Below are 113,921 nucleotides of genomic sequence, written 5' to 3'. Positions count from 1 at the left end.
TCACCGTGCATGGCGTGGGGTATAAATTTGAGGGCTAACATGTATTCATCCGTCCGCGAGATCCGCATCCGTTTGTTGTCTCTGCTGGTCAGGGTGTTTGTATTTGTTTTGCTTTTATCCCTGATCTTTTTTCTTGTAGTTGTGGGCTCATTTCTAACTTCGCAAACTTCACCGATCTCCATTCCTTTTAGCGGCGCGTTGGAAGGCTATTACATCGGTCATGGAAGTTGGGATGGGGTGAAATAGTCTTCGATCTGATAGATGAATTAAGTTCCCTCGATACGCTTTTGCTGGATAAAGAACACCGCATCGTTCTTGACCGTGATTCTGATTCTGCTTCGACAACAGGTTCCAGCTATGAGCTTAAACCCAACGACTTTGCATTGAACCTGGAAGCGAACGGACAAATGGTTGGTCAGCTTGTCTTTACTTCGATCTCCCCATTGAGTAGACTGGGCATTGCGCGGGCAGTTATTATTCCAGTTAGTGTTATTTCCCTTTTGTTATCCATCTTTCTTGTGATTGTCGCAACCTTGCTGGTGCGCCGCTTTGTCAATCCGCTGGCAGATGTGATCTACGCCGCGCGTGAAGTGACCAATGGCAAACTCAGCACCCGCATTTCCAGCGAAGGCCCACAGGACATGCGCAGCCTTTCCGAGAGTTTCAATGAGATGGCTGCATCCCTCGAACGCAATGACCGTGAACGCCGTGACCTGCTCGCCGATATTGCCCACGAACTGCGCACGCCGCTCTCCGTGATCCGTGGCCGCCTCGAAGGGATTGTGGATGGCATCTACAAAGCGGATGATGGGCAGGTGGTTTCGCTCGCTCTCGAACAGACCTATCTCCTCGAACGCCTTGTGGATGATTTGCGCCTGTTAACCCTCGCTGAAACCCGCCAGTTGCATTTTGAGAAAAAATCGGTTGACCTTGCTCAACTGTCCCAGCATACGATTGATATGTTCTCTGCCGAAGCACAGGAAAAAAATATTTCCCTTGCGCTCGAAAAGGGGAGTGGTAATTACACTGCTGAACTCGACCCGCAGCGCATGGAACAGGTCATTGGTAATTTGGTCGGGAACTCACTGCGTTATATTCCCGATGGCAGCAAAATATGGCTCACGCTCGAAGAGACTTCAAGTGAAGTGAAACTCTTCGTCAATGACAATGGGCCTGGTGTGGCAGAAGATGAATTGCCCTATCTGTTTGACCGCTTCTGGCGCAAAGACAAATCCCGCACGCGCAGTGCAGGCGGCACGGGATTGGGACTCGCAATTGCAAAGCAGCTTGTCGAAGCACAGGGTGGGACGATCCACGCCAGTAATTTGCGCGAGGGTGGGCTGCAAGTTGTGATCGAGTTTAGGAAGAAGTAGCTTTTTCTTTGTGGAATGTCAAATAGATCGGTTCGATAAACCTTGCAAGGATCGGGCCAAGGATGGCGAGGAATAGAACATAGGCGGCGGAGAGTGCGCCCAGTTGCGGCTCCAAGCCTGCGCTGACTCCCAGCCCTGCAATGACGATTGAAAATTCTCCGCGTGCCACCAAGGCCGCACCTGCGCGAAAAGCTTCAAGTGGATTTGTTTTGGCGCGGCGGGCAGCCCACCAGCCCGTCAGGATCTTTGTCAGCGTGGTGAAAATGCCCAGAGAAACAGCAAGCAGCAAAACGGGAGGCAAAGAGGCGGGGTCGATCTGAAGTCCAAAGAAAAGGAAGAAGATGGCGGCAAATAAATCGCGTGAAGGGCCAAGCAGTTTGTGAGTCCGCTCGGCGATGGAATCGGAGATGGCGATGCCCATCAAAAATGCGCCGATGGCCGCAGAGACTTGCAGACGCTGTGCCATGCCTGCCACGAAGAGCATCAACCCGAAGGTGGTGAGCAGGATGACTTCGTCTGATTGATGCGCGATGAGCTTGCTGAATTTTTTTCCGTATTTGACGGCGACGAATAAAACTGTGCCGACAGTTGCGAGCGCGATGGAAACGGAGAGAACCGCTTGAGAGATTTCCTGCCCGATCAGCAGCACAGCCACGATGGGCAGATAGACCGCCATGATGAGGTCTTCGAGCACGAGGATGGAAATGATGGTGGGCGTTTCGCGGTTGTTCATGCGCCCCAACTCGGACAGTACTTTTGCGATGACGCCTGATGATGAGATGTAGGTGACGCCGCCAAGCAAGACTGCGGCGAGCGGACTCCATCCGAGCAGGAAGCCGAGGATCAGGCCGGGCGGAAAGTTCAGTAGAAAATCCACAATGCCAGCGGGGAATCCTGAACGCAGATTTTCGCCGAGTTCTTCCCCTGAATATTCCAGACCCAACATGAAAAGCAAAAGGATGACGCCGATCTCTGCGCCGATGTGAACGAAGTCTTCGCTGAATTGAAGGGGGAGGATGCCGCCGTTGCCGAAGGCAAGGCCTGCCAGTAAATAAAGTGGGATGGCTGAAAACCCCAAACGGCTTGCGAGGCGCGTGAGCAGTGCAAGGCCAATGATGGCTGCGCCAAGTTCGATGAAAATAAGGGAGATGTCTTCCATACTTGATTTTACACAAGAAAAGTTCCTGTGTTCAAGTACATGTGAGTTCTCTTATTTATCTTCTGATAGTACCGCTGTAACCTCAATTTCGACCAGTAACTCTGGATTAATGAGTCCTTTCACTTCGATCATGGATGCGGCAGGTTTGATCTCTTTGAAAAATTCACCATGTGCCTTGCCGATCTCTTCCCATTTTGAAATATCGGTCACAAACATGCGGGTTCGTACAACATCTTTCATGGATGCGCCAGCTTCGATCAATGCACTTTCGATTTTTGCGAGGATATATTTCGTCTGTTCATATGGATTGTTCACCCCGACTATTTCGCCTCGCTCATCGACCGCAGTTGTTCCTGCGACTTCGATCATATTGCCAACCCTGACAGCTCGCGAATAACCGACAATATCTTCCCATTTTGCGCCTGAGGAAATGTTGATTCTTTTTGTCATTTCATAATCTCCGTTTTAAAGATAAAAATCCCACGTATTAGGCGGGATTTCCAGTTTATTCCTCTTCATCGTTTTTGAATTCAATATCGTACTTCTCACGCGCCTTTTCGACCTGCGCGTAATTTTCCTGCGCCCATTTTCCGAGGGCAACCACGGGGCCATTGAGCGATTCGCCCAGCGGGGTCAATTCGTATTCCACTCGTGGTGGGACAACGGGAAAGACATGGCGGGTGACGATGCCGTTGCGTTCGAGTCCGCGCAGGGTTTGGGAGAGCATTTTCTGTGAGATGCCGCCAACCTCACGCAGCAACGCATTGTGACGGTTGATCCCGCGTGCGATGGCATTCAATGTGAGCAATGTCCATTTGTCGCCGATGAGTTCCATCACTTTGCGGGAAGGACAGTATTCATTGAGTATATCTATTGGGTAAGCGTTCACGATACACACCTTAAGGTAACTACCATACAAAATAGTGGGCTCTTGGAAGGGTTTGACCCGCCACTTATACTGATTGTAACAGAACAGGAAAAGATAACGATGAACACATGGCTTACATCAATTCACATCAAACCCGAACACGTGGACGAGTTTATGGCGGTCACGACACCCTTTGCAGGGGAGAGCCTGCGCGAGAGCGGACTGGTCAGCTTTGCGCTTTTGCAGCAGGTACATGACTCTGCCCGATTTTCGATGTTCGATGTCTATCACGATGACGCGGCGTATGAGGAGCATCTCAAATCTGCACATTATCTGGCGTGGATGAATTCGATCTCATCTCTGCTTGCAGAGCCACTGTCTTCACTGCCTTACACTCCGATCTTCCCGCCGCCCGAAGACTGGGAACGTCACCTGGAAACGTAATCATTATCTTTGATTAGATTTCTGTAATACCAATTCAAATTCACCACAGGAGAAAATAAAATGGAACAAAAGGAAGTCGCACTCAGTGTCTCGAAGGCCATCCTCAACGGAGAGTGGCAAAAATTGGATGTAATTTTGGACGACGGTTTTACCTATACCGGCGACGGAATGCATTTCAACAAGCAGCAGTATATTGAATTCATGAAAGGCATGAAGGCCGCCTTCAGCAATATGAACATGGAATTTACGCATGTGATCAGCGAAGGCGATATTGTCAGCATTCGCTTCATCACCACCAGCAAACACACTGGCAATTTTATGGGTGCGGCAGCTACGAATAAAAATCTGGAGATCGGCGGCAATTTCATGCGCAAGATTCAGGGCGATAAGGTGATGCAGGAATGGCAGACCACTGACCTGCTCGGCACGATGAGCCAGATGGGTGTTGGTACTTTGCTCGGTTATGCCATCTTCGGTGTGTGGCTCAAGAAGAAATAAGAAGAGAGTTCATTTTCAAACAAAAGTCCACCTCGATGTTGAGGTGGACTTTTGTCATTTATTTTCTACTGCTGACCGTTTGTTGAATTACGCAGGGACTTTGTCCCATTCCTTCTGTGCATGCTCAAAGCCTCTCTTCAGGGCTTCGTAATTTTTGGGCAACAGGTGCTTGTGCCTTGCGGGCAAATGGGCTTCCAGCGCTTTTTCCACATCTTCGATCTTGATCTCGGGCAGGGCGGTAAGCATGGCTCCAATGGCGACCATGTTCATCAATTTCTTATCACCGATCTCTTCAGCGATCTCGTTACATGGCACAAAAATGGCATGGATATCACTGCGCTGTGCCGAATGATCCACCATAGACTGATTCACGATCAACGTTCCGCCGCTTGCCAGCATGGGTTCATATTTATCAAAGGATGGCAGGTTGAGGGCAATTGCCAAAGGTGGATTCTTTACCAATGGCGAACCAATTTCATGGTCCGCAATGACCACGGTGCAGTTGGCTGTGCCGCCGCGCATTTCAGGTCCGTAGGATGGGATCCAGGTCACATCCTTGCCGGTATCCATTGCCGCATAAGCCAGAACCTGACCGCCAAACAAAACGCCCTGTCCGCCAAAACCTGCGATGATGATTTCTTTTTGCATTAGTTCACTCCGTTCACTGGGAATAGGGATTCGGGAATTGGAACTGGGAAGACCTATTCCCAATTCCCGATGTGCCGATTCTCATTAAATTTTGATCTGCTTGATCGCTTCACTGATCTTGTAATCGCCCAGCGGATATGCAGGGACCATGTGCTCTTCTACGAATTTCAACGAATTGACGGGCGTCATGCCCCAGTTCGTCGGGCAGGTGGAGAGCAGCTCGACCATGGCGAAGCCAAGTCCGCGGGCCTGGGTTTCAAACGCAAGGCGGATTGCCTTCTTCGCAAGGCGGATATTTTTCGCGTCATGCAGAGAACGGCGTGCGCAGAAACCAACGCCGTCGAGAGTGGCGAGCATTTCAGCCATCTTGATCGGGTAACCTTGTGTTTCAACATCGCGGCCATTCTGTGACGAAGTGGTCTTCATGCCGGGTAATGTTGTCGGCGCCATTTGTCCGCCGGTCATGCCAAAGTTGGCGTTGTTGACAAAGATCACGGTCAGGTTTTCGCCGCGTGCGGCAGCGTGGACAATTTCGCCCATGCCGATCGAAGCCAGATCGCCATCACCTTGATAAGTAAAAACGATTCGGTCAGGCAGCACACGCTTGATGCCCGTCGCCATCGCGGGGGCGCGTCCGTGCGGCGCTTCCACAAAATCGGTATCGAAATAATTGTAGGCAAAAACCGAACAGCCCACCGGCGCAACACCGATCGTTTTATCCAAAACATTCATTTCCTGCAGCACTTCCGCAACAAGGCGGTGTGCCACGCCGTGGGTACAGCCCGGACAGTAATGGGTGGGTGTTTCTGTAAACCCTTCGGGTCTTACACAAACTGCATTTTCAGGGATCATTATTTTCACCATGTCCTTTACGCAGTGGCCATACGCGCAAGCCACGCATCACGCGGATTTGCATTCACAGCCATCTTGCTTTTTGCCATGCGGTGAATCTCATTCAAAATTTCATCGGGGAATGGAACCATGCCGCCCAGGCGACCATAAAATTCAACAGGGACACGGCCCTTCACCGCCAAACGGACATCCTCCAGCATTTGACCCGAATTCATCTCGGTGACGAGGAACGCATCCACCTTACCCGCAAGCTGCTCAATCACCTCGGAAGGGAACGGGCTGACAGTGACCGGCCTCAAAAGCCCAACCTTGATTCCTTCTGCGCGTGCTTCACGCACCGCCGAAAGAGCCACACGTCCCGCCGTGCCAAAGCCCACAATGACGATCTCTGCATCATCGAGGAAATATTCCTTATAACGTACTTCGTTCGCTTGGATCGTTTGCCAGCGATTGAGCAGGCGCAGATTCATTTTCTCTTCTTCAGCGGGTTCGATATAAATTGAAGAGAGTATGCGCCGTTCGCGTTTGCCCATTTTGCCGTTGGTGGCCCAATCCCAGTTCTCACGATGGACGGGTCTCATTTCAGGCATTTGCGCGGGTTCCATCATCTGGCCTACGCAGCCATCGAGGATCATCATGCACACCGAGCGATATTTTTCAGCGAGGTCAAAGGAAAGCACCATTAAATCAATGGCTTCCTGCACCGAAGCGGGAGCCAGCACGATCGGTTGATAATCGCCATGTCCGCCGCCGTGGACGGCCTGGTTGTAATCGGCCTGAGCGGGGGCAATGTTTCCGAGGCCCGGTCCGCCGCGCATCACGTTGACCAGCACCGCGGGCACTTCCGTCCCTGCGATGTATGAGATCCCTTCCATCATCAAACTCACCCCCGGGCTCGAAGAGGACGACATCACACGCACACCTGTGCATGCCGCGCCGTATACCATGTTGATCGCGCCGAGTTCTGATTCCGCTTGCACAAAAGCGCGCCCGAGTTCGGGCATGCGGCGGGAAAGATATTCAAGGATTTCCGTTTGAGGGGTGATCGGGTAGCCGAAATAGGCCTCAAGCCCCGCGCGTACGGCGGCTTCGGCAATGGCTTCGTTCCCTTTCCATAATTCTTTTGGCATTTATTTCTCCATTGTTTCTTCTGTGGTTCAAAAGAGAAAGATGAAAGAAGAAAGAAATTTACATCTTTCCTCTTTCATCTTTTTTTATGCTGTTGCCGTAACGGGCGCGGCAGCCTTTGTTATTTCACGATAAACCGTGATTGCCGCATCTGGGCAAACCAGCGCACAAATAGCACACCCCGTGCAACCGTCCTTGAACGTGTGCGCGGGGTGGTAGCCCTTCGGGGTCAGGTGTGACATGTTAAGTTCCATCACACCCTGCGGACATGCACTAAGGCATACCTCGCATCCTTTACAATAAGTATCACTAACTTCGATCCAGCCTTTAGCTGCCATTACAACTCCTTAGATTTATATGAGAAGTCGGACATAATTTAGCGGGATTGCCCGCTATGCTCATTATGTCGTTTTCCTACAATAAAGAGTAGTGCCAAGCGTCACGAAGGCCAAAGTACAAACATCACGTAATAAAATTCATTTCAAACACGGGACCATCCTTGCAAACCATCTTCCAATCATGTGGATTATTGGATGAAACGGCGCACACCCCGCACTCAGCCAGACCTCCACACGGCATGGGCACGCGAATGAGCACCTGCGCTTCACGCACCGCCGACAGTTGATTCAGTTTCTCGAACAGTTTCTTCATCTGATTCAGAGTCTCGCGGGCGGTATCCACTGCGATGAAATCGGCCCACTTGCAAATTTCCTCCAGCGCGCGCAACGGCTGCACTTCCACCACTTCGGGCAAATCACTCGGCGCGGATTCACATACGATCACAACTTCGGCCTGCTCTTTCAATGCGATGGAAATCAGCCCGTGTAAGTAGGCAGGCGAGCCTTCAAGGGCGATCAATGCCACCTTGCGAGCCGAGCTTGGGATGGAAAATCCATGCCCGAGCGGGCCGCGTAAGTTTAACTTTGTTCCAATTGTCCAGATGGAAGGCAGGGGCGGCGCGAAGCGAAACCCTTTCGGCGCTGAGTCGTAGAAGTAAACAGAAACAGGCAGTGGTGAATCAGATCCGCTGGCATGGGCGAGGAGATACTGCCCCGGCGATGGAATCAAATTTGGCGGGCAGTCCATTTGGGCGGAGCCATCCAGATAAATTTCTGTGATTTGACCTGTGCCTGTGTGCATGCCGCGATGCTATCACGCTTTGCGGGCATGAACAAGCGTTATAATGAATTAACATCATTTTTGGAGGAACCATGAATATTTCAAGTTTACTGCAGGGATTAGCTTCCTTTGCATGGCTCGGCTTTGTCGGTGTGCTTATTATGATTTTCGTGCGCGCCAGCCGCAACCAACCTGCAAAAGGATTAAGCTCGCTGGTAGTTGTTTTGCTTGTTGCCGCGATTTTATTGACCTCAATTGGAGCAGGATTGGTGTTCCTGCAAGCCAATGAGTATGGCGTGGTGATTTCGGCTTTTCAGCCAAATGGCTATCGCACACAAGCATTAGGGCCTGGCTTGCACTGGATCATTCCGTTTATTGAAAGCGTGCAGAAATACTCCATTGCCAAGCAAACGTATACCATGTCGTCCACGAGCAGTGAGGGTGCGGTGCAAGGCGATGATTCGATTCAGGCGCGCACAAAAGATGGACAGCAGATTTTCGTTGACGCATCCGTCATTTATGCGGCTGACCCCACACAGTTGATTCAATTACATATTACCTGGCAAAACCGCTATGAGGAAAATGTAGTGCGGCCCGTGGCACGCGCGGCCATCCGCAATGCCGTTTCGCAATTTGGCGTGGAAGAATTGGTCAGCACCAAACGCGGTGAATTGGAGCAGACAATCCGCGATGAGATCGAATCAAAATTGAAAGCCAATAACATCATCATGTCCGACTTCCTTCTGCGCAATATCCGCTTTAGCGATGAATATGCAGCGGCTGTCGAGCAGAAGCAGATCGCGGAACAACAGGCGCAACAATCCAAGAATGTTATTGAGCAGAAAAAGAATGAAGCCGAACAGGCACGTCAGATTGCGCAAGGTCAGGCTGATGCGGCGGTGATCGCGGCGCAAGGTGCAGCGGAAGCGCGTTTGATTCAGGCGCAGGCTGAGGCACAGGCCAACCAATTGCTTTCTGCTTCGCTCACACCGACGTTGTTACAGTATCAATATATTTTGAAACTTGCCCCGGGTGTGCAGACCATCTTCATCCCGAGCGGTAATCAGTTCATTCTGCCTTTGCCCGATACGACATTACAGACGCAGTAAAATCAACCCAACATCATTGGTACAATATGACCGTCGGTTGTTTTTCGCCGACGGTCATTTCTTTAAACTAGGAGCACAATGTCGATTCCACAATCTGGACGTGAGATTCGCCTGACCACGCTTTCGGCGTGTGCTGGCTGAGCGTCTAAACTAAGCGCTGATGCGCTGACGCAGGTTCTGCGTCCGATCAAGGATGTTTTTGATCCCGCTGCATATCCGGACCTTTTGGTGGGTCTTGCCTCCCCGGATGATGCGGCTGTTTGGCGTTTAAGTGATGACAAAGCGATTGTGGTCACCACGGATTTTTTCACCCCTGTTGTGGATACTCCTTACGAATACGGTTCGATTGCGGCAGCGAATTCCCTTTCGGATGTGTACGCGATGGGCGGGCAGCCTTTTATGGCGTTGAATGTGGCCGCGCTGCCCGATCATTTGCCTGTGGAAATTTCAAGCGAGATCATGCGCGGCGGCGCGGAAAAAGCGCGCGAGGCGGGTGTGGTCATTGCGGGTGGACACACCGTCAAAGATAAGGAACCAAAATTTGGGTTGGTCGTGATCGGATTTGTCGATCCGCGTAAGATGCTCAGCAAAGGCGGACTCAAAGTCGGCGATGTACTTGTGCTGACAAAACCCCTTGGTGGCGGCGTGACGACGACTGCGTTGAAACAGGAAAAGGCCGAAGAACAGCACATCAAGGAAGCTATCGAGTGGATGTCACGCCTGAATAAGACAGCGGGTCAACTTGCGGTGGAATTCGAATTGCGCGGCGGAACGGACATCACCGGCTTCGGTTTCCTCGGTCATGGCATGGAAATGGCACAGGCTTCCGGTGTTTGCCTCGCCATTGAGAATACGAAAATTCCGTTATTGAGCGGTGCGCGTGGCTATGCCGAAAAGGGCATTTTCCCCGGCGGCGCATTTGACAACAAAGGACATTTTGGAGAAAATGTCCGCTTTGATGCTGAGGTGGATGAACCTGCCCAAATGCTTTTGTTCGATCCGCAGACCAGCGGAGGGCTTCTGCTCGGCGTCCCGCCCGAAAAACTGATGGAGTTTGAATCCCGTGCCAAGGAACTTGGTCAGCCCGTTTGGGTGATTGGCGAGGTACGGGCAGGGAAGGGAATTGTGGTACGGTTATAATGTTTCGTATAAGCATTTTGGAGCTTGCTTTTACCTGTGCCCTGATTTTGCTAGTTCTTGTTGTGCCGATCATGGTGGCAAGGTTTCAGGCACGCATGGACAGCCGTTTGAAGGACATTGAAAAGAAGATCGATAAGAAAAAACAACAATAAGTTACAATAGAAGAAGAGAAAAATAATTTAAAAAACCCCATGTCAGAAATCCCCATAGAAATTTCGATAGACCTTTTTGCGTCTCCATTTATTGAGTTTTACCCAAACCAATTGACAAAAGATGACTTTTGCTGCGAGGCTTTTTCGCGGCTTTATGTTTTTAAGTCTGTACCCGGTTAATAAGGAAACCATGAGTATTATCAACGAAATCATTCTGATCTTGATTCTAGTATTGATCAATGCACTGCTTGCAATGTCTGAAGCTGCATTGGTTGCTTCCCGCAAGGTGCGTTTGCAGCAACAGGCAAATGAAGGGAATAAATCGTCAGAATTGGCTCTCAAGCTGCTCAAAGATCCCAATATTTTTTTATCCACCGTCCAGATTGGCATTACATTGATTGGAGTGTTGGCAGGCGCTGTGGGTGGATCCACTATTTCAGAGGCTCTGGCTCTGGTAATCCAAGATGTCCCCTACATTGGTGAGTTTAGTGAATCGATCTCACTGGTTGTGGTTGTGTTGGCCATTACCATCCTCACCATCTGGCTGGGTGAACTGGTTCCGAAGCGACTTGGGCTTACCAGCCCGGAAAAGATTGCACAGATTGTGGCGGGCCCCATGCTCTTTATTTCGAAGGCATTTTCACCTTTGATTAAGTTGATGAGCAAGGCTACAAACTTTGCTTTGAGTCTAATGGGGGTGGACCCTTCTTCCGAGCCGCCCGTAACGGAAGAGGAGATTCATCTGCTGATCGATCAGGGTACACAGGCAGGTGTGTTCGAGGAAGCGGAGCAGGATATGGTCGAGGGTATTTTTAGCCTCGGCGATTCACGCGTCTATTCGCTGATGACCCCGCGTACGGAAGTGGTCTGGCTGGATATCAACGACACGGTCGAGGAAATCCGCGAGAAGATTGCTGGGTGCCCGTATTCCCGTTTTCCTGTTCGGCAGGATTCATTGGAGACCATTGTCGGCATCGTCAAATCACGCGACCTGCTGGTGGATAGTTTGTCTGGCAAGGAGATGGATTTGAAATCCCTGCTCAAGCCTGCGCATTTCATCCCTGAAACCATGTTCGCTTCGCGCGCGCTGGAACTGTTCAAAGAGAAAAATACCGAGCTACTTCTGGTCGTGGATGAGTTCGGTGGTTTGCAAGGTCTGCTCACGATCAATGATATTTTGGAAGAGATCGTCGGGGCGATGGAATTCGAGGAACCGCAAGCCACCCAACGACAGGATGGCTCATGGTTGCTGGATGGCATGTTGGAAGTGGACGAATTCAAAGAGCTCTTCAACTTTGATTCACTTCCCCATGAAGATGAATACGAGACGTTAAGCGGTTTTGTAATGACCTCGCTTGGGCGTGTCCCACAGGCCGCAGACCATTTTGATTGGAACGGTTTTCGTTTCGAGGTAGTCGATATGGATGGCCGCCGTGTGGACAAGGTGCTTGTCACCACACTGTCCAAGCCGCAAACTGCATAATAAAGGAAAATTCAATGACAGCCTATGTGATCGTGGATATCGAAGTTTCTGACCCTGAGGGGTACAAGGAATATGTCAAATTAGCGCCCGAAGCGGTGAAATTGTACGGCGGAAAATACATCGCACGGGGCGGTCAGAATGAAACTCTGGAAGGGGAGTGGCAGGCAAAACGGCTGGTCATTCTCGAATTTCCCTCTGTGGAACAGGCGAAAAACTGGCTGAATTCATCTGAATATGCCCCAGCGCGCGCATTACGCCATAAATACGCAAAGACGAACATGGTGGTCGTCGAAGGCGTATAAATGTTCGATGGTATAATTTTTTTCGTATGAGCCAAGAATCCAACCCCAATAATAAGACAAAAGTCTGTCCCACATGCGGTACGCGTTTGAGTGAAAACGCAATGCGCTGTCTCGTGTGCGGTACGGAATTCAACGCCAAGCCCGAACCGAAAGCCGCAAAGAAAGTAGAGAAATCGGTACAGGCCAGCCGTATGCCGGTGGTTACTTTGAGCTTGCCGGCCGCAGTGGGGGTCATTGCGGTGGTGATCATCGTAGCCGCGGCCATCGTATTTTTCTCGTTGCGCGCCAGTGCCCCGCCTGGAACCTTCGAAACGGCAGAAACGGCCACACCATCGGCTACCCCCACCGAAACCCTGCCTGCCACAGCGACATTGATTCCCACGCAGATTCCAACGTCTACCAACATCCCGCCGTTCGATTACACGGTTTCCGCGGGTGATGGAACCTGTTCGCAGATCGCATTCAACTTCAATATTTCCGTTCAGAGCATCATCATCGCCAACAATCTGGCTTCCACCTGTCCGATCAGTGTGGGGCAGGTCTTGAAGATCCCGTACCCCACGCCGACCATTCCTGCCGCCGCGACGAATACCCCCGAGCCGGCCAAGGCCACCCAGGATGCCTGCGAAACGGTCCCGATCACAGTGCAGGATGGCGATACCCTTTCAACCATTGCGCTGAACTATGCGGTGCCGCCAGAGGCGATCAAGGAATACAACGGATTACCCACCGACAACGTTTTTATTGGATCGTCCCTGCTGATTCCGCTTTGTAAACGGGCAGCCACTCCGGGGCCGACCCCAACCGCGACGATTCCGCCTCCTTACCCCGCCCCGAACCTGCTTCTGCCTGCGGACGGAGCGGCCTTCACCCTGGCAAATGACGTGGTGACCCTGCAATGGGCCTCCGTGGGCGTTCTGCGTGACGGTGAGGCCTACCAGATCACGGTGGAGGATGTCACCTCTGACCAGACCCGCCGCCTGACCGATTATGTGACAGATACGAAATATATCGTCCCCAGCACTTTCCGCCCGAAAGATAATGTGGCGCATGTTCTACGCTGGTGGGTGACCCCCGTCCGCCAGGCAGGGACTGACGATCAGGGTCAGCCGATTTGGGTGGCTTCTGGCGCAGTCAGCGACAAGCACGTCTTCACCTGGGTTGGAGTGGCCGTCGAAGGCACGCCCAATCCCTAGGTCCAGAAAGAACCGTTTTTTCATCCTCAACTCCCTGCCATTTGGCGGGGAGTTTTTCTTTTCCTCTTGACAAATTTATCCACATGATTATAATATGTGCATTATTCAATAATATGAATAATAAGAATAATACGGAGCATCTAATGTCACCCTTTGAACTCAATCTCGAAAAAACCAGAACAGAAAATTCACTCGTAGTTGTTGAGCCTGCCATCAATGCCTTTGGCAGTATGCTCCTTATTTCGAAGGCCGAAGATGAACCCGGCATTCACGAGTGGGTGACGAAGACCCGCGCAGAAATGTCTGTAGAGGAACGCCTTCGCCATAAATTGGTGACGATCGGTTTTTATTATTCAATTCTGCCTCAAGTTAGCGGAGCTACGTTTGAAGCATATCTGGAAAGCCTTGAGGCGACACCGCCCTCGGAATTTCGTGACCGTTTGTTGAAAGCCTATGAAATGATCTGTATTACTGAAGAATCAAAGGCGAAGATGGGTGAGCGGGTGAATTGGGAGGAGGCGCTCTCTTCCGCTGAAAATTACGTGGCATTCCTGCAATATCGGTTTGGCGAGGAATTGACCGACGTGGAAATGGAAACACGGGCTTATCAATATGTGATCGACCCTGCCGCGCTTAAACAGCTGGTCACCGGGCACATTCGCTGGTTTTGGAAGAATTACCTGCAAGCTGAGTGGGTGCGTGTGCGCCTGATGCTTGAAGAATCGGCCAGGGCATTTAACAAGATCGATACAAGTGATATGACGCGTGTGGAGCAGCTGCGGTTTGTAACAGGCAAGGATGCGCAGGAAACAAAATGGTTGAACACCCTTGAGAGTTCCACGCAGGTGATCTTCGTCCCCAACGCTCATATTGGACCGTACATCCATACGACAAAAGTACGAAACGACATCTATATTTATTTCGGGGCGCATCTGCCGGAAGGCTCGGATGTACAAGTCCCTGAATTGGACCGCGCGGAGATCGTCAGCAAGCTCTCCGCCCTCGCAGATGAGACACGCTTGCAAATTTTGCAAATGATCGCGGAAAACGGCAGGATGCGTTCCAATGAGGTAATGGACGCCATCCAGCTCAGCCAGCCGAGTGTTTCGCGTTACCTGGGTCAACTTACAGCCAGTGGATATCTTCAGGAAAGGAGAGTGAACGGCGCAAAGGAATATACTTTGAATCGAGATCGCATTGAGAAGACACTTAAGGCAGTTTCCGCCTTTTTACTGGATCGGTAATCGTTGAAGGAGGCTTAACATGAACCCGCTTTTGGAAGAGTATTTGGTTGAAGAACATCAGAGAGATATCGAACGCGAATTAAGTGACAGACAGTTGCAGGCAGTGAATGTTCGGGTGTATCGCCCCAATTTATCGACACGCATCTTGCGCGGATTTGGCCAGTGGATGATCGAACGCGGTGAAGGCTTGGTAAAACGTTACGAAGCTCCTGCGCAAAACCGCCGCAACTCGAACCGCCGCTACGCCCATTAATAATATTACGGCTTTTCCTTCGGAAGCCTGTTACTGATGAAATGCTGAAACAGGCTTCCGAAGTTTTTATTCTCAAGGAGAGAGAGAGAATGTTAGCAAAACTTAAGTCCATTTACCATGAATACCCCAAGGCGTTCTGGGTCTATAACATTATCGTTTTCATAGACCGCTTCGGTGGATTCATGCTTTATCCGTTCTTTGCGCTGTATCTCACTAAAAAATTCGAGATTGGCATGGCCACGGTTGGGATCCTGTTTGGGATCTTCTCCATTTCAGGGCTGGTGGGCAGTGCTCTTGGCGGCGCGCTCACAGATCGCGTAGGGCGCAAAGGCGTGATCATCTTTAGCTTGTTGCTTTCTGCATTGAGCGCACTTGGAATGGGGTACGCTCCCACACTGGGAATTTTCGTAGCGGTGTCGGTCATTGTTGGCACACTTTCCAGTATCGGCGGCCCTGCGCATGAAGCCGTGGTGGCTGATCTGCTCCCCGAAAACAAACGTGCCGAAGGGTACGGCATCATCCGTGTGATCTTCAACCTGGCAGTGATCATTGCTCCCGCTGTGGCTGGGCTGTTGATCGCGAAATCGTACATCCTGCTTTTCATCATCGACGCAGTCATCAGCGTGGTTGCGGCGGGGATCGTCCTCTTTGCCTTGCCAGAAACCAAGCCCAAGGCGCATCCAGATGCGAAAACTGAAACGGTCGCCCAAACTTTCGCAGGTTATGGGAAAGTTTTCAAAGATATTCCGTTCATGGGCTTTGTCTTTGTCACGATCTTGATGGCGCTTGTGTATATGAACATGAACACCACTCTCGGCGTATATCTGCGTGATAGTCACGGCATTCCCGAATTGAATTATGGATATCTGCTCAGTATGAACGCGTTTATTGTTGTGCTGTTCCAGTTCTGGATTGCGCGCAAACTTGAAAAATACAAACCCATGTTGATGATGGCACTCGGCACCGCGTTATATGCGATCGGCTTCGCCATGTATGGATTTACCTCGACCTACATGCTCTTTGTATTTGCGATGGTCATCATCACCATTGGCGAAATGGTCGTCTCGCCCTTTCAGCAGGCGCTTGTGGCGAGCTTTGCCCCCGAAGAAATGCGTGGACGTTACATGGCAATCTCAGGGCTTTCCTGGGGCATTGCTTTTGCGGCAGGTCCTTACATGGCAGGCTGGATCATGGAAAACATCAACCCGAACTGGCTATGGGTTGCATGCGGCGTGATCGGTGGAATTGCCATGCTCGGTTACATCATTTTGGATCGGATCCACCACTCCCCGGTATCTATGGCGGTCGAACCAGCCGCTGCAGATTAGCAAGTTGTTGTTCCCCTCACGAGAGAGTCGGGCCTACGCAGCCCGACTCTCAAAGTTTAATAAGGTGCGTATTATGGAATTCGGATCGGCATGCCACCCGCCGTAACCCAGGCCTGCGCCGCCTCTTCGATCGTTGCAAAGCGGACAGTTGGATTCTGCTTCATTCGCTCCACGAAGGCGAGAATTTCAGTGAGGCCGTCTTCTGAGTTGACGATTTGCAAAGTCTCAGGTTCGATCATGAGCGTAAAGCTGAGCATTGGCAAGGAATATGTCCCTGCTTCGATCTGCGCGAGCAATGATTCTGCGCTTGCAAGTTGATGGTCTGAATTGCCCACACGCACGATGTTTCCGTTCGGGTCATGCACATCGTATTTGGCGCTGCTGGTGGGGCGGTACAGCGCAATGGACGTATCGTCGCAGCCCGGGCGGTGACCCACGCAGACCACTCCACCCCAAACCACTTGCGGTGTCCACGTGTAGCCTTTGTACGTTGAAGGCCGCCGCGCTTTATCAAATTCGTTGATTTGCATCCCGCTGATGACACTGGTGGGCGTGACGCCATACTTCGCGATCAGGTAAGCCGCTTTGGCACGGTCGGTCAGTTTGTGTGTATGTACATCCCATTGCACGCCCATCGCGCTTGTGCGCTGAATAATCTCCTGCACGCGTACGCCGCCCGTCAGCCACCCCACATCCGCGCCGATGGAGAGGTGCACGCCCGCATCGGTCAACTGCTCGATGAAGGCGAGGAAGGCATCCACATCCTTCGGCCATGAATCAGGTTGTGACTCGATATGCATCGTGGCTGAAATGTAAAGCATGGTTGTGGATGTAGCGACGGATGTTAGCGCTTCATTCTTAACCGCGGGCTGGGTGACTGATTCAACAGGCATTTCCGCCGCTGTGGGTGATTCGCCTGCTGCCGCTGCGGGCGTTCCGCAGGACAGAATAAAAAGCGTTAGAAAGATAATAAAAAGATACTTGCGCATGGTGGTCTCCTATGTTGTAATTGTACGGACGGGATTTATTCCCCAATTGCCCCCGTGTAAAAATTTTGTAACAAAAACTCGAAGTGAGATGAGGTCTTATGGATTCAAATAACGATATCCGCTCTTACAATCGCGAAGCCTGGGATAACCAGGTGCGTTCTGGTAAAAACCCATGGACGGTGCCCGTCTCCCCCGAGGTGATCGCCAATGCCCGCAAGGGTGATTGGTCGGTTGTGTTGACCGAGAACAAACCTGTACCGCAGAAATGGTTTCCGCCTATTCAGGGATTGAAGATCCTCGGGCTGGCCTGTGGCGGCGGTCAGCAGGGTCCCACTTTGGCGGCGGCTGGGGCTGAGGTCACCATCTTCGATAATTCTCCCGCTCAATTGGATCGTGACCGCGAAGTTGCCGACCGTGATGGATTAAACATCCGCACGGTGGAAGGGGATATGCGCGATCTTTCCGTGTTTGCCGATGAAAGTTTTGACCTGGTCTTTCATCCCGTTTCGAATTTGTTCATCCACGAGATCCGCCCCGTTTGGAAGGAGGCTTATCGTGTGCTTCGCCATGGCGGCACACTGCTTTCTGGATTCATGAATCCGTTGTTCTATATCTTTAATTGGGAGGATTTGGATAACGGCATTTTGAATGTGCAAAATAAGATCCCGTATTCAGATATCGAAACCTATGGGCTGGAACGCCTCAAAGCGGAAGACCGTCCTGCTGAGTTTGGCCATTCGTTCACCGACCAGTTGACAGGTCAGATGGATGCGGGGTTTCATCTCATCGATATGTATGAAGATGCTCATAGTGGTATGAAGATCAGCGAATATATTTCAACGTACATGGCGACACGCGCGTTGAAACCGTAAAAGGATGTTATGAAAATTTTAATTGCAGCAGATATGGAGGGGATCACCGGGGTTGTGCATTGGGATCAGGTCAATCCCAGCCACCCTGAGTATTCGCGTTTCCGCAAGTTGATGACTGCGGATGTGAATGCCGCCATTCGCGGGGCGTTCGCGGGCGGGGCCACGTCGGTTGTGGTGACGGATGGTCACAACAATGGCAGGAATATTTTGATCGAGGAGTTGGATGCGCGAGCGATGCTGAATTCTGGTTCACCTGCGCCGCTTTCGATGGTGCAAGGCGTGGACGATGGTGTGGATGGTGTGATGTTCGTTGGTTATCACGGGCGCATGGGTGTGGTCAATGCGATCCTCGATCACACATGGTCGGAGAGTGTATCCGGGCTGTGGATCAATGATCGGGCCATTGGCGAATCGGGGTTGAATGGCGCGGTGTGCGGGCATTTTGATGTCCCTGTTATTATGGCTGCGGGCGACCAAACCCTGTGCGCTGAAGTGCGCGAAATTTTTGGCAACACCATTGAGACCGCACAAGTGAAGAAGGCCGTTGGCCGTATGTCGGCTGAATGTTTATCTCCTGCGGCATCTGCCAGTTTGATCGAGGAAGCTGCCAAACGGGCAGTGATCAACCTGCGCAGTGGAAAAGCGCCAAAGCCGTTCAAGATTTCGAAGCCCATCAAAATGACCTTGGAATTCGCTCAATCTGAAATGGCGGATAAAGCTGCCCTTATGCCGGGTGCCACGCGGACGATGGATCAGCACGTTGAGTATTTCGCTGATGACATGGTGACGACCTATCTTGCATTTCGCGTCTTAGTGTCGCTGGCGGGATAGATCAGAAAATAGGTTGTGATTGGTGAGAGAGGATTAGGTTATGTTAAAGAATGTTGTGAAGGTGATTGCGGTTTTGTTTTTTCTGGCAGGCGGAATTTGGTTTTTGCAGGGAATCAATGTGTTGCCAGGCAGTTTTATGACGGGCGACCCGCAGTGGGCCATCAATGGCGGAATCATCATGGCTGTCAGCGCGGGAGTATTTTGGTTTGTAAATCGTAAATAATCATCCAGTAAATATTAAACAGGAGGCAGTGATGAGCGACTCGAAGGTGAAGCTTGAACGCAAGGCGAAGAAGATGATCAAGAGTGAATATGTTGTCTGGCTGACCACAGTGGATGCGAATCATGTTCCCCAGCCCAGACCCGTGTGGTTCATTTGGGATGAGGATGCCTTTTTGATCTTCAGCCAGCCGAAGGCGCACAAGGTTCAACATATCCGTGAGAATGGAAGTGTTTCCCTGCATTTCAATACGGATGAAACAGGCGACCAGAACGTGGTCGTGTACATCGGCATGGCGACTCTGGATGCGAAGACGCCGCCTGCACATAAAGTCTCTGCTTACTTGCGTAAATATCGTAAGGGCATCAAGGAATTGGGGATGACCCTTGAGCAATTCAGCAAAGAATATTCGACGGCGATCCGTGTCAAACCGACTTCGCTGCGCGGTTGGTGATGGGCTGAAATGACAGAAGCGATTCGCATCGGTGATCGGGTAAAGATCTATCTGGATTCGAAGTTCGGTGAGAAGGAAGGCTGGTACAACGGCACGGTCTTCAAAGTAGACCCATATTCCGAACATCGCAGTTTTTTTTGGGTGGAATTGACCCCAGAGGCGCAGGTCTTGCTTGGTACCAGGCAGATCTCCGTGTTTAATCCGAAGAACATTCAGAAAATACAACCTGATTCGTAAGTGAAGGTTCGGGTGTTATTAAATGAGTTTCTGAAAACTGAACTATGAAGTTATCAAGCCACAGAGCCACAAAGTTTTTCTTTGAGTCTCTGTGGCTTTGTGGTAAAGAAATTAGAATTTTTATGCGGGCTTGTAGGCTGTGATCTTGGCGCTGTAGATGGCCTTGTACACTTCTTCGCGCGGATAGTCGGCCATGTCCAGTTTCATATCGGCGAGGGCAGAGTCGACGGTTTCCTTGTCGAAGAAGACGGGGGTAACGGAAATGTCGGTGAAGCCGACGGATTTCATCATGGCGATATATTCATCCGCTTGCACTGCGCCAGCCACACATCCGGCCCAAGCGCTTAGGCTTTGGCGCACGGGTTCGGGCAGGAGGCCAGCCGTGACGATATCAGAAACGGCCAATTTGCCGCCGGGGGCGAGTACACGGAAGGCTTCTGTAAAAACCTTTTCCTTGTCTGGCGAGAGGTTGATAACGCAATTGGAGATGATGACATCCACTGTGTTGTTTTCAACGGGGAGTTCTTCGAGATAGCCTTGACGAAATTCGACATTGGTCAAGTTGACCTTTTTCGCGTTGGCTGTGGCGCGTTCGATCATTTCAGGAGTCATATCTACGCCGATGACATGGCCAGTTTCACCGACCTTTTGTGCGGCGAGGATGCAATCGAGACCTGCGCCTGAACCGAGATCGAGCACGGTTTGACCGGGTTTCAACGAGGCGAGTGTGATTGGGTCGCCGCAGCCATAGCTGGTGTTGGCAACGTCGGATGGAACTGTAGTGAGCAACTGCTCGGGGTAGAGAATGTTGTTCGGACTGCAGCAGTCGGAAGGTCCGCAGCAGGAAGCGCTGCTCTTAATCCGCTCTGCGTAATGCTCGCGAACGGTTTCGTGAATGGGGGTGGGGGATTGGGTCATTTGAGTCTCCTTGTTGAAATTCACAGAATGAAAAGATTATAGGCAAAACCGAGAATGATGGAGCCGATCCACAGTGTGCCGATTACGATGCCAATGACACGCCAGCGGGCGATGGTGAGCGCTCCGCCCAGTGCGCCGAGGGATGTGCCTGCGCCTGTGATGAGGAAGGCGAGCGCCGCACCCTGACTCATGCCGCTATCAATCATCGCGCGGACGAGCGGCAGGGATGCTTCGGTGTTGACGTAAAACGGAAGCCCAAGTGTCGCGGCGAGTGGAATGCTGTATGCATGTCCACTGCCGAATAGGCTGGTGATCCACGCGGCGGGGATCATTCCGTTGAGCATGTACCCGATGAAGGTGAAGCCGAGGAAGAGAGGCAGTAAACGTTTGCTGACGGCCCACATCTCTTGCATGAACATTGGAAATGTGATGTTTGGTTTTTCCGTTTTCACGACAGGTTGCATGATCACTGGCAAGTCAAGCGGAACAGGGCCGCCCATGATTCCCAGTGAGGTGGATGCAAATTTGGGTGCGGCCATGCGGGCTTGGTTTGCAAGCCAGCCGCGTGATTCTGCAAAACTGGCGATCGCTCCGCCTGCGAGGCCAAGCGCGATCGATGCGACAAAGAATGCGATGGCGAAATCCCAGCCGAATAGGCCTGCGCTATAGAAAAGCTCCTGTGGGGAGGTGAGCGGCGACGCCACGAGGAAGGCCACAATGGGTGCCCACGGGACCGTGGAAGCCATCATGCCCAGCACAATGGCCGTGGTGCCGCACGAGCAAAGCGGCGTGGCCACTGCAACCCCCGTAGACATGAGCACACTATTCTTTGTGTTTCGCCTCAGAAAACGCGCGATGGCATCTTCATCAACATAGAGTTTCAGCGCGGCGCTGGCAATGATGCTGAGCAAAAGCAGAAACCAATTGTGAGAGAAGGTTTCCACAACTTTGCCGAACGTATATTGAAGTAGAGATGTAAGATCCATTGTCAAATCCTTTGCATAGAAGATTGTCTATGTGTTTTTGTAAAAAAATTTACCGATAAATGCGCTCTGTTCACCATGCGGCGAACAGAGATAGTACATTAGCAGCAGCCGCAGCCGCAGCTTTCACAACCGCCTTCACAACATTCAGCGTTTACAACTGGTAATTCGTTCATGGGGCATCTCCTTTCATATAGAAGTTTGTCTATGGAACTTGCCAAAAAAACGGGAGGATGTCTCGGCCGAAGACATCTCCCGATCAGGCCTTGATCGTCTTAATCAGATTTTCTGTGGACACAGACTCCGGTGCAAACTTGACCATAAGCTGGCCGCAACAATAAGCGACATTATCCTGATTGAGAGAGTAGAACGTTTGCTTGCCATCTTCGCGCACAGTGACCAGGTCCGCTTCGCGCAAAATGGCGAGGTGATGCGAAACCGTGGGCTGGGAAACATCGAGCTTGTCAACGATCTCGTTGACGGAAAGCGAACAGCAACAGCAGATGTTCATAATCTTCTGGCGGGTTTCATCTGAGATGGCTTTGGCAAAGAGAACAGGGTTAAATTTCATATTGATGACTTTCTATTTGTTATTATATAGATAAACGTCTATTTGTCAAGAGGGTAAACAGCCCACTCCGGTTCAACTCGGAGTGGGCTGTTTTGAAATTTCAGAGATGCTTTGCTGCGCTTAGCATGGTATTACGCAGGCGGTTATTATTTTTACTGTGAATCATCCACCACGTATTCTTCGTCGATGGTGCCGTCGCCGTCGAGGTCAACGCCAAAGTACATGCCCTCGGGGTTGGCGTCGTTCCACTCAGCGTAGTTGACGTAGACGATGGCGCCTTCCTGCAGGGCGATCTCTTCAGCGGCGAATTCCTCTTCGAGCTCGTCGGTGATGCGGGTCAGGTAGAAATCGAAGAAGCCTTCGTTGTTGAGTTTCTCGGCGTTGATAAGCAGGTCACCGGCCTTAGTATCGAGATAGACGGTGATGATGCCGCCGCCTTGAATATCGGCGCCCTGCACTTCAAAGTAATAATCCGCTTCGGCTTCGGGGTTTTCAACGCCGATCACAATGAACGGGGATTCGTCCGCTTCGGTTTCGTAGGCGATGGTTTCTTCAGACGGGTAGAAGTAGGCGGTATCCACCTGGCCGGGCTCGAGGTAGATGCCTTCCACGCCGATGCTGAAACCGGCGCCGATCATGATGAGGTCGGTGAGCGTTTCTTCGGTTAAGTCAGATCCGTCGATTGAGACGGTCACATCCAAATCGGCTGGGAGCGAGTAAATGGGTTCGGGTGCGTTTCCGCTGGCTTCCATGCGATAGGCGGAATAGGTTGCGCCGGGAATCTCGTTGACGATCTTTCCATCCACATAACCGAGGCGATTGCCATTGTCATCGGTGATGAGGATATGGCCTTCGCCATCGAGGAAGATCTGGTTGATCTGGCTGCCCTGAAGACTCGGTGAGGCGAGCTTGCCGCCTACGCTTGAAATTCCGCTGCCATCACAGAAGGGGCATTGCTGCGTGTCGAGGCGTGAGGAAGTGGGGGTGAGGTCGAGGGTTTGGGTATCGGCATTGCCGGTATAAAGCTCTGACTGAACCTGCGGGTTGATCGAGGCTTCATACAGCCAGGTGTTGTCGCGGGAATCCACGTATAGCTCGCGCGTCTCGCCTGGGTAGTTGTTATCGTAAACGAGAATGGCGAATAGACCATTGCCTTTATCTTCCACACCAAAAGGTGTGATGGCGTGGCCGCCGGAGCCATCCTCTTTGTAAATGCCGATGCTGTAGGTTTCACCGTTGGCATCCATTTGTTGGACGATTTCGAGAATCTCCATCGGGGTGCCTTTGATGACGCTGGTGTAAGTGGGCGCCACAGTTTGAGTTGCCCACCAATACGCGATCTCGCGCTGGAGAGCTTCATCATTGATATCGAGTTCGCTGGCAGTGGAGCCGCCGAAATCGGACGGGGAGATCTGGTTGGTGTACATCATCAAGCTGAGCACTGCCATGCCTTCACAGTGTCCGCCTGCCATGGCGCCGTTGATCTGTTCCATCCATTGTTCGGCGGGAGGTGTCAGGGTGCAGACATTTCCATCGAGACGGGAACAGACCTGGTCGCCGAACATGCGGCGCACTTCATCCGCTGTTAGATTTGTGGCGGGAATGTCATCGCCATAGTTGCTGAAACTAAATCCGTTATCTACGGGGTTGAAGCCGAGGTCATAAACGACTTCACCAGGGACACCGGCAGCAGGCACTTCAGCCCCTGCTTCTTCTGCAACGGGTGCTTCTGTGGAATAGGGTTCTTCGGTGAGGTATTCATCGGTGGCGGGTTCTTCGGCATAGTAATCACCTTCCTCGCCGCCACATGAGGAGAGAAACAAGCTGAGGACAATTAGGAGCGAGAAAACAATTAATAGGGGGCTCTTTTTCATTTGTGGTTTCCTTTAGATAGATAAAATGGATGAACAGGACTAAAACACAGATCTTTAAACTGGATGCTGGTTTAACTGGATTCATCTCCAAAATAACGCCTCACGCGCCGTCTGAGTCTATAGAAGGCATACCATGTGTTCCAGACGTACTTGTGCGGCGATTTTAGTGAATTGACATACTTGAGTCTTTGTAATTTTGATTTGTCGAACCGGGGGCTTTCAAGGGTTTCCAGAAAACGTATTTTCGCAGCATTGTACACTTCGATGTCAATGGAGTTCAATTCTGCAATACGGTCAAGATGTTTCTGCTTGAATTCGAGCAGACGGCTGGAGTCTTTTTTGTTCAGCGATGTGTAAAACGGAGTGGACCAGTTGAGCGCACTGCTGAACAGGATCAGACTTTCGTCAAAATATTCCTGCAAGCCGTACTCTGCAACCACGTTGAATAGATTGTTCAACGCCAGATCGCGTGCCTCAGACTTCGACATTGAATCGATCAACGTGGATAAGGCGAACGGTCCCTTATTAATGAGCATCTTGGTTTGCAAGTTCTCGAGGTCTTTTGTGCCGCTTTCCAGAAATTCATCGAGGTTGAATGGCCCCTTCAAATACTCGGGCGATTTTCCCTCGGAAATATGCTGAATAAAAGATTTGACACGACTGATGGGATTCCTCAAAAAGGTGATGATCTTTGCGGTATCGGCTTCTTCCAGCCCGGTCAGAATCGGCGCGTGACCAGTGAATAAAACGACCTTCTGCTTTTCTTTTTCAGGGAGTTCCTTGAATCGCATCACATCATATTGAACGGCGCCCTTGAAAACGAAATGTCCCTTGCCTGAATATTGATAATCAAGACAGGTGGTAAATGTGGTTCCCGCAGTTTTGGGAATGTGCAGGAATCTCAAACGCTCCATGAAGGTCTCCATAAAAGAATTGCCCGGTGAACTGTGCGCCGAATTATAAGCCATGAGCAGTGCAATGGAATTTCACGACGTTAAATTCCACATTTCACTGCCTTGCAAAACTGTCATTAATTTCCCCTTAAGATAGTACCCACTTCCTGATTATTTCGATAAAAAATGACATAAAATCTAAATATGAAAAACACAAACTTTATTCACGATGTTTTTGTAAGGCTGGTCATCAGTATTGTTTTTCTGACATCCATCAATGCCACCCGCATGATCGATGACCCTCAAAGCCCCGCCCAGGTTGGCGAGGCCGCCGCTACCATTGGAACCTGCCCGACCTTCCCGCAGGATAACTATTGGAACACACCCATCACGAGTCTGCCTGTCCACCCCATGTCTGACGCGTGGATCAATGCGATCGGCGCGGCGCAGGGTTTTCACATGGACTTCGGGTCAGGCACATGGGATGGGGGACCGATCGGTATTCCCTACAACATTGTTTCTGGCGCGGCCACCACTAGCTATACGGTGGATTTCTACTACCCGGATGAATCGGACCCCGGGCCGTATCCCATTCCGCAGAATCCCAATCGCGAGTGGGGCTCGGATCATCACATCCTGATAGTGGATACCGACGATTGTACATTGTACGAACTTTATGATGCTTCTCAAACCACCAACGGATGGGCCGCTGGCTCTGGCGCGATCTGGGACTTGAACTCCAACGCCCTGCGCCCCGATGGCTGGACCTCCGCCGACGCCGCTGGTCTCCCGATCTTGCCTGGGCTGGCGCGATATGAAGAAGTGGCGACAGGTATCATCGAACATGCCTTGCGCTTCACAACCGACTGCACCGCTGACTATTACATCTGGCCAGCAAGGCATGTGGCCCAATCTGGGAAGTTGTGCGAACCCGCCGCCCTTTGGCGCACGTTTCCGCCTGAAAGCGGATTATGACATCAGCGGCTTTTCACCGCAGGCACAGGTCATCTTGCAGGCGATGAAGACCTACGGCATCGTGCTCGCAGACAACGGCTCTCCCTGGTATGTGAGCGGCGCTCCCAACGAAAGCTGGGACAACGATGTACTGCACGAAATGGATGTCTTGACTGGGTCCAGCTTCGAAGCGGTGGATACCTCTGGCATGATGACCACAACCACCTTTGCCGATGTCCCTGGATCGCATTGGGCATATCCATACATTGAGCAATTGTACAATGCAGGCATCACGGGTGGATGTTCAACCAATCCATTGATGTACTGCCCCGATTCAACCGTGACCCGCGCCCAAATGGCGATTTTCATTTTGCGTGGAATTCATGGCAGCACCTATGTTCCGCCCACGGCAACGGGCGCGGTCTTTGGTGATGTGCCCGCAGGTTCATTCGCCGCAGATTGGATCGAACAGCTTGCCGCAGAAGGAGTCACCGCTGGCTGTGGTGGCGGGAATTACTGCCCCGATGCCACCATCACCCGCGCACAAATGGCGATCTTCCTATTGCGCGGCGAACATGGCAGTGCCTACACTCCGCCTGTTGGAACGGGCGCTGTCTTCGGGGATGTGCCAACAGGTTCCTTCGCCGTGGATTGGATCGAACAACTCGCCGCGGAAGGCATTACCAGCGGCTGTGGAGGCGGGAATTATTGCCCGAATGCCAATGTCACCCGCGCGGAGATGGCTGTCTTCCTAGTGAGAGCGTTTCATTTACCGTAAAAAACAAAACTGATAAAGACTTAATTTATCCCCAAATTTAATGTTGGACGCAGAAAACGCTGATTTTTGCCAAAAAGCAAGAGTCAGCGTTTTCTGCGTGCTATCTATGAATTACCATTTCTCCCAATGTACAATTTCGTCTAATGATATTCGTCCGCCTTTTTTGGGGGCGGCGGAGATTTTTTCTTCTTCGAGGGCATAGCCGAACGAGAGGGCGATGCGTAAATGCCATTCGGGAGGGAATGTCAAAATTTGGCGGGTCCGTTCAAAGTCATAGAGAGAGGCGGGGCATGATCCAATGCCCAATTCCCATGCGGCGAGCTGCATGAAGGCGGCGGCTTGTCCCGCGTCAAACATCGTCTGGAATTTTTCGGTGGGCTCGGGGGTGAGAATGGCCACGCACAGGGCCGCGCCTGCAATGTGGCCTGCCCATTCACCGCATTGCGACAGGGCCTTTAGCGTTTCCTTTTCGCGGATGGCGATGAAGCGCCACGCTTGATTGTTCTTTGAGGATTGCGATCTGCGTCCCGCGTTGAGGATTTCGTGGATCACATCATCTGGCAGGGGCTTATCTTGAAATTTTCTCACGGCGCGTTTTAGGCGGATGGCTTCGGATACGTTCATGGTTCCTCGCTTGGGTTGCTGTTGTATAATGAACTTATCAATGATGGCTGACACAGATAAATTCAAGCAGTTTGTTGATGAGTTGCAAAAAGCGGTGGAGCAGGGTGGTTTGCCGCGCGACATGCTTGATTTTGCGCGGAGTATGCTTATTGTAGGGGGCGATATGGTGAATAGTCAAGCCATTATTGGCAATAACAATGTGATCAATGTTTATTCGCAGGCATCAACACCCGTTGAAAAAAAAGATGAATGGAATGAGTCAACTCTCCTTGCCGATGCTTTGACCGTGTATCGCGAGGAAAAAGCGGTGGAACAAGGCAAGGTCTCTGAAGAGCCCTATCCTGGCTTGTCGGCGTACCGTATTCAGGATGCGAGTCGCTTTTTTGGACGGGAACAGGCGATCGCTGAATTGACCGTGGAGTTGGAACGCAGGCAGGTGACATGGCTGCATGGCCGTTCAGGGACGGGCAAATCATCCCTGATACAGGCGGGGCTGATGCCAGCCTTATTGAAGAAGGACACCTGCGCAATTTTGGTCCGTTCGGTAGACGAATCACCCACACTGGCGCTGAAGAAGGAATTGTTGAAGCGCCGCTGGTCAAACGACTTGAAATTGAGCGGGGAATCGCTGTTGCAATTTTTATCGAAAGTGGATGAAGTCTTGAAGGGGCGGCACGTCTATATCTTTTTCGACCAGTTCGAAGAATTTGTTATCAAATTATCCGAGGCAAAGCAGGATGAATTTGCACGTGAATTGGCCGATTGCGTGGCTGATACCAGCATTCCCGTTCATTTTATTTTTTCCCTGCGCAGTGATTATTTTGGAGAGACCACAGCTCTGCGTAAAAGACTGAAAGACAGAGTGGGTGGGGAATATCTTGTCCGCTCATTGAAAGTGGACGAGGCGCGGCGGGCTATCGTCGGGCCGCTTGAGCGATTTGGGATCACATATCAGGATGGTCTTGTGGATGCCATTCTTCAGCATCTGGGTTCGAGTGAGGTTGATTCTCCGCAATTGCAACTGGTTTGTGCAAAACTATTTCATACCCTGCCCGAGCAAAGCAAACAGGTCACGTTCGCGCATTATCAAAAACTGGGTGAAACCAAAGGTATCATCACCGATTATCTCAAGCAGGTGCTTCACGATCAAACGATCATTCCTCCCAATCAATACAAGGCGGCGACTTACATCCTGTCCACACTGGTGACACTCGATGGCAGACGCGACATCAAAAGGGCTTCAGATTGGTACGACGACGAACGCCTCCGACTCTTAACCCTGAGCTGGCGCGTGGACCAAAAGCATTTGCCCACCCCTGACAGTGCGCTTGCCATGCAGGCAGGCAGCCCCGTTACGGTTGCCAACTTTATCGAGCATGTCAAATCACACGTCAGTGCTCAGGGCGAAGACCTGCGTCAATTTGTGAACGATATTCTGGAAAGATATACACGAGACGCGCAAAAATTATTTGTCGATGCTGTGATTCTATCTCTGCGGGATGCGCGTTTGCTCCATGAAATCCAATCTGAAGACGGCGAATTGTCGTATGAGTTGATCCATGATTATCTCGTCGAGGAAGTAAAAGGCTGGCTCGATGAAGACGAACAGATCGCCCGTCAATTGCGCGGAAAATTGGTTCAACTGCAACTGGATTTCAATCAGCACAAACTCCTGCTCAACGCAAAGGAATTGAGCATCATTGCATCTCATTTGAGCAATCCCAAGCTCCTGCTAAATGACACTGATAAGCGTCTGTTGTTGTTATCTGCTGCTGTGCACAACAAGGGTCAGCAATGGCTGGATATATGCGGGACAAATGGAATTGTATGGTTGAGAGATGCAGGTCAAAACGAAAGCCTCCCCATTGAGATACGTCAGGGGAGTGCGGCGTTCCTTGGAGAACTCAACGACGCTGAATCATTTCACAATTTGTTAGAAACAGCCGAACGGTTAGATAAGGCTTCGAGGCATGTCTGGCTTGATTTGTTATCCCGCTATTTAGATCGATCCACAACAAATTATCATCTCCCCTCATGGGCGAGTCGGGCTGTTTTCTTCAAACAGGCGGAGTTACGAATCAATGATGGGCGGGACGAACGCAGGGAAATAAGCCGTACGGCCACAATATCCGCTTTCATATGCGGATTGATCACGATGCTGGTATCCAGTTCAATTAAATCCCCGTTTACAGCTTTACTTGTTGCTATCTTGTATGCGGCGATCTCGTCTGTAATCGGGTTTATCTTCGCACAAGGATTGACTTCCACAATTCAGATAACAAGGAAATGGCCGTTCTTATGGCAAAGCCTTGCCGCCATTGGCACAGGCGGGGTGATCGGTATAGGGTTATTCCTCACCCTGGGTGCCCAGATCAACGTCTGGTTTGTGGGGGGAATCATCGCCCTTACCCAAACCATTTCAAATCGCTACAAAGATAGTATCCCCTCCAATGTATTGACAGCACTCGCATCCGCGTTAATATTTGGTCTCGCATTATTTGTATTGCAAGATCAATACTGGTGGAGAGAAGTGGGATATGTGGTATCTGTCACTGTGTTTTCGGCGGCATACCTCTTTTCGGCTGCAAGGCAGAAAAAATAACTTTTTCAGGCCGTCAACTGCGGCAAACATTCTGAGAAGGCAAGGGGATAATTAAAGTCATTTCCCAACATATTGCGTTTTCCCTGAATACAATCGATGAATTGTGCCATCCCTACGCCGGGAAATCCTCCAACAGGATCGCTTTGCTGAAAAGTTTTTACGATCACATCTGGAGAGCTTTGATTGGGCAGGAATGTCGCTGTGCCGCTTTTGTTATCTGTATTGAAACGGACAACAATGATCCCAAGGTCAATGTCAACCGCGTTCCCGATTCCAAGCAGTTTTTTCCAGGCGGCTTTGCTGTCATCTCCGATCCTGATTTTTTCAAATAGCGACTGTTGAGTCACATCATCGGGAATATAGGTGACGCGGACTTTTCTCTTTCCTTTGAGAACCTGACGAGTCCATGTCCCTTCGAACAACTTTATATCTGCCATGATATATCTCCTTTGAAGATCAGTTGGGTATTATTTGTTTTAGCGCATTCAGCGCATTAATTCGTCCGAAACCGAGTTGAGGGTGGTATCCATTTGGATTAGTCGCTAAAGACGGATTTTTATCCGCAGTGGCGATCAGGATTTCACGGATTCTTTCCATCGACAGAAGGACAGGTTGGGGCAGACCGAGCGCTTTTTGGAACATCAATGCAATGACACCCGTGACATGCGGTGCAGCTGCGCTGGTCCCTGATTCATCTGTACGGTCTGTTTCTCGTGCCTGTGCAGATGTAATATTTTCACCCGGTGCGGATAGTTCTGGCTTCTCCGTCCAATCCTTATTCAAAGACGGACCCGCGCTGGTGAAATAGGAAGGTCTGTAGGAACTGGAAGACGTACTTGGATAGAAAGACCCAACCACAATAGGCAGCCTTGCATTTGCGATGCCATTAATGGTGATTTCAGTTGTGCTGTTATCCGCGATTTCGGTTGGAGGGTCTCCCAAATTACGTTCGATCCAGGCGTTGAAACTGGTATCAAAAGCGCCGTTATCTACCGATAGGTCCAGTTTCCATTCCCCTCCGGTAAAGTCATCCGAACTGTTATCCACCAGTATATGAATATAGTTCTCATCTTTATCAAGCTCCGGTTCCGCTTTGATATTGCTGACCAGCCATATCGGTGCGTAGTCAGATTCGTCGCTTTTCAAAGTGTTCCCCAGCCTGCATAAGTCTGTTGAAACATCCCCCGGGGCAGTTACTTTCACATTCAGGGATTTGTCCTGCGGATACCAAATCTCTATTTCTTGACGGTATTTCCAATTGGGATCATTGGCTTTCGGAATCACCCAGGAGATCGTTCCCACAGTATCTGGGGCAAGCATTCCGGAGGTATGTGTTTTTTTCTGAAAATCATTTCCCGCGGCTATGACAATAGCGCGCCCGGGCTGTTGCAACAACTCGTCGAATAGCGCTTCTAAAATAGACGAACCATCGTGCGAGCCGCCATTGCAAGCCAGGCTGATATTTACCACGGCGGGCTTGTCTTCCTGATCGGCTTTTTCAAAAATGTATTTCACCGCGTCGAAAAGATATTTTGAACTCCCCAGGGTTTTCATTTCCTCGGCGGCAATTTTTTTTGGAGTGGTTGGCGCGCCAAGATGAACAAAGATTAGGTCTGCTCCCGGAGCCACGCCTTTGAAATCTGAGTCGGGAGAATTTCCCGCCGCGATATCCATAACGTGTGTGCCGTGGGAATTGATACGAGGTTCGTAATCCAGTTCTGCGTATGCATCGTTTCCAGAGGCAAGAGCGGCGTTGATCTGGGTCCGATCATATTCCACTCCATAGTTATAGTTGGCCGGGCGTTTCTTGCCATTTCCCTTTTTTCCGTTTTGATCCCAAAGATATAGCAAACGGGTACCAGCGCCCGTTTTGAAATTTGGATGATTGAAATCACATCCGTCATCGACAATTCCGACGATCACACCTGACCCGTCAATATCGTCAAAGCCATTGTCGTCCAGCTTCTCCCGATTCCCTGAGATGGTCTTCACAGAATTGTTCAAAGTGCCAGAAATCGGACGGGCCGTTTGCAGCCGTAATGCTCGTCGATTTAGTTTGGGCAAATCGTCGACTTTAATTCGACCAGAGACAAAACGGCTTTGACCGGGTTTCCCATGAACTTGCATGATCTTTCTCAACTCTGCGATCTTTACCCCCCTCTTCCTTTCCACCAATACATCAACCCAGAGCTGCCCATTTCCATCCACTCGGGTTTGAATGGGGTTTAATACTCTTTCTTTCGGTGGAAGCGGCGTTCCTTTTGCCCCAACCCGAAAAATTTCAGCCGCAAGAAGGTCTTTTTTCAGCAGCTTGGGATAATTGACCTGAACTCGTTTTGGAAGTTTTATCAGGGATAAATCAATAGGTTGTAATACGAGCTTTTTTGAAACATAAAGTGACTTCCCCGCTGACTCCACTGAAACTTGTTTTGAGTCTGGTCGTTTTTTGCTCATTTCCGCCTCCACTGTGTGGTGAGGTTGGCTAATTTGCTCCTGTATACAAAAAGATTATAGCATTTTGAAAATCGGATTACTACATCCTATTTGCTGATAAAGGTTCCTCTTGGCACTATCGGAAGGGGAAGATAGTCAATAGGCAATTCGACCTCATTTTGCGATAATGAAGCTGGTATTTTGCCAATTTGTAAATAGAAACAGGAGACCCTATGACCATACCTGCCATTTCAGAAACCACCCTTTTGGGAGAATTCACCTACGCCCTGCGCCCTGTGGAGCGCGGATATGCAAACCGCACGCTGTACATCAACCTGAACGACAATACCATCCTCGAAAAACCCGTTACACAGCAAATGAAAGACTTGTTCACAGGCGGGCGCGGATTTGCCCTCAAATTATTGTGGGATGCCGTGACTTCCAACACAAAATGGAACGACCCGCAAAATGAACTGGTCATTGCCAACGGCCCGATCTGCGGAATCACGGCTTACCCCGGCAGCGGCAAATCCACGGTTGTGACCTTGAGCCCACTGACTGAAAATGTGATCGACAGCAACGTGGGTGGATATTTTGCGCCCTTCCTGAAATTCTCTGGCTTTGATGCGCTGGAGATTCAGGGCAAGGCGGCTGAGGACGTGATCATTTTCATTGATGGCGATACAGGCCGCGTCACGATCGAACGGGACGCGCTCGAAGCGGTCGATTCCCATCAAATTGGGAATGTCCTCACGCAAAGATTCGGCGGCGACGAAAAAGGCAAGCGTTCCATTTCGGTACTTTCGGCGGGGCAGGCAGCGGAACACACTCGCATCGCGATGATCAATTCCACCTGGTACGATGTGCGCCGCAAGGAAGCCCGTTTCAAGCAGGCTGGTCGCGGCGGCCCGGGGCGCGTCTTCCGCGATAAGAAGATCAAAGCCATCGTGGTGCGTTACTCCGACATGAGCGGTGACAAGAACGGCGTGGCCGATATGGCGCTCATCCGCAAGGCGGGTCAGCGCATCAACAAGGAAATCGCCGACCTCGATGATAAGCAGAATCAAATGCGTAAGGTGGGTACTGCCAACATCGTTGAAGTGATGGACCATTTCGATTTGCTTCCTACACACAATTTCCGCTACGGCTCTTCGCCTGAAACGTACAAGATCGATTCGAAGGTCTGGAAGGAATCCTTCACACAGGGATTGCCCGACGGCTGCTGGCTGGGATGCACCATGTCCTGCTCGCATGGCGTGGATCATTTTCCGCTCAAAACTGGACCTTATGCTGGTGACTGCGTTCTGGTGGATGGCCCTGAATATGAGAATGCCGCAGGGCTGGGATCGAACATCGGCAATTTCGACCCGCAAAAAGTTTTGGAACTCAATTTTTATTGCGATACCTATGGCATCGACAGCATCTCATTTGCGAATTGTGTTGCCTTTGCGATGGAATGTTACGAAGAAGGCATCATCACGAAAGAACACACAGGCGGCCTGGAATTGAAATTCGGAAATGGTGCCGCAGCTTTGGATCTCATTCATCAAATGGCACGCGGCGAAGGTTTTGGCGTGATCGTGGGGCAGGGCGTCCGCTATATGAAAGAGTTGTTTGTCCGTGAATATGGTGCTGACCCGAATTTCGTGCATGATATTGGCATGGAGATCAAAGGCATGGAGATCTCCGAATACCTCACCAAGGAATCGCTGGCCCAGCAAGGCGGTTACGGCATGGCGACCAAGGGACCACAGCATGATGAAGCCTGGCTGATCTTCATGGATCAGGTGCAAAACCTGTTGCCCTCTTTCAAAGACAAAGCCGAAGCCCTGCATTACTTCCCGATGTGGCGCACATGGTTCAGCCTGCACGGACTGTGCAAACTGCCGTGGAATGACATCTCACCCGAAAACAACAAACAGACCAAAGAACCCGCCAAAGTAGCGGAGCATGTGGAAAACTACACCTGGATCCATCAGGGTGTCACTGGCAAACCAACCGTAACCGAAGATTTATTGCACCAATCGGAGCGGGTGTACAACTTCCAAAAGGTCTTTGCCCTGCGCATGGGCCGCGTGGGACGCAAACACGATTATCCGCCCTACCGCGCGATGGGACCTGTCACAGCCGCCGAATACGAATCACGCCAGGAACGCTACGATGAGCAGCTCAAGCGGCTGGTTGAAATTGAGCCCACGGGCCTGACCACACAGGAAAAGATGGCGCATCTTCGCAAATACCGCGAAGAGCAATACGAGCACTTGATGGATGCGGTCTATCAACGTCGCGGCTGGGATTCGAATAGCATCCCCACCCTCGAAAAACTTCAACAACTCGGCATGGATCTGCCCGAAGTGGTGGAGGTCGTCAAACAGGCACAAAAGACGATTACTTCGTAACGATCATTTTGTAAAAAAATAACTTTAAGACGCTGAGGAGCAAAGAAAAAAATTCCTTGGCGTCTTTGTGTTAAAAAATGAAGGCGGAAGATTTCCCGTTCGCTGAGATTACAAATGACCTTTTCCCTCTGCGGGTATAATTCGATTAATGGATTCGCAAATCACTTTTCGACAATATCTTCTCTCCACGCTCGCACTCATTCTGATCGGGTGGGGCGGGCTTGCTCTGCTCCTGATCTATTCCGTGCCCTTCGTGTGGGCGCGTTGGGGTTTTTATGTCTTCGGCATCATGGCGCTCACAGGCACCACGCTGCCCATTGTATATTTCTTTCATCGCCGCTTTCCAACCAACCCGCGGGCAGAACCAAACGTCATTGTGCGGCAGGCAATGTGGGTGGGTGTGTATGGCGCCACGCTGGCCTGGCTTCAACTCGGACGTCTCGTCACGCTTTATGTGATCCTCGGCCTTGCGGGCGGTTTGATCGCCACTGAATATTTCATTCGATTGCGCGAAAAAGCGAATCGAAGAATGCCAGACGTCAAATGACAACGCTTCGTAATCTTCCCTCCATCGATCAAATCCTGCAAACACAAATGGCCGCGCAGCTCATCGCCCGCTACGGCAGGCCGTTGACTTTAAGCGCCATTCGTTCCACATTGGATGATATAAGAGCGCGCTTCAAATCTGGACAAATAACTGCTCTGCCTCTACGAGATTTGATCCTCGCCCAGGCAGATGCCACCCTCATCGCGTGGACGAAGCCGACCCTCGTCCCAGTCATCAACGCTTCGGGTGTGATTCTGCACACCAATCTTGGACGCGCCCCGCTCAGCGATGACACCATCCGCGCAATGGACGTGGCTTCCCGTGGCTATTCCAACCTTGAATATGACCTTGAAAAAGGCGCGCGCGGTTCGCGGCTTATCCATGCTGAATCTGTTTTGCAGAGACTTACGGGTGCCGAGGCGGCAATGGTGGTCAACAATAATGCGGCAGCGGTTTTGCTTGTCCTTTCCGCATTGGCAAATAAAAAGCGGGTCATCATTTCGCGCTCGCAACTTGTGGAGATCGGCGGCGGCTTTCGCATTCCCGATGTGATGAAACAATCAGGTGCAAGGCTCGTGGAAGTGGGCACGACGAACAAAGTCCACTTGCGGGATTATGAAGAAGCTTTATTGGGTGCGAATGCCATCATCATGCGGGCGCATCCGTCGAATTTCAAGATCATCGGCTTTACCGAAGAGCCCGAGTTGAAGGATGTTGTTTCGCTGGCACATGCCGCAGGCACGACCTTCGTGGATGACCTGGGCTCCGGTACATTCATCGACACCGCCAAATATGGGCTCGGACACGAGCCCACCGTGCAAGAATCCCTTGCGGCTGGGGCGGATATCGTCTGCTTTTCTGGCGATAAACTGCTCGGTGGTCCGCAGGCGGGAATCATCATCGGGAAGAAGGAATTGATCGAGAAGATCCGCAAGCATCCACTGGCACGTGCTGTCCGTGCGGATAAGACCTGCCTTGCGGGCGTCACTGCCACACTGCTGCATTACCTCAAAGATGAAGCGGAGCGCGAAATCCCCATCTGGAAGATGATCTCCCTTACGCCGAAGCAGGTCAAAGGTCGGGCGGAAGCGTGGGCGGCCAATTTGGGGCAGGGGGCCGTCGTGGAAGGTGAATCCACGGTGGGGGGCGGTAGTCTGCCCACGGAATCCTTCCCGACGTTTTTGCTGTCGCTATCTGTCCCATCAGCGGATAAATTCATGAAGAAATTGCGCGAACAAAACCCGCCGATCATTGCGCGCACAGCAGATAACAAAGTTTTGCTTGACCCGCGTACCATTCAACCGGAACAGGAAGGCGCGCTGTTGGTTGGGTTGAAGAATGCCCTGAGAAAAACTTAACGTGATAGGGCGAATGGAATCTGAGCATGATTGTCGAAGTTCCTATTCATGATATTAAGAATCCGCCTGTGCCGATGTTTCCTGAACGGTGTGTAAATTGCGGCAAGCCGAAGGATGAGAATTTGGGCTTGACTCTCGACATGGACATTCAAAAACGCAGCAAGCCCGTGCAGATGAGAATGTCTGTGCCGATGTGCAAAGAATGTGCGAACAGGGAACGCAGTATTGCGAAAGTGACGCTGGTGCCGTTTTTAATCGCTGGTCTTTTGATCGGCATTGCGGTTTTTATTCCTGTTGCCATCTTTTCCCCGGAAGGCACTACACCGCAGACACTTGCTTTCCCGCTTGTGTTGGGCGGTTTTGCGGGGCTGATCGCAGGCAGCATTGGTGGAACCGTGGTCGAATTTTTTGTTCGATTGCTGGCAACGCCCGTTTTTGGAAAACTTGTCACCCGTCGTCCGCTGACGATCTTTGGGTTATATTCCAACGGTGATGAGTTGATCGGTATTTCGGCTCGTTTTTTACGCAAGGAGAAAATCGCGCAATTGGAATTCGAGAACGATGAGATCGCGCGTGAGTTCATAAAAATAAATGCACTGGAGAAATGATGAAATCAGAAATTGATGCCCTTATGCAAGCCAGAGACATGGATGCGATCCTTGTCTTTGGCAATGCCGAACACAACCCGCCCATGTATTATCTGACAGGCGGCGGACACGTCAGCCATGCCACTCTGATCAAGAAGCGCGGCAGCGATGCAACCCTCTTCTTTGGTGACATGGAGCGTGACGAAGCCGCAAAGAGCGGATTGAAATTGATCCCATACAGCACTTATGATTTCGAAGAGATCTTCAAGAAGGCGAATAGAAATTCCCTGTTGGCAGGCGCCATGCGTCTTGAATTGATGCTCAAGGACGTGGGTGTTGAATCGGGACGGGTGGGGGTGTATGGAACTTATGATATCGGTCCCATCTTCGGTTTGTTGACTCAGCTGCAAAAACTGATGCCGAATCTTGAATTCGTCGGCGAACCGCGTGAAGATTCCATTTTTATGCGGGCGATGGAAACAAAGGATGAGTCTGACGTAGCTCGCATCCGCAAAATGGGCAAAGTCACCACAGCAGTGGTCGGCAGGGTCGCGGATTTTCTCACTTCATGCGAAGTCCGTGACGATGAAGTCTTGTTGAACGAAGACGGTTCCGCTCTGACCGTTGGCGACGTGCATTCAAGGATTCGTTTGTGGGTGGCGGAGCACGGCGCGGAATTGCCCTCTGGTTTCATCTTCGCCATTGGCCGCGATGCGGGCGTGCCGCATTCCGCAGGCAACCCAGCCGACCTGATGAAACTCGGACAGACCATCGTGTTCGATATTTATCCTGCCGAAGCGGGCGGCGGCTATTACTATGATTTCACCCGCACCTGGAGCCTCGGCTATGCCACACCTGAGGCACAGGAATTGTTCGATCAGGTCAAGGAAATCTACGACCAGTTGAATGAGAACTTTGATCTGAACGTCCCATTCAAGAATTATCAGAAAATGACCTGCGAGTATTTCGAAGGCAAGGGCCACAAGACACCCATGAATACAAAATCGCCCGTCGAAGGCTATGTTCACAGCCTCGGCCATGGCGTTGGAATCAACATTCACGAGCGGCCGTTCAGTGGTATCAACACCAGCGATGAGGAACGGCTTGCGCCCGGGGTGGTGATCACCTCCGAGCCGGGTTTGTATTATCCTGAAAAAGGCATGGGCTTCCGAATCGAAGATACAATGTGGGTGCGGCCCGATGGCCGTATGGAGATTCTCGCGGATTATCCGTATGATTTTGTTTTGCCGATGAAGAAGTGGAATAAAAAATAATGGAATTAAAACCCGCTCGAATCCTTGCTCTTGAAACCTCCTGCGATGAGACCGCCTGTGCCATCATTGAAAATGGCCGCGCGCTGCTCTCCTCTGTAGTTGCTTCACAAATGGAGATCCATGCCCGTTATGGCGGCGTGTATCCCGAGGTGGCTTCGCGCCAGCATGTGTTGAGCGTCACACCCGTCGTGGAGCAGGCGCTTGCACAGGCCCACCTCACGCTCAAGGATATCGATGCGCTGGCTGTCACGCAGGGGCCAGGTCTCGCAGGTTCGCTGGTCGTTGGCATGAACATGGCAAAAGGGCTGGCCCTTGGTTCGGGTCTGCCGCTTTTGGGAGTCAATCATCTTGAGGGACATCTTTATTCGGCCTGGGTGTACGAATCAGGCGAACTTGTCCCACCCGCGCCGCAATTTCCTTTGATGGCTTTGCTCGTTTCAGGTGGACATACTGAACTGAATCTCATGACCGATCATTTGACCTATCAAAGGCTCGGTTCAACCCTCGACGATGCGGCTGGTGAGGCCTTCGACAAAGTTGCCCGCCTGTTGGAACTTGGCTACCCCGGCGGACCTGCCATCCAAAAATCGGCGGAAGAGGGCGACCCGAATCGTTTCCACTTTCCGCGGGCGTGGCTCGAAGGAACATGGGATTTTTCATTCAGCGGGTTGAAGACCGCCGTGTTGTATGAAATCCGCGAACTGCAAAAGAAGACGCATACTTTGCCCGTGCCCGATCTGGCCGCATCCTTCCAAAAGGCAGTGGTGGACGTGCTTTTCAAGAAAACGATCAATGCCGCGCGTGAATTTGGCGCGAAGGAAATTTTGGTGGCGGGTGGCGTTTCTGCCAACCGCATGCTGCGCCAGACCTTTAGAGCCCAGACAGAATTTCCCGTTCATATCCCCCCGTTATCCCTGTGCACCGACAATGCTGCCATGATCGCATCAGCGGGATATCACCGCTATGCGCTCGGTCACGTCTCGCAGATGGATATGGATGTCATGCCGACCTGGCCGCTGCCGTAAATACCAATATTATGAATTAAAACCAGAAGGCCGATGACTTGCCCAAGTCATCGGCCTTCTGGTTTAGGGAGAATGTATTTGTATTTTAGATTCATCACATAAGCCAAACCTGAACCCTGATTAAGAGTTGGATGAGAGAAAATGCACCCGTAATTTAAAACATCGAGGCCCCGTTTTTCAAACTTGCCCAAGTTTGAGTTCGGGGCCCGCGATAAGGAGAATGTACTTTTATTATATTCAGCGAGGTAAAAATAGTCTGAATGGGAAATGAACACAGGATTAGAGATTCAATCACCGAAAAATTTATAAAGCAGCGAGAAGTTCATCCAATTTGATGGGGCCTTCGCGCAGAATGACAGGCTTTTCGCCTGTGCAATCCACCAACGTGGATGGAATTCCGCCAAAAGTTTTGCCGCCATCTAGAATCAATGGAATGCGGCCACCAAGTTGTTCATAAACTTCCTGCGCGGTGGATGGGCTGGGTTTGCCTGAAATATTGGCAGAAGTGACAGCCATCGGCCCGGCAGTGTGTAGTAAGGTAAGAGCGTCTGGGTGGTCGGGAATTCTGACGGCGACGGTGGGAGTGGCAGAGACTGCCGGGGGGAGAGTCTGCTTTTTGGAGAGGATGCAGGTGAGAGGTCCAGGCCAGAAGCGGGCGGCGAAGATGCGGGCCATGTCTGGGATGTGATCCGTGACAAGGTCAAGCGAATCCATGTCCCCAATTAATATCGGGATGGCTTTTTCGATGGGGCGTTCCTTGGCTGGGTAGATGCTTTCGATGGCGGCGTTGTCAAAAGCGAGCGCGCCGACGCCGTAGACCGTGTCGGTGGGGAAGGCGACGAGACCACCTGACTGAAGGATCTTCAGCGCTTTTTCAATTGCAGCGGGCAGTTGGGCTTGAAGGATCTCTGTGCGCATTAGAGGCGTTGAATTTCACGTGTGAAGATTTCGACGATGTTCGGGTCGAAGTGTGTGCCCGTCTCTTTTTGAAGGTACTCGAGGGCCTTTTCCTTTGACCAGGCTTTGCGATAGGGGCGGTCTGAGGTGAGTGCATCGTAGACGTCAGCTACGGCAAAGATTCGGGCGGAAAGGGGAATATCGGTTTCTTTCAAGCCGCGCGGATAACCTGTGCCGTCCCATCTTTCGTGATGGCAGTAGGGGATATCCATGGCGGTGCGAAGATATTCGATCGGATACAGCAGGTTGTAGGCAAATTGGGGATGCTGGTGCATGATCTGCCATTCCTCTTCCGTCAGCGGGCCGTCTTTATGCAAGATGTCGTCAGGGACGCCAAGTTTTCCGATGTCATGCAAAAGCGATCCCCGCCGAATATAGAGGATCTCCTCTTCGGGTAGTTTCATGGCTTTTGCGATCTTGCAGGTAAGTTTTGTGACGCGCTGTGTGTGACCTTCCGTTTCCTTGTCACGCAGGTCCAGTGCGCGTGACCAGCTATCGAGGGTGGTTTCATAGGAAGATTGCAGGTCTTTGAGCAGGAATTGATTTTTTTGCAGTGTGTGATTCAACTGCCAGGCGGTAAAAAAGGTGAAGAAGGCGATGGCAAACAGGGCGAGGACGCCTGTGAAGTTGTAATTGACGAGGTAGTCGTAATAATAGCTTGAAAAGGTATAGCCCGCCGTGACGAGCAGCGCGTAAAAGAAGGATGCGACCGGGTGTATGACGAAACTGGATGTGATGATGGGCAGGGCCAGGATCACCATTGTGAATTCAAGATCCTTGGGGGTGTATAGGAGGACAGCCCCAAAAATTGACAGGTTGATGCAGGCATGCGCGGTTAGTTTGGTATAGCCCCTGCGATTGAGATTCCAGAGGACAAATAGCAGGGCTAGGACAATGACATCCTGAATGATATAGATGTCATATTCAGCGCCTGCGCCGAGGATTCGATATGCAACATTGGAAACTGTGACGTGGACAAGAATGATGGCGATCAGTGTCAGATACATTGCCATAAGACGGCCGCGCCGTTGGTCGCCTGGCTCTGCTGCTTCAGTATCTGTGACCTGATAGTAGAGGCTGTTTAATTTGAGAGCTAATCCATTGTAACGATTCATAGAAAGTTTTGTTGTTGATTTACAGAGTATCGCATAATTTACCAAACTTAAGTCTTGGTTTTTGATTGCAATTTCCCAAAAGCTTGGCAATTTATAAAGAAAGCGATAGTGGATGGCGCAGAACACTGCGCCCAGTATCGCATGGTTTTAGGCTGGTGGCAACCTGGGATTAATACGACTCGGAAGCAGGGATGATTTCCAGCAGGCGGTCGTTTCCCGCGAGGTCCTGATGCAGGTGGATACTGGCATTCGAGAAGTGGTCAAATGCCAGGCTAAGGGCCCGCACTCCGAGTGTGGCTTCTATTTCGAACAACATCATTCCGCCAGGGGCGAGCCAGTCCGGTGCGATCTCGAAGAGGCGGCGATAGACATCAAGTCCGTCTGCGCCGCCATCGAGGGCGAGGGTGGGTTCGCGGCCAAAGATGGGAAGTTGCTGCAGGGTTTCGGTGGGAATGTACGGCAGGTTGGCGCAGATGAGATCGAAGTGACTGTCGGTGGGCAAAGGGTCTACGTGCTGGGGGAGCAGGTCACATTGCAGAAAGTTGATGCGATGATGCACGTGGAATTTGCGGGCGTTGTGTTTTGCCACTTTAAGCGCGGCAAATGAGATATCGGTGGCGGTGATGTTCGCATCTGGCATGTGCATGGCAAGTGCCGTGGCGATCGCACCTGAGCCTGTGCCGATATCGGCGACAGTTCTGCGCTCCGGGGAGGCTTTGAGCCAGGTGATGGCTTTTTCCACGAGCAGTTCGGTTTCGGGGCGCGGAATCAGAACGTCTTTTGTGATATCGAGGTCGAGGCCGAAAAATTCCCAGTGGCCGATGATGTACGGAAGGGGAGTCCCTGCCTGGAGTTGGGTAAATGCTTTTTCCGCTTCATCAAGCTGGGGCGGAGTGAGAAGCGTTTCCGGGTGGGTGAGCAGCCATGTTCGCGAATGTCCCATGACGTGCGCAAGGAGAATCTGCGCGTCAAGATCTTCCAGAATGTCCTTGTGCTTTTTTAGGTATTCTCCCGCGTTCATTTGTTGTTACCAAAGAAAATGTGGCGACTCAGCAGCCGCCACATTTGATTATTCGTCGTCATCCACGCCCGTAGCGGCAAGACGTTCCGACTCATCGCGAGTTGAAAGCTCGTCTATGAATTGGTCGATGGACCCATCCATCACCGCCGAAAGATTGTAGCTTGAATATCCAACGCGGTGATCTGTCACGCGGCTTTGCGGATAATTGTATGTGCGGATCTTCTCCGAGCGGTCACCCGAGCCGACTTGTGAGCGGCGGTCTGCTTCGAGTTCGGCACGGCGTTTTTGTTCTTCGATCTCGTACAAGCGCGCGCGCAGAATGCTGAGGGCGCGGAGTTTATTTTGCAATTGCGAGCGTTCGTCCTGACAAGTGACGATCATGCCTGTGGGTTTGTGATACAGACGCACTGCCGTGGAGTTCTTTTGCACGTTTTGTCCGCCTGCACCCGAGGAACGATAGACTTCGATCTCGATGTCGGTTTCGGGGATGTCCACTTCCACATCATCCACTTCGGCCAGCACGGTGACGGTGGCGGTGGAGGTGTGAATGCGTCCCTGTGATTCAGTGGCAGGCACACGTTGCACGCGATGCACGCCCGATTCGTATTTCAGTTTTGAGTACGCGCCCTTGCCTTTGACTTCAAAGATGACTTCCTTATAACCGCCAACGCCGATGGCGCTTTCGGACATGAGTTCCACCTTCCAGCGTTTGCCATCCACATAACGGGTGTACATGCGGAACAGGTCTGCGGCAAAAATGGCGGCTTCGTCACCGCCTGCGCCCGCGCGGATTTCAAAAATGACGTTCCTGTCATCGCGCGGATCCTTGGGCACAAGCATGCCTTTGATCTCTTTTTCGAGTGCTTCGATCTTTGGTTCGAGGTCATCCACATCTGCCTTGGCGAGGGCGATCAATTCCGAATCGTTTTCAGAAATGATGATGGATTTGGCCTCTTCAAGGCTTTTCAGCGCCTGACGGTATTCACGCACTTTCAAGTAGATCGGTTCAAGGTCAACACGCTCCTTGTTGATCTCTCCGGCGCGTTGATAGTCGCTGCCCACTTCGAGCAGTTCGCTTCCGAGTTGTTCGTATCGTTCTTCAATGGCTTGTAGTTTATCGAGCATGGCTTATCCAGTTTTGTTTCTGTGTGAGATACTAAAAGTTTACTTCCAGGGTCCGTTATTTAAAAATGTGCGAAATAAAGCGCGGCACGCAAAGCAGTGCCGCACAGGCGAAATGATACCAACCGTGAACGTACCTAATAATTCGCGACTGCTGAGAGCACCATCGAAAGGATCAGGATAATGGCAAATACAGCGAACAGAATCTGGGCCGCTTTCTGGTTTGAATTCCCTTTTTCCACGGTTTTTGTTTGTTTTTTAGAGGTTTTTCCAGCCATCTTATTAACTCACTTCATTATATGTTTGTAAAAGGCTTGTGACATTACCTTTTCAAGTTCATCAATTGTAACAGGTTTCATTACATAGCCATCTGCGCCCATTTCGAGAGCCTTGTCCACCATCACATCGGCGGCTTCCGAAGAGAGCATGATGACGGGCAGGTCTTTCCATTCCTTGCGGCGGCGCAGAAATTCCAGCATATCCAATCCGCTCACCTCGGGCATGTTGATATCAAGGACGATCATGTCGGGTCGTCCGCCCGCAAGCAGGGCCTGCGCGGCGGGGCGCGGATTAATGAAATGTTTGGTTTCGCAATCCAGCAGTTTGAGCATCAAACTGATCGCGTGCCCCATCTCTTCATCGTCATCTACGATCCATACTTGTTTCATTCCAGGTGCGCCTTAATGCTTTCTGCCGCTGTCTCATTCATGCCTTTTACAGCGGCCAAATCGGTAACACTTGCTTCCTTAATCTTATCCATAGAACCGAAATGTTTCAAGAGTGCTTTTCTGCGGGCGGGGCCAATGCCGGGGATGGAATCCAACTGCGAGGCCAGTCCCTGTTTCGATCTTCTTGCGCGGTGGGCCGTGATCCCATAGCGGTGGGCCTCATCGCGGATGCGCTGCACAAGGTACAGTCCCTGCGAATGACGCGGCAACAACAGCGGCTTGCTGTTATGCGGGAAGAAGATCTCCTCCTCCTGCTTTGCCAGCCCCACCACGGGAACCTTGTCGAGCAATTCAAATTGCTCGAGGACTTTCACCACGCGGCCCAACTGCCCCTTGCCGCCATCGATGATGATCAAGTCAGGCAGGAAGGAGAACGACGCATCTTTTTTCGACCCCGGGCCTGCTTCTGTTTCCTGACTGGATAGCCACCGTTTGAATCTACGGGTGAGCATTTCCTCCATCGAGGCAAAGTCATCGGGTGCGCCGATGCTGGTGCTGTCGATGTTGAATTTGCGATACAGATTCTTGGCAGGTACTCCCTGCTCGAAAACGATCATCGCGCCGACAGTCGCCACGCCCTGTGTGTGGCTTACATCGTAACACTCAATTCGATTGGGTGGTGCCGATAATTTCAACGCGGTCTGCAACTCACCGAGTGCCTGTTCCTGTTTGTGGGCATCGGCCTGCCATTGGGCGCGCAGAGCTTGCAGAGTTTCAGATGCGTTCTCCGCGGCCATTTGAACCAGCTCATGCGGCTGACCATCTTTCGGAACGAACAATTCCACTTTTTTGCCGCCGCGCTTTGATCTGAGCCATTGACCGATGATCTTCGCTTCCTCCACCTGAATTTCTTCGGGGATCATCACCTGTTCGGGAATATTGGCGGCTTCGGTATAGAACTGTTTGACGAATTCCGTCATCACTTCCTGGTTGTTTGTATCTTCCGTGCCTTCAAGAATGAAGTATTCACGCCCGATCAACTTTCCACCGCGGATGAAGAAGATCTGCACGCAGGCTTCGCCGTCTGAGCGGGCCATCGCGAGCACATCCGAGTCTTTGTAATCGGAGGCAAAGACGATCTTCTGTCTTTCGATAATGGAACTGATGGCCTTCAACTGGTCGCGCAGGGCGGCGGCTTTTTCAAAGCGCATTTCCTCAGAGGCTTTTTGCATTTCGTTCGCAATTCGTTTGACGATCTCTTCACTATGCCCGCTGAGGAAATCCATCAGGTCTGAGATCATTTGGCGGTACCCTTCCTGGGTGGCCGCTCCGATACAGGGGGCAATGCACAGCTTGATGTCAAAGTAAAGACACGCGCGTTTGTCGAGCCCGGTGATCTCGCGGTCACAGGTCAAATACGGGAAGATCTTGCGCAGCACATCCAGTGTTTGGTAGACCGCCCATGCCGAGGTGTACGGACCAAAATAGCGCGAGCCGTCTTCGTCCATGTTGCGGGTGACGGTCACTTTCGGAAACGGCTCGTTCCAGTGGACTTTGATATACGGGTAACGCTTGTCGTCCTTGAGGCGGATGTTGTATTTGGGGCGGTGCTTCTTGATGAGGTTCATCTCAAGGATCAGCGCCTCAAGCTCCGATCCGACGACGATCCACTCAATATCCACAATGTCGCGTACAAGACGGCGGGTCTTCGAGTCATGGCTTGAATCCGCGTGGAAATAGGATCGCACCCGATTTTTCAGGCTGATGGCTTTGCCGACATAGATGATTTTCCCCTCGACGTTGCGATAAATATAGCAACCCGGCTTCGATGGGAGCGTGGCAAGAATGCCTTGAAGTTTCTCCGAAATTTCCATTGGCGGCTATTATAAAGTAGAAAATAATCGCGCATCCTTTAAAGGCAATACCGAATTCGATAATTGCTGTTATTGAATTTTTGCTTGACTTTTATTTTTTTGAACTTACAATTGATTCAGACCAACAAAAAAGGAGAATATGCTATGAGTGAATTCAGTAATACGCCGATTGTTCCTCCATCCACCGCGCCGGGACTTGCGGGCTGGTTCCGTGTTTGGATGAAGGCCGTTACAAAACCCAATGAGCAAACCTTTATTGATATTACCGAACACCCTGATGCCCAGCCAAAGACCGCCTATATCTGGATATTCCTTGTTGGGACCTTATCCACCATTGTCACTGGGCTGATTCAAGCCATTTTGGTTGCGGCAGGAGTGAGTAGCCAGCTTGGTGTTCAGGGAGCAGGCTCGTCGGTTGGCGTATCGATATTTGCCACGATTTGCGCATCTCCGATCGCGGGTGGAATTTCGGTTTTGTTTTTTGCCTTGGGGATTGCCATTGTGCAATGGATCGCGAAACTCTTTGGTGGAACGGGTACATATGACAAGCTGGTCTATGCAGTTGCCGCGATCTCCGTTCCGTTTTCCCTGGTTTCCATGTTCCTGGTGCCGCTTAGCGTGGTTCCTTATCTCAATATTTGTACGGGCTTGATAAGCTTTGGTCTCAGCATTTACGTCATCTATCTGCAGATCACAGCGGTCAAGGCGGTTAATCGTTTTGGCTGGGGTGCGGCGGCTGGTTCCGTGCTTCTACCCGGATTCGTGATCGCTTTTGTGTGTGGTTGTCTTGTGGTTGTAACGCTCATGTTGTTGGGACCCATGATTGGGAATGTGTTCAGCGGCATTAACCAAAGCCTGCAAATGGCTCCGTAAGCCATAAAGCATAAAATAAAAATCGTCTCCCAAATCGTAAAGGATTTGGGAGACGATTGCTTTAATTTTTTTATCTGATTTTATGGTGTTGGGGTTGGCGCAGGTTGGGGAACGCGATGTGCTCCGAGGAGCAGCGGCATTTCTGCCATGTAATATGCATATTCATAAGCCGTTGTCGCTCCGCCTTCACCGATGATCGGCTCGATCAGTTGATTGTTGTTCGAATCGACTCCGGAGACGATCTGACCTGAAAGCGTCAATATCTCGGTGATGAGGGGTTCCATTTCTGGCCCGAAGGGCATCTCTTGTAAGCGTAACGCTTTTTCAAGTACTTGTTCGGTCCAACCCTGCATGTTTTGCAGGCAGGTGACGACATTCGCGCTTTGTGTCTTGATATTGATGGTCGCATCTGCCGCACGGGCGGCAAACTGCGCATGCGACATGGCCTGGGCAATATAACCTTGATCGGTGTAGCCCGGGTCGCCGTTTTGCAACAAACCAAATCTATCGCTGGGATCGCTTACTGTACCGTCTCCGTCCCAGTCTTTGTATTGGGCTATGTTGGCATTGCCAACAGTCAGGTTGACGATCTCTTCGAGTTTTTTGCGGGTCAGGGGTTCGTCGCCTGCCTTGAAGGCTTCTTCCAATTCGGTGGTGGCTGTATCAAGGCTGTCAGTGGAGCCCCACAACCCCTGGATTAGCGCGATCCCATCGGGTGCAGTAGCGAAGAAAACCACCACATGCCTTACATGGATCAAACTCATGGGAGGAAATACCGACGACGCGACGACATTTCCAGAGGACACATCTGGATTCGGGTCGTTATCCACTTCCACTGTAATCTCGATCTGGTCGAACAACGACAGGACATTTTCCTGGTCGGAGTTGGTGTAAACCAATTGTCCCTGGGCAAGACCGTCTCTATCTATGGAGCCTGCCTTGCGGATGAATTCTCCGCCTTGCCCAAGAAACCAGACATCGTAATGCGTGCCAGCTTCGGGAATGGGAAGGTCATCAAAGGTGAGTGCGGCCTTATCCATCAGGCCGTTTTGATCGGTGAACACCACTCGTCCCAGTATTTCGTTTGGATCCGGGGATGGTGTTGGGGGAGGTTGTGTTGCTGCTTCCACAGTCGGCTCAGCTTGTAAAGCCTGCGGCCTGAAGAAGACAAATCCAAGTACCGCAATGGCAACCACACCTATCGCAATCCCAGCCCATGCCAGGGGAAATGTGCGTGCTTCCTTTTTTGCAGGAACAGCGGGTCTTTGCGGGATCTTCGCGATGCGTGCGGTATCGGCTGAAACGGTTTGCCCGTTGAATACCTGAATGAATTCATCGGCCAGTTCTTTTGCAGAGTTGTAGCGAAGCTCAGGGTCTTTTGAAAGCGCGCGGTTGATGATGGCCTGCAAATCGGATGAAATGCCGAAGATGGGTGGGGGCGGGTCGTTCAGGTGTTTCATCAAGATGCCGAAAGATGATTCGGCATCAAAGGGAACCACACCCGCCAGCATTTCATACAACATCACGCCGAACGAGTAGATGTCTGTTTTTGAATCCACTTTTTCGCCGCGCGCCTGCTCGGGACTCATATAGGCAGGGGTTCCGGAGACGGTCCCTGTTGAGGTTTGGATGGATGAATCTAGAAGGCGGACCAGCCCAAAGTCAGTGAGGATCGGTTCTACATCCGCTGGTAAAGGCTTGTTAAGATCGATGCCTTCACTTGCCGAACGCAAAAGCACGTTGGCAGGTTTAATATCCCGATGAATGATGTTTTGATTGTGGGCATAATCAATGGCGGACGCCAGTTTGGAAAGGATATGCGCGATGGTTTCGAGAGGCATCTTTTCCCCGCGCTTGTGCAGGGCTTTTAGATAACTTCCCAACGCGGCGCCTGTCACCAATTCCATAATGAGACAGGGCTGGCCGTCCACCAATTCGTAATCATAGACTTGAATGATGTTCGGGTGACGAAGTCCCGCCACGACGCGTGCTTCGCGTTCAAATCGCACGTGATTATCGGGATCCGAATCCACGTGATCGCGCATGATCTTGACAGCCACTTTTCGATTGAGCGTGGTGTGCTCGCCAAGATATACTTCCGCCATGCCCCCGCGGGCGATCAATTCACCGACTTGTACCTTGCCTAAAGTTTTTCCATTCCAGCTGGGCATTGACGCATTATACCCGATAGTATAATGCGAAGAATTACAAGGAGATATTTAATGAGATCTGCACCTGAAGAAATATTATATGAGTACATGCATACACAAGGTTTAACAATTTCCACTGCTGAATCCTGCACGGGCGGCCTGGTTTCCGACCGTATCACAAATATATCTGGTTCGTCGGGATATTTTCCCGGCGGCATTGTCGCTTATTCATATGAAGCCAAAGCCAGTTTGCTCGGGGTTTCCTGGGACACGCTTAACACACATGGAGCGGTCAGCGAGGAAACGGTGCTTGAAATGGCGCGCGGCGTGCGCAAAGTATTCAATGCGAACATCGGCATATCGGTCAGCGGCATTGCGGGTCCCACGGGCGGAACGCCTGAGAAACCAGTGGGTTTAACGTGGTTTGGCCTTTCCACCGATAAAGGTGATTGGGCGCGCCATTTTATTTGGGATGGCGACCGTGTGGAGAACAAACATCATTCCTCTGAAGCCGCTTTGCAATTTGTGCTCGATTATCTGGAAGGAAAATTGAAATGAACACCGTTGTGATCGTTTCAGCAAATGCCGAATGGCGTGTGGTGAAGGAGCTTTACCCGAACCTCGAAATAAAAAACTCGCCTTATGGCGAATACGCTGATTTGAAACTCGACTCCCGCCATTTGATACTTTTTCATGGCGGCTGGGGGAAGATTTCCGCGGCGGCTACTGCGCAATATGTGATCGACCATTTCAAGCCTGACCTGCTAGTTAATCTTGGTACTTGCGGCGGATTTGCAGGCCGAATCGAAACTGGGACTGTCATCCTCGTGGAGCGGACTCTGGTCTATGACATCATCGAGCAGATGGGGGATGGCGCTGAAGCGATAGAACATTACGCATCTTCCCTGGACCTGAGCTGGCTCCCGGCTAATTTGCCTGATTCCACCCTGCGCGGACTCCTCGTCTCTGCCGACCGCGATATCGTGGTGGAAGATATTCCCATGCTCATCGAAAAATTTGACGCAGTCGCCGCCGATTGGGAATCGGGTGCCATTGCCTGGGTGGCGAAAAAGAATGGCACACGCCTGTTGATTTTGCGCGCTGTGAGTGACCTGGTCGGTGGTGACGGAGGCGAAGCCTATGGGAATCTTGAGTTATTCCACGAGCGAACAAAAACCGTGATGCGTGACTTGTTCCAACGCCTGCCGAGTTGGTTAAATTCCATCAAGAAATAGGAAGCGCGATGAAAACTCATTTGAGGGTTGCAAGACCCACGGACAACCTCGATCTCATCGTGGAAATGTACCGCGTTGGACTTGACCTCGATGTCCTTGGTTCATTCAAGGATCATCAAGGTTTTGACGGCATCATGCTCGGCAAAAGCGGCATGCAATATCATTTTGAGTTCACGCACCATCGTGGACATAAAGTTGGAAAAGCCCCCACACAGGATAATCTGCTCGTTTTTTATGTGCCAGATCGTGCCGAGTGGGAGTCTGCCTGCGTGAGGATGGAATCGGCAGGCTTCAAATCTGTGCCTTCCTACAATCCCTATTGGGATCAGGATGGGCGCACCTTCGGTTATCGGGTTGTATTGGAAAATGGTGAATGGGAATAAGAACTGTTACAGATTGTTGTCTGTAACTACTAAAAATTTAAACTAAAGACGCTGAGGCGATAAGAGATAAAACACTCTTTGTGACTCAGCGTTTTGCTGTTTTTTTCCGCGACGCAGTAAAGTAATTGATATAGCTGGTTGCACACGCCCTACGAACAGGATCTGACCATTGACCGTATCGCGGATGATGAACAGGAAGGGGCGGTCAACGATAAAAAGAATATCCTGCATCGGCGCGCCAGTCGCTTCCATAACGACGGCTGTAGCTGCGGCGGCTTCGGTGCCTTCCTCATCCACGGCGACAAAGGCCTTGTGGATGACGTTGCCGATGAACAGGTCTTTATCGCCTGTCATGCCTGAGAAATCGGCGAGGCCTCTGTCGAAGGCGTCTGTCATGCCGAGGCTCATCAGCGCATCGGAAAGGTTGAAGTCCTTGGTGAATTCGAACTTCGGCAGGTTCACCCGCGCAGACGAAGCGATCTGTAAACCGTTGATGACCTCATCGTAAACTGCTTTATCGAAAGAGGCTTCAAAGGTTTCGAAATTTCCTTCATCAGGCAGGATGATATCCATGGCGGCGGTTTCACCGGCATAAGCAAGCTCGATGGCTTGATAGCCATTTCCTTGCACATAGGGGACATCGTGCATGGTTTCGCCCATCACTTTTACGGTGGCTTCGGTTCCATCCAAAAGATGGAAGGCGCCGTCGTGAGTTGAGTTGGGATCGAATTTATTGAACCAATCCGCTTTGAAGTAAATGGCGTTCACCAGTACCATGCGGGTATCGGGGCTGATGGTTCCATCGGGAAGCAGATCCTTGATCCGCTCTTCTGTTTCATCGCTGACCCAGTTGTTGATCGCCACGCGTTCTTCGTTTGGCTTGTTCATAAAGTCTGAGAGGTGGATCCCTGCGCCGTAATTGACGGCGATGGTGTCAAGAAATTCAGGCATGAGGGGGAGTGTCTTTTCGGTCCAAACAGAATTGGCGATGTTGATCTGCAGTGGTTCCTGATCCTTGTCGAGGTTGATCGGCTTTTTCTCCAATTCAAGGTCGAGCGCGTTGAAGGCTGGGTGTAACTGTTCCTGTGGGGCGTAATGCAAGGCCTGTGCCATTTGAGATTCGGTGTCACCGCGGGCGCCTGCGTACGTCATTGCCAGGGCCAAAGACATGCTGTACGGAGACAGGATCAGATTTCCGTTTTCGGAGCGAAGCGCGTTGTAAATATCCAGAGCAAAGGCGTTATTCCCGTCGACAAGGTCGGCGAGATTTCCTTCGGCGATCTCGGGATTCTTATCGCGGCTTTTGCTTGATTCAGCCACGCTCAACGATGCGGATGAACCGCAGGCGGCCAGCATTATGCTTAGCAAGGCACATAGTGCAATGATTTGAAAAGTGATTGATTTCATGGTTTCTCCTTCGAACTAAAGACGAATTATGGCCCATTGTGTTCCCGTTGCTGCAAGGTGAGTTCCATGGAAATGTTATCCATGCTTTCGCGATAGCTTGGAATTTCGTAAAATCCGAGTTGTTTATAAAATTGAACGGCGCGGATTTGTTTTTCGCTGGTTTGCAAACGGAGTTTGCGATACCCTTGCGTATGAGCGAAATCGAGCAGGCGCAAGACGATCTGATAACCGATCTTTTGGCCGTGATATTCCTCCAACAACCAGAGTCGTTTTAGTTCGGCAGAATCTTCCTCCATCTTTTTGATCGCGCCCGTGCCGATTACTTTTTCGTCATCGAGCGCTACGAGGAACAATCCGCGATTTTCGTTGTAGGCTTTCTGAAAATTGTCCACATCCATCAACTCGCCCTCCGCTTCGAGAATATCCCAAAAATGCTGAACATTTTTTTCAGGCATGTAAATGCGCTGGGCCACGGCTGTGATCACGTATTTGGCATCTTTGATTTGATGCATTTGAATGGGCAGGATATTAATCATGTGGCGATTTTAACCCGCTTCGACGGGCGTTATAATTCTTTTGCGTCACCCAAACCTCCTATGATGAACAACCCCGAACAATATGAAATTCAAAAGCGAAATTTTCGCTACGTGCAGATCGATGCTGTTGGTGTAAGCATTGCAAATGTCGCCGCACCCTTCCTTCCCGTGTTTCTCACCCGCCTCGGTGCAAGTAATTTTCAGGTGGGTCTGCTCACTTCCATGCCGGGCGTCACCGGGCTTTTGCTTGCGATCATCGTGGGCCGCTTTTTGCAAACACGTACCAACATCGTGCCATGGTACAGCCTTTCACGTTTGCTTGTCATCTCGTGTTACGCGCTGACAGGCTTGCTTACCTTTTTGCTGTCGAAGGAATACGCAGTCATTGCCACGCTCGCCATCTGGGCGTTCGCCACACTTCCGCAAACAGCGCTGGCGGTCGCTTTCTCTGTTGTGATGAATGCCGTGGCTGGACCCGAAGGCCGCTATGCCTTACTCAGCCGCCGCTGGGCGATCTTTGGTATCACGACCGTGGTGATGACATTCTTTGTCACGCGCGTGATCGACCTGATCGAATTTCCGCGTAATTACGAGATGATGTTTTTGGGATTATCGGTGGGAGGATTTATCAGCTATTACTTTTCGAAACGGATAAACCTCCCGGATCAGACTCCGTCGACACCTGTTGCATCCTCATCGGCATTCGACTCAGCCCGAAACTATTTCTCCTTAATCCGCGGTGCGCCCGCCTTCACTTCTTTCGCGACGAAGAAATTTGTCTATCACTTTGCGCTTGTGCTGACTCAGCCCATTATGCCGCTGTTCCTCGTCCGCGAAGTGAAAGCCACCGATTCGCAGATCGGCACGATCACAATGGCGATGTCGCTTATTATGCTGGTGGGCTATTTCATCTGGCCGTGGTCCTCGCGCAAATATGGCGGACGGTTCGTTTTGCTTGCGACCACTTTTGGCATGGTCTTTTATCCCGCACTCACGGCGGCAACACCGCAAGTGCCTCTCATCATTTTGTATTCGGGCATCGCCGGGCTGTTTCAAGCAGGTCTTGATCTGGTTTTCTTCGATGAGTTGATGAAAACCGTTCCCCCGGAATATGGCGCGACCTTTGTGTCGATCGTACAATCCATGCAATATCTCTCTGCCATTGTGGCGCCGTTGATCGGCACCTGGCTGGCAGATTCCATTGGATTGGGCGGTGCATTATGGGTGAGCGCCGGGCTGAGGCTGTTTGGATTTGTATTATTTTTGCGAAAAGATACGCGTTTGGTTTCGAACTGAAAATGCCTATTTCCCCGTAGCTGGCATTCGGTCTTTCCCTGCAAGGATTGGCATGTCTGCCATGTAATAAGCATGCTGATAAGCCGTAAGCGCCCCGCCTTCGCCTGCGATCGGCTCGATCAATTCATTTCCGTTAACATCCAACCCATTGAGAATTTGATTGGCAAGCGCCACTGCCTTGCGAACATCTGCTTCGACATTCGCACCGTCGGGGGCTTGTACGATCCGTTCTGTGATGTCACGCAATTCAATGGCCCATTCTTCAATGTTGTGAATGGAAATTTCAACATGCCCATTGTGCATGCGGATATCCGGGGTTGAATCGTCTGCATCGGCAGAGTAGCTGGAGTGGTGATGTACTCCGCCGACATAACCGGTCTGGTCGCCATTCAGGAGGATGCCATAGCCATCGCCGGGGTCGCTGGTTGTGCCATCGCCGTTCCAATCCAAATAAAGGGCATCCTGTTTTCCAACAACCAGATTGATAAGCGATTCTGCATTACTGCGCACATCTTTTGGCTTGCCTGCTTCATAGGCGACCAACAAGGCTTCTGCAGTCTGGTTGACCAGAATGGCATTATTTTTCAAGCCATCGATCATGCCGATCAAGTTGGGCGATTCCTCTGTCGAGACGATCAGGTGACGAATGTGTGCAAGTGCCCTGCCCGGAATGCCCGATGAGTATTTCACATCGCCCGATGGGTTGGGGCTGGTATCCGGAACAGGTTCCAATGTGATTTCCATGTGACTATATTGGCCAAGTAAATTGCGGCTTTGTTCATCCACATAGGTCAGGCTGAACGCTCCGTCACCTTCCGCTGTGAGAACGCCGATACTGCGGCGTTGTTCGCCGCTGTCATCGATGAGCCATGCTTCGTATTGGCTGCCCTCTGCCGGGTTGTCAAGATTCGCGTTGATCGTGATCTGGTCTGCCATTGCTGCACCGTCTTGAAATCGCAAAACGCCGACTGGGGCTTCATCCGTTACGAGAGGAGCTTCCGTTGCTATATTATGAACTTCTGTTGCGACAGAGGTCGGAGTCTCTGTGGTATTTAATCGCGGCAGCACGAACAAGCCCGTGCCGATAACGCCGCTTAATAGCAGGAAGGAAACGCAGCCGCAAACGAAGATGCCTGTACCGATCCAAAGCGGACTCAACGCTGGTTTCTTTTTCTTTATTACCATTGCCGTTGACCGGGGTGTGTGGCTGCGCAGCGAGTGAATGGTCTCCGCTTCAAGCCGCATGCCAACCGCGTTATAGAAATCCACCAGTAATTCGTTTCCGCTGTTATAGCGGTCTTCGGGGAATTTGGTCAGTGCCTTGTCAATGACCGCTTGTAATTCAGGATAAATATCTTCGATGGGTGGGGGAGCGTCGTTAATATGTTTGAAGATGACCGTGATCGCGGTGTCCGCTTCAAAAGGGACGCGGCCTGCGAGAAGTTCATATAAAATAATGCCGAGTGAATAGATGTCAGTGCGATGATCTACTTTTGAGCCGCGCGCCTGCTCAGGGCTCATATAGGCGGGTGTACCGCTGACGAAACCTGATGCGGTCTGCTGGCCTGAATGCGCAATACGAGCCAAGCCAAAGTCAGTGATGATCGCTTCCACACTTTTCGTGAGTGGTGTGTCTTCTTCGAATTCTCTGTTTCTGCTGTGGAGAATGATATTTGCCGGTTTGATATCGCGATGCACGATCCCTTGTGAATGGGCGTAGTCGATTCCGAGAATGATCGATTTAAGCAATTGACCGATCTGCTCGAAGGATAATTTCTGTCCGCTTCTGTGAAGGGTTTGGAGATAGGATGCCAGGGACGGCCCCTTTAGATATTCCATCACGATGTAGGGATGTCCGTCATGAGTGTCAAAATCAAAGACTTGAACGATGTTCGAATGACGAAGCCCGGCCACGGCTTTTGCTTCACGTTGGAAGCGTTCCAAAAGTTCGGGGTCTGATTCTATAAAACTATGCAGGACTTTGATTGCCACAGGACGGTCAAGTGACAAGTGAGTACCAAGATAAACCTCCGCCATGCCCCCGCGTGCAAGGTACTTATCGACTCGTACTTTTCCGATAGTTTGACCGATCCATTCAGGCATGGCTGAATTATACATCTGAATTTGGAGTAATACAGTCTGAAATGCTTGTGAAATGAAAGGACTTGTCCCGTTTTATGTCCCACCAAGCTTGTCATATTAGTTTTGCCGTATAATTTGCCTTGGAAGCAGGTAAAAAGGAATTTTCAAACAAAATTTTTTAACGAAACAAGATGGAGGATACACATGCCCAGGAATAATCAGGAAGTTCAATCCGAAGGAGAAAGGGGATCTGTCATTCAAAGAATTCGTGCCAGCCTATCACAAGCGGATGCTTACACCCGCCGCCAGCAGCGCCTCAACTCCACGCTGACGTTGGCTACCACAGTCGGTTCTGCATTGACAGCCTTCATCACCGCCCTGACCGCTGCCCAGGGACCGACCGTCATTCCTGGCATTTTGGATTGGCAGGGAGCCTGTACCATTGGGGCCGTGTTGAGTTTTATTACGACGGTTTGTTCCGGGCTGAGTCAACAATTGAACACGAGTCAGAAGTTTGTGTTGGGTAGTCAATGTGTGGGGCGTTTGCGCGCGCTGGAACTTGTTGCGTCCACCCAGTCACGTGGCATGAGCGAGGTCACAAACGAATATGCCGAGATCCTGCAGATGTATGCCGAGGCGCTCAATAAATGATTTTGGCTTCCTCTGTCCATGAAAAACCCTCGCAATGTTCCACATTAAGAACGTGATATAATTTTGCGCAATAGCTCAAAAATCAATCTTGAAATAGGAGTACACATGGAAATTACAATTCAGGAATTTAAACATTGTGATTTGTTTAAAGTCAAAGGCCGGGTGGATAGTGCCAGTGCGCCGGAATTTTCCAAAGCTCTCGAGAAGGCCAATAATGACGGTCATTTTAAGATCGCAATTGATATGAGTGAACTTGAGTACATGTCCAGCGCGGGCTTTCGTGCTTTGCTTGCCACCCAGAGAAATTGTAAACGCTATAATCGCGGTGAATTGGTTCTTGTAAGTGTCCCTGAACGTATTCGTGAAGCGCTCGAGCTGGCTGGTTTTACTGAACTTTTCAAGACCTTCAATGATTCTATTGAAGCGGTTGGCAGCTTCTAACAGACGCCTGGGGCGTCATAAGGAAAATAATTGCCGCCTCTTTGCCGAAAGGATGGAGGCGGCTATTAATTTTTACCTATGCCAAAGATAACCTTTCCAGCCAGGTTTGAATTTTTGGATGAAATTCGTGAGCTTGTAGGGCAGATTGCTCATGAAGGCGGTTTCTCGGACAAGGAAGTCTACTCCCTGCAACTGGCTTCAGATGAAGCAGCCTCCAATATCATTGAACATGCATATGAAGGTGTCTCGAACGCAAGTTTCGATGTCACCTGCGAGATGCACGGCGAAACGATTTTCATTACCATGCGCGATACTGGCATGCCGTTTGACCCAACCAAGGTTAAACAACCGAATCTAAAAGCCGACCTGTCTGAGCGTCAGATTGGTGGACTTGGCGTATATCTCATGCGCAAACTGATGGATGAGGTACGTTATGAATCCAACTCAAGGACAGGCAATTTGCTTATTATGACCAAGCGGAGGGGATAAACCCTACCATGCGCCCAGCGATTCGTAACGGACCTCCAGATTCATGGGACTGGCGTCAGCTTGCAAGCCTGGGGGAGCAGCTTCGCAACGAAGATTCCCTTAGCGCACAGCGTGACCGTATTGCAGCCATGACCAGCCATCTTATCGATGGCGTGGTGGATGTTTGGTTGAATGAGAGTGTTTTTCGTCTGCCAGATTGGGAGGATGGGCACGTATTTCCCCCCCAACCATCCAAAGGTGGAATGCGGCTTGCGATCAAAGCTGGAAAGCTGACCACTCAAAAAACAAACCGACAAAAAAAGAATACACAACGGCGGACAAAAGCACCCGCTTCACGCGTGACCTTTGCTGCGGTGCCGCTCGAAGATCATGGGATTACCCTTGGAGCGCTTCAGATCACGCGCTCGAAAGGTCCCGTGTTCAATGCTGCAGAATTGAACATGCTTCAAGGTATTGGGCAGATCGTGGCGACGAGTTTGTTCGCGTCGCATCGCGCCGAAGTGGAGCAATTCCGCCTCAGGCAGCTTAACCTCGTCCGTGAGGTCAGCACGCAGATCGCCAACGTCCTGAATGTGGATGAGCTTGCTGCCCGTGTTACAAATCTTATCCAAAAAACATTTAATTATTATTACGTTGCCATCTTTACGCTCAAGCCGAATTCGAAGTGGCTTCGTTTTCGCTCCAGTGCAGTTGCTCCGCGCAAAGGCAAGAAGAAGGCAACCATCGCCCTCGAAGTGGAATTGGGACAGGGCTTGATCGGCGAAGCCGCCATTACAGGCGAGCAGATCGTCTGTGATGATGTCCATTCCGATGCCCGCTACCGCTTCATCGACAGCCTGCCTGAGACAAGATCCGAAGTAGTCATTCCCCTGAAAATTGAAGATAGAGTCCTTGGTGTGCTGGATGTGCAAAGCAATCAACTGCATGCATTCCATCCCAACGACCTCTTAATCCTTCACGCCTTGGCAGATAATATTGCACGGGCTGTGGAAGGTGCGCGTTTATACGGCAGCCTGCGCCGCCGTGCCGACCAATTGACCCTTGTTTCAGAAGTGAGCAAGAGCGTTACATCAACGCTTGAGCTTTCCGAACTCATGAATGATGCGGCGACGCTGATCCATGAAAAATTCAAATATCCTCATGTTTCCCTATACACCGTTCATCCCAACCGCCGTTTGATCGTGTACGAAGCAGGGAGTGGCAAGCGCAGTAAAAAATCAGAAGGCTTCACCATTCCCTTGGATGATATGGATGGCATCATGCCGTGGGTGGCGCGAAACGGAAGGACAGTGCTTGCGAACGACGTTTCCAAACATGACCGATACATGCCTTCACCTTTGCCGCCGAAAAATACCCAATCTGAACTGTGTGTGCCGTTGATCTTCAATGATGATGTGCTTGGTTTGCTTGATATCCAATCCGATAAACTGAATGCCTTTACAGAAGACGACCAGATGATGTTCGAAGCCGTGGCCGATACAATGGCCGCCGCCATCCGTAATGCGGATTTGTACCGCTCCGAGCAATGGCGGCGACAGGTATCTGACAGCCTGCGTGAAGTGGCGGGTCTGGTCTCCAATAATGTTGGCGTGGATGAAGTGCTCGAAACCATCCTCTCCGAACTGGATCGTAACCTGCCCATCGATATTTCCGCCATCTGGCTTTTGGAGGATGGTGACCTTTGCCTTTCCGCTGTGCACGGTTTTGATCCGCGCCTGCTTGAAAGCGTGTGCATTGCCAACCCCGATGCGATCTATGCAATGGCCGAAGCCTTGATGGCGGATATGCCCATGATCCGCCGCCCTGATGAACCGTTTTGGCCTGCAGGTCTTGCGGCGGGCTACGAAAATAACTATTCATCCATTGCCGCGCCTTTGCGGGTGGGGGATCGTCCACTAGGTGTGTTGACTTTGGCGCATCGCACATCAGGCCGTTATGGTCACGAAGCCCAGGCTGTGACGACAACGTTTGCAAGCTATGCGTCGGTGGCAATTGAAAATGCCCGCCTGTTTGACGCGGCGCAGGAGCAAGCCTATGCTTCGGCGGCACTGTTACAGGTGGCGCAGGCAGTGGTCAGCTTGAATGACCTCAATGAAATTCTCGCATCCATTACACGTATTCTGCCGATCCTTGTGGGTGTTCATCGTGTTTCGTTATACCGCTGGGATTCAGAGCGTGAGTCTTTTACAACGTCTCACGAATTTGGTTTTTCAGAAAATGAAGAATCGACCATGACGGAAAAAGAATTCAAGCTGGGATCGTTCCCCCTGCTCGACTTTGCCCGCGAACAAAATTACATGGTTACGCATCCGCTCGACCCGGGTGCTGATCCTGCTTCCTGGCTGCAGATTCAACCCGAGGCGCAGGGCGAAGCGGACACCGTCAGCCCCGACCGTTTGCTGATGGCCGTCCCGTTATCCATCAAACATGACCTGTTCGGCATCCTCTTGATCGAAGAAGCCGAGAATGGGCGCCGCTTCCGCGCACGCCGCATTGAGATCATTAACGGTTACGCATCAGCTCCGCGACATTTTCCCGCACGGTTGCCTGGCAATGCTGCCCTGGCAAATGGCGGCGCGCTGGCGTACGGCGCGGCAGGTGGGCGGCGATTTTTACGATGTGATCGAATTACCAAACGGGAAGCTGGGGATCTTCATTGCGGATGTCGCCGATAAAGGCATGCCTGCCGCCCTGTTCATGGCGCTCACACGGACCCTTGTGCGGGCCGCCGTGATCGAGATGGATTCGGCCGCCGGAGTGCTCGGACGTGTGAACGACCAACTTTTGCCCGATACGCAGCAAGGCATGTTCGTGACCGCTGTGTATGGCGTGCTGGATGTTGAATGCGGTGAGTTTACCTATGTCAACGCGGGACACAATCCGCCGTTCTGGGTGAAGAAAAATGGCGAGATCGAAAAACTGACGCGTACCGCGGTTGCGCTGGGTGTTATGGAGCAACCGAATATGATGGAACGTACGGTCGCGCTTGGAGAAGGGGATACGCTGCTTCTTTACACGGATGGCCTCACGGAGGCATTTTCACCAAACGGTGAGTTGTTTGGCGATATGCGTCTGATGGACTCGCTGAAATCCATTCAGGCCAGTACTGCCGACGAGGTCCTTGTGGGCGTGGAAGAGCATTTGAACGAATTCATCGAAACCACCCCATTGGGCGATGACTTGACCATGCTGGCCTTGAGGCGGGTTTGATCGATTAATTCGCCGGGGGACTCGCTAAATTCAAGTTATACAATTGTTATGTAAAAAACAAATCTGTAAACTGAAAAGCATCAAATCCAACTTAAAATAACTCTGCCATGCTTGATGAACTTCAAACCCGTATTGCAGATAAAAACGTGCTTCTCCTTGGGGTGGGCAACCGCCAGCGCGAGGATGATGGTGTTGGGTCTTACCTTGTTCGGAGGCTTCAGAGGAAAATTCGAATTCCCTCCCTTGATGCAGGTGATGTGCCTGAAAACTACATAAAGCAGATTGAAAACTCAGGCGCGGATTTTTTGCTGATCGTCGATGCTGCGGATTTTGGCGCCAATCCGGGTGAGATCGCCCTGCTTGACCTTGGTGATTTGAGAAAGATGGGTGGCTCCACACATTCTGCGAATTTACCCCTTTTGCTGGATATTATTCCGAAAAACAGGCGACCGGAAGCGCTCCTCGTGGCGATCCAGCCTGGGGCTACCGGACCAGGCAAAAGGTTGTCGGAACCGGTTCGTAATTCCCTGGATGGCCTGGATGCCATGCTGGTCGGGTTATTTAAAAAATAAGACGGGCTTGCGCCCGTCGTATTTATTCAACAAATCTATATTTGATCAGGGTCCAAACCGCTTCAAAGGCATCGTGCAATTTGATCTTCTTGCCTTGCGCGTACTCGCGTGGATTGAATGTGATCGGCACTTCGAAGATTCTAAACTTGCGTTTCAGGATCTTTGCAGTGAATTCAGGTTCAAAGTCGAAACTGTTTGCGCGAATTTTCATGCCGGTCAACACTTCGCGGCGGAAGACCTTGTAGCCGGTCTCCATATCTGTGAGGATGGTGTTGTAGAGAATATTCGTCATCAGAGTCAACAGTTGATTCGCAACCTGATGCCAGAACATTGTTACGCGATGGGCACGGCCTAAAAACCGTGACCCATAAACCACATCTGCCACCCCTTCATTAATGGGTTGGAGTAACTGCGGATAATCGCGAGGATCGTATTCGAGGTCGGCATCCTGAATGAGGAGGATATCGCCTTTGGCTGCGGCCATTCCAGTGCGAACCGCCGCCCCTTTGCCTTTATTGTGCTCGTGCAGGATGATGCGTACGCCGTTCTTTCCATCCAGTGTGCCTAAAACGTCGCGTGTGCCGTCTTTCGAACCATCATCCACAACGATGATCTCTTCAGCAAGATTTTGGGCCTGCACGCGCTCAAGAATGACTTGAATGCTTTCGACTTCATTGTAAACAGGGATTATGACAGATAGTTTCATATGAACTGGATTATAAACGAAAAGAAGTATAATCGGCTGCAGAGACGAAATTTTTCTGCCGCTGGGCCACAAACACAAATAAAAAAATTTATTAAAGTCTGGATTGTGCCATTATGACAAGACAACCGCTACAAAACCCCGCGCCAATCGGCGGTTTTTCTCCGCCGCAGATCAACAGCCTTGAGGATACAGGTCTTTCGCCGCTCTGGCTTCAAGACCTTGTTCTGAAGGTTTTGTATTTCAGAGGCTATCTGACGGGCTTCAAGATCGCAGAAGAGATCACCCTGCCTTTTGCAGGCGTGACCGATCAACTGCTCACTACTTTGAAGCAGGAAAAATTCATTGAAGTGAGATCCTCTCAGGGTGGTTTGGGTGAAGGTGCGTATACCTATGGCATTACCGGCGCGGGCATCATCCGTGCGCGTGAAGCCATGGAGCGCAGTCAATATGCAGGCCCGGCGCCAGTTCCTTTTGCAGTTTACAACGAAGCCATCCGCCGCCAAAAGAGCGGACGCCTCTCTGTGACCACCCGCACCATGCGCCAGATCCTTTCGCAAATGGTGATCTCTGAGAGCACCTTCCAAAGGCTTGGCCCGGCGCTCAACTCGGGTTCATCCATTTTTATGTATGGCCCGCCCGGAAACGGCAAGACCAGCATCGCGCGCGCCTTTGGCAACCTGGTGCTCAGCCAAAGCATGTATATTCCGTACGCGTTGTATCTGGATGGCCAGGTCATCAAAGTGTATGATGCCGTTAGTCACAGCGTCGCGCCTGATAATGAATCCGCCAACGGCACACCAGCGACAGGCAATTTACGTTCCAACACCCGCCGCGATCCGCGCTGGATCAAGATCCGCAGACCGTTTATCGTGGTCGGCGGTGAATTGACCCTCGAAGGTCTTGACCTTGTCTTTGACGATACTACGAAATTCTATGAAGCCCCATTTCAAGTAAAAGCCAACGGCGGTATTTTGTTGATCGACGACTTTGGCCGTCAGCAAGTGCGTCCGCGTGATCTGCTCAACCGCTGGATCGTTCCGCTCGAAAACCGCGTCGATTACCTGCGTCTGCACACCGGCCGCAAAGTGGAAGTTCCTTTCGATGTCCTCATCGTTTTTTCCACCAATCTGCCCCCGAAAGACCTTGTCGATGAAGCCTTCCTGCGCCGCTTGCGCCACAAGGTCGAGATCGGCGACCCATCCTTCGAGGAGTATCGTGAGATATTTAAACGCGTAGCTCAGGATAAACGGGTCGAATACAACGATCAGGGTCTGGCTTATCTGTTGCAGGAATGGTATATCAAACGCAACCGTAAACTGCGCGCATCCCATCCGCGCGATCTGTTGGATCAAATCCTTGATATTTCCTCCTACCTTGCCATCCCCGCTACCATGTCGCGTGAAATGATCGATCATGCCGGCAAAGCCTATTTTGTGGATATCTAACCGCATCTTTCTTAACGTTGAGCCTGCCACCGATGTTTGAACATTATCCCAGCCCTGTCATTTTCGCCCATCGCGGTGACCTTACCTACGCACCGGAAAACACCCTGCCATCCTTTCAACAGGCCCTGCAGAAGGGTGCCGATGGCGTGGAATTGGATGCGAAACTCACTGCTGATGGTCAGGTGATCGTTATCCACGACATGACGGTGGACCGCACCACAACCGGTAAAGGCCGTGTCGCCTCTTTCAAACTGGATGACATTCGCAAACTCGATGCGGGGAAATGGTTCGATGAAAAATTCAACGGCACAAAAGTGCCCATGCTTGCGGAAGTCTTCGAACTGGTTGGCAAGGATAAACTGATCAACATCGAGTTGACCAATTATTCCACCCCGCGTGACGGACTCGTCTTGAAAGTGTGCGAGCTGATCAAGCGCCACAACATCCAAAAGCAGATTCTTTTTTCATCCTTTCTCCCTTCCAATTTAAAGATCGCTGCCCAGGCTCTGCCTGAAATCCCGCGTGGATTGCTGGCCATGCCGGGGCTGGTTGGTTTATGGGCGCGTTCCTTTGGTTTTATGTTTGGAGAATATCAGGCCTTGCACCCTCATATTTCCAGCACGAGCAGAGAACAGGTCCAGCGGGTGCATCGCCTCAATCGCCGGGTCCATGTTTGGACGGCGAACTCTCCCGAGGAGGTTAATCGCCTCAAAGAGTGGGGCGTCGATGGCATCTTCACCGATGACCCACAGACAGCCGTACGCGCACTTGGGAGGAGCAGGTGAGTTTGTGCAGAGTTCGTTTTCACAAGACGCCGCCCGCCAGGCGGCGTCAGTTTTATTTTAAAAGCAAGTTGTGTTATAAGGGGATGCGATGAAAATAACCCGAATTTTTTTGCTGGTCATTATTCTGGCCATGCTGGCCCCCGTTCCGGTGCAGGCGCAGACATCGCAGCCTCCTGCCACCGTGGCTGCGATTTTGAGTTCCATGACCCCCGAAGAACGCGTCGGACAGCTTTTTCTTGTTACTTTTACAGGTACGGATGCCAGCGCCGCTTCACAGATCGATGAACTGATCACCCGCTACCATGTTGGCGGTGTGGTATTGCTTGCCCAAAATGATAATTTTTTGCCCGCACCGGATACCACCTCTGGGACACATGCACTGATCGGCAGCCTTCAACAACTAGAATGGCAGGCTTCCGTCAACCCTGTCTTTAATGTCGCGACCGGGCAGCAGGAGAAAGCCGAGTTCGTTCCGCTTTTTGTTGGCATTGCACAGGAAGGCAATGGCTATCCCACCGACCAGATTTTGAATGGCTTGACCCCGCTGCCTAGCGAAATGGCAATCGGTGCCACCTGGAATAGTGACCTTGCCATGCGCGTGGGCGAAGTACGCGGAAGAGAACTATCCTCCCTCGGTTTTAATTTATACATGGGACCCGCCCTCGATGTTCTGGAAGTCCCCGCCGTCTCTGGTGGAGATTTGGGTACCCGTGTTTTTGGCGGCGACCCATACTGGGTGGGGGAGATGGGGCGTGCCTACATCACTGGCTTGCATACGGGCAGCGAGAGCCAATTGCTTGTCATCGCGAAACACTTTCCCGGCGTAGGCGGCTCCGATCGTTTACCCGAAGAGGAAGTTTCCACCGTTCGCAAATCCCTTGAGCAGTTAAAGCAGATCGAGCTTTATCCATTCTTTGCCGTGACAGGCAATGCAACCACACCTGAATCCATGGCGGATGGTTTGCTGGTTTCCCATATTCGCTATCAGGGTTTTCAGGGAAATATCCGCGCAACCACACGACCGATCAGTTTTGACCCACAGGCGTTAAAGCAAATTCTGGCTTTGCCGCAGTTCTCAACATGGCAGGCCAACGGCGGGCTGGTCATCAGCGATGACCTTGGCACAAAAGCTGTCAGCGAATTCTATGCGTCGGGGGGCGGGCAATTTTCGGCGCGTACTGCCGCGCGGGATGCCTTCCTCGCCGGGAATGACATGTTGTATCTTGGCAATATTATTTCCAATGATTTCCCTGATTCGTTTACGACCACGACCAGCATCATTGAATTTTTTGCGCAGAAATATCGCGAAGACCCCGCTTTCGCCCAACGCGTGGATGAATCAGCGGCACGCATCCTGACTGTAAAAACTGGTTTGTACGGAAACTTTACACTTCAAAATGCTCTTGTGCCCGCCTTCCGTTTGTCGAACCTGGGTACAGCCACCGAAGTGCCGTTTGAAGTGGCTCGAAATTCCGCAACCCTCATCAGCCCGGACTTGCAAGACCTGGCGACGGTCATGCCTCTTCCTCCGCAGGCTGATGAAAGCATGGTCTTTATCACAGATACGATAAACATCAAGCAATGCGCTGAATGTTTGGAACAGCCTTCGCTTGCAGTGGACGCTTTGCAGCAGACCGTCCTCCAACTTTACGGTCCGCAAAGTGGAAATCAAACGAACAATTTCAGACTCGCTTCTTATTCGCTTCAGAATTTAGAAACCCTGCTCAATGGCGAAGAGACCCCGTTCATTGAAGATGATATCAATCGCGCTGATTGGGTCATTCTTTCGCTGACAGATGCCGCGCAAGGTCAGGCCAGCCTGATCAGCCGCTTTTTGCGCGAACGACCCGACCTATTGCGCGAGAAACGCGTGATCCTTTTTTCCTTTGGCGCACCATATTATTTTGACACGACCACTACTTCAAAATTCACCGCTTACTTTGCGCTTTACAGCAAACAGCCGCAATTTGTAGATGTAGCCGCACGGCTGCTGTTTCAGGAGTTATCACCTTCTGGGGCGTCGCCCGTCTCGATCTCTGCGGTTGGTTATGAGCTGAACTCTGTCATGTCACCGAATCCGAACCAGATCATTCCGCTCTTTCTGGACCTCAAGCCTGTTGTAACAGGAACTGAATCACCACTCACCCCGGAACCGACTCCGATCCCGCTGTTCGAAATTGGCGACACCATCGCGATCCGTACTGGCGTAATTCAAGATAGGAACGGACATTCTGTTCCCGATGGAACGGTCGTGCAATTCTCCATGAAGTTGACAGGAGAGGGCGCTGGTATTTTGCAGCAAGTGGATGCGGTCACCACGCAAGGGGTGGCGCGCGCCGCATTTGGCTTGGATAAGCCCGGCTTGTTGGAAATCAGTGTGGTCAGCGAACCCGCCGTGATCTCGGAAGTATTGCAATTGGATGTCTCGCAATCTGGTGCAGTAGCCGTGACCGTGGTCGTCCCCGAATTGACCCAGTCCATCGAACCCACGCCTGAAACCATCCCCGTTGAAGTGGTGGATGCTTACATTACCAAGGATGGTTATCCGCGATTTTCCGCGTGGCTGGTTGCCATGCTCTTTTTGGTATTTAGCATCTGGGTCAGTTACAGTACGGGTATCCGTATTACAGACCGTCATTCCGCGTTCCGCTGGGCGCTGGGAATCGCGTTGGGCGGCCTGCTGGCATACAACTACCTCGCGTTTGGATTATTCAACAGCATGGGCTGGCTGACCATAAGCGGACTTTCGGGTGTGGTCCTGTTCGTATTCATTGGAGAAGTGCTTGGATTTGCCGCAGGCTGGGTGTGGTCACGGCAGTAATTCAAAGAACATAGGTACATGGTTCAAGCCGCCGTTCTCTCGGCGGCTTTTTCTTTGCCTGCAAACCAGTACATTTGTAGTGATTTCTGTTTTTGTAAAGCATGTTATGATAATTTTCAATCACTTTGAATTAGGAGGCTAATTATTTATGGCGACCAAGGTAACCAAGAACAAAGAAAAACAACCGCCGATCTTATTCGATAAAACCCAGGCGATCATCAAACAAGTGAATAAAATGCTCGGCGGCACGCTGGTGACCTATTTCAACAACCCGCGTGGAAGCGTCTGCCATGACGATGTGCTTGCCTTTGCATGAACTGCTTGAAAAGATCGGACATCAGCCGAAGATCTATCTTTTCCTGAAATCCAGCGGCGGCAATGGGCAGGCTTCTTTGCGCCTTGTCAATCTCCTGCGCCAATATTGCGACGAAGTGATTGCCGTGATCCCGCTTGAATGCGCCTCCGCCGCCACAATGATCACCCTCGGCGCGAACGAAATTCAAATGGGGCCGATGGCCTACCTTACACCGGTCGATACCTCGTTGACTCATTCTCTTTCTCCGCTCGATCGCGACAATGACCGTGTCAGCGTCAGCCTCGATGAACTGACCCGTGTTGTCCGCTTGTGGCAGGGACAAAATGAAGATGCCAAGGAGAATCCATACAAGGAATTGTTCCAGCACGTTCATCCACTGGTTATCGGCGCAGTGGATCGGGCTGAGTCACTCTCCATCATGCTGTGCAAGGAACTTTTGGCGTACCATATCAAGGATGAGGCTGAAGCGGATCGGATCGCCAATTCCCTGAATGCAAAATATCCGTCGCATGGCTATCCCATTTTGTTCGAAGAGGCGAAGCGCATCGGTTTGAAAGTCAAGCACCTAGCCCCGGAGATCAATACCCTTTTGCTCGAATTAAATGAGCTATACAGTGAAATGGGCCAGCGTGCCACAACCGATTTCGATGACACCCACGCGCACGGAAACGAGATCCTCAATATTTGGGAATCAACGGGCGTGCTTGTCTATTATCAACAGGATAAAGACTGGTTCTACCGCACCGAAGAGCGCCGCTGGATCTCCCTGAATGACATCAGCCGCTGGAGGCGAATGGCTAAAGTGGGGAATAAGGTGGAAAAATCAATCTTGCACATCTCTTGATAAAACCTGTGCAAAACCTGTGCAATCTGATAGAATCTGAGAGTCTCAGTATGGCAAAATTCCGTTGCTGAACAAGCACGGAATTTTTGCAAATATGGAACCAAGGATTCTATGGCAAACCAAACCCAACTAAAATTCAACGACCTTGCGCCCGATGCAACCCTGCTCGACGCAAACGGCAAACCGATACAGCTTTCCTCGCTTTGGAAGGACAAGGTATTGGTGCTGGCCTTTACCCGCCATTTTGGATGTCCACAATGCAAAGAGATGGTGGACCAATTGATCGACGCGCATCAAGCCCTGACCGAGAGAGGGATGCTGCTCGCAATCGTTTCTCACGCCTCGGCAGAATCAGCCAAACAGTTCTGCGAACAACGCGCTCCCAGTGCCACCTGCCTCGCCGACCCGGACCGTGGCGCCTATCATGCCTACGGCTTGTATCGCGGCACCTTCTGGCAGACCCTGCTCTCGCCGCGCATCTGGCTCTCGAATCGTAAACTTGCACGCACAAAAGGCTATAAGCCCGAATTGCCATCCCCCGGACAGGATGCCTATCAAATGTCCGGCACATTCATCATCGGCACCGATGGGCGTGTCCGCCTGCCCTATTATTACGAAGATATTGCCGATCACCTGCCTGTGGATCTGATCCTGCATGGCATCATGGGTGTGGATTGGAATCGGCCTTATGACAGCAAACCTGTGGTGTAAATCAGAATGAATAACTTTTTTCTTGCAACTTATCTCGCTATAAAAGAAGTGATCCGTAATCGCGGCCGTTTTTTCCTGGTGGCTTTGGTGATCGCGTTGATCACGGTTCTTGTTCTCTTCATTGCCGCGTTGGGTGAAGGGTTGTCCGATGCGAATCGGCAATACGTGGCAAACCTCGATGCGCAGCTGATCGTCTTTTTGGAAAAATCAGATTACAGCATCACCGCGAGCCGACTGGAAACAAACACTGCCAAAGCGGTTCGCCGTGTGGAAGGGGTGGCGGATGCCGGTCCGATCTATACCTCCAACTCTGAAATTGTTTCCCTGCCCGAGCCACTCAAAATATCCATGTTGGGTGTGGAAGCAGGTCGCCCCGGCATGCCGCCGCTTTTGGAAGGCAGATATTTCCGCGGAGGCGGTGCACGCGAAGCCGTGATGGATATGAGCGTGGCCCAGCGCACCAACCTAAAGATCGGCGATGAAATCGAAATCCGCTCCACACAGGGCACCGATGACCAGTTTTACACCTTGGAGATCGTCGGGCTGGTGGATGAACAGGCATACTTCTTTCAGCCGACCATCTTCGTCCCTGCCACAACCTGGGAATTGATGCGTCCGCAATCTGAATCTGACTTGAACAGTGACACTCCTTTTCCGAACATTATCGCTGTCAAGTTGACAGACCCTTCGCAGGTCGAAGCGATGAAGACACGTCTTGAGGATCAGATTTCGAACATCGAAGTTGCGGATATCGAGACCACCATCAACAACATCCCCGGGTACACCGCCCAGCAGGGGACCGTTCAAACGCAGGGCGTATTTACCCTGTTGATCGGTATCCTCGTCATCGGCGGCTTTTTCCAGATCCAGATTCTGCAAAAGGTTCCACAGATCGGTGTGTTGAAGGCGATCGGTTCATCCAATTTTGTGGTGGGACTTGCCGCGATCATCCAAATCATCATCGTCACCGCCATGGGTGTTGGGATTGGTGCAGGCTTGAATTATCTATTTTCTCTGGGTCTGCCTCCATCCATTCCATTGGCCTTCAACGGGACGCGTTCGCTTATTGCGATTGCCTTGCTTTTGTTCATTGGACCTCTCGGCGGAATGGTCTCCATTATTTATGCAGTTCGCATCGAGCCGCTCAAGGCTCTTCGGTTAGGATAGATGTAATATGTCAAATATAGCTCTTGAAGTTCGTGACCTGGTCAAATCCTTTTCGCTCGATGGCGCAACCATCAATGCAGTGGACAATGTGTCGTTTCAGGTGAAGTCTGGTGAATTTGTTGCACTGGTCGGCCCCAGCGGTTCAGGCAAGACCACTTTGCTCTCCATTCTGGCGGCTTTGCTCACCCCCACCAGCGGACAGGTTTTGATCGACGGGCAGGATCTTGCCCAAATGAACGAGAAAAAGCGCGTGAAATTGCGCCGCGAAAAGATCGGTTTTACCTTTCAATCCAACAATTTGATTCCTTTTCTCACTGCACAGGAAAACGTGGAATTCATGCTGCGCCTGAATGGTGCGCTGGGTCGTGCGGGGAAGATCCGCTCTGGGGAATTGCTGGCAAGACTCGGGTTGGCGGAACGTTTGCATAATCTTCCCGCTCAAATGTCTGGCGGTCAGCAGCAACGTGTGGCGATTGCCCGTGCCTTGATCCATCAACCCGCCGTAGTGTTGGCCGATGAACCCACCGCTTCATTGGATACCGAACGCGCCTTTCAGGTGGTGGAAACCTTTGCTCATCTCATCCACGAAAATGAACGCGCGGGTATCATGGTCACTCACGACCTGCGCATGTGTCAATACGTGGATCGCGTTTTGCAGATGCAGGATGGAAAACTGGTGCGTGAGTATTCCGCGAAAGAAGAGATCATGGAACTTGCTCTTGGCACGATGAAGCATTAAGTTTGTGCAGGTTCTTCAATATAAAAAGAGACAGTCACTTTAAAATGGTGACTGTCTCTTTTTATATTTATTGACTTATGGCAATGGAATGTTCTTTGCTTTTACTATGAGATACGCGCCCCAGGCACGATCTACAAGTTCGGATGGACAGAATAACGGCTTGCCTGTGCCACTATCCGTGCCACAGGCGGGAAGCAATCCATCCCGATACGCCTGCTCTGCCCAGCCGATGCCCCAATAACTTGTATCGGTCATGTCTGCAAATAAGGTGCCAGTCCCTGCTGGGGGAGTGTAATTGACACCATACTTCATGCGCAGACCAAAGACACTGGCCTCAACTCGCGGAAGTTGTGTGGCAGGGCAATACATCAATGGGCTGGGTTGGCATCCAGCAGTGAGGCCTTCCTGCCACATGCCTTCGGCCCAAGGTTCTGCCCATTCAAAACCTGTCCAGTCATCGGTGAAGGTATCCCACGGAGCGGGTGGAGGGGAATAGGTGGAGCCCATTTGTCCACGCAGCATAAAGACGGCAGATTGCGCACGGTCGAGGATGGTATCGGGACAATACATCAATGGGCTGGTGCTGCATCCCGCTGTATAGCCAGCCTGATACAGGGCTTCAATGTAATCATGGAGGGGATGATCGAAGGGTACATCTGCAAAGGTGGGTGTGCCGCCACTTTCTGAAGATTCAAATGCGCCGACATCACAGGCATTTCCTTGCGGACGCGTAGTTCCACGCTGGTCAGTTGCAGGGCAGACGGAGTCATCGCCTGCATCAATGGCAACCGACCCGGTGAGCAAGGCCATGGTTTGAGTTGGACCGCCGTTATCAGCGAGTGGGCTAAGATGTGGATCGCCACTCAGAGTAGCAAGGCAAGAGCCGTCTTCTACCAAGTTGTTGACGTTAGCTGTGATGATGTCATCATTAACGCAATCGAAATTTGAAGTAGAGTTGGCGATAATGCTATTAGCATAATGTAGTGCGCCCCTGTAGTTATATATACCACCACCATAAGTGGCAGAATTCCCTGAAATGGTACTATTTGTTACGTTTACTGTGCCGTTGTCGTAGTCATAATATCCGTTATTAATTCCGCCGCCATAGGTGGCAGAATTAATAGAAAATGTGCTGTTGGTTATATTGGCTGTTCCGGTTTCGTTCTGGATACCGCCGCCCTTCATAGAAGCGGAGTTACTTGTGAGCGTGCTGTTTGTTATAGCCAATACTCCCCAGTTAAAGATTCCGCCGCCATAGCCAGCTTGATTGTTAGAGAATGTACTATTTGTGATGTTTGTGTTGGCGGCTGGAGCATTGAAGATTCCGCCACCCCTGTAGAAGTCCCCATTGCCAGTAGCAGAATTTTCTGAGAACGTGCTGTTTGTTACATTCAGTATGTATCCATTGAATACCCCGCCACCCTGGGTAGCAAAGTTGCTCGAGAATGTGCTGTTTGTTATATTGACTGTTCCACTTTGACTGTAGATACCACCACCAGAACTATATTCTGAATGGTTGTTAGAGAATATGCTGTCCGTAATAGTTAATGTACTGTAGTAGTTATAAATGCCACCGCCGCCAGCAGAATTAGCAAAATTTCCGGAAAGCGTGCTATTAGTAATGGTCAGTGTGCCATAACTGTAGATGCCACCGCCCTTTTGATAAGCAGAATTATCAGATAGTGTGCTGTTTATTATATTCAGTGTGCCACCATTATTGATTCCCCCACCGTAGGAACCAGTATTATTTGAGACTGTGATGTTATTAGAGATTGTACTATTTGTGATAGTAAGGGTACCTTCGTTGAGTATGCCGCCACCAATTGAGCCACCTATGGCACAAGAACCAGAACACTGTCCATGCCGCACAGTTAGGCTACCGAGGGTCAGATTCCCGTATCGCTTACTTCAAAGACGCGATAACTGGCGGGAGTACAACCGCCTGGCAGTGTGATAGGGTTGCATGTTGACGCCTGAATAATTGTATTTGCCGAGCCGTTGCCGTTAATGACAATCGTAGAGGTCACAGCTGGCAATTGGCTTCCATCCAGTGTAATAGTGTAATTTACTTCAAAGGTGATGGTGTCTGTTCCCGCACCCAATGCGCATTCGCCTGCGGATGTGTAGAGTTGCGAATCTCCATTTGCATTCGTAATAGCCTCGCGCAGGGTACAGGTCCCATCATCTGCAATCGTGTCTGCATTGCTGTTGACAACAATGCCTGCTGCGTACGCAGGCGTGGCAAATACCGCGCTTCCCAATAAGGAAGCCAGCAAGGCAAAAAGGGTAAATATATTGAAGCTTGATTTGAAGTGGCTTTTCATAACATGTATCTCCCTTAATTATTTTTTTAAAACCCCCAAACTAGGTCATCCCCAAAAGCGGATTTAGTTAGGAAGCTTGAATGATTTGATTTATTATAAATGTCAGTTTATTTTTGGCAAAGGCTTTACAGCTTCCGTTTCAAAAAGTCCCCGAAGGCTTTGCACGGCCTTTAGGGACTTTTTCAACATGGGATAAGTAGGACCAACTCGTAAAAAACTATGGCAACGGAATGTCTTTGCCATCACAATGAGATACGCACCCCAAGCGCGATCCACAAGTTCGGAGGGACAAAATAGCGGTTTGCCTGTGCCGCTGTCCGCGCCACAGGCGGGGAGTAATCCATCCTGATATGCCTGCTCTGCCCAGCCGATGCCCCAATAACTTGTATCGGTCATGTCTGCAAATAAGGTGCCAGTCCCTGCAGGAGGAGTGTAATTTACACCATACTTCATGCGCAGACCGAAGACACTAGCCTCGACTCGCGGAAGTTGTGTGGCAGGACAATACATCAATGGGCTGGGCTGGCATCCAGCAGTGAGACCTTCCTGCCACATGCCTTCAGCCCAGGGCTCAGCCCATTCAAAGCCTGTCCAGTCATCGGCGAATGTATCCCACGGAGCGGGTGGAGGAGTGTAACCGGCGCCCATTTGTCCACGCAGCATGAAGACGGCAGATTGGGCACGGTCAAGGATGGTGTCGGGGCAGTACATTAATGGGCTGGTACTGCATCCAGCGGTGTATCCAGCTTGGTAGAGGGCTTCGATGTAATCGTGGAGAGGGTGGTCGAAGGGAACATCACCGAAGGTGGTGGGAATTCCAGCAGAAATTGATATTGTGTGAAATAGATTGTTGAATCCTGTGGCAGGCTCCCAAGTGCTTGCGTTTGCCAATTGTATCGAATACTCTGGCCTTGAGTTTAGGGTATCTTCCGCATCGGGAAGGTTGAGCAGAAGTTCATAACTGCCAGCTGGGATATTGGTTGGCAATAGGATCGTTTCTTGAATTGTGGTGGTCACTCCGGCTGCCCAAAAACGAGGGTCGCTTTTTAGGGGAAGATGGTAAATTTCGCCAGAAGAGGAGTTGCGCAAAATCAATTCACCTAGCCGTGGATTGATCGGAGCAGCGAACCCATCATTTCTAATGGAAATATGAATATCCATTCCACTGCCTGTCTGTGCTGCATCGGGATACGTGCCTTCGATAAGCGTAAAGCGATATCCCAGTTTCTTCTTCATGGTATCTAAACATCCCTGGCTATTCCAGTTGGATATGGTTGTTTCCAGATAGTCCGTGTTGATATAGGACCAATGAAACCGTTCCATCTCTTCCAATGCTGTTGTGCAATTTGTGCGTGGAGGTGCCCATGTATTGTTCTCGCCTCCCATTGGCAGGTAGGCAGTTTCAGCATCCAGCCATGGATACTCTTCAGATATATCGGTATAGGTTCCCATATCGTCTGGGCTGGAGACAAAAGCGTCATTAAATTGCCCTATCCGTGATATGGCGCTACCGTTGAATGCCTGCTCCGGAGTGATAGCCGCTGCTTGATACATGGTGCGTTTATAGAACGGTGCACGCAATGAGACCATCCTTGTTGATGGCAAGACTTGCAGCATTTTTTCGACAACGGCTTTTCGATCAGCCCATTGTTGGGCTGAAATAACACCCTGATCGCCAAAGTGACTGGTGTAATACCATTCTCCCCCACTGGCCGATAAAACCCGCCTGCCAGACATAGATCACGTCGCTGTTCGACTGAAGGATCGGTGCGAGTTGGTCTATATGTGACAGGATTTGAGCAAGGCTTGCATCTACATTATCCGTGCTGGTGTATGAAAAGCGGAGCACAACTTTCAAGCCAGCGGAGCGGATTGTATTCAATTGTGTTTGTAGTGTATTTAGGGTCGTCTGGTTGATTGCTGAGGTTTTGAAATTGGTGAGGTAGAAGTTGCAAAGAACCAGGCTAATATGTTCAGCGGCGCGGTAATTTTGAAGCGTGGCAAGGTCGAAAAGGTCACTTTCACAAGGGGAATAGGTATGCAGGAAACCTCGTTCGGGGTTGGTGATTATGGTGGTTACAGGGTCATAGGTTACTGTTGCAGAATTTGCCTGTGCTCGTGCAATTCTCTGAAATGAGCTGTTGGGGATGGTGTTTAAAATTACCGATAGCAGAATTATAAGGGCGAGGCTAAATTTAATGTGGATTCTCATAAGACACTCTCCATACAAGTAAATTTGAAAATGCGCCACGGTAAATATTCTGTACCCTCATTATATAGGAAAACAAAGGCCTGGAGGAATCCAAAATTCCTCCAGGCCTTGTTTAATATTTGTTAATCACACGGCAAGCGGAACTTACCTGTAATAGTCTATGATGATTTTATGAACCTATCTGTGGCAGCAAACCTTTTTATGGCAAACCAAACGCCCTCACCAGGAAGACTGCCATTTCGGCGCGGGTGACTGAGTTGTCGGGACAGTAATTCCCGCCGCCGCATCCACTGGTGATGCCTTCAAATGCCAGCTGTTCGATCCAGTCCACTGCGAAGGAGCCGAGTGGAACGTCACCGAAGACCATGCCAGTTGCGGCTGGAGGGGTGTAAATGCTGCCATGTTCACCGCGCAGGAGGAAGATTGCCATTTGCGCGCGGGTGATGGTCGCGTTGGGACAATAACTTCCATTACCGCATCCGCTTGTAATTCCTTCGAGTGCCAATTGTTCGATCCAGTCCGCGGCAAAAGCATTAGCTGGGACATCGACAAAGACCGTACCAGTTGCGGCGGGGGGAATGTATGCACTACCATGCATGCCACGCAGGATAAAAATCGCCATCTGTGCACGGGTGACAGTTGCATCGGGGCAATACATTAACGGAGAGGTGGAGCATCCACTTGTGATACCAGCGTTATATAAACTTTCAATATAATTGAATGCCCAATGGGTGCTGGGAACGTCCGTGAATGTAGGTGAATTCGAGTCTGCTTCATATGCGCCAATATCGCAAGAACCACCTTGTGGACGCGACGTGCCGCGCTGATCAGTTGTAGGGCAAATAGAGTTATCTCCTGTATCAATAGCAACTGACCCGGTGAGCAGACTCATAGTTTTGGTAGGTCCGCCATTATCGGTAAGTGTGCCAAGATTAATTTCCGCCCAAGTCTTGTTGTTTGAACTGCCGCAAGAGTTGTCTGTCGCAAGGTTGTAGGCATCTGCTGTGATTACCCCACTGCAATTAGAAAAGATATTACTTTTTGCTACGATAGTATTATTTAATGTTACTGTGCCTTTGTAGTTGTAGATATTGTTACCGTAAGGGGCGCTGTTATCAGAAATGGTGTTATTCATTATTGTCAAATGGCTGGCAATATCATTGTAGTATCCACCGCCAATATCAGCCGAATTACCAGTCACGGTATTATTTGTTGCAGTCATGGTCGAAATACCGCTATTGTAAAGGCCTCCACCCATAACTGCAGAATTGCCATAGAATGTACTTCTTGTTACAGTTGAAGTACCGTAGCTTCCAATACCTCCTCCATAGAGGGCGTCATTAGTTGAGAAGGTACTGTCGGTCACGGTGATTGTTCCAAAACTGCCAATTCCACCACCATCACTACTGGAGGAATTGCCTGATACAGTGCTGCTGCTGATCTCTAATGTGCCATCATTATAAATTCCACCGCCGATCGTCTGATTTGTAGCGCATTGGCCACTACACTGACCGTGCCGTAAAGTTATTTTGTCGAGAGTAAGGTTACCGGTGCTATTAACCTCAAAGACGCGATAACTGGCTGGAGTGCAACTGCCAGGCAGTGTGACAGGATTGCATGATGAGGCCTGAATGATCGTATTGGTCACACCATTGCCATTGATAATGATTGTAGATGTCACAACAGGTAGCTGGCTTCCATCCAGTGTGATGGTGTGATTTGCGGCAAAGGTGATGGTATCTGTACCAACGCCCGATGCACATTCACCGTTTGTGGCGTAGAGTTGCGAATCACCGTTCGCGTTGGTAATTGCTTCACGCAGAGTACAGGTTCCATCGTCTGCAATTGTGTCTGCATTGCTGTTGACAACAATACCTGCTGCGTACGCAGGCGTGGCAAATACTGCGCTTCCCAACAAGGAAGCCAGCAAGGAAAAGAGGGTAAATATATTGAAGCTTGATTTGAAGCGGTTTTTCATAACATGTATCTCCCTTTTTTTGAAACCCCCAAACTATGTCATCCCCAAAAGCGGATTTAGTTAGGAAGCTTGAATGATTTGATTTATTATAAATGTCTGTTTATTTTTGGCAAAGCTTTACAGCTTCCGTTTTCAAAAAAAGTCCCCGAAGGCTTTACACGGCCTTTAGGGACTTTTTAACATGAGATATGGGATAAGTAGGACCAACTCGTAAAAAACTATGGCAACGGAATGTCTTTTGCCATCACAATGAGATATGCGCCCCAGGCACGATCCACAAGCTCGGAGGGACAAAATAGCGGTTTGCCCGTGCCACTGTCCGTGCCACAGGCGGGGAGTAGTCCATCCTGATATGCCTGCTCTGCCCAGCCGATGCCCCAATAACTTGTATCGGTCATGTCTGCAAATAAGGTGCCAGTCCCTGCAGGGGGAGTGTAGTTTACACCATACTTCATGCGCAGACCGAAAACACTAGCCTCGACTCGCGGAAGTTGTGTGGCAGGACAATACATCAATGGGCTGGGCTGGCATCCAGCGGTGAGGCCTTCCTGCCACATGCCTTCGGCCCAGGGTTCAGCCCATTCAAAGCCTGTCCAGTCATCGGCGAAGGTATCCCACGGAGCGGGTGGAGGGGAATAGGTGGAGCCCATTTGTCCACGCAGCATAAAGACGGCAGATTGAGCGCGGTCAAGGATGGTGTCGGGACAATACATTAATGGGTCAGTGCTGCATCCTGCTGTGTAGCCAGCCTGATATAGGGCTTCGATGTAATCGTGAAGAGGGTGGTCGAAGGGAACATCGCCAAAGGTGGGGCGGATTCGCTGATTTCATGCATAAAGACATCTGTAGATCCATTTCGTATCCCCGCTGACTAAATTGTCAGCTTTCGATTGAAACACCACATGGTGACCATCAGCAGATAAGGATGGCCAAAGAATAACCATATTGATATTCATCTGCGCACCACTGGAATTAATAGAGGCGCGTGTTGTGGTTTTTAATACCGTATCACGCACAAAAATATCCGGCGTATTGTTTGTATCTCCATTTACTAGATTTGAAGCGCTGGATTCAAATGAGATATAACGTCCATCTGCTGATATGGAAGGATATCCTGAATGCCCATTGCTTTGTGCACCACTTGAATCGACGGAGATACGTGTGGTGATTCCTGTTACTGTATCGTGCATAAATATGTCCTCGGCGCTATTTGTATCACCGCTGACCATATTGTTTGCCATTGATCCAAAAACTACATAGCGTCCATCAGCAGAGATGGATGGATGGTATGATGGACGTCCATTCCCTTGCATACCGTTTGAATCAACAGAGACTAGTGTGGTGATGTTTGTCACTGTGTCGCGCACGAAAACATCGTGTATTGAGTTTGTGTCTCCGCTAACCAGGTTGCTATCGACTGAAACAAAAACTACATAACGACCATTTGCTGAAATGGATGGATGTTCGAAATTGTGATTATCACTCCCTGCTGGAATACCAAAATATAAAAAAAAAAAAAAAAAAAAAAAATTAAAAAAAAAAAAATATTTTTATTTATTTATATTTAAAAAAAAAAATTATTTCGAATCGACAGAAATACACGATGTAGTGTTAGTTTGAGTGTCATGCATGAAGACGTCTATCTCTCCATTTGTATCCCCTCTTACTAAATTAGTAGCGAAAGACTCAAAAATCACGTAGCGTCCATCAGCAGAAATGGATGGGTAGTACGACGCCCTATTTGCTTCTACGCCGTTTGAGTCAACCGAGACGCGTGTAGTGATGCCATCTTGAGTATCACGCACAAATACATCAAGTGTCCCATTTGTGTCTCCACCTACAAGATTGGCCCAAGAATAAAATGCTACATAACGACCATCAGCTGAAATGGAAGGGTCAAAGGAACTATTATTTGCTTGGCTGCTTGTACCAACTGAGACACGTGTGGTGGTATCTGTCAGGATATCGCGTATGAAAACATCTTCTACTCCGTTTGTATCCCCACTGACTAAATTACTGGCTTGAGACATAAAAGCTACATAACGTCCATCAGCAGAAATTGATGGATGGTGCGAGCCATTGAGGCTTGCCGTGGCTTGCGCGCCACCGGTAGCAACTGAAACCCGGATGGTGTCACCGGGCGCGGCCAGGGCTGGGGTTGCCAATGTAAATATAATGATAAATATAATAGAGAATATACGGGAAATTGAAACTTTGGAAATCATATTAACCTCCACTGTGAAATGTTAATTTTTTGAATTATCCCACTATATAACATTTGGCTAAAGATAGAGTAGTGATTTAAGTCATTTAAAGGAGCAAATCACTGCTGACTGATTTGTTGAGTATAAAAATCCTTTAAGTAACACATTCCCTCAAGATTTTGAAATCTTGAGGGAATGTGTAAATCATAAGTTGCTGAAATATGTTCTACGGCAAACCAAACGCCCTCACCAGGAAGACCGCCATTTCAGCGCGGGTGACTGAGTTATCGGGACAGTAATTCCCGCCGCCGCATCCACTGGTGATGCCTTCGAATGCCAGCTGTTCGATCCAATCCACTGCGAAGGAGCCGAGTGGAACGTCACCGAAGACCGTGCCTGTGGCAGTTGGAGGCGTATAAGCGCTGCCATGTTCACCGCGTAGGAGGAAGATGGACATTTCTGCACGAGTGATGGTTGCATCGGGACAGTAGTTGCTATTGCCGCACCCGCTGGTGATGCCTTCGAGTGCCAGTTGTTCGATCCAGTCTGCGGCGAAGGCACCCGCTGGGACGTCGGCAAAGACCGTGCCGCTTGCGGGTGGGGGAGAATATGCTTTGCCGTGAATGCCGCGCAGGATGAAAATCGCCATCTGTGCGCGTGTCACGGTTGCATCAGGGCAGTAGGTCAGCGGCATTGTTCCACATCCACCAGTGATACCCGCTTTATAAAGGCGCTCAATGTAGCTGTTTGCCCAATGACTGAATGGGACATCTGCGAAAATGGGGTTGGGTCCCCCGCCTCCGCCGCTAAAGGTGACCGTGACAGTGTAATCCTTGGTTGAAGCGTCGACGGCAGTCACTGTGTAGATCACCGGATTTGTGAAGTCATTGGCTGTTGTTGCGCTGACTTGTGGAGTAGCGCCCACTGCCACCGATGCGCCTGTTGTGGTAAAGGTTGCTACAAGCGCTGTCACGTTGGTTCCAGATGGAACGGTGATCGAAATATTGGTTCCACTGATCGAGCCTATAGCCGCCGGGCTCGTGAAACTGAAAGCAGTAATATCTTTTGTAGAGATATCATAGGTTACGCTGTTATCTGTACTGGTGGATGCTATGCTATTCAAGTTGGCGGCGATGTCCTGGACGCTTCCTGAGATGACGGAGGCAATTACTGTTCCTGTCCCTGCCATGCCACTGACTTCGACATTGAAGGTCGTGCCATTATTAGGCGCGATCTCTGTGACCGCAAAGGTTGTCGCCTGGCAGGTACCGCCCAGATTCACATCGCCCGAGCCAAAACCAGTAATGGGTTCGCTAAAGACCACCGTAAAGTTGATCGGACTGTTGCCGGTTGGGTCAGATTGAGTCGCTGCCTGGTTGATGGTCATGGTGGGTGCAACACTGTCCACGATCCAAGTGAAGCTGGCAGGGGTGCCATCCACGTTGCCAGCAGCATCGATTGCCCACACCTGGAAGGTATGGCTTCCATTGCTCAAGGCGTTGTAGGTCTTTGTGCTGGTGCACGCGGCAAATGCAGCGGCATCCAACTTGCACTCAAAACTGGCGATCCCGGTGCCGGCACCATCATTCCCACTAAAATCAAAGTTGGCGGTAGTGCTGTTGGCTGGGTTGGCCGGATTGGCTGTAATTGTCGTGTCTGGCGCGGTTGCATCCACAACCCAAGTGAAGGAGGCGGGAGTTGCATCCATGTTACCTGCATTATCAATGGCGCGTACCTGCAAGGTGTGGCTGCCATCACCTAAACCTGTGTAGCTCTTTGGGCTGGTGCAGGTACTGAAACCGCCGCCATCCAAATCGCATTGGAGACTGGCCACACCGGTGCCGCTATCTGTGCCACTAAAGGTGAAGGCTGCACTCGTGCTTGTCGTCGGGTTGGACGGGTTGGTATTAATGCTGGAATCAGGTGCGGTCGCATCGAAGGTGACGCTGTTGTCGATGGGGGTGGAGGCACCGTTCGGTTTTGATGCCAGGTCAACTGCTACGCTCGCCGGTATGCTGGCGAGCACTGTGCCGGGGCCGCTCATGCCGCTGACTGCCACATTGTAGATCGTTGGGCCGCCGCTAATAACAAAGGTGAGTGCTCCTGGTGCGCTGCCAGCACTTAGGTCAACATCGCCAAGGTCGGCAGTTTCAAAGTCTGTCACCGCTTCGCTGAACACCACCCTGAAATTGATCGGGCTGGCGTTGGCGGGGTCATTCTGACCCACTGCCTGGTCAACGGTCACACTTGGGGATGTTGTGTCGTATAAGACTGAGTTGTCTACGGGGCTGGTTGATGCTGCGCTTAGGTTGCTTCCATCGGTTGCCGCCCCAGCTGGGACGGTGGCAATGACCGATCCGTCGCCGGTCATACCGCTGACGGCTACGTTGTATGTTGTTGGGCCGCCAGTGATCACGGTGCTGAGTGTGCCCGGGGTGGTGCTGGCGCTCAAGGTTACATCAGCCGCATCGTCGAAGTCAGAGACCGTTTCGCTAAAGACCACTGTAAAGTTAATTGGACCGCTGCCTGCCGGGTCAGGTTGTCCAACAGCGGTATTAATCGTCACCGTTGGTTGGGTAGCATCGTAGGTGACCGTATTATCTCCGGTCGTGGAAGCGGCGCTGAGATTGGTTGAGTCGGTGGCCGCCCCTGCAGGAATATTGGCGATGACCGTTCCATTGCCGACCATGCCGCTAACAGCCACATTGTATGTGATCGGACCACCAGTAATGAGAACAGTTGTGGCTACTGCAGTGCCGGTGATAGTCACATCGGCTGCGTCGTCGAAATCTGTTACGGCTTCGCTGAAAACAACTGTGAAGTCGATCAAAGTGTCACCGGTTGGGTCGTTTTGCCCTGCCGCCTGGTTGATGGTGACCGTAGGTGCACTGTTATCCATCGTGTAGGTCTCATCAGTAGATGGTTCGACATTGGCCACCGGGTTGCCAGCTTGATCGGTGATGGACATTGTGAGGCTAAAGTTCAGCCCAACAACGCCATTCAGGTTTGCCAAGTCGCCGCCAGAGACGTCGAGAGAGTATGTGCCATTGGAGAAATTGACGAGGCCTACGCCGGTGACCGTGGCAGTGGTTCCGGTGAGAACAAAGTCATTTGTGCCGATCGTCCCGGGGCCACCGATGGATTCGCTGAAGTCAACTTCAAATTGCAGAGTGTCGCTGCCTGTTGGGTTGGTGACTGGCGTTCTTCGCTGAAAGTAACTGGTGGTCGGCGCAGTGGTATCAACCACGATATCTTCGTTGGCACGCAGCGAACCTGCAGCGCCCGGTGTGGCAAGAGTCAGCGTTGCGTTATTGGTGGCACCATCCTGGATGGTCGCGCCATTAAGAGCCAGCGCTGAAATGCTGGTGTAATCAAGATCAGTGGAGGTATCTCCGGCTTGAACGGTATACGTGAAAGTCAATGTGTCGGTGCCACTGCCGCTGGCGTAGTCGATGGTCTGGTCGATCGCACCAGTTTCCAGCGTGAGTTGAGGCGTTCCAACGACGCTCACAGCTTCGCTGAAAGTGACCTGAATGCTGACCGTGTCGGCGGCGTTGCAGTAATCCGTAGCGACATTCAGGATGCAGCCTGTATTCGCATTGCTGGAGACATTCGATACCGTTGGCGCGATCTTGTCAATATCATAGACCTGACCGGTGAAGTTTAAATTGGTTACATCATGTGTGAGACCCACGGCGCTGGTCATGTTTAAGCCGAGCGTGCCCTGACCTGTACCCGTGCTCGCGGTCACCGTCCATGCCGTGGCAGGCGCGCTGCCAATAGGAGTAACGGTTGTGATTGCAGGGGCTCCGCCGAGACCGCCATTGACTAATGTGAAATTACTGCTGGTCAAGCCCGAGACGGCATTCGCGAAAGTAACTGTCCATGAAACAGGATCAGCATTCGTTGGGGAGGATCGGCTCGATTAATGGAACTGACTGATGTATCGGGCAAATCCACTGGCGTGACAGTTGCATCGCTCGCGCCTCCTGCCGACGGGTCGTCTGTCAGCACATTTGCGAAATTCCCTCCGCTGACGGTTCCCTGATTCGAGATCTGAATTTTGCCAGCGGGCAGGGGATTATCCACCGTCACACGGAATTTGATGGTGACACTCTCACCTGCAGGCAGAGCGCCTATTGAAATCGGGCCTACGGTTTCACCAGATCGCATAGGAGCAGGCTGTACAGCGAGAAAGAGCGGTTTTCCGCCGCCACTAGTCGAAGCGTTGACGGCGGTATTGTTCAGATTATTCTCTGAGGCTTGTGCAGAAGCAGATGCGATGGCAAACACGTTTGCAGAGTTCAAGTTCGTGTTTACGGTTGTTGTGTCATTTGCTATATTGTTATAAGTTGACTGAACATTTGCCAAAGTATCATTACTAGGAGCCATTGCTATTGGCTGTGACAAGTTGCTCCACCTGTATAGCCGCCGCCTGCTCCGCTTGCTGATGCGCTCCCCGGTTCACCAGCACTGCCAGTATTTTGACTCTGGATGAAAGCCACCACTTGCGCCAACGAACCTGCTGTTTGGTCAGTGCCACCTCCATAACCAGGAACCTTACTGTGGGCTCCTGCCGCTTACGTAAGCGGAAATCATCCGGCGCACCGCCACCATGACTAAAGGTGTTAGCGAGTCCACCAGCGCCCCCTAATTGTAAGCAGACATTATTCGTATCAACATTGCCGAACACATTTGTGCTGGTGATACCGAAATTTGTTTGGATCGCTTCGCGTGCGCCAGCATCTACTTGCTGATCAATGATATTGCTTTGCACAGTTAGATTAAGCACGCTGTCACCATCGCCTGCTTCTGTCAAAATGCCACGGTCAAAACATTGACGGATGGTGTTTCCGGTGACCGCTGAATTGTGTGTACCATTGCCGCGCGCGTCTATATAAAAACGCCATTCGCTTGCGATGAGCACGAAAAGGAAACGCCTGAGGTGCCGATGACGTTGTTGCGGACAAAACCGTCGAAAACTGCCGCCGCGCTAGAGGTACCGAGAACGACGCTGACACCGTTCGAGGGCTGCGCCGTGATGTTATTGCCGTTGATATCGTAATCAATTCGTCCATTCCACCCGGGTACGCCTGTCGCCGCATTAATCGTAATCCCCTGTCCAAGTGGGGTTGAGTGCCCACCTGTCAGTGTGTTGTTTGTGAAATTGACATTGAGGATGCCGCTATTAAGAGCGGCTGTCTGGAAATGATCACCCTCTATTGATGCAAAGAAACTGCCGGAGACGCTGATCGCCATATTTGCTGTGCCACCAGCTTCCATAAACACACTATCATTGGCATCTCCATTCGCAGCATTAGCACGGAATTGACTGCCTGTAATGTTAAAATGACGTAAGCGCTATGCCACTATTATTACGAATGCTGACACCGTTATAATACGAATTCTGAACTGTCGAATTTGTGATACTTCCCGTTCCGTGCAGCCCGTCGGGCGTAATGCTACTTGAATCACCGAAATCCAGACCATTCTCGTTTAACGCGTTGCCGTTGCTGTCCAGAAACGATGATGATAGGCTAAACCTGGGTGACATTGGTTCCTGCACTCCATCATTGCCCGAATTGATCAGCCGAAGGCGAGTGATGGAGATATTGCTGGTATTGGTTAGCAATATGCCTGGGCCAGTGGTGTTCTGAATAGTTCCGCCTGTACAATCGGCGGTGACTGGCGCAGTCACAGTAGCTGCTGAGGCAGGTGGCCCACTCCCAACAGACCCACCACAAAGCCCACTAGAATTCCCGGTAATAGTAAGCCCGCCACTGCTACCGGTAGTATTCAGAACAATAGCATTCACCGCGCCATTGGCTGAAATACTGCGGAAGGTTAAATTGCTTGCGCCGATAGTGGTATTGGCAACATTCAACGCCGTACCTGTGCTGGTAGTTATCGTATTAACAATCGAAGTATTATTCTGAGTAGCGCTGACCGTGCCGCCGCCAGTCACAGTGAAGGCTGGGTTGGTGCCTGTGGAAAGCGCCAGACCACCTGTAAAAGTTAATTATTGCGCCAGTATTTGTATTGAGATTGATACCGTGTCAGTGTCGGTGATCGCCCCGCTGAAGGTTACCGTACCACCTGTCTTGCCGGTCACGTTGACAGAGCGGGCAGAACCGCTCGCAATCGTAGCAGCGTTGTTGATGGTGGCGGTACCGCCGTTGATATCAAATGAGTTGCCGGTTGCGCCAGAAAACGCACCCGCGCTGATTGTTAACGTGCCTGTCAAGGGACTTGCCAACGCAACATTGTTTGTCCCGCCGCTGGATGTCACCGAAGAGAACGTTGCACTCAATGTGCCGTTGGTGAGGCTGAGCGCCTGACCCGTAGTGTTGACGATCACATCGGCAACGGTCAATGTGCCAAAGCCGGAACCTGAAATGGCGCTGCCGCTGGAATTGCCTGCCGTAAAACCGTTAAGCGTATTACCGCTGTTGAGCGTCACACCGTTGCCGCCAGCGTTTTGGATGGTCACCGCTGGAGCACCGTATTCATTGCCGGGAACGACGCGCTGCCGCTGGGTGGCGTCAGGCCTGTAATCGCGGACAACGAAGATGTTGAGTCCTGCCCGATCAGCTTTTGTCCGCTTAATAAGGTAACACCGCCAGTATATGCGGTGCCGCTTTCATATAAGAAGATATTGTCATTGGCGGCAGGATTATTGCCTGTGCCGTTATTGAGTGTGTTGAATGCCGCCAGGGTCGAAAATGGATTCGAAAGACGGCCGCATCCAGCCGCCAGCGTGGTACAGGCAGAAGCGCCGTTGTTGATAAACCAGACCATGCCGCTGACGGTAATACTTACTGTCGCATTGTTGCTGCCGGTGGAATTACTCAGGGTATATGTAAAAGTATCGGTGCCTTCATAACCGGGCGGTGGGTTGTAAGTAAAAGAACCGTCCGCATTGACGGTCACATTGCCGCCCTGTGCGCTGGTTGCATCAAAAGCCGTGATCGTTGCCGCAGGGTTAAGGCCGAGATAATCATTGGCCAGCACACCGGAACCTGCAGCGATGGAAATCGAGAGGTTGCCAGTGGCGGTATAGCTTTCGTTGATCGCGATGGGGGAAACGGCGAGCGAACCGCCGACTAGGGTGGTATTTGCATCTATGGTATCAGTGAACGCTACCCCGGTCGCATCTGTGCCGACGTTTGGAATGGTCACGGTATACTCGATGATCTCGCCAGGGTCGGCTTTTCCATCACCGTCATCGCCGATAATGGCGTCGGTCTTCGATGCGGAAATACTTGGCACCAGAAGAGGGCTGGCCAAGGCCGGTAGAATGGGAGATAAAAATATAATTAAAGTAGAAATCAAACCAATTGACACAAGAGTCGTGTGTGTAAAACGGCGCATAAAATTCTCCATATTAAGCAGTAAAAATCAGTGGGATCGTCATTTGAAATATCATGCCAAGTAAACAATAAAATACCCAGAATAAACTGGACAACTTTAGTCCATTATATAGCATGGATTGCTTTTAGAAGATGTTTTATGGTTTGCAAGACAATTACAGATTCAAAAAGAAAGACCCTAAAGGCTTTATCAACCTTTAGGGTCTTTCTTCTAATATGGATTACTGAAAACTGACGCCAGAACTACGCGGTTTCCAAATACTTCGTGATCTCGTAATCGGTCACGCGCAGGCGGAACTCATCCCATTCTTCCCATTTCGCGCGGAGGTAGGCTTCGAATAGATATTCACCGAGAGCCGACTTCAACACTTCGTTCTTTTCCAGTTCTTTCAAGGATTCAGCCAGCGAGCCGGGCAGTTCGGTCACACCCAGCTTGGTGCGTTCGGCCTTATCGAGGTGATAGAGGTTGATGTTGTTCAACGCCTTGGGCGCCTTCATGTTCTTATCGATGCCATCGAGGGCGGCAGCAAGCATGACGGTGAAAGCCAAATACGGGTTGGACGATGGGTCAGGGAAGCGCAGTTCAGCGCGGACAGCCTTGTCACGTCCTTCGGTGTAGCGCGGAATGCGGATCAACGCCGAGCGATTCTGCTGAGCCCAGCCGATGTACACGGGTGCTTCGTAACCAGGGACCAGACGCTTATAGGAATTCACGGTCGGGGCAACCACACCAGCGAGCGCGCGGGCATGTTCCAACTGACCGGCAATGAAGGAGTATGCCAGTGGGGAGAGGTGGGCTTCATCCTTCGCATCGAAGAACAGGTTGTTGCCGCTCTTGATATCGAAGAGAGACTGGTGACAGTGCATACCAGAGCCATTAATGCCGTACACAGGCTTCGGCATGAAAGAAGCGGTCAATCCGTGTTGAGCAGCGATCGCCTTCACGGTGTACTTCAAGGTCAATACATTGTCGGCGGCCTTGAGCGCATCCGCATAGCGGAAGTCAATTTCGTGCTGGCCCAATGCAACTTCATGGTGACCCACTTCCACATCAAGTCCCATGGCATCGAGGGCTTCCATCAACGCGGTGCGAACGACTACAGCCTCATCGAACGAAGAGAAATCGAAATACCCGCCCGTATCGTGGGGGACGGGGTGAACGCCATTCCCATCCGAAGCCTTGAACAGGAAGAACTCGGGCTCGGGTCCGATGTTGAGCTTCCAGCCGCGGTCAGCAATTTTCTTGAGAATGCGCTTCAACGCGCCGCGCGGATCGCCATCGAAGGGATCGCCGCCCGGGGTGTAAATATCGCAGAACACACGCGCGCGTTTTGAATCCGTCGCAGACCAGGGCAGCACGGCATAGGTCTCGGGGTCGATCTTCAGGCGCATGTCACTTTCCTGAATGCGCGCAAAGCCTTCCACCGATGAACCATCGAACCATGCGCCGTCTTTCAGCACATCTTCGAGGTGGCGGATCGGCATATCCACACTCTTGACCGCGCCCATCACATCCGTAAACTGGAGTGACAGGAACTTCACATTGTCTTCCTTTACACGTTTGAGCAGATCTTTGTTATCCATTTTGTTTCTCCTTTTTATTTTTTTGTTTGATGTTTGACCACTGATCATTTTCTACTGATCACTGTTTTCTGATTAATGAGTATTCTCCACTACCGCCTCCTTCGTTTCATAGCGGACCTTTGGCCTGGTGCTGTTAATGAAAATCACTGACCCGATGATGATGGCTGTCGCCAGCCAGATGCGCGGCTCCAGCACTTCATTCGCAAACCAAACCCCAAGCAATACGGCAACGATCGGATTGACATAAGCATACGTTGAAACAAGTGAGATCGGCGCGTTTTGCAGCAGCCATCCATAAGAAACGAACCCGACCAGTGAACCCACAAAGATAAGATACGACAACCCATACAATGAGCGGGCCGATACGGCTGAAATATCCCAGCCGTTCAACTCACCCGAAATAAGCGAAACGATGATCAGGCTGACACTTCCCATCAGCATTTGTGCGCCCGTGCTCATCAGCGACGATTTTGGCAGGTCAGCAGATTTGCTGTACAGGGAGCCTGTGGCCCAAAACAGACATGCGGCCAGCAGGGCAATGACACCAAAGGTATTCAGTTTTTCGGTACTTCCAGAAATTTCAGAAGGACCGACCAAAATGAAGATGCCTATGAAACCGACCAGCAAACCAACAACTCCCTGCCAGTTAGGTTTAACCCCGTTGGGGCGAATCGCTTCGCCCACCACGAGAAACATGGGCATGGAGCCGATGATGAGCGCGGCAACGCCCGATGGGATGAATTGCTCAGCCCAAGCGACCAGTCCATTGCCGCCAAGGAGCAGGAGAGTGCCGATGATTCCAGTGGATATCCACTGTTTTCGTGTAGGCATGGAATGGCCCGCACTGCGCTGCCAGATGACCAGAATGAGACCAGAGATGAGAAAGCGCACCGCCGCATGAAAGAACGGAGGGATGGTCTCGATGGATACTTTGATGCCAAGATACGTCGAACCCCAAACAATATAGAGTGCCAGTAAAGCCAGCCAGATCTTTGATTTCATTTTTTTCCTTTTATCTTCGTCCTGAGCAGAGCCGAAGGACGGGTCATATTTATATTCGCTATCTTGAAGTGAAGTCTTTCGACTACATTCCTCGAAGATCACTCGTGATTCCGCTTAAGGCGAATTCTTTTGCAAGCAGAGCTTTCTTCCTCGCAGGGCCATAGCGATAATTTCCAAATTCGCCGCTCTTGCGAATCACCCGATGACATGGGATCAAGACCGCAATTGGGTTGTGACCGACAGCCGTCCCCACGGCACGCAGGGCATTGGGATTGCCGATCTGTGCGGCGATCTGCTCGTAGGTGGTCAATGACCCAGCGGGGATGTGGAGCAAGGCTTCCCAGACTTTGATCTGAAAATTCGTCCCGCGTAGATGAAGCTTGAGAGGTATATCAGGCGTCGGCGTGGAAAAGATTCGGTCAATGAGTGGGGCGGTGGTTCTGTAATCCTCGATCATCTTTGCTTGATTCCAGTCCGCTACCAGGGTATCGATCGCATTGCCTTCGCTTGTTTCCACGAAGCTCAAATGGCAAACCCCGCGCTCGGTGGCGGCGATCAGACATTTTCCGAACGGCGTGAGATGCAGACCGTAATGTATGGTTAGGCCTGCGCCATTCGATTTGTACTCGCCAGGAGTCACGGCTTCAGTATTGACGAAGAGATCGTGCAGGCGTCCCAAGCTCGAAAGGCCTACTTGATGCGTCGTTTCCAGTAAATTCTCGGAACGGGCAAGCAGATCCTTGGCGTGTTCCTTGGTAAGGAATTGCATAAAACGCTTGGGGCTGATGCCTGCCCAGCGGGTAAACAGCCGCTGGAAATGATACTCGCTTAGGCCGATGGCAGAGGCGATCTCGTCAAGCTCGGGCTGGCGGTGGACATTGGTTTCAATATATTGAATCGCCTGCTCGATAAGCTGATAATGTTGTGAAAGTTCAGTTGTGGATTCCATAAATTAATCTCCTTTGTGCCGAAGATTGTATTGGGTCTTGCTTACGGAAACCACCCGATTCTTGCTCATTTTCTCCTTCAATTGCCCTCTCTTGTTTTGAGAGAGGAGTGAGGTAATAAAAAAACAGGCATGCCCGGGCATGCCTGTTTCAATACACTTGGGTATTAAAAAGAAACGCCCTTCCAAAACATTACAGGCAATTGAAATCCTGTAATCACCGCGTCCACTTTGTCCCAGCCATCACTGTCTGGTTTTCAGTAGTGAGCAATAGAGTTTTTTAAAACACCTTTGCTCGTTCCGCTTGCTTTGGAAGGGAGAAGGAAGTTAGTGATTAACTTCAGAGGCATCCGCTGATCTATCCGATTTTTTCCTCTTCACCCCTCTCCCCTTGGGAGAGGATGGGTGAGGGATTAGCGTCCCGTTCGCACGGGAGAACCTCCACCTCGTGATCTTGCTAATAGCTTTCACAAGACCCAGCCGCTTATATCTCCGTATTCAATTGTCCTTACAACGGAGCGTATTGTATACGCACCCTGCCAACTCGTCAAGCAAGGGTTAGGCAGCAAATAACCCCGCTTATGCCGTGTATCACCAGGTTTTGAACCTGCATTTGCAGGTGGGTCCCTACCTAGAAACGCCGCCTTGGCTCAGGCCTATCGCGTTATTTCTAATTAAGTTAAGGACCCTTTTAGTGGGTATTGGCTCAAAACGTGGAGGCAATATCACGAACACAGCAGGGCTGTAATTCTTATACCATAATCGTTGGTACAAGCATAGTTAATCATTAAATCCAGCCTTCGTGAATTGATTGATTTAAAATAAATTTTGTGCTACCCTCTATATGTTGTATCCGATTAAATTTAATGATACGGAGGAAACATCATGGCAACTGTTCCAGGGATAGACGTCTCTTATTGGGATGCAGGGATCGACTGGCCGAAAGTGCGTGCCACCGGGCAGCGCTTTGTAGTCGCCAAAGCCACAGAGGGAATCACCTACAAAGACCCGACATTTGACGACAACTGGTTTGGCGCGAAATCGGCGGGCCTTTTACGGGGCGCCTATCATTTCTTCCGCTGCAATGTGGATGCCAAAAAACAGGCGGACTACTTTATCGATTATGTTCGCTCGGTGAAGGATGATGGCGAACTGCCGCCCGTGCTTGATCTCGAAACCAACGACGGCATGACCAAGGACAAGATCGTGCCCGCCGTAAAGGTTTGGCTGGATCGTGTTGAAGCTGCCTTTGGTAAAAAGCCAATCATTTATTCAGGTCAATACTTTTTGCAGGATTATCTCGTCGTGACTGGCGGCGGCCCGCCCGTCTGGGCCAAGGACTATCCGCTCTGGCTGGCTCAATATCCCAACCAATATCAGGAAGGCATGAAGCCCTTCCTCCCGCGCGGCTGGTTCAACTGGACCATCTGGCAGTACAGCGACAAGGGCGTACTCAATGGTATCAACGCCAAAGTGGATATGAACATCTTCAACGGCACACTTGAGGAATTGTACAAATTCGCAGGTGCAAAGATTCCCGACCAAACACCAAAGACCCACACTGTCAAAAAAGGCGACAGCTTCGAATCCATCGCCAACAATTACGGGGTCACAGTCCGCGAATTGGTGACCGCGAATCCGCAGCTGCTTACTGCTGGATCGAAATTGACCATCCCCGTGGCAATTGCCATCCCACAGGAAGGCGATTCATCCTCAACCGATACAGGCTCGGGCGATTCTGGGACACCCTCTACCCGTACCTATACAGTCAAATCAGGCGATACACTTTCCGCGATCGCCGTGAAATTCAGCTCCACAGTCGCCGCGATCGCTTCCGCGAATAACATCACGAATATCAACAACATCAAAGTGGGACAGGTATTGATTATTCCTTAACTATAAGTAGACACATAAACATGAAAAAAGGACTCTGAGCATTTGCCCAGAGTCCTTTTACTTTCTCATTTACGGATAAATTCGTTTGATCGTGCGTGGGAAGGGGATCGCCTCGCGGATGTGTTCGATGCCGCACATCCAGGCGGTGACACGTTCCGTGCCCATGCCGAAGCCAGAGTGGGGGACCGAGCCATACTTGCGTAACTCCAAATACCACTTGAACGCTTCCTCGGGCAGACCTTCTTTTTGGATGCGTGCCAGCAATTTGTCGGGATCGCTCATGCGCTCGGAGCCGCCACAGATCTCGCCGTAGCCTTCCGGCGCAAGCAAATCCACTGACTTGCAGACTTCGGGGCGGTCAGGCCAGGGTTCCATGTAGAACGCCTTGACCGCGGACGGATAGCCATAAACGAACACAGGTTTATCGTACAGCTTGGTGATCTCGGTCTCGTGCGGAGCGCCGAAGTCCATGCCCCATTCGAATTTGAGCAGTTCCTTCTTTTCGGGGTCGGTCTCTTTTTCGTAGAGGTCGATCAGATATTTTGCCGCATCGTCATAGGACATGCGCGGGAACGGACCGACAACGCTTTCCAGTTTGGAAATATCGCGCCCGAGGAATTTCAACTCGGCAGAGCAATCCTTCAGCACAGACTGGGCGATGTGGGTGATGAGTCCTTCTTCGATGTCCATCAACTGGTCGAGGTCGCAGAAAGCGATCTCGGGTTCGAGCATCCAGAATTCAGTTAAGTGACGACGCGTTTTTGATTTTTCCGCACGGAAGGTGGGACCGTAGCAATAGACTTTGCCGAACGCGAAGATGTTGGCTTCGTTGTAGAGTTGGCCTGTTTGTGCAAGGAAGGCAGACCCTTCATCGAAGTATTCGGTTTCGAAGAGGGTGGTGGTGCCTTCGGCGGCGGCAGGGGTGAGGATGGGGGTGTCGAGGTTGAAGAAACCCTGACCATCCAAGTACTCGCGGACAGCCGACATGACGCGCACACGGATGCGCAGGATTGCCCACTGACTCTGCATACGAATCCACAGGTGGCGGTTGTCGAGCGCAAAGTCCACGCCGTGATCTTTGAGCGACATAGGGTAATCAAGTTCGGCGGCTTGCACGACTTGTAATTCCTTGATGCCGACTTCGTACCCGCCGGGGATGCCAGGCGCGCGCTTGTCCTCACGGACGGAGCCCGTGATGATCACTGACGATTCCTGTGGCAGTTTGGAGATGGTCTCGAAGAGTTCGGGGGTCAGGTCACCTTTGAAAGCGACACATTGCACAAATCCTGATCCATCGCGGATGAGCAAAAAGGCCAGCTTGCCCTTGTCCGTGCGGTTGTAGACCCAGCCCTTGAGGATGATGTCTTGCCCTACGTAGTTCGAAATTTTTGAAACGCTGATATGTTCAGCCATGTGGAGAATCCTTTAGTTTGTGATTGCGCCAATTATAGCAGAAGAAAATTTATGCCAGCCTGAGCAAGTCCGCGGCGGAATAGGAGATGTAGGACACCCCTCCAGCCAGAACGAGCAGAGTCACAAGAACGATGATGATATTTTTCTTCACGAGCCGAGCCATTTTACAAGTAAGTATTTATGTCGTCTTTGGGACTCGGTACGCCTTGGGTATATAAATGAACTTGTTCAATAAGGGAATTGTTTTCGTGAATTAGTATCTAAACATTATTTGTCGTGTTGTGAACTCTAATCATCCCAATCTAATAACCCGAAATTGAGGTAATCATGAAACCTGGGCTTTTTATCAGTTACTCACGCCGTCAGACCCCGTTCGTAGATAGTTTGGTTGAAAAATTGACGAAAAATGAATATTCGATCTGGTTGGATTATCACAATCTCGTACCAGCCAGACCTTGGTTTGACCAAATTATGGAAGGGCTCAACGGGGCAGATGCTGTTTTACTGATCGTTTCCAAAGATTCGATTGAGTCAACGAATGTGGCAGATGAATGGAAAACCGCACTCAAACTAAATAAACGTATCGTTCTGGTGATCTTTGAGACATGCCCCTTACCGGAAGAATTGCAAAATTGCGAATGGGTGGATTTTCGAGTTGATTTCAAAAAAGGTATTAAACAATTAGATCATTTGCTGAACCAACTAATCAGTTTGGAAAAACCAGCACCGCAAAGGGGATTCAAAGCCCCGTTCTTATTTCGGGTAGCTTTGATTCTCAGTATCCTTGTTGCCATAAGCTCTATCCCTGTGTTGTGGACAGTATATATACCTTTTATCCTTATACCCTTGCCATGGCAGATATACAAACGAAATTATAATTTGTCACGGGTTTTTGCTGCTTTGATTCTTCTCCCGTTTATGACGTATATCCATTCAGAAACTGGAACAGACAACCTTTTATTTTCTAGACTGATTCTAAACATCGATATAGATCTTCATGTCTTTCTCATCATAGCTTTTTTACTCATAACTTTTTTCTTTTCCCCAGTTCTTTTGGTAATACTATTTACAGAATCGATGCAAAGACGTGCGACACCCGAAGCCGCCCAGGTGCGGTTTGCGAATCGTTTGATCGTGGATAAGAGACAAGAACCTCGTTCTGTGTTGTTTGCCATTGATCATGCTCCTGAAGATGGTCGTTATGCGGATGATCTGCGCAAAGGCTTGGAAAAACATGGGCACTGTATGGCGCAGATCAACGAAACACCCGAAGCTATTTTTGTGTTGATATCCGCGTATAAGAAGAGCACCAATTTTGACCCGGACAGTCAAGTGGTTTATCCCGTTATTTTGCAGCCTGTTTCTGGAATTGCTGATAATTTAGGGCGGATTCAATGGATAGATTTCCGAAAAGGCATTCGCAATATTGATAAACTGGCAAAACTTCTTCCGGAACCGGAGCGTTTATTGAGAGCTCTTGCGACTCCCCCCATGAATTCAGGAGAGATTTATCCGGTCGTAGTTGACGTTCTACAATATTTTTTCCTCGGGACCGGTATGGTATTCGGGGGTGTCATCCTGATGTCTGTTCTTGACGTAATTATCGGAGTTTTTCAAACCACCAATTTTATAAGTGAATTAATTGATATTGTTTTCATTATTATTAATGGCATATTACTATTTGGTACATCTTTATTTATCTTAAGAGGCCTACGGTTACGGACGAGAGGTGCATCGGCTATCTATCCCCTATTTATTTTAGCTGTTTTTCAGTTGGTTCTCGTCATATGTGTTTTCTTTTCATTGGACCAAATGACGACGTCGGGGTCAGGGCGAAGCATAGAGGGTGGGGATCCTACCCAGGGAATTATTGCAATATTTTTATACTATGCAATATTCCTCTTGGTTGCAATTCCTCTTGTCCTCTTCCGCTGGCGAGAGTTGTATCGCTGGTTTCCGCGCTACCAGGTTGTGCCAGTTGACCGCATCGAAAACATTTTTTTACTCTATAATCCATTGCAAACGCGGGCGTTTATTTTACACTTAATATTTCATCTAGGCTTGTTATTCTCTGTGCCGCTTTTTTTTCTAGCTTTTTCTTTCGATGGTATATCTGTAATTCTTTTTTGTGTAGCTCCAATTCTATTTGGTGTTCATTGGCTGGCAAGACGCCTGGAGAAAAAGTAGATTTCGACTCATCAAGATAAAAACAGCCGCTACCATGCGGCTGTTTTCCTTCTCACATTTGATTGTTTCTTCTCTCTTCCAACGCCTTCACCAACAACTCTTTTGTAACATTCGGGTCCGCTTTGCCCTTCGTGGCGCGGGCGACTTGCTTTATGAACCATTGGACGGTGACTCGTCTAGTTTGAAACGATTTGCGCTTCGCCTTTTTTGACGGCGTCTTCCAACGTCATGCCGATGAAATCAGTGGCGTTGAAGAAACGTCCGCTGGTTTTGTCATTTACAAATGCGCCAACCGCCACACCCGGAATGCTGTCTTCAGGCGCGTGCGGCGCTTGTGGACCGCCCAAGTCGGTTCGGCACCAGCCCGGGTCGGTCAAACTGATGATGACATCGGTGCCGTTGAGTTTGTATCCCAGATCATTTGTGAATTTATCAAGCGCGGCTTTGCTGGCAGAATAACCGGCTTGTTCCGGCTGATCCCGAATTCCACTGGTGGTGTTGATGACCCGGCCGAAGCCGCGATCGACCATCCTGGGGAGCAAGCGATAACAAATTGTTGTAACGGCAATAAAATTTACCCGAAGGCTCAAATCCAGGTCTTCAATCGGTGTTTTGAAATAATCGTTGCGGTAGGTTAATTGCACTGCCGCGTTGTTGAAAACAATATCAATCTCGGTGCCTTTTGCTTCAATATCATCCAACATCCTGACAACTTCTTGATGATTGGCAAGTTCCGCTTCAACGCAATACGCATCCACGCCAAAGGCTTTGACCTCGTCCATTAGTTTTTTTGTGTTTTCGAGACTGCGACTGTGTAAAACAAGATTACATCCCTGCTTTGCCATAAATAAAGCCGTGAGATAACCAATGCCGCGACTCGCGCCAGTAATGAGCGCCCACTTTCCTTGGACAGATACCATATGTTTATTCTCCAGTTTATTGTAGAGATACTTCGCTCAGCATGACGTGAAGTAAGAATTATTTCTTTCGCTCTTCCAACCCCTTCACCATCAATTCCTTCGCCACGTTCGGGTCGGCTTTGCCTTTTGTGGCTCTCGCAACCTGCCCCATGAACCATTGGAAGAGGGTTTCTTTGCCTGCAAGATATTGTTCCACTTCTTTGGGATTGTCATTCAAGATCTTATCAATGGCTTCCTGAATAAATCCTGTGTCTGATACTTGAGCTAGATTTTTGTCTTTGATGATCCGGGCAGGGTCCCCGCCGTGCTCGAATAATTCACGCAGGACAACCTTCCCGGCATTGCCGCTGATCATTTTGTCGTTGACCATATCAACGAGTTGGGCAAAGGTTTCCGGGCTGACAGGTGAATCTTTGATGTCAGTATTTGAGTCGTTAAGCTGGCGCATCAATTCGCCCGCAAGCCATGAATGCACAGTCTTGGCAGGGCTTTTCGATTTCGCAACCACGCTCTCGAAGTAATTGGCGAGAGCCATGTCGGAGGTGAGAAAACGTGCTTCGGACGGAGTCAAGCCAAAGTCCGAAATGAAGCGGGCGGTTTTGGCTTCGGGCAGTTCGGGCAGTTGAGTCCGAATCGACTCGATCCATGCATCTGATAATTGCAGTGGAGGCAGGTCGGGCTCGGGGAAGTAGCGATAATCGTGCGCCTCTTCCTTCGACCGTTGGCTGGTCGTCACGCCCCGAACATCATCCCAGCCGAGAGTTTCTTGCACGACCCTGCCGCCTTCTTCATAAATTTTTATCTGGCGTTCGATCTCGTATTGGGAAGCACGGACGAGCGCGCGGAAACTGTTGAGATTTTTGATCTCGGTGCGCGTGCGGAATTCATCGCTGCCAACGGGACGCACAGAAATATTCGCCTCGAAACGCAGCACACCTTTTTCCATGTCACCCGAGTTGACGCCGAGGTAACGCAAAATTGCGCGGACCTTCGTGGCGTAATCGAGCGCGGCTTCAACGGTGCGAATATCCGGCTCGGAGACGATCTCCAGCAAGGGGACGCCTGCGCGATTGAAATCAACCAGCGCATAATTTTTCTCGTGCGCGAGTTTGGCAGTATCTTCTTCGATGTGAACCCGCCTCACGCGGACTTTGAGTTGATTCTCGCTTCCATCATTAACGTCGAGTGAGCCTTTTTCTGCGATCGGCAATTCGTATTGCGAGATCTGATAACCCTTGGGCAGGTCGGGGTAGTAATAATTTTTGCGCGCAAACGTGTTGTGCTTGTTGATGGAACAGTTCAACGCGAGACCGACCAACGCGGCAAGTTCCGTCGCCTTTTTGTTGACGACCGGCATGGCACCCGGCAACCCTGTGCAAGTGGGGCAGATATTTGTGTTCGGCTCAGGTGCGGAGCCATAGTCGGCGGAACAGCTGCAGAACATTTTGGAGTTCGTGAGTAATTCGCCGTGAATTTCAAGTCCGATGACGGGTTCGTATTTCATAGTTGATTAGTCTCTTCGTCAAATAGTTTGGTAGTTGAGTAGTAGTTAGTAGGCCGTGGGGAGCGAACGGTGAATGTTTCGTTTTGCAGAGGACAAGAGCAGAATGGAATAGATTTTGTGAAATCCGAGCAGGGCGACAAAGATAAATCCAAGAGATGATTTGCCCGACTTGCTTTTGCCGGGAACAACAGCGGAGCCAAAATACAGCATGGAGTGTTCTTTCGCGTGTTGAACCATAAGCCATGACCTTGTCCGTCCGAGCATGTCGCACATCAAGATCTCGTGGTCGTTTCTTTTTTCGACAGTCCATGCAGCGAATTGGTTTGCTTTATCGTCTGCCAAATCTTGTGCCTGTGTATCGGTGGAGGGTTTGTTGGCAACATGGGTCAAGATAAAACGCTCAAGTTTGAAGAGGCTGGTTGTGTAAAAAACTGCGATGAACTGCGCAAGCGAAATATGCCCGTGTATTTCTGTTCGATAGCAATCTGCGTACCCATTGCTGGAATAGGTTTCCAGTAAAGAGTCGGGTGGAACAGCGTATTTTTGAATATTGGGCATGATGGGTTCCTGTCAAAAGCCAGCGGGCTAGGAAGATTCAATTCTCTTTTTCAAAGACTGCGCTTCGGTTTGGATATACTCTGCGGTCAATTTGCCGTACATCTTGCCGATGAAGCTGCCGAGCCAGCCATTGAATGCGAAGGTGAGAGTCAGTTCGGTTTGGTTGGTGCCTTTTGAAGTGAGGATGTGCTCTGCCACCATGTGCATACCTGGTGACCTTGACTCCCATGTGAAGTTGGATGGGGGTGTGAGGACGGTCACTTTCCACTCGACGGGTTGGAGTTTGGGTTGAAAAACTTTGTAACGGTTGCTGAGTTTGATTTCAGGTGTATTCAACACTTCAACCTTGGTCACGGTTGGAGTCCATTCGTGCCAGTGGGCAACATCTGATAAAACTTTCCAGGTGGCTTCCTGACTGGCATTGAGGGTAAGGGAGGTTGAGAATTTGGTCATTTTATATTCCTAGAACGTTTGCGCTATAATAAAACTTACTGAATAAAAGGAGCGACTTTATGAATGCAGATGCCTTTCGTCATTTCTATAACTATCACTTTGCCGAGAACCGCAAGATATTGGATCATGTCGCTTCATTGACCTTTGAGCAGTTCACCCAAAAAGTGGATTATTCTCGCGGCTCGATTCGGGAACAGCTTGTCCATCTATTTGATGCGGAAGAAATGTGGTTCAGTGAATTGCGCGGCGTTGAACCTGCTGATCCGCTTCCAGACACCGTTGACTTTGATGATCGAGATGCCATTCGTGCGTTCCTGGATCAGGTAGAAAAAAATTCTCGCGCCTATCTTGCCGAATTACAGGACGACATGTTGTTCACCAAACCGATCAAAGAACCGGAAGACGATCAAGTCCTCTTTGCCTGGCAGGTGCTTCTGCATGTTGCTAATCATGCCACCGATCATCGCGCTCAACTTCTGCGTGCCTTGCACGATTTGGGCGTGGACACGAAATCTCAGGATTACATTTTTTACGTGTACGAAAATCAATGACCATTTTATGTCATTCTGAGCCGCGCTCTTGTTCTTTGCGGCGAAGAATCTTTTATGCCGTGGGAGAGACCCTTCGCTATCGCTCAGGGTGACATGCTAGAGATTCGGTTGCTGCTTATGCCAATCAGTGACTTGTTGATATGCGTTGCCGACTTGGAAGAGAGTTTGTTCATCGAGGTGTTTACCGATGAGTTGCATACCGACGGGCATGTTGTTGGAGAATCCGCAGGGGAGGGCTAAGGCAGGGACGCCTGCTGGATTTGTGGCAACGACATAAATATCGGAGAGATACATTTCGAGCGGGTCGTTGGTCTTCTCGCCGAGTTTGAAGGCGGTGGTGGGACAGGTCGGGGCGAGGAGAATGTCTACGGATGACAGAGCCAGCTCAAAGTCCTGACGAAGAAGCGTGCGCACTTTTTGAGCTTTGAGATAGTACGCGTCATAATATCCAGCGGACAGTGCGTACGCGCCAAGCATAATCCTGCGCTTGACTTCATCACCAAATCCTTCGTGACGAGTCTGCAAGTAGATGTCGATCACATCTTTTGCGTTTTCTGAAACGGAGAGACCGAAGCGTGTGCCGTCAAAACGCGCGAGGTTGGAACTGGCTTCGGCGAAGAGCAAAAGATAATAAACGGGGAGCGCGTATTTGGTGTTGGGCAGCGAGACCTCGTGAATTTCCATGCCGAGTTTTTCGTAGGTGCGGATGGCTTCCTGAATGGAGGACTCGACGCCCGCTTCCATGCCTGCCACGAAATATTCTTTTGGAATGCCGAGCTTCATGCCTTTGACAGACTTGTTGATGTTCTGATGATATTGCGGAACGGGCGCGTTGTAGGTGGTGCTGTCTTTTTCGTCGTGACCTGCAATGGCTTCGAGGACGGTCGCGCAGTCATAGACATCGCGAGTCATCGGGCCGATGCAATCGAAGGAAGAGACGAGCGAGATCAAGCCGTAGCGTGAGACACGTCCGTAGGTGGGCTTGATGCCTGTGACGTTGCAAAATCCCGCAGGCATACGCACCGAGCCGCCCGTGTCTTCGCCGATGGTGAAGGTAGCCTGACTTGCAGACATGGCCGCCGCAGAACCGCCGCTCGAACCGCCAGGGACGCGATCCAGATCCCACGGGTTGTGGGTGTTGAAGAGACCTGAGTTCTCGCAAGAGGAACCCATGCCGAACTCGTCCATGTTGGTTTTGCCGACGAGGACTGCGCCAGAGTCCGCGAGTTTGTTTGTGACGGTGGCGTTGTACTGCGGGACGTAGTCTTCAAGGATTTTCGATGAGCAGGTGGTGCGGACTCCGCGTGTGGAGATGCAATCCTTCATGGCGAAGGGAATGCCTGTCAGCGGGGTGACGTTCTCGCCTTTGGCGATGCGTTCATCGGCTTGTTTGGCTTGTTCCAGCGCCACATCATCGGTGATGGTGACGTAGGATTTGATCTTGTCATCCACATCATGGGCGCGTTGAAGGACAGCCTGCGTGAGTTCCACGCTGCTGATCTTTTTGGATGTGAGAAGCTCTGAGGCTTCGCGAATGGTGAGGTTGTGTAGTTGCATAGGTTTATTAAGGGCTAGTGATTAGGGACTAGGAGTGACTAGGAATTGGTCTTGAGTAAGCTTTGTGTTCCTTCCTGTTCTCTGTCCCTGAAAATCTATTCTTCACCCAACACAGTCGGCACTTTGACATAGCCGCGCTCAGACTTTGGCGCGTTCTTGATAAATTCTTCGTGGCTCATGGATGGCTTGACCACATCTTCACGCAGGACGTTCTCCGCATTGGCAATGTCCGATGCAGGGATGACATTTTCCGTGTCCACTTCGTTGAGCATGTTGAAGTAGTCAATGATGGACGAGAATTGTCCGCTGAAAGTTTGCGCTTCCTCTTCGGAGATTCCGAGGCGCACGAGGGTGGCAACGTGCTTGACTGTGTTTGTATCTATTGTTTGGGTCATAAAACCTCTTTACCACAAAGGGTCAATAAGGTACACAAAGGTTTTCCTTAGTGACCCTTTGTGCTCTTCGTGGTGAAAATTACTCGAACTTAATATGCAACTCTTTCAACTGCTTCGGCTCCACAGCGGATGGCGCATCGGCCATCACATCGCGGCCTGTTTGATTCTTGGGGAAGGCGATCACTTCGCGGATGTTGGGTTCGTCCGCGAGCAGCATCACGAGGCGGTCAATGCCAGGCGCCATGCCGCCATGCGGGGGAGCGCCGTACTCGAACGCTTCGAGCATGTGACCGAACTTCGCCTGAATATCTTCCTCGCTCAAACCAAGCATTTGGAACATCTTCATTTGAATATCGCGGCGATGAATACGGATCGAACCCGATGCCGTCTCGTAGCCGTTGCACACCATATCGTACGCATCCGAAAGCACCGCGCCAGGGTCGGTATCGAACTTCGGCAGGTCTTCCATCTTCGGCATCGTGAACGGATGATGCTCCGACTCCCACGCCTGCGTCTCTTCGTTGAACGCGAAGAACGGGAAGTCCACGACCCATGCGAACGCCATCATATCTTTATCAGCCAGATCCAACTTATCGCGGAACCACAAGCGCAGCCCGCCGAGAACTTTATTTGCAACTGCACGAGCATCAGAAGCGAAGACGATAAGATCGCCGACTCCTGCTCCCGTTTTGGATTTCAACGCCTCGGCCTCTTCCGCCGTCACAAACTTTGCCGCGCTTCCTTTCACGCCTTCAGCTGATATGGCTATCGTGGGCATTCCCTTCGCTCCAAGCGACTTCGCCACTTCCGTGAGCGCATCCACTTCCTTGCGAGACATGTCCGCAGACTTGGGCGCGACGATGCACTTGATGACGCCGCCAGCCGCCAACGCGGACTGGAATACTTTGAATTCGCTCTTCGCAAACACATCGCTGACGTCAACCAATTCCATGCCGAAGCGCAGGTCGGGTTTGTCCGAGCCGAAGCGTTCGAGCACTTCACGGTAGGAGAATTTGGGCCACGGAGAAGAGAGCAATTTCTTGTGCGGCGTAACCGCAGGGATCATCTCGGTAAATAAACCTTCGACCAACGCAAGCACATCATCGCGGTGGACGTAGGACATTTCAAGGTCAAGCTGTGTGAACTCAGGCTGGCGGTCGCCGCGCAGGTCTTCATCACGGAAACAGCGCGCGATCTGGAAGTACTTGTCCATGCCTGCGACCATGAGCAATTGCTTCAACTGCTGGGGAGATTGCGGCAGGGCGTAGAACTGTCCAGGGTACACACGGGAAGGGACGAGGTAGTCACGTGCGCCTTCGGGAGTGGCCTTGAACATGATCGGCGTTTCAATTTCAATGAAGCCTTTCTCATCGAGATAGTCACGCATGAACTTGATGACCTTGTGGCGCAGCACCATATTCTTGGTCAGGCGTTCGCGGCGCAGGTCAAGGTAGCGATATTTGAGGCGCGTATTTTCGTCGGGCAGGTCTGCATCCGAGCTGACCATGAAGGGCAGGGTCTTGGCTGGGTTGAGGATAGTCACATTTTTGGCGATGATCTCGATCTCGCCTGTTTCCATCTTTGGGTTGGCCATGCCGTCGGGGCGTTTCTGAACGAGACCCTCAATTTGCAAAACCCACTCAAAGCGGACATTGGCAACCTGATCCAATACTTCTTTGGGCAGGTCTGGGTTGATGGTGATCTGAATGGTGCCTGAGCGGTCGCGCAGGTCAAAGAATGCCACCCCGCCGTGGTCACGCCGACGATTGACCCAGCCAGAAAGCGTGACGGTCTGTCCCGCGTGGCTGGCTCGTAATTCTCCACAAGTATGAGTTCTGTACATGGTGCGCCTCCGAAAAAATTGTTGTTATGTCACTCTGAGGGAGTGTTCTTCGCGACCGAAGAGTCTCATTTATTGTAGTAGAGACCCTTCGCTTCGCTCAGGGTGACACAAGATATATATAAAATAAATCGCCCTTCGCATTTGCGTCGGGCGATTTGATTTGACTTTTGTTATTCGTCAACCAGCAAAGCTTCGCCCTACGATACAGGGATCGTCATTGTCATTATTATTATCGTTATTGGAAAATTGGATGTGGTTGACCATCGTGCGCGGATTATAGCACAAAGTTATATTTCCAAAGCAGATTCGGTTGGGTTGGCTGGGTTGTAGTAAACCGTCACATTTGCGCCGATGGGGTAACGAGCAACCGTTGCCTGCGCCTGACCGATCACGCGGACATTCATGAATTGTTCGCCTGCTTTGATCATCTGGGATTGATAACTTTTGCCGCCCACTTCATATTGATAGACCACGACAGGGTAGGTCGAGTGACTTTTGCCACTGTGTCGGGATTGCACAGATGACATCAACACGATTCCCTTGGCGCTGGGCCAACTCTGGGCTGCCTGACGGTATGCGCTGCTTTGTTGATTGCGTCTATAGAGGAAGAAACCAATGCCCGCCAGAATAATGATCGGCAGGATGACGGTGCACGCGGCCCCCGCCATGCCGATGAAGACAGTAAAACCAGTGAATATCCATTCGAGGTTACCCATAAAATTTTCTCCTTTATCTACAAATAAAACTCAAGTGATAAGAATCGGGTCTATGAAGATATAGTTTTCATAGTGGCCAAGCGGCTGGTCGGTGAGGAAATGTTCGAAGAAGGCGTTTGTGTGGTAGCCGCGTTTGATGACGTAATCCACTGCGGCGGGGTTGTTCATGGGCACGCAGAGAATGATTTCATTATAAACATCATCCACGGTTTTGGTCATTTCAGTTTCAATGTGGGCGAGTGCGGTTGAAAAATCTGCGTTGTGGAGCATGGCGATCGGCCCAGCTCGATTGGCGAAATAGCTGTAGCCGACGACTTGCCCATTCCTAGAGTAGAAATGTCCGCGCTTGTTTTGGATGAGCCAGTGATGGTCGGTTTCGCGAGTGTAGCCGATGACGGCACTGTCAATGTCATTGAGGATGGCAATGTTTGCAGGGATATCTTCAATGATATTGATGACCAGGTCTGTTTCAAATGGAACAACTTTGGGAATGCGGCTCCATTCATAAATGGTGGTTCGCGAACGTACCCCTGTTTTCAGGTAACGGATCAGGGCGCGGGTATCCGGGCTGGCGCAGATGACGCGGTTTTGTGAATCCTCTTTCGGGAAGGCCTTTACCAATAACTGGCTGCCAATTCCCAGTCCCTGGTGATCGGGCATGACAAAAAATTCCGTCAGTTGACGAACTCCATCCCGCACAATGGAGCGTGCGTAGCCGATCACTTCCCGATCCGCTTCCGCCACCCAAAATTGGTCGCAGGTATTGTAAATGTGATCCAGAAAACTTCGGTAATATTCATACAACTTCTCGATCTCTGCGGCAGCGGGGATCGTTTCAATCACCGTCATTTTTTGAAGCAGACCGTACAAAGACAAACGAAACACGCGAAAAGCCGCGAATTGGTCTTTTCGCTCTCCCTTGCGGATGGTGAAATTGGTCATTGCTACTCCTTTGAGGCTTGGAAAATGGGATAAGTCAGCCGAAAATACCTGCAAAAGCGCCGAGTAGGAAAAATGTGGGATATGAGGGTATGGCACATGCAAAGCAGATGTAAGGTTGGGCGGGTGATATTCCTTGCCTCCACATTTGGTGATGTTGTATATTTATTTTATCAACACTATTATGTGAAGGAGAGAAAAATGAACTACCGTATGATGTTTATGATCAATGCAATTGCCTCCGCTTTGTTGGGTGCTGTACTCCTGCTCATGCCCGAATTTGTCCTGGTGCAGCTTGGATCTGAAACCTATGTTTCCACTCAGCTCATCGTCAGATTTTTTGGCGGCACCTTGTTGGTTTCTGGCGTGCTTCTCTGGTTTTTGAAGGATGTTGCGGTCAAGATTCAGAAGGGTGCAGGTTTTGCCCTGTTGGCCGGCTCGGTTGGCGGATTTGCTTTGAGCATTATTGGCATGACCGCCGCTGGTATTTTCCGCTCAAATGGATGGGTGTTGCTGGTCATCTTCGGTGTCTTCTCACTGGTGTATGGCTATCTTCTCTTCCTGCAGCCCAAGCAATCTGATTCAAAATCACGCGCCCCGCGCAAAGTTAAGGAAACTCCTTCCGCAAATAGCGGCCAGTCTATCTAAATTTTGGTGAAATCAAAAAGTCGGGAATGCATCCCCGACTTTTTGATTTAATGGCGGCGTAGTTTATTTATTCCTCTCCCATGGGGGCAAGCTTTGTTATTTCCGATGAAATGAATCGCTCCCATTGGGCATCATCCATGCTTTGGATGGAGACCAGGTTGAATTTGAAATCGTCCCAATCGGGATTATCGGGGATCGGAATTTCCATATCTTCGATGTGACCTTCGGACTGACTCACCCAAAGCTGCCCAACCTGCCCTTTCAGCCATTGGCCTTCAAGGGAATATTTACGGCAAAGGCTGCCATTCCGTTTTTCGCTGCCGATAAATTTCAAAGTGGCGATGCCCTCGTAATTCAAAAGCGCATCGATCTCAGGGTTGAAATTTGGCTGAACCACTCCGATGTTTAATTCACCTTCGGGGTTTGCCCAGTGGCGCAGGCTCATGTTCAGACTGATGAAATCAAAGTTGTAGATGTGAAATGGGAAATGCCCGATCTGGGTCTTGCCTGTCATTCCCAGCAATTCGACAGTGACGGAGGCTTCATTTGGAGACACGCTCATTCTAGCCTGCTGTCTGCTTGCTCCATCGGAAGTGACGACCCATGAATCAAGCTGATCGACGGAGAAAATTTCCCAATCCATATGCGCCTGCACATGGGCGGCATCATAATTGTGTGACTCGAATTTCCACACATCAATGATCTGCTCGTTGGGCATGCGGATGTAAACCCGCGCAGGCGAAGAACCATCGATGTTGGACTTGATGTATTGATAAACGGTTCCAGGTTGTGTTTTTTCAGGCTGATATTTAAATTGACGGGTGGATGAAGTTGGGATGCTCAAGGAAACTCCTGTATAAAGTTTTGGCTGATTATAATCTTTCGGCTGTGCGGCTTTCCAAAAATCGATGGGGGATACTATAATGAAAACCACGAACCTATGAGAAGAACACAATTTTCAAAATACCTATTAAATTTATTGGGCGTGGTCCTGCTTGTGTCTGCCTGCAGTGGGGAAGTGCCATCGACAGTGCAGCCTGTTGAAATGGTTCCTGACCCATTTCTGGAGGAACCAACTGCGACACCATTCACAGAATACGAGGCGCTTCCGACTCCCCCTGTCTTGATTCACACACCTGAGGCATTACCTTACCCAGAGTGGGTGACTGATTTCTCCGACCCGATTCTTGCAAAGCTGGTCAATCGAAGACCCGATTTTCAAGACGATTTCAAATTGGTGTGCATTTACAACTCTCAACGCCTGGATAGCTGTCCGACGGAGGATGAAATGCCCAATTTTATCGATGACCTCTCGGTTTTGAATCAGGGCTGGTTTTATCGAATCCCGGGCCTCCGGAGCGGACCTTTTTATTCAGACTTGAAGTACGAAACCCTGTTCTTGACGTCGCCCAAGGGAAAAACGGACAAGGATCTGATGGTATATAATCCGTACCTCATGCGTGAGAATTTTGTGCTCAGTTTTGATTTTCAGTTCAAGGAAACCGAGCCTGAAGACATTGTGCGTTTCCAGTTCAGCCAGACCAAGGAACAAAGCGTTAACCTGGATCTGGTGAAAAATAAGAGTTGGAGTTTTTATAGCGCTTTTCAGACGAACTCCGGGGTGTTCGATTATTTCCCGCCTGAACTGATACACATCACTATTATTATGCTGGGCAGGGAATGTGCGGTGTATTTCAATGATGTGCCCCTTGATTATTTGAGCGATTGCAGGTCGGCACCTGTGGTGGGATCCTTTCCGTGGGCGGTGTCCTTCCATGTTATCGCTGCACCGGGACGTGTGGCTACAGCCGCGATTGATAATGTGAAGTTGTGGGATCTGGATAAAATTCCAAGCTTGCGATAAAAATGTATTTTGGTTTTGCGGCTGAAGCCAGCCGTGAAGCGGATATTTTTCGGGTAGATTCATTTCGATGGTCAGGACCAACTTTCGGTTCGATTTGACACGCGTTGCAGTTTAAGGAGAGTCAGGTCAAAAGTCGTGATTTTTATCGAATGAGAATCCTCAAATCGACAGGAAATTATTTTAAATATAAAAGGCAGGTTTGTATGAAGTTACAGAGCAGCGAGTTGGAGAACGGGATCCGATTGATCAAGCTTGTTGGAAAATTGGATAGCAATGGTACGTATGACATTGAAATTGAATTCATCCGCAGTTGTGGTGGAGATAAGCCGCGCATTTTGGTTGACCTTTCGAAGGTGAACTATATTTCGTCCATTGGGATTCCGATGCTGGTGAATACGGCCAGGTCGGTGATGGGTCGCGGCGGGAAACTGGGGCTGCTCAGCCCGCAGCGGAATGTGCTGGATGTGCTGGAACTCGTGGGTGTCTCGCACATGCTTCCGATCTATTATGACCTTAAGTCTGCGGTGGCTGGGATGCTGGCGTAGCCGCCAAATTCCAAAGGAGAATGCCTATGTTCAACAAGCAGCAACCTGAACCGCAGATGGTGATGTCTGAAAGTTACAAGAAATGGCGCGGCATGATCTTTCTGGTTACGCCGGGGCAGGTGGAATTGACCATCAAGGAACCCAACAGGGTATTTGGCGTGATCTTGGATGTTGGGGTTAAGGATAGGAACTCGAATGCGGCTTTTGTTTTTAGTACCGCTGCATTTGCCAATGGAGAGACGACCTTTTTCCCGTCTCCAGGCGGGGCCGTGATGGGATTGGGGAATAACCCGCAGGTAGCGGAGATTTCAAAATCGATCGTAAGTATGGGGCAGATCTTTTTGGTAAAGGCCCGCCGCAGGACCCCGCATTTGGTCAAACCGCTGGCTGAGCAGATGATAGACAAGCGTCAGGTCAAAAAGTAAATTGTTTCTGAGAATGCGCTAAAACCATAACCTGTTGTTAACAATAAATCCTGTCGACCTTAATATAATGGCTTCAACCTCGGTTAACAGGAGAAAACATGGAAATCCACTACAGCGACTTGGAAGATGCCATTGGGTTGATCCGTCTCATTGGAAGTCTTGATATTGAAGGGGTTGGGCAGATCGAAACCCGATTTGCAGGCTATTGTGCCGGGGAACGGCCGCGCATGATCGTGGATTTATCCGAGGTGGATTTTATGTCTTCCATTGGCATTCGTCTGCTTACGTTGACCGCCAAATCTGTGGCGACTCGCGGCGGGAAGATGGTACTGTTGAATCCGAACCCCGATGTGCAGTCAGTGCTTGAGATCACAGGCATTCCTGCGATCATCCCGATCTATTCGCATATTGAGTCGGCTGAAACGGTTTTGAAGTCCTCTAAATAGAAGCGTTGAATCATCTGTCCCGAAGCTTTAGCTTCGGGACAGATTTGTTTAACTGAAGCTCATTGCCCTGAGCGTACTCGATGGGCGATGGGAGCGTTGGTTGAATGCCGCTTTAGTTTTCCATGAATTTTTCGAGCCACTTTCCGATGAACGGGTATCGATAATTTCGCCCGCCGAGGATGGAAACTGATGCAACCAGCCGCGCCGCTGTGATGACAAATGAGAATGGAAAGATGCAGGCGAAGATCGTAACAGGGAACATCGTAGCGGGGAGCAGGAAAAGAAATTCGTTTTGGGAGGATGGGTCGCGCATCATAGTCAGCAGACTCGTGAACATCCCCAGGAACATGATTCCAAATACGCAAAAGAACAAAACTCCTGTGGCTGTGACGATGACCAGGTCAAATGCAAGCGCCTGCAAGGTTTGAAATTTTACGAAGCGGGATTTATCTTTTTGAGTCACCCAGAGGATGGTCGCAGCCAGTGGACCGAAAAAATGGGCTGCGGCGCCAATCAGTTTTTCATCGGAGGAGATTGCGGGAGTGTCGGTTGTGTTCATGGCTGGATGACTTCAGGTTGTGCGGGCTTCATTCTTTTGGCGATGAGGTCCCCAAGGATGGGGTAATGAAACTCATGTCCGTTGATAATGCGGAAACTCCCGATCAGCGCCATCAGGTAATAGACTGGCACAATGACAAAGGAGACCAGTCCATACAGCATGAAGACGCCAATGAACACGATCGATATCGCTCCGAGCCAGGCGGGCATTTCTCCATCTGTGGCTGGGCTGGCACTATTCACCCCAATGGCCAAAACTACAATGAACAGGATATATACAGCCATGCCCACCATGGTTGTCACAATGCTTGCTGCTATAGCCAAAAGTTGATATAGGGTGGCCTGCAAAGCCTGGAAGCGGATTTTTGCCGAGTTGTCCTTTTGCAGGAGCCAGAGGGTGAGCGGTGTGGCGATCCCCCAGAAGCGCAGGATCACCGTCGAGTGACAGATTCCGCTGACCCAATTCTCCTCCCATTTTTCGAATTCAGCGTCAGTGGTTTGATCATCGAGCAATTTCTTTTTCAGCCAGCTGCCAATGATCGGGTAACGGAAATCGCGGTTTAACATGCAGAAAAGCGCGCCAAGAAAACCGCCAAGAAAGAAGATTCCCCACGATCCAAATATAAACAGAAAAAAGATGGGCTGAATGATGAATGGACTCATTATCGCCGTTTTATTTGCCTGATCAGCAAAGGCGATCTCAAATACGACGAGTAATCCCAAAAATACGAAAGAGAACAGGAACATTCCTATCAGCCAGAGCCAAAAAGCGTATGCTTGAAACCCCATGGCTTGCAAGGCGTGAAAGCGGACATACTTCGATTTTCCGCGTTGAAACGCCCAGATCGCTGCTGGGCCAACCGGGCCGAAGAACGTCAGTATTACCGAAGCATGAGCCAGTGCTGCAAAGATTTTTTCATCAGAAGTTGGATTTTCCATTGATTTCCTCCTATGTGTGATTGAACCCAATCATACACCGACTCGCCATATAAATTCAATGATTGAAACTGTCCGATTTGTGACTGCAATTATCGTGCTCATTCCTTTTTGCCAATTCCCGTCTGCATGAATTGAGCATTTATTTTTCATGGTGATATACTTGCGCAAATTCCATATCAGTGAGGAGGACGGGACGATGGCAAATATCGCACCAAATTCTGTATCCACACGTCGTGAGCGTGTGGCATGGTATCTGTACGATTTTGGGAATTCCGCATACGCTTCAGTGGTGTTGCTTGCTGTCTACTCTGCTTATTTTCAGAAGCAGGTGGTGGGTGGGGCTGAAGGTTCACGGATCTGGGGGGGAACCATTTCGATCGCGATGATTATCGTCGCCATTGCTGCGCCGATCATGGGGGCCATTGCAGATTACTCCGGCGCAAAGAAACGTTTTCTCTTTTTCTTCACGGCTCTTTCAGTACTTTTCACGGCGATGCTCTTTTTTACACAAAAGGGCACGGTTACACTTGCCATTGCCTGTTTCCTTTTAGCCGAGATTGGCTATCGCGCCGCGCAGATCTTTTATGATGCGCTTTTACCTGAGATCGCCCCTCCCGGTGAAATGGGACGTATTGCAGGAACAGGTTGGGCCATCGGATCCGCAGGTGGTATTGCCATTCTATTATTAATCCTTCCTCCGATCTTGATGACCAAGAGCAGCCTGATCGTTGTGCGTGGGTCGCTTGTTGCTACAGCCATTTTCTTTGCAGTGGCGGCTGCGCCGATCTTTCTGCGGCTAACCGAGCGTGCAAAACCTCAAAAGCTGCCGCCCGGTGAAAACTATTTCAGTGTCGCCTTCAAGCAATTAGGTGAAACTATCAAGGCTGCGCGCGGATTTAATGAATTCCTGAAGTTCATGCTTGCTTACCTTGTCTATAATGAAGGCGTGATCATTGCGCTTGATTTTGCGGCCATTCTTGGTGCGGTGCTTTTTGGTCTGGAGCAAACCGGGCTGATCATTTTCTTCATCCTCGTGCAGGCGACCAATGTCCTCGGTGCGCTGCTCTTCGGAAATTTGCAAGACCGCTTTGGCGGCAAACCCTCACTGTCCCTTTCGATCATGCTGATGGTGGCTTGTATCGCTGCCCTGTATTTTGCACAGAACCAAACTCACTTCTTCATCATTGGTGGGTTTGTCGGCATTGCCATGGCTGGCGTTCAATCAGTCAGCCGCGCGATGGTGGCCACATTCAGCCCGCCCGGCAAGAGCGCGGAGTTCTTTGGTTTCTTTGCTCTCACGGGGCGAACCTCTTCCTTTATTGGCCCGGCAGTTTTCGGGTATCTCGCAGCGGAATTGACGTTGTGGTATCAAGCTCAAGGTCAAGATATCGTCCTGGCGGAGCAATCCGGCCACCGTTTGGCCATCCTCTCAATTGCGGGATTTTTGATCATCGGCTGGGCGCTCATGTTGTTCGTCAATGAAAAGAAAGCGCTGGCGATGGTCACACACATGGCTGTGACGGAAGCCGATAAACCCAAACAGGGATGACATTCAAAACAGCGATCATCACCGGCGCTGCGAGCGGGATCGGTAAACATTGGGCAGCCACCCTGCTGAAACAGGGTGGTTATCAACTGGTGCTTGCCGATGTCAACGAGCAGGGATTGCGCGAAGCGTTCACGCCCAGCGAGTCCCTGCGCCTGCACACGTTGGACATCCGCTCGGCGGAGCAATGGCAGCGCGTTGTCGATGACACGCTTCAACACTTCGGGCGCATTGATTATCTCTTCAACATCGCTGGCGGCGGGCGTCAGGCTTTTTTTCTGCAGCAGCCCATCGAGAATATTGATTGGGTCATCGACATCAACCTGAAAGGTCCGCTCGTTGGTATGCGGGTCGTCGGGGATGTGATGACGAAGCAGCGAAGCGGCCACATCATCAATGTTGCTTCCCTTGCGGGATTATCTCCAACGCCGGGGAATTCACTTTACTCGGCGGCTAAAAGTGGATTAAGAAACGCCTCCATCGCCGCCGCAATTGAGTGGCGGACGATGGGCATTTCCGTCACTGTGATATCTCCCGACCTCGTTGACACGCCGCTCATGCAAAAACATCTCGAAAGCGGCAAAGAAGAAGTCGCGCTGACTTACACGGGCGTCACGCTCACGGTGCATGATCTGGAGAAAGCCTTCTGGAAAGCCATGCGTGACAAGCCGCTCGAGATCAATCTCCCACGCTGGCGCGGCTGGCTGACCAAGTTGAATCATCTCAATCCGTCGATCATGCTTTGGTTGTATGAACCCATGAAGAGACGCGGCATGAAGCGCCTTGAAAGAATCCGCAGACAAAGATCGGGGCAGGGACATGGATCAGACTCGCTATCGTAAAGTATTCATCACCGGCGCGCTTGGCTTTATGGGACGCGCTCTTTCAGCGCAGTATCGTGCCTTGGGCGCAGAAACCTGCGGACTCGATGTCCGCGCCGATGCTTCTGCCAATGTTGTGGCTGGCGATGTCTCTCGCCCCGAAGAGTGGCAGGAGAATTTGGCTGGCTGTGACCTTGTCATCCACACCGCCGCCATCGTCACCAACAATGTCTCGCGCGAAG

The 113,921-nt window shown here is 50.7% G+C and carries 114 protein-coding genes, 1 other RNA gene and 1 pseudogene (2 of these 116 cut by a window edge); 57 read left to right on the top strand and 59 right to left on the bottom strand.

All coding sequences use genetic code 11. The annotated features are described in order from the left end of the window. The 3 genes in view from IPI86_RS11000 to IPI86_RS10990 are tightly spaced (at most 41 nt apart) and all read left to right on the top strand, a layout consistent with a single transcriptional unit that may run on beyond the window. Positions 1-38: the 3' end of a response regulator transcription factor gene (locus IPI86_RS11000; protein WP_345298058.1), read on the top strand. 628 nt of this gene lie to the left of the window's left edge; the window shows 38 of its 666 coding nt (coding positions 629-666); the start codon falls outside the window, past its left edge; it ends in the stop codon at positions 36-38. Between the two features lies 1 nt (position 39). Then, positions 40-246 carry a hypothetical protein gene (locus IPI86_RS10995; RefSeq protein WP_345298057.1) on the top strand — a complete coding sequence of 69 codons (207 nt, stop codon included), beginning with the start codon at positions 40-42 and terminating at the stop codon, positions 244-246. Positions 247-287: 41 nt separating this feature from the next. Then, positions 288-1,373 carry an ATP-binding protein gene (locus tag IPI86_RS10990; protein WP_345298056.1) on the top strand — a complete coding sequence of 362 codons (1,086 nt, stop codon included), beginning with the start codon at positions 288-290 and terminating at the stop codon, positions 1,371-1,373. Here the strand turns inward: IPI86_RS10990 and IPI86_RS10985 are convergent. Genes IPI86_RS10985 through IPI86_RS10975 form a run of 3 tightly spaced genes read right to left on the bottom strand, consistent with a single transcriptional unit; the run spans position 1,360 to position 3,421 of the window. Further along, positions 1,360-2,532, bottom strand: coding sequence for a cation:proton antiporter (locus tag IPI86_RS10985; protein WP_345298055.1), 1,173 nt, complete (start codon positions 2,530-2,532; stop codon positions 1,360-1,362). The genes IPI86_RS10990 and IPI86_RS10985 overlap by 14 nt on opposite strands. Before the next feature lie 51 nt (positions 2,533-2,583). Then, complete coding sequence (locus tag IPI86_RS10980; protein WP_345298054.1) at positions 2,584-2,982, bottom strand: RidA family protein; 399 nt, start codon at positions 2,980-2,982, stop codon at positions 2,584-2,586. Positions 2,983-3,037: 55 nt separating this feature from the next. Next, entirely contained in the window at positions 3,038-3,421 is a 384-nt protein-coding gene (locus IPI86_RS10975; RefSeq protein WP_345298053.1) for a helix-turn-helix domain-containing protein, read from the bottom strand. A gap of 99 nt (positions 3,422-3,520) precedes the next feature. Here IPI86_RS10975 and IPI86_RS10970 point away from each other — a divergent pair, with 99 nt between their 5' ends. Next, a complete protein-coding gene (locus tag IPI86_RS10970; protein WP_345298052.1) occupies positions 3,521-3,844 on the top strand; it encodes a putative quinol monooxygenase in 324 nt (107 codons plus the stop codon). Positions 3,845-3,904: 60 nt separating this feature from the next. After that, a complete protein-coding gene (locus tag IPI86_RS10965; protein ID WP_345298051.1) occupies positions 3,905-4,342 on the top strand; it encodes an ester cyclase in 438 nt (145 codons plus the stop codon). An 87-nt stretch (positions 4,343-4,429) separates the two neighbouring features. Here the strand turns inward: IPI86_RS10965 and IPI86_RS10960 are convergent, their stop codons facing one another. From IPI86_RS10960 to IPI86_RS10940, 5 genes are all read right to left on the bottom strand, one after another. Beyond that, on the bottom strand, positions 4,430-4,990 hold the full coding sequence (locus IPI86_RS10960) for a 2-oxoacid:acceptor oxidoreductase family protein (RefSeq protein WP_345298050.1): 561 nt from the start codon (positions 4,988-4,990) through the stop codon (positions 4,430-4,432). 84 nt (positions 4,991-5,074) lie between these two features. Then, complete coding sequence (locus IPI86_RS10955) at positions 5,075-5,842, bottom strand: thiamine pyrophosphate-dependent enzyme (protein WP_345298049.1); 768 nt, start codon at positions 5,840-5,842, stop codon at positions 5,075-5,077. A gap of 17 nt (positions 5,843-5,859) precedes the next feature. Then, positions 5,860-6,972 (bottom strand): 3-methyl-2-oxobutanoate dehydrogenase subunit VorB, encoded by a 1,113-nt coding sequence (gene vorB, locus IPI86_RS10950; protein WP_345298048.1) that lies wholly within the window; start codon positions 6,970-6,972, stop codon positions 5,860-5,862. 84 nt (positions 6,973-7,056) lie between these two features. Beyond that, positions 7,057-7,308 carry a 4Fe-4S dicluster domain-containing protein gene (locus IPI86_RS10945; protein ID WP_345298047.1) on the bottom strand — a complete coding sequence of 84 codons (252 nt, stop codon included), beginning with the start codon at positions 7,306-7,308 and terminating at the stop codon, positions 7,057-7,059. Between the two features lie 124 nt (positions 7,309-7,432). Next, the gene (locus tag IPI86_RS10940; RefSeq protein WP_345298046.1) at positions 7,433-8,110 is read right to left on the bottom strand and encodes a hypothetical protein; all 678 of its coding nucleotides are present in this window, start codon (positions 8,108-8,110) and stop codon (positions 7,433-7,435) included. Between the two features lie 71 nt (positions 8,111-8,181). Here IPI86_RS10940 and IPI86_RS10935 point away from each other — a divergent pair, with 71 nt between their 5' ends. From IPI86_RS10935 to IPI86_RS10895, 9 genes are all read left to right on the top strand, one after another. Continuing rightward, entirely contained in the window at positions 8,182-9,198 is a 1,017-nt protein-coding gene (locus tag IPI86_RS10935) for a prohibitin family protein (RefSeq protein WP_345298045.1), read from the top strand. Positions 9,199-9,276: 78 nt separating this feature from the next. Further along, a complete protein-coding gene (gene selD, locus IPI86_RS10930) occupies positions 9,277-10,338 on the top strand; it encodes a selenide, water dikinase SelD (protein WP_345298044.1) in 1,062 nt (353 codons plus the stop codon). Further along, complete coding sequence (locus IPI86_RS10925) at positions 10,338-10,490, top strand: hypothetical protein (RefSeq protein WP_345298043.1); 153 nt, start codon at positions 10,338-10,340, stop codon at positions 10,488-10,490. Before selD ends, IPI86_RS10925 begins: the two co-directional genes overlap by 1 nt. Positions 10,491-10,680: 190 nt before the next feature. Beyond that, positions 10,681-11,973, top strand: a complete 1,293-nt coding sequence (locus tag IPI86_RS10920) for a hemolysin family protein (RefSeq protein WP_345298042.1) — start codon at positions 10,681-10,683, stop codon at positions 11,971-11,973. 14 nt (positions 11,974-11,987) lie between these two features. Further along, on the top strand, positions 11,988-12,275 hold the full coding sequence (locus tag IPI86_RS10915) for a DUF1330 domain-containing protein (RefSeq protein ID WP_345298041.1): 288 nt from the start codon (positions 11,988-11,990) through the stop codon (positions 12,273-12,275). A gap of 26 nt (positions 12,276-12,301) precedes the next feature. Beyond that, on the top strand, positions 12,302-13,471 hold the full coding sequence (locus IPI86_RS10910; protein ID WP_345298040.1) for a LysM peptidoglycan-binding domain-containing protein: 1,170 nt from the start codon (positions 12,302-12,304) through the stop codon (positions 13,469-13,471). A 143-nt stretch (positions 13,472-13,614) separates the two neighbouring features. Further along, positions 13,615-14,715: a winged helix-turn-helix domain-containing protein gene (locus IPI86_RS10905; protein WP_345298039.1), complete on the top strand. Its 1,101-nt coding sequence runs from the start codon at positions 13,615-13,617 to the stop codon at positions 14,713-14,715. 19 nt (positions 14,716-14,734) lie between these two features. Beyond that, on the top strand, positions 14,735-14,968 hold the full coding sequence (locus IPI86_RS10900; RefSeq protein ID WP_345298038.1) for a hypothetical protein: 234 nt from the start codon (positions 14,735-14,737) through the stop codon (positions 14,966-14,968). 89 nt (positions 14,969-15,057) lie between these two features. Then, positions 15,058-16,296, top strand: a complete 1,239-nt coding sequence (locus IPI86_RS10895; protein WP_345298037.1) for an MFS transporter — start codon at positions 15,058-15,060, stop codon at positions 16,294-16,296. A gap of 71 nt (positions 16,297-16,367) precedes the next feature. Here the strand turns inward: IPI86_RS10895 and IPI86_RS10890 are convergent, their stop codons facing one another. Next, entirely contained in the window at positions 16,368-17,285 is a 918-nt protein-coding gene (locus tag IPI86_RS10890; RefSeq protein WP_345298036.1) for a hypothetical protein, read from the bottom strand. 98 nt (positions 17,286-17,383) lie between these two features. Here IPI86_RS10890 and IPI86_RS10885 point away from each other — a divergent pair, with 98 nt between their 5' ends. From IPI86_RS10885 to IPI86_RS10865, 5 genes are read left to right on the top strand one after another with little or no spacing between them, the layout of a single operon-like run. Beyond that, complete coding sequence (locus IPI86_RS10885) at positions 17,384-18,157, top strand: class I SAM-dependent methyltransferase (RefSeq protein WP_345298035.1); 774 nt, start codon at positions 17,384-17,386, stop codon at positions 18,155-18,157. Positions 18,158-18,166: 9 nt separating this feature from the next. After that, positions 18,167-18,988 (top strand): M55 family metallopeptidase, encoded by an 822-nt coding sequence (locus tag IPI86_RS10880; protein ID WP_345298034.1) that lies wholly within the window; start codon positions 18,167-18,169, stop codon positions 18,986-18,988. A gap of 40 nt (positions 18,989-19,028) precedes the next feature. After that, positions 19,029-19,211: a hypothetical protein gene (locus IPI86_RS10875; RefSeq protein WP_345298033.1), complete on the top strand. Its 183-nt coding sequence runs from the start codon at positions 19,029-19,031 to the stop codon at positions 19,209-19,211. Between the two features lie 31 nt (positions 19,212-19,242). Continuing rightward, on the top strand, positions 19,243-19,662 hold the full coding sequence (locus IPI86_RS10870; protein ID WP_345298032.1) for a TIGR03667 family PPOX class F420-dependent oxidoreductase: 420 nt from the start codon (positions 19,243-19,245) through the stop codon (positions 19,660-19,662). 9 nt (positions 19,663-19,671) lie between these two features. Next, positions 19,672-19,899 carry a hypothetical protein gene (locus IPI86_RS10865; protein ID WP_345298031.1) on the top strand — a complete coding sequence of 76 codons (228 nt, stop codon included), beginning with the start codon at positions 19,672-19,674 and terminating at the stop codon, positions 19,897-19,899. A 120-nt stretch (positions 19,900-20,019) separates the two neighbouring features. On the opposite strand, the gene arsM is transcribed toward IPI86_RS10865, so the two are convergent. The 5 genes from arsM to IPI86_RS10840 all read right to left on the bottom strand — a co-directional run bounded on the left by arsM (position 20,020) and on the right by IPI86_RS10840 (position 25,159). Continuing rightward, positions 20,020-20,817, bottom strand: a complete 798-nt coding sequence (gene arsM, locus IPI86_RS10860; RefSeq protein ID WP_345298030.1) for an arsenite methyltransferase — start codon at positions 20,815-20,817, stop codon at positions 20,020-20,022. A 20-nt stretch (positions 20,818-20,837) separates the two neighbouring features. After that, positions 20,838-21,803 carry a permease gene (locus IPI86_RS10855; protein WP_345298029.1) on the bottom strand — a complete coding sequence of 322 codons (966 nt, stop codon included), beginning with the start codon at positions 21,801-21,803 and terminating at the stop codon, positions 20,838-20,840. A gap of 256 nt (positions 21,804-22,059) precedes the next feature. Next, on the bottom strand, positions 22,060-22,371 hold the full coding sequence (locus IPI86_RS10850) for a metalloregulator ArsR/SmtB family transcription factor (RefSeq protein WP_345298028.1): 312 nt from the start codon (positions 22,369-22,371) through the stop codon (positions 22,060-22,062). A gap of 152 nt (positions 22,372-22,523) precedes the next feature. Continuing rightward, positions 22,524-24,245 (bottom strand): hypothetical protein, encoded by a 1,722-nt coding sequence (locus IPI86_RS10845; RefSeq protein ID WP_345298027.1) that lies wholly within the window; start codon positions 24,243-24,245, stop codon positions 22,524-22,526. A 71-nt stretch (positions 24,246-24,316) separates the two neighbouring features. Further along, complete coding sequence (locus IPI86_RS10840; RefSeq protein ID WP_345298026.1) at positions 24,317-25,159, bottom strand: hypothetical protein; 843 nt, start codon at positions 25,157-25,159, stop codon at positions 24,317-24,319. Between the two features lie 183 nt (positions 25,160-25,342). Between IPI86_RS10840 and IPI86_RS10835 the strand changes: the two genes are divergently transcribed. Both IPI86_RS10835 and IPI86_RS10830 read left to right on the top strand, forming a co-directional pair. Continuing rightward, a complete protein-coding gene (locus IPI86_RS10835; protein WP_345298025.1) occupies positions 25,343-26,113 on the top strand; it encodes a hypothetical protein in 771 nt (256 codons plus the stop codon). Then, entirely contained in the window at positions 26,040-26,870 is an 831-nt protein-coding gene (locus tag IPI86_RS10830) for an S-layer homology domain-containing protein (RefSeq protein WP_345298024.1), read from the top strand. The genes IPI86_RS10835 and IPI86_RS10830 overlap by 74 nt, the downstream gene beginning before the upstream one ends. Positions 26,871-26,981: 111 nt before the next feature. Here the strand turns inward: IPI86_RS10830 and IPI86_RS10825 are convergent, their stop codons facing one another. Continuing rightward, positions 26,982-27,494 (bottom strand): nitroreductase family protein, encoded by a 513-nt coding sequence (locus tag IPI86_RS10825; protein WP_345298023.1) that lies wholly within the window; start codon positions 27,492-27,494, stop codon positions 26,982-26,984. A 40-nt stretch (positions 27,495-27,534) separates the two neighbouring features. Here IPI86_RS10825 and IPI86_RS10820 point away from each other — a divergent pair, with 40 nt between their 5' ends. Further along, on the top strand, positions 27,535-30,096 hold the full coding sequence (locus tag IPI86_RS10820) for an ATP-binding protein (RefSeq protein WP_345298022.1): 2,562 nt from the start codon (positions 27,535-27,537) through the stop codon (positions 30,094-30,096). Positions 30,097-30,101: 5 nt separating this feature from the next. On the opposite strand, the gene IPI86_RS10815 is transcribed toward IPI86_RS10820, so the two are convergent. Together IPI86_RS10815 and IPI86_RS10810 are read right to left on the bottom strand one after the other, a co-directional pair. Beyond that, entirely contained in the window at positions 30,102-30,533 is a 432-nt protein-coding gene (locus tag IPI86_RS10815; RefSeq protein ID WP_345298021.1) for a hypothetical protein, read from the bottom strand. Positions 30,534-30,552: 19 nt separating this feature from the next. Then, a complete protein-coding gene (locus IPI86_RS10810; protein ID WP_345298020.1) occupies positions 30,553-32,550 on the bottom strand; it encodes a S8 family serine peptidase in 1,998 nt (665 codons plus the stop codon). A gap of 212 nt (positions 32,551-32,762) precedes the next feature. Between IPI86_RS10810 and IPI86_RS10805 the strand changes: the two genes are divergently transcribed. From IPI86_RS10805 to tsaD, 6 genes are all read left to right on the top strand, one after another. Next, on the top strand, positions 32,763-34,928 hold the full coding sequence (locus tag IPI86_RS10805) for an aldehyde ferredoxin oxidoreductase C-terminal domain-containing protein (RefSeq protein ID WP_345298019.1): 2,166 nt from the start codon (positions 32,763-32,765) through the stop codon (positions 34,926-34,928). Positions 34,929-35,076: 148 nt separating this feature from the next. Next, positions 35,077-35,475, top strand: coding sequence for a hypothetical protein (locus IPI86_RS10800; RefSeq protein WP_345298018.1), 399 nt, complete (start codon positions 35,077-35,079; stop codon positions 35,473-35,475). Beyond that, the gene (selA, locus tag IPI86_RS10795) at positions 35,472-36,833 is read left to right on the top strand and encodes an L-seryl-tRNA(Sec) selenium transferase (protein WP_345298017.1); all 1,362 of its coding nucleotides are present in this window, start codon (positions 35,472-35,474) and stop codon (positions 36,831-36,833) included. The genes IPI86_RS10800 and selA overlap by 4 nt, the downstream gene beginning before the upstream one ends. Positions 36,834-36,859: 26 nt before the next feature. Further along, positions 36,860-37,441 carry a hypothetical protein gene (locus tag IPI86_RS10790; RefSeq protein ID WP_345298016.1) on the top strand — a complete coding sequence of 194 codons (582 nt, stop codon included), beginning with the start codon at positions 36,860-36,862 and terminating at the stop codon, positions 37,439-37,441. Next, positions 37,441-38,694 (top strand): M24 family metallopeptidase, encoded by a 1,254-nt coding sequence (locus IPI86_RS10785; protein WP_345298015.1) that lies wholly within the window; start codon positions 37,441-37,443, stop codon positions 38,692-38,694. Before IPI86_RS10790 ends, IPI86_RS10785 begins: the two co-directional genes overlap by 1 nt. Then, positions 38,694-39,719: a tRNA (adenosine(37)-N6)-threonylcarbamoyltransferase complex transferase subunit TsaD gene (tsaD, locus tag IPI86_RS10780; RefSeq protein WP_345298014.1), complete on the top strand. Its 1,026-nt coding sequence runs from the start codon at positions 38,694-38,696 to the stop codon at positions 39,717-39,719. Before IPI86_RS10785 ends, tsaD begins: the two co-directional genes overlap by 1 nt. 303 nt (positions 39,720-40,022) lie before the next feature. Here tsaD and IPI86_RS10775 read toward each other — a convergent pair whose 3' ends face one another. The 6 genes from IPI86_RS10775 to uvrC all read right to left on the bottom strand — a co-directional run bounded on the left by IPI86_RS10775 (position 40,023) and on the right by uvrC (position 46,476). Then, on the bottom strand, positions 40,023-40,637 hold the full coding sequence (locus IPI86_RS10775; RefSeq protein ID WP_345298013.1) for an L-threonylcarbamoyladenylate synthase: 615 nt from the start codon (positions 40,635-40,637) through the stop codon (positions 40,023-40,025). Further along, positions 40,637-41,791 (bottom strand): HD-GYP domain-containing protein, encoded by a 1,155-nt coding sequence (locus IPI86_RS10770; protein ID WP_345298012.1) that lies wholly within the window; start codon positions 41,789-41,791, stop codon positions 40,637-40,639. Before IPI86_RS10770 ends, IPI86_RS10775 begins: the two co-directional genes overlap by 1 nt. 169 nt (positions 41,792-41,960) lie before the next feature. After that, positions 41,961-42,812 carry a peptide chain release factor N(5)-glutamine methyltransferase gene (gene prmC / locus IPI86_RS10765; RefSeq protein ID WP_345298011.1) on the bottom strand — a complete coding sequence of 284 codons (852 nt, stop codon included), beginning with the start codon at positions 42,810-42,812 and terminating at the stop codon, positions 41,961-41,963. A gap of 48 nt (positions 42,813-42,860) precedes the next feature. Next, positions 42,861-43,937 carry a peptide chain release factor 1 gene (gene prfA, locus IPI86_RS10760; protein WP_345298010.1) on the bottom strand — a complete coding sequence of 359 codons (1,077 nt, stop codon included), beginning with the start codon at positions 43,935-43,937 and terminating at the stop codon, positions 42,861-42,863. 284 nt (positions 43,938-44,221) lie between these two features. Further along, positions 44,222-44,602, bottom strand: a complete 381-nt coding sequence (locus IPI86_RS10755; protein WP_345298009.1) for a response regulator — start codon at positions 44,600-44,602, stop codon at positions 44,222-44,224. After that, entirely contained in the window at positions 44,599-46,476 is a 1,878-nt protein-coding gene (uvrC, locus tag IPI86_RS10750; RefSeq protein WP_345298008.1) for an excinuclease ABC subunit UvrC, read from the bottom strand. Before uvrC ends, IPI86_RS10755 begins: the two co-directional genes overlap by 4 nt. Positions 46,477-46,620: 144 nt before the next feature. Here uvrC and IPI86_RS10745 point away from each other — a divergent pair, with 144 nt between their 5' ends. After that, positions 46,621-47,349 carry a Yip1 family protein gene (locus IPI86_RS10745; RefSeq protein ID WP_345298007.1) on the top strand — a complete coding sequence of 243 codons (729 nt, stop codon included), beginning with the start codon at positions 46,621-46,623 and terminating at the stop codon, positions 47,347-47,349. An 80-nt stretch (positions 47,350-47,429) separates the two neighbouring features. Here the strand turns inward: IPI86_RS10745 and IPI86_RS10740 are convergent, their stop codons facing one another. Next, positions 47,430-49,520 (bottom strand): serine/threonine-protein kinase, encoded by a 2,091-nt coding sequence (locus IPI86_RS10740; protein WP_345298006.1) that lies wholly within the window; start codon positions 49,518-49,520, stop codon positions 47,430-47,432. 51 nt (positions 49,521-49,571) lie between these two features. On the opposite strand from IPI86_RS10740, the gene IPI86_RS10735 reads away from it, so the two are divergent. Genes IPI86_RS10735 through IPI86_RS10725 form a run of 3 tightly spaced genes read left to right on the top strand, consistent with a single transcriptional unit; the run spans position 49,572 to position 51,117 of the window. Next, positions 49,572-50,057 (top strand): CinA family protein, encoded by a 486-nt coding sequence (locus tag IPI86_RS10735; protein ID WP_345298005.1) that lies wholly within the window; start codon positions 49,572-49,574, stop codon positions 50,055-50,057. Then, positions 50,054-50,734 (top strand): 5'-methylthioadenosine/S-adenosylhomocysteine nucleosidase, encoded by a 681-nt coding sequence (locus tag IPI86_RS10730; protein ID WP_345298004.1) that lies wholly within the window; start codon positions 50,054-50,056, stop codon positions 50,732-50,734. Before IPI86_RS10735 ends, IPI86_RS10730 begins: the two co-directional genes overlap by 4 nt. Positions 50,735-50,742: 8 nt before the next feature. After that, the gene (locus IPI86_RS10725) at positions 50,743-51,117 is read left to right on the top strand and encodes a VOC family protein (protein WP_345298003.1); all 375 of its coding nucleotides are present in this window, start codon (positions 50,743-50,745) and stop codon (positions 51,115-51,117) included. A gap of 42 nt (positions 51,118-51,159) precedes the next feature. Here the strand turns inward: IPI86_RS10725 and IPI86_RS10720 are convergent, their stop codons facing one another. Together IPI86_RS10720 and IPI86_RS10715 are read right to left on the bottom strand one after the other, a co-directional pair. Beyond that, complete coding sequence (locus tag IPI86_RS10720; protein ID WP_345298002.1) at positions 51,160-52,524, bottom strand: serpin family protein; 1,365 nt, start codon at positions 52,522-52,524, stop codon at positions 51,160-51,162. A 26-nt stretch (positions 52,525-52,550) separates the two neighbouring features. Beyond that, a complete protein-coding gene (locus IPI86_RS10715) occupies positions 52,551-53,060 on the bottom strand; it encodes a GNAT family N-acetyltransferase (protein ID WP_345298001.1) in 510 nt (169 codons plus the stop codon). On the opposite strand from IPI86_RS10715, the gene IPI86_RS10710 reads away from it, so the two are divergent. Next, on the top strand, positions 53,061-54,356 hold the full coding sequence (locus tag IPI86_RS10710; RefSeq protein WP_345298000.1) for an MFS transporter: 1,296 nt from the start codon (positions 53,061-53,063) through the stop codon (positions 54,354-54,356). A 6-nt stretch (positions 54,357-54,362) separates the two neighbouring features. Here IPI86_RS10710 and IPI86_RS10705 read toward each other — a convergent pair whose 3' ends face one another. Then, positions 54,363-56,459, bottom strand: coding sequence for a protein kinase (locus IPI86_RS10705; RefSeq protein WP_345297999.1), 2,097 nt, complete (start codon positions 56,457-56,459; stop codon positions 54,363-54,365). Positions 56,460-56,642: 183 nt separating this feature from the next. Between IPI86_RS10705 and IPI86_RS10700 the strand changes: the two genes are divergently transcribed. The 6 genes from IPI86_RS10700 (at position 56,643) to IPI86_RS10675 (ending at position 61,801) form a co-directional block, all read left to right on the top strand. Continuing rightward, a complete protein-coding gene (locus tag IPI86_RS10700; RefSeq protein ID WP_345297998.1) occupies positions 56,643-57,089 on the top strand; it encodes a hypothetical protein in 447 nt (148 codons plus the stop codon). A gap of 105 nt (positions 57,090-57,194) precedes the next feature. Beyond that, positions 57,195-57,530, top strand: coding sequence for an STAS domain-containing protein (locus IPI86_RS10695; RefSeq protein WP_345297997.1), 336 nt, complete (start codon positions 57,195-57,197; stop codon positions 57,528-57,530). Positions 57,531-57,608: 78 nt separating this feature from the next. Then, entirely contained in the window at positions 57,609-58,019 is a 411-nt protein-coding gene (locus IPI86_RS10690; protein ID WP_345297996.1) for an ATP-binding protein, read from the top strand. 8 nt (positions 58,020-58,027) lie between these two features. After that, positions 58,028-60,694 (top strand): GAF domain-containing protein, encoded by a 2,667-nt coding sequence (locus IPI86_RS10685; protein WP_345297995.1) that lies wholly within the window; start codon positions 58,028-58,030, stop codon positions 60,692-60,694. Next, complete coding sequence (locus tag IPI86_RS10680; RefSeq protein ID WP_345298091.1) at positions 60,576-61,229, top strand: PP2C family protein-serine/threonine phosphatase; 654 nt, start codon at positions 60,576-60,578, stop codon at positions 61,227-61,229. The genes IPI86_RS10685 and IPI86_RS10680 overlap by 119 nt, the downstream gene beginning before the upstream one ends. Before the next feature lie 107 nt (positions 61,230-61,336). After that, entirely contained in the window at positions 61,337-61,801 is a 465-nt protein-coding gene (locus tag IPI86_RS10675; RefSeq protein ID WP_345297994.1) for a hydrogenase maturation protease, read from the top strand. Between the two features lie 22 nt (positions 61,802-61,823). On the opposite strand, the gene IPI86_RS10670 is transcribed toward IPI86_RS10675, so the two are convergent. Continuing rightward, positions 61,824-62,507 carry a glycosyltransferase family 2 protein gene (locus IPI86_RS10670; protein ID WP_345297993.1) on the bottom strand — a complete coding sequence of 228 codons (684 nt, stop codon included), beginning with the start codon at positions 62,505-62,507 and terminating at the stop codon, positions 61,824-61,826. Between the two features lie 113 nt (positions 62,508-62,620). Here IPI86_RS10670 and IPI86_RS10665 point away from each other — a divergent pair, with 113 nt between their 5' ends. The 7 genes and pseudogenes from IPI86_RS10665 (at position 62,621) to IPI86_RS10635 (ending at position 71,335) form a co-directional block, all read left to right on the top strand. Further along, positions 62,621-63,952, top strand: coding sequence for an ATP-binding protein (locus tag IPI86_RS10665; protein ID WP_345297992.1), 1,332 nt, complete (start codon positions 62,621-62,623; stop codon positions 63,950-63,952). Positions 63,953-63,984: 32 nt separating this feature from the next. After that, a complete protein-coding gene (locus IPI86_RS10660; RefSeq protein ID WP_345297991.1) occupies positions 63,985-64,737 on the top strand; it encodes a glycerophosphodiester phosphodiesterase family protein in 753 nt (250 codons plus the stop codon). An 88-nt stretch (positions 64,738-64,825) separates the two neighbouring features. Next, positions 64,826-67,558 carry a glycoside hydrolase family 3 N-terminal domain-containing protein gene (locus IPI86_RS10655; RefSeq protein WP_345297990.1) on the top strand — a complete coding sequence of 911 codons (2,733 nt, stop codon included), beginning with the start codon at positions 64,826-64,828 and terminating at the stop codon, positions 67,556-67,558. 148 nt (positions 67,559-67,706) lie between these two features. Further along, positions 67,707-68,718 (top strand): annotated as a pseudogene (locus IPI86_RS10650) (hypothetical protein). Between the two features lie 111 nt (positions 68,719-68,829). Further along, positions 68,830-69,429 (top strand): peroxiredoxin-like family protein, encoded by a 600-nt coding sequence (locus IPI86_RS10645; protein WP_345297989.1) that lies wholly within the window; start codon positions 68,830-68,832, stop codon positions 69,427-69,429. Positions 69,430-69,435: 6 nt separating this feature from the next. Then, positions 69,436-70,596, top strand: a complete 1,161-nt coding sequence (locus tag IPI86_RS10640; protein WP_345297988.1) for an ABC transporter permease — start codon at positions 69,436-69,438, stop codon at positions 70,594-70,596. A 7-nt stretch (positions 70,597-70,603) separates the two neighbouring features. Then, positions 70,604-71,335 carry an ABC transporter ATP-binding protein gene (locus tag IPI86_RS10635; RefSeq protein ID WP_345297987.1) on the top strand — a complete coding sequence of 244 codons (732 nt, stop codon included), beginning with the start codon at positions 70,604-70,606 and terminating at the stop codon, positions 71,333-71,335. Positions 71,336-71,410: 75 nt separating this feature from the next. Here the strand turns inward: IPI86_RS10635 and IPI86_RS10630 are convergent, their stop codons facing one another. The 18 genes from IPI86_RS10630 to ssrS all read right to left on the bottom strand — a co-directional run bounded on the left by IPI86_RS10630 (position 71,411) and on the right by ssrS (position 91,701). Next, positions 71,411-72,562 carry a choice-of-anchor Q domain-containing protein gene (locus IPI86_RS10630; RefSeq protein ID WP_345297986.1) on the bottom strand — a complete coding sequence of 384 codons (1,152 nt, stop codon included), beginning with the start codon at positions 72,560-72,562 and terminating at the stop codon, positions 71,411-71,413. A gap of 659 nt (positions 72,563-73,221) precedes the next feature. Beyond that, complete coding sequence (locus tag IPI86_RS10625; RefSeq protein WP_345297985.1) at positions 73,222-73,659, bottom strand: CSLREA domain-containing protein; 438 nt, start codon at positions 73,657-73,659, stop codon at positions 73,222-73,224. 102 nt (positions 73,660-73,761) lie between these two features. Further along, positions 73,762-75,240 (bottom strand): DUF4832 domain-containing protein, encoded by a 1,479-nt coding sequence (locus IPI86_RS10620; protein WP_345297984.1) that lies wholly within the window; start codon positions 75,238-75,240, stop codon positions 73,762-73,764. A 58-nt stretch (positions 75,241-75,298) separates the two neighbouring features. Then, positions 75,299-75,871, bottom strand: a complete 573-nt coding sequence (locus IPI86_RS10615; protein ID WP_345297983.1) for a DUF4874 domain-containing protein — start codon at positions 75,869-75,871, stop codon at positions 75,299-75,301. 199 nt (positions 75,872-76,070) lie between these two features. Next, positions 76,071-77,849: a choice-of-anchor Q domain-containing protein gene (locus tag IPI86_RS10610; protein ID WP_345297982.1), complete on the bottom strand. Its 1,779-nt coding sequence runs from the start codon at positions 77,847-77,849 to the stop codon at positions 76,071-76,073. 218 nt (positions 77,850-78,067) lie between these two features. After that, positions 78,068-78,562, bottom strand: a complete 495-nt coding sequence (locus IPI86_RS10605) for a hypothetical protein (protein WP_345297981.1) — start codon at positions 78,560-78,562, stop codon at positions 78,068-78,070. Between the two features lie 114 nt (positions 78,563-78,676). Next, on the bottom strand, positions 78,677-79,204 hold the full coding sequence (locus IPI86_RS10600; protein WP_345297980.1) for a hypothetical protein: 528 nt from the start codon (positions 79,202-79,204) through the stop codon (positions 78,677-78,679). A gap of 222 nt (positions 79,205-79,426) precedes the next feature. After that, positions 79,427-80,074: a hypothetical protein gene (locus IPI86_RS10595; RefSeq protein ID WP_345297979.1), complete on the bottom strand. Its 648-nt coding sequence runs from the start codon at positions 80,072-80,074 to the stop codon at positions 79,427-79,429. A gap of 205 nt (positions 80,075-80,279) precedes the next feature. Then, on the bottom strand, positions 80,280-83,906 hold the full coding sequence (locus IPI86_RS10590; RefSeq protein ID WP_345297978.1) for an S-layer homology domain-containing protein: 3,627 nt from the start codon (positions 83,904-83,906) through the stop codon (positions 80,280-80,282). Next, positions 83,903-84,361, bottom strand: a complete 459-nt coding sequence (locus tag IPI86_RS10585) for a hypothetical protein (RefSeq protein WP_345297977.1) — start codon at positions 84,359-84,361, stop codon at positions 83,903-83,905. Before IPI86_RS10585 ends, IPI86_RS10590 begins: the two co-directional genes overlap by 4 nt. Positions 84,362-84,434: 73 nt before the next feature. Continuing rightward, positions 84,435-84,980, bottom strand: a complete 546-nt coding sequence (locus IPI86_RS10580; RefSeq protein WP_345297976.1) for a hypothetical protein — start codon at positions 84,978-84,980, stop codon at positions 84,435-84,437. Beyond that, positions 84,947-85,336, bottom strand: coding sequence for a hypothetical protein (locus IPI86_RS10575; RefSeq protein ID WP_345297975.1), 390 nt, complete (start codon positions 85,334-85,336; stop codon positions 84,947-84,949). The genes IPI86_RS10580 and IPI86_RS10575 overlap by 34 nt, the downstream gene beginning before the upstream one ends. A gap of 736 nt (positions 85,337-86,072) precedes the next feature. Then, the gene (locus tag IPI86_RS10570; protein ID WP_345297974.1) at positions 86,073-86,543 is read right to left on the bottom strand and encodes a hypothetical protein; all 471 of its coding nucleotides are present in this window, start codon (positions 86,541-86,543) and stop codon (positions 86,073-86,075) included. Then, a complete protein-coding gene (locus IPI86_RS10565) occupies positions 86,540-87,424 on the bottom strand; it encodes an Ig-like domain-containing protein (protein ID WP_345297973.1) in 885 nt (294 codons plus the stop codon). Before IPI86_RS10565 ends, IPI86_RS10570 begins: the two co-directional genes overlap by 4 nt. A gap of 242 nt (positions 87,425-87,666) precedes the next feature. Beyond that, on the bottom strand, positions 87,667-89,055 hold the full coding sequence (locus IPI86_RS10560) for a glutamine synthetase family protein (RefSeq protein ID WP_345297972.1): 1,389 nt from the start codon (positions 89,053-89,055) through the stop codon (positions 87,667-87,669). A 24-nt stretch (positions 89,056-89,079) separates the two neighbouring features. Next, a complete protein-coding gene (locus tag IPI86_RS10555; protein WP_345297971.1) occupies positions 89,080-90,009 on the bottom strand; it encodes an EamA family transporter in 930 nt (309 codons plus the stop codon). A gap of 82 nt (positions 90,010-90,091) precedes the next feature. Further along, positions 90,092-90,958, bottom strand: coding sequence for a methylated-DNA--[protein]-cysteine S-methyltransferase (locus IPI86_RS10550; RefSeq protein WP_345297970.1), 867 nt, complete (start codon positions 90,956-90,958; stop codon positions 90,092-90,094). Positions 90,959-91,523: 565 nt separating this feature from the next. Then, positions 91,524-91,701: non-coding RNA, 6S RNA (gene ssrS / locus IPI86_RS10545), on the bottom strand. Positions 91,702-91,840: 139 nt separating this feature from the next. Here ssrS and IPI86_RS10540 point away from each other — a divergent pair. Next, positions 91,841-92,851 carry a GH25 family lysozyme gene (locus IPI86_RS10540; protein WP_345297969.1) on the top strand — a complete coding sequence of 337 codons (1,011 nt, stop codon included), beginning with the start codon at positions 91,841-91,843 and terminating at the stop codon, positions 92,849-92,851. 69 nt (positions 92,852-92,920) lie between these two features. On the opposite strand, the gene asnS is transcribed toward IPI86_RS10540, so the two are convergent. Then, positions 92,921-94,264: an asparagine--tRNA ligase gene (asnS, locus tag IPI86_RS10535; protein ID WP_345297968.1), complete on the bottom strand. Its 1,344-nt coding sequence runs from the start codon at positions 94,262-94,264 to the stop codon at positions 92,921-92,923. Positions 94,265-94,591: 327 nt separating this feature from the next. Here asnS and IPI86_RS10530 point away from each other — a divergent pair, with 327 nt between their 5' ends. Next, entirely contained in the window at positions 94,592-96,451 is a 1,860-nt protein-coding gene (locus IPI86_RS10530) for a toll/interleukin-1 receptor domain-containing protein (protein WP_345297967.1), read from the top strand. A 176-nt stretch (positions 96,452-96,627) separates the two neighbouring features. On the opposite strand, the gene IPI86_RS10525 is transcribed toward IPI86_RS10530, so the two are convergent. Genes IPI86_RS10525 through IPI86_RS10510 form a run of 4 tightly spaced genes read right to left on the bottom strand, consistent with a single transcriptional unit; the run spans position 96,628 to position 99,886 of the window. After that, on the bottom strand, positions 96,628-97,371 hold the full coding sequence (locus tag IPI86_RS10525) for an SDR family oxidoreductase (protein ID WP_345297966.1): 744 nt from the start codon (positions 97,369-97,371) through the stop codon (positions 96,628-96,630). A 58-nt stretch (positions 97,372-97,429) separates the two neighbouring features. Continuing rightward, complete coding sequence (gatB, locus tag IPI86_RS10520) at positions 97,430-98,875, bottom strand: Asp-tRNA(Asn)/Glu-tRNA(Gln) amidotransferase subunit GatB (RefSeq protein WP_345297965.1); 1,446 nt, start codon at positions 98,873-98,875, stop codon at positions 97,430-97,432. Between the two features lie 45 nt (positions 98,876-98,920). After that, positions 98,921-99,433 carry a hypothetical protein gene (locus IPI86_RS10515; protein WP_345297964.1) on the bottom strand — a complete coding sequence of 171 codons (513 nt, stop codon included), beginning with the start codon at positions 99,431-99,433 and terminating at the stop codon, positions 98,921-98,923. A 27-nt stretch (positions 99,434-99,460) separates the two neighbouring features. Next, positions 99,461-99,886 carry an SRPBCC family protein gene (locus IPI86_RS10510; RefSeq protein WP_345297963.1) on the bottom strand — a complete coding sequence of 142 codons (426 nt, stop codon included), beginning with the start codon at positions 99,884-99,886 and terminating at the stop codon, positions 99,461-99,463. Between the two features lie 59 nt (positions 99,887-99,945). Between IPI86_RS10510 and IPI86_RS10505 the strand changes: the two genes are divergently transcribed. Continuing rightward, entirely contained in the window at positions 99,946-100,437 is a 492-nt protein-coding gene (locus IPI86_RS10505) for a DinB family protein (protein ID WP_345297962.1), read from the top strand. 96 nt (positions 100,438-100,533) lie between these two features. On the opposite strand, the gene gatA is transcribed toward IPI86_RS10505, so the two are convergent. The 5 genes from gatA to IPI86_RS10480 all read right to left on the bottom strand — a co-directional run bounded on the left by gatA (position 100,534) and on the right by IPI86_RS10480 (position 105,890). Then, a complete protein-coding gene (gene gatA / locus IPI86_RS10500) occupies positions 100,534-101,994 on the bottom strand; it encodes an Asp-tRNA(Asn)/Glu-tRNA(Gln) amidotransferase subunit GatA (protein WP_345297961.1) in 1,461 nt (486 codons plus the stop codon). Between the two features lie 95 nt (positions 101,995-102,089). Then, complete coding sequence (gene gatC / locus IPI86_RS10495; RefSeq protein ID WP_345297960.1) at positions 102,090-102,389, bottom strand: Asp-tRNA(Asn)/Glu-tRNA(Gln) amidotransferase subunit GatC; 300 nt, start codon at positions 102,387-102,389, stop codon at positions 102,090-102,092. A gap of 79 nt (positions 102,390-102,468) precedes the next feature. Then, positions 102,469-104,232 carry an aspartate--tRNA ligase gene (gene aspS, locus IPI86_RS10490; RefSeq protein ID WP_345297959.1) on the bottom strand — a complete coding sequence of 588 codons (1,764 nt, stop codon included), beginning with the start codon at positions 104,230-104,232 and terminating at the stop codon, positions 102,469-102,471. 287 nt (positions 104,233-104,519) lie between these two features. Continuing rightward, a complete protein-coding gene (locus IPI86_RS10485) occupies positions 104,520-104,948 on the bottom strand; it encodes a DUF3592 domain-containing protein (protein ID WP_345297958.1) in 429 nt (142 codons plus the stop codon). Positions 104,949-104,978: 30 nt separating this feature from the next. Further along, entirely contained in the window at positions 104,979-105,890 is a 912-nt protein-coding gene (locus tag IPI86_RS10480; RefSeq protein WP_345297957.1) for a GNAT family N-acetyltransferase, read from the bottom strand. 198 nt (positions 105,891-106,088) lie between these two features. Between IPI86_RS10480 and IPI86_RS10475 the strand changes: the two genes are divergently transcribed. Continuing rightward, the gene (locus IPI86_RS10475; RefSeq protein WP_345297956.1) at positions 106,089-106,535 is read left to right on the top strand and encodes a hypothetical protein; all 447 of its coding nucleotides are present in this window, start codon (positions 106,089-106,091) and stop codon (positions 106,533-106,535) included. Between the two features lie 67 nt (positions 106,536-106,602). Here the strand turns inward: IPI86_RS10475 and IPI86_RS10470 are convergent, their stop codons facing one another. After that, entirely contained in the window at positions 106,603-107,379 is a 777-nt protein-coding gene (locus IPI86_RS10470; RefSeq protein ID WP_345297955.1) for a hypothetical protein, read from the bottom strand. A gap of 96 nt (positions 107,380-107,475) precedes the next feature. On the opposite strand from IPI86_RS10470, the gene IPI86_RS10465 reads away from it, so the two are divergent. The 4 genes from IPI86_RS10465 to IPI86_RS10450 all read left to right on the top strand — a co-directional run bounded on the left by IPI86_RS10465 (position 107,476) and on the right by IPI86_RS10450 (position 109,815). Beyond that, positions 107,476-108,399 (top strand): hypothetical protein, encoded by a 924-nt coding sequence (locus IPI86_RS10465; RefSeq protein ID WP_345297954.1) that lies wholly within the window; start codon positions 107,476-107,478, stop codon positions 108,397-108,399. A 203-nt stretch (positions 108,400-108,602) separates the two neighbouring features. Then, positions 108,603-108,944: an STAS domain-containing protein gene (locus IPI86_RS10460; protein WP_345297953.1), complete on the top strand. Its 342-nt coding sequence runs from the start codon at positions 108,603-108,605 to the stop codon at positions 108,942-108,944. Positions 108,945-108,970: 26 nt separating this feature from the next. Further along, positions 108,971-109,369, top strand: a complete 399-nt coding sequence (locus IPI86_RS10455) for a hypothetical protein (RefSeq protein WP_345297952.1) — start codon at positions 108,971-108,973, stop codon at positions 109,367-109,369. Between the two features lie 98 nt (positions 109,370-109,467). Beyond that, the gene (locus IPI86_RS10450; RefSeq protein ID WP_345297951.1) at positions 109,468-109,815 is read left to right on the top strand and encodes an STAS domain-containing protein; all 348 of its coding nucleotides are present in this window, start codon (positions 109,468-109,470) and stop codon (positions 109,813-109,815) included. Positions 109,816-109,927: 112 nt separating this feature from the next. Here IPI86_RS10450 and IPI86_RS10445 read toward each other — a convergent pair whose 3' ends face one another. Next, positions 109,928-110,374: a DUF4870 domain-containing protein gene (locus IPI86_RS10445; RefSeq protein WP_345297950.1), complete on the bottom strand. Its 447-nt coding sequence runs from the start codon at positions 110,372-110,374 to the stop codon at positions 109,928-109,930. Next, positions 110,371-111,312, bottom strand: a complete 942-nt coding sequence (locus tag IPI86_RS10440) for a DUF4870 domain-containing protein (protein WP_345297949.1) — start codon at positions 111,310-111,312, stop codon at positions 110,371-110,373. Before IPI86_RS10440 ends, IPI86_RS10445 begins: the two co-directional genes overlap by 4 nt. A 196-nt stretch (positions 111,313-111,508) precedes the next feature. Here IPI86_RS10440 and IPI86_RS10435 point away from each other — a divergent pair, with 196 nt between their 5' ends. The 3 genes in view from IPI86_RS10435 to IPI86_RS10425 are tightly spaced (each overlapping or abutting the next) and all read left to right on the top strand, a layout consistent with a single transcriptional unit that may run on beyond the window. Then, on the top strand, positions 111,509-112,861 hold the full coding sequence (locus IPI86_RS10435) for an MFS transporter (protein WP_345297948.1): 1,353 nt from the start codon (positions 111,509-111,511) through the stop codon (positions 112,859-112,861). Beyond that, positions 112,858-113,700, top strand: a complete 843-nt coding sequence (locus IPI86_RS10430) for an SDR family oxidoreductase (protein WP_345297947.1) — start codon at positions 112,858-112,860, stop codon at positions 113,698-113,700. The genes IPI86_RS10435 and IPI86_RS10430 overlap by 4 nt, the downstream gene beginning before the upstream one ends. Next, a protein-coding gene (locus IPI86_RS10425) for an NAD-dependent epimerase/dehydratase family protein (RefSeq protein ID WP_345297946.1) crosses the window boundary here: on the top strand, positions 113,678-113,921 show its 5' portion. Its footprint extends 737 nt past the window's final position; 244 of the gene's 981 nt are visible here — the first part of the coding sequence; its start codon is at positions 113,678-113,680; the stop codon falls past the right edge of the window. Before IPI86_RS10430 ends, IPI86_RS10425 begins: the two co-directional genes overlap by 23 nt.

Origin of the sequence: Candidatus Villigracilis affinis, assembly GCF_016705895.1 — a bacterium.
GTDB lineage: Bacteria > Chloroflexota > Anaerolineae > Anaerolineales > Villigracilaceae > Villigracilis > Villigracilis affinis.
The sequence above is the reverse complement of the archived record's forward strand: the minus strand, read 5'-3'. Positions and strand labels throughout refer to the sequence as shown.

What these genes read in the sequence shown, in the direction of transcription:
- IPI86_RS10995 (WP_345298057.1), top strand. Translation starts at nt 40, where the DNA reads ATGTATTCATCCGTCCGCGAGATCCGCATCCGTTTGTTGTCTCTGCTG.
- IPI86_RS10985 (WP_345298055.1), bottom strand. Translation starts at nt 2,532, where the DNA reads ATGGAAGACATCTCCCTTATTTTCATCGAACTTGGCGCAGCCATCATT.
- IPI86_RS10980 (WP_345298054.1), bottom strand. Translation starts at nt 2,982, where the DNA reads ATGACAAAAAGAATCAACATTTCCTCAGGCGCAAAATGGGAAGATATT.
- IPI86_RS10970 (WP_345298052.1), top strand. Translation starts at nt 3,521, where the DNA reads ATGAACACATGGCTTACATCAATTCACATCAAACCCGAACACGTGGAC.
- IPI86_RS10965 (WP_345298051.1), top strand. Translation starts at nt 3,905, where the DNA reads ATGGAACAAAAGGAAGTCGCACTCAGTGTCTCGAAGGCCATCCTCAAC.
- IPI86_RS10960 (WP_345298050.1), bottom strand. Translation starts at nt 4,990, where the DNA reads ATGCAAAAAGAAATCATCATCGCAGGTTTTGGCGGACAGGGCGTTTTG.
- IPI86_RS10955 (WP_345298049.1), bottom strand. Translation starts at nt 5,842, where the DNA reads ATGATCCCTGAAAATGCAGTTTGTGTAAGACCCGAAGGGTTTACAGAA.
- vorB (WP_345298048.1), bottom strand. Translation starts at nt 6,972, where the DNA reads ATGCCAAAAGAATTATGGAAAGGGAACGAAGCCATTGCCGAAGCCGCC.
- IPI86_RS10945 (WP_345298047.1), bottom strand. Translation starts at nt 7,308, where the DNA reads ATGGCAGCTAAAGGCTGGATCGAAGTTAGTGATACTTATTGTAAAGGA.
- IPI86_RS10940 (WP_345298046.1), bottom strand. Translation starts at nt 8,110, where the DNA reads ATGCACACAGGCACAGGTCAAATCACAGAAATTTATCTGGATGGCTCC.
- IPI86_RS10935 (WP_345298045.1), top strand. Translation starts at nt 8,182, where the DNA reads ATGAATATTTCAAGTTTACTGCAGGGATTAGCTTCCTTTGCATGGCTC.
- IPI86_RS10925 (WP_345298043.1), top strand. Translation starts at nt 10,338, where the DNA reads ATGTTTCGTATAAGCATTTTGGAGCTTGCTTTTACCTGTGCCCTGATT.
- IPI86_RS10920 (WP_345298042.1), top strand. Translation starts at nt 10,681, where the DNA reads ATGAGTATTATCAACGAAATCATTCTGATCTTGATTCTAGTATTGATC.
- IPI86_RS10915 (WP_345298041.1), top strand. Translation starts at nt 11,988, where the DNA reads ATGACAGCCTATGTGATCGTGGATATCGAAGTTTCTGACCCTGAGGGG.
- IPI86_RS10910 (WP_345298040.1), top strand. Translation starts at nt 12,302, where the DNA reads ATGAGCCAAGAATCCAACCCCAATAATAAGACAAAAGTCTGTCCCACA.
- IPI86_RS10905 (WP_345298039.1), top strand. Translation starts at nt 13,615, where the DNA reads ATGTCACCCTTTGAACTCAATCTCGAAAAAACCAGAACAGAAAATTCA.
- IPI86_RS10900 (WP_345298038.1), top strand. Translation starts at nt 14,735, where the DNA reads ATGAACCCGCTTTTGGAAGAGTATTTGGTTGAAGAACATCAGAGAGAT.
- IPI86_RS10895 (WP_345298037.1), top strand. Translation starts at nt 15,058, where the DNA reads ATGTTAGCAAAACTTAAGTCCATTTACCATGAATACCCCAAGGCGTTC.
- IPI86_RS10890 (WP_345298036.1), bottom strand. Translation starts at nt 17,285, where the DNA reads ATGCGCAAGTATCTTTTTATTATCTTTCTAACGCTTTTTATTCTGTCC.
- IPI86_RS10885 (WP_345298035.1), top strand. Translation starts at nt 17,384, where the DNA reads ATGGATTCAAATAACGATATCCGCTCTTACAATCGCGAAGCCTGGGAT.
- IPI86_RS10880 (WP_345298034.1), top strand. Translation starts at nt 18,167, where the DNA reads ATGAAAATTTTAATTGCAGCAGATATGGAGGGGATCACCGGGGTTGTG.
- IPI86_RS10875 (WP_345298033.1), top strand. Translation starts at nt 19,029, where the DNA reads ATGTTAAAGAATGTTGTGAAGGTGATTGCGGTTTTGTTTTTTCTGGCA.
- IPI86_RS10870 (WP_345298032.1), top strand. Translation starts at nt 19,243, where the DNA reads ATGAGCGACTCGAAGGTGAAGCTTGAACGCAAGGCGAAGAAGATGATC.
- IPI86_RS10865 (WP_345298031.1), top strand. Translation starts at nt 19,672, where the DNA reads ATGACAGAAGCGATTCGCATCGGTGATCGGGTAAAGATCTATCTGGAT.
- arsM (WP_345298030.1), bottom strand. Translation starts at nt 20,817, where the DNA reads ATGACCCAATCCCCCACCCCCATTCACGAAACCGTTCGCGAGCATTAC.
- IPI86_RS10855 (WP_345298029.1), bottom strand. Translation starts at nt 21,803, where the DNA reads ATGGATCTTACATCTCTACTTCAATATACGTTCGGCAAAGTTGTGGAA.
- IPI86_RS10850 (WP_345298028.1), bottom strand. Translation starts at nt 22,371, where the DNA reads ATGAAATTTAACCCTGTTCTCTTTGCCAAAGCCATCTCAGATGAAACC.
- IPI86_RS10845 (WP_345298027.1), bottom strand. Translation starts at nt 24,245, where the DNA reads ATGAAAAAGAGCCCCCTATTAATTGTTTTCTCGCTCCTAATTGTCCTC.
- IPI86_RS10840 (WP_345298026.1), bottom strand. Translation starts at nt 25,159, where the DNA reads ATGGAGCGTTTGAGATTCCTGCACATTCCCAAAACTGCGGGAACCACA.
- IPI86_RS10835 (WP_345298025.1), top strand. Translation starts at nt 25,343, where the DNA reads ATGAAAAACACAAACTTTATTCACGATGTTTTTGTAAGGCTGGTCATC.
- IPI86_RS10830 (WP_345298024.1), top strand. Translation starts at nt 26,040, where the DNA reads ATGTGGCCCAATCTGGGAAGTTGTGCGAACCCGCCGCCCTTTGGCGCA.
- IPI86_RS10825 (WP_345298023.1), bottom strand. Translation starts at nt 27,494, where the DNA reads ATGAACGTATCCGAAGCCATCCGCCTAAAACGCGCCGTGAGAAAATTT.
- IPI86_RS10820 (WP_345298022.1), top strand. Translation starts at nt 27,535, where the DNA reads ATGATGGCTGACACAGATAAATTCAAGCAGTTTGTTGATGAGTTGCAA.
- IPI86_RS10815 (WP_345298021.1), bottom strand. Translation starts at nt 30,533, where the DNA reads ATGGCAGATATAAAGTTGTTCGAAGGGACATGGACTCGTCAGGTTCTC.
- IPI86_RS10810 (WP_345298020.1), bottom strand. Translation starts at nt 32,550, where the DNA reads ATGAGCAAAAAACGACCAGACTCAAAACAAGTTTCAGTGGAGTCAGCG.
- IPI86_RS10805 (WP_345298019.1), top strand. Translation starts at nt 32,763, where the DNA reads ATGACCATACCTGCCATTTCAGAAACCACCCTTTTGGGAGAATTCACC.
- IPI86_RS10800 (WP_345298018.1), top strand. Translation starts at nt 35,077, where the DNA reads ATGGATTCGCAAATCACTTTTCGACAATATCTTCTCTCCACGCTCGCA.
- selA (WP_345298017.1), top strand. Translation starts at nt 35,472, where the DNA reads ATGACAACGCTTCGTAATCTTCCCTCCATCGATCAAATCCTGCAAACA.
- IPI86_RS10790 (WP_345298016.1), top strand. Translation starts at nt 36,860, where the DNA reads ATGATTGTCGAAGTTCCTATTCATGATATTAAGAATCCGCCTGTGCCG.
- IPI86_RS10785 (WP_345298015.1), top strand. Translation starts at nt 37,441, where the DNA reads ATGAAATCAGAAATTGATGCCCTTATGCAAGCCAGAGACATGGATGCG.
- tsaD (WP_345298014.1), top strand. Translation starts at nt 38,694, where the DNA reads ATGGAATTAAAACCCGCTCGAATCCTTGCTCTTGAAACCTCCTGCGAT.
- IPI86_RS10775 (WP_345298013.1), bottom strand. Translation starts at nt 40,637, where the DNA reads ATGCGCACAGAGATCCTTCAAGCCCAACTGCCCGCTGCAATTGAAAAA.
- IPI86_RS10770 (WP_345298012.1), bottom strand. Translation starts at nt 41,791, where the DNA reads ATGAATCGTTACAATGGATTAGCTCTCAAATTAAACAGCCTCTACTAT.
- prmC (WP_345298011.1), bottom strand. Translation starts at nt 42,812, where the DNA reads ATGAACGCGGGAGAATACCTAAAAAAGCACAAGGACATTCTGGAAGAT.
- prfA (WP_345298010.1), bottom strand. Translation starts at nt 43,937, where the DNA reads ATGCTCGATAAACTACAAGCCATTGAAGAACGATACGAACAACTCGGA.
- IPI86_RS10755 (WP_345298009.1), bottom strand. Translation starts at nt 44,602, where the DNA reads ATGAAACAAGTATGGATCGTAGATGACGATGAAGAGATGGGGCACGCG.
- uvrC (WP_345298008.1), bottom strand. Translation starts at nt 46,476, where the DNA reads ATGGAAATTTCGGAGAAACTTCAAGGCATTCTTGCCACGCTCCCATCG.
- IPI86_RS10745 (WP_345298007.1), top strand. Translation starts at nt 46,621, where the DNA reads ATGAGTGAATTCAGTAATACGCCGATTGTTCCTCCATCCACCGCGCCG.
- IPI86_RS10740 (WP_345298006.1), bottom strand. Translation starts at nt 49,520, where the DNA reads ATGCCCAGCTGGAATGGAAAAACTTTAGGCAAGGTACAAGTCGGTGAA.
- IPI86_RS10735 (WP_345298005.1), top strand. Translation starts at nt 49,572, where the DNA reads ATGAGATCTGCACCTGAAGAAATATTATATGAGTACATGCATACACAA.
- IPI86_RS10730 (WP_345298004.1), top strand. Translation starts at nt 50,054, where the DNA reads ATGAACACCGTTGTGATCGTTTCAGCAAATGCCGAATGGCGTGTGGTG.
- IPI86_RS10725 (WP_345298003.1), top strand. Translation starts at nt 50,743, where the DNA reads ATGAAAACTCATTTGAGGGTTGCAAGACCCACGGACAACCTCGATCTC.
- IPI86_RS10720 (WP_345298002.1), bottom strand. Translation starts at nt 52,524, where the DNA reads ATGAAATCAATCACTTTTCAAATCATTGCACTATGTGCCTTGCTAAGC.
- IPI86_RS10715 (WP_345298001.1), bottom strand. Translation starts at nt 53,060, where the DNA reads ATGATTAATATCCTGCCCATTCAAATGCATCAAATCAAAGATGCCAAA.
- IPI86_RS10705 (WP_345297999.1), bottom strand. Translation starts at nt 56,459, where the DNA reads ATGCCTGAATGGATCGGTCAAACTATCGGAAAAGTACGAGTCGATAAG.
- IPI86_RS10700 (WP_345297998.1), top strand. Translation starts at nt 56,643, where the DNA reads ATGCCCAGGAATAATCAGGAAGTTCAATCCGAAGGAGAAAGGGGATCT.
- IPI86_RS10695 (WP_345297997.1), top strand. Translation starts at nt 57,195, where the DNA reads ATGGAAATTACAATTCAGGAATTTAAACATTGTGATTTGTTTAAAGTC.
- IPI86_RS10690 (WP_345297996.1), top strand. Translation starts at nt 57,609, where the DNA reads ATGCCAAAGATAACCTTTCCAGCCAGGTTTGAATTTTTGGATGAAATT.
- IPI86_RS10685 (WP_345297995.1), top strand. Translation starts at nt 58,028, where the DNA reads ATGCGCCCAGCGATTCGTAACGGACCTCCAGATTCATGGGACTGGCGT.
- IPI86_RS10675 (WP_345297994.1), top strand. Translation starts at nt 61,337, where the DNA reads ATGCTTGATGAACTTCAAACCCGTATTGCAGATAAAAACGTGCTTCTC.
- IPI86_RS10670 (WP_345297993.1), bottom strand. Translation starts at nt 62,507, where the DNA reads ATGAAACTATCTGTCATAATCCCTGTTTACAATGAAGTCGAAAGCATT.
- IPI86_RS10665 (WP_345297992.1), top strand. Translation starts at nt 62,621, where the DNA reads ATGACAAGACAACCGCTACAAAACCCCGCGCCAATCGGCGGTTTTTCT.
- IPI86_RS10660 (WP_345297991.1), top strand. Translation starts at nt 63,985, where the DNA reads ATGTTTGAACATTATCCCAGCCCTGTCATTTTCGCCCATCGCGGTGAC.
- IPI86_RS10655 (WP_345297990.1), top strand. Translation starts at nt 64,826, where the DNA reads ATGAAAATAACCCGAATTTTTTTGCTGGTCATTATTCTGGCCATGCTG.
- IPI86_RS10645 (WP_345297989.1), top strand. Translation starts at nt 68,830, where the DNA reads ATGGCAAACCAAACCCAACTAAAATTCAACGACCTTGCGCCCGATGCA.
- IPI86_RS10640 (WP_345297988.1), top strand. Translation starts at nt 69,436, where the DNA reads ATGAATAACTTTTTTCTTGCAACTTATCTCGCTATAAAAGAAGTGATC.
- IPI86_RS10635 (WP_345297987.1), top strand. Translation starts at nt 70,604, where the DNA reads ATGTCAAATATAGCTCTTGAAGTTCGTGACCTGGTCAAATCCTTTTCG.
- IPI86_RS10625 (WP_345297985.1), bottom strand. Translation starts at nt 73,659, where the DNA reads ATGAAAAGCCACTTCAAATCAAGCTTCAATATATTTACCCTTTTTGCC.
- IPI86_RS10615 (WP_345297983.1), bottom strand. Translation starts at nt 75,871, where the DNA reads ATGAGAATCCACATTAAATTTAGCCTCGCCCTTATAATTCTGCTATCG.
- IPI86_RS10610 (WP_345297982.1), bottom strand. Translation starts at nt 77,849, where the DNA reads ATGAAAAACCGCTTCAAATCAAGCTTCAATATATTTACCCTCTTTTCC.
- IPI86_RS10605 (WP_345297981.1), bottom strand. Translation starts at nt 78,562, where the DNA reads ATGTATTGTCCCGACACCATCCTTGACCGCGCTCAATCTGCCGTCTTT.
- IPI86_RS10595 (WP_345297979.1), bottom strand. Translation starts at nt 80,074, where the DNA reads ATGATTTCCAAAGTTTCAATTTCCCGTATATTCTCTATTATATTTATC.
- IPI86_RS10575 (WP_345297975.1), bottom strand. Translation starts at nt 85,336, where the DNA reads ATGGAAGCTGGTGGCACAGCAAATATGGCGATCAGCGTCTCCGGCAGT.
- IPI86_RS10565 (WP_345297973.1), bottom strand. Translation starts at nt 87,424, where the DNA reads ATGCGCCGTTTTACACACACGACTCTTGTGTCAATTGGTTTGATTTCT.
- IPI86_RS10560 (WP_345297972.1), bottom strand. Translation starts at nt 89,055, where the DNA reads ATGATCAGTGGTCAAACATCAAACAAAAAAATAAAAAGGAGAAACAAA.
- IPI86_RS10555 (WP_345297971.1), bottom strand. Translation starts at nt 90,009, where the DNA reads ATGAAATCAAAGATCTGGCTGGCTTTACTGGCACTCTATATTGTTTGG.
- IPI86_RS10550 (WP_345297970.1), bottom strand. Translation starts at nt 90,958, where the DNA reads ATGGAATCCACAACTGAACTTTCACAACATTATCAGCTTATCGAGCAG.
- IPI86_RS10540 (WP_345297969.1), top strand. Translation starts at nt 91,841, where the DNA reads ATGGCAACTGTTCCAGGGATAGACGTCTCTTATTGGGATGCAGGGATC.
- asnS (WP_345297968.1), bottom strand. Translation starts at nt 94,264, where the DNA reads ATGGCTGAACATATCAGCGTTTCAAAAATTTCGAACTACGTAGGGCAA.
- IPI86_RS10530 (WP_345297967.1), top strand. Translation starts at nt 94,592, where the DNA reads ATGAAACCTGGGCTTTTTATCAGTTACTCACGCCGTCAGACCCCGTTC.
- IPI86_RS10525 (WP_345297966.1), bottom strand. Translation starts at nt 97,371, where the DNA reads ATGGTATCTGTCCAAGGAAAGTGGGCGCTCATTACTGGCGCGAGTCGC.
- gatB (WP_345297965.1), bottom strand. Translation starts at nt 98,875, where the DNA reads ATGAAATACGAACCCGTCATCGGACTTGAAATTCACGGCGAATTACTC.
- IPI86_RS10515 (WP_345297964.1), bottom strand. Translation starts at nt 99,433, where the DNA reads ATGCCCAATATTCAAAAATACGCTGTTCCACCCGACTCTTTACTGGAA.
- IPI86_RS10510 (WP_345297963.1), bottom strand. Translation starts at nt 99,886, where the DNA reads ATGACCAAATTCTCAACCTCCCTTACCCTCAATGCCAGTCAGGAAGCC.
- IPI86_RS10505 (WP_345297962.1), top strand. Translation starts at nt 99,946, where the DNA reads ATGAATGCAGATGCCTTTCGTCATTTCTATAACTATCACTTTGCCGAG.
- gatA (WP_345297961.1), bottom strand. Translation starts at nt 101,994, where the DNA reads ATGCAACTACACAACCTCACCATTCGCGAAGCCTCAGAGCTTCTCACA.
- gatC (WP_345297960.1), bottom strand. Translation starts at nt 102,389, where the DNA reads ATGACCCAAACAATAGATACAAACACAGTCAAGCACGTTGCCACCCTC.
- aspS (WP_345297959.1), bottom strand. Translation starts at nt 104,232, where the DNA reads ATGTACAGAACTCATACTTGTGGAGAATTACGAGCCAGCCACGCGGGA.
- IPI86_RS10485 (WP_345297958.1), bottom strand. Translation starts at nt 104,948, where the DNA reads ATGGGTAACCTCGAATGGATATTCACTGGTTTTACTGTCTTCATCGGC.
- IPI86_RS10480 (WP_345297957.1), bottom strand. Translation starts at nt 105,890, where the DNA reads ATGACCAATTTCACCATCCGCAAGGGAGAGCGAAAAGACCAATTCGCG.
- IPI86_RS10475 (WP_345297956.1), top strand. Translation starts at nt 106,089, where the DNA reads ATGAACTACCGTATGATGTTTATGATCAATGCAATTGCCTCCGCTTTG.
- IPI86_RS10465 (WP_345297954.1), top strand. Translation starts at nt 107,476, where the DNA reads ATGAGAAGAACACAATTTTCAAAATACCTATTAAATTTATTGGGCGTG.
- IPI86_RS10460 (WP_345297953.1), top strand. Translation starts at nt 108,603, where the DNA reads ATGAAGTTACAGAGCAGCGAGTTGGAGAACGGGATCCGATTGATCAAG.
- IPI86_RS10455 (WP_345297952.1), top strand. Translation starts at nt 108,971, where the DNA reads ATGTTCAACAAGCAGCAACCTGAACCGCAGATGGTGATGTCTGAAAGT.
- IPI86_RS10450 (WP_345297951.1), top strand. Translation starts at nt 109,468, where the DNA reads ATGGAAATCCACTACAGCGACTTGGAAGATGCCATTGGGTTGATCCGT.
- IPI86_RS10445 (WP_345297950.1), bottom strand. Translation starts at nt 110,374, where the DNA reads ATGAACACAACCGACACTCCCGCAATCTCCTCCGATGAAAAACTGATT.
- IPI86_RS10440 (WP_345297949.1), bottom strand. Translation starts at nt 111,312, where the DNA reads ATGGAAAATCCAACTTCTGATGAAAAAATCTTTGCAGCACTGGCTCAT.
- IPI86_RS10435 (WP_345297948.1), top strand. Translation starts at nt 111,509, where the DNA reads ATGGCAAATATCGCACCAAATTCTGTATCCACACGTCGTGAGCGTGTG.
- IPI86_RS10430 (WP_345297947.1), top strand. Translation starts at nt 112,858, where the DNA reads ATGACATTCAAAACAGCGATCATCACCGGCGCTGCGAGCGGGATCGGT.